Source organism: Yersinia hibernica (genome assembly GCF_004124235.1).
GTDB classification, from domain to species: Bacteria; Pseudomonadota; Gammaproteobacteria; order Enterobacterales; family Enterobacteriaceae; genus Yersinia; species Yersinia hibernica.
On the sequence record NZ_CP032487.1, the window covers coordinates 2,130,227 to 2,245,569 of the forward strand.

The following is a 115,343-nucleotide window of genomic DNA, read 5'->3' on the forward strand; positions in this document are numbered from 1 at the left end:
ATAGGCCAGATCGCGGTAAATATCAATAATGCGCTGCCTGACTTCGGGATTAAATGGCGATAGGCGGCGATATTGATCCGGATCGATGCTGGTTTTACCTGTTTTTGGATCAATACGTTGAATTCGTGGTAATGACGAATCCATTTCAAATGCCAATACCGGCATCCAGGCATAAACATCCACATCAGGGCGTGAAGCTAGCTGCCACGCCACCCGATTAAACAGGTCTTGGCGCATCGGTATCCAGCGATTTGGGAAATAAACCTGCCGAATATTGCCATCCCCTTTGGGATCAGAAAATGCTTGTAAAAACACGGTGGTAACACGTAAATCAGAAATGCGCTGTACTAATTTATCGAGATTTTCCCTTTCTTGCACCGGGTCGGGATCGTAGAGGTAATCCAAATCGACATGCGCGACGCGCATGATGTCTTTTTCCTGTACCGAAGTGACCAACTGGGCAAAATCTTTTAACGACGGATTATTACTGATCAGAATCCGTGGGATATTCATCAAATCATTGACGTTACCAATGCCCGGTTCCAGTGTCATGGCCATCTGGTAGCCGTGTTGACGCAAGATACTGATAACAGTGCCATTTGGTGCACCGTACGGCCAAACCCAAACCCGTGGCGGTTTACCCGTAGCTTGAGTAATTCGCTGAGTTATCAATGAAACATCTTTTTCCATCCGTTGCTTAAAAGCAGCTTCGGTTTCATATTTTTTGGTCTTAGGGTCATACATCAGATTGGCCGCAGCCGGTTCAGTATTCCCTTGTGGGTTAGCTATCACGCCATAATGTGAGGCGTAAGTATGCGCACCAATTTCAATCAACTTTGATTTTGACATTTCACTGATCTGCTTCCAGGTCAGGAAACGGTCTCGGTCAGTGCTTAAACCACCAAAATCCACTTTTTTATTGGCCGGGGTATCAATCCACGTGCCAACCGGGGCTAGCACGGCACTCAAATCATTAGCTTCTAATAATGGGTAAACACGAGAATAAAAACTGCTGTAACCATCATCGAAAGTGAGCAACACCGCCTTGTTGGGTAAAGGCGCCCCACCATTATGCGCCGCCAAGATTTGATCCACAGAAACCACGTTGTAGCGATTGTCTTTCAACCAAGCCAATTGTTCACTCAGTGCACTGCTGCGTACCGACAGATAGCGTTGATCCGCGGAATCATCTTCAACATCATGATAAGCAATGACCACAAAGGTATTCTTCTGCCACGGTCTTTCACTGAGAGGCAATGCGCGCTCGGCCGGTGGAACAAATACCGGTTTTTCTGCATAACAGACGGACGCAAGTAGCGTGACCATTCCAACTACCAGTATCCGCATAAAAAATAGTATCTTTGCCATGGAGCGTCCCTTAGAAACGGTAATTCAAATCAAAAGCGAGCGAGAGATCATGCTCACGGGTGCCATCATAGGGGCGCTTGTCATAGGTCACGGCGACGCCAGTATCAACAACATCATTCCATTGAACCCGTTGCCCATAACTGGCTGTTGTGACCAAGCCATTTCCGTAGTTTTTCTCCCAGTAGCCACCGACACCGAGTTGCACTTGCTGGCTCCAGATTGTTTTATAATGACGATACATAATGTGATTTATCGTCACCGCAGGAAGATAGGTAAAATCACGCTTCGGGTTATAATAAATCACGTCTTCTTTGGTGTTGGTGCTCGCCGCCAAGCCCAGATTGAAATCTGCGGTCAGGTAAGGCCCTGTCCAGATACGCTGACGTCCATTCAGCTCATATTCCCAACGTTTGTTACCATCCGAAAAATCTGACGGTGTCACATTAAATTCGACATCACGGCGGTCATCGGCTTTCCAGAGCACAAAAGCTGAAGCACTGTTGGCGTAGATGTTATTTTTTAAGGCCCGCAGAGGAGTATCTTTCGCCAATCTTTCAACTTGTCCCCCCACCCGCCAGTGATCATTAAAATCATACCAAGTCGATAAACGTGCGCCGGTCTTATTACCAAAACCATAATTCTGGTTATTTACCTCCGCCTCAACCCAGTGGTCGCGAGAAGTCCACTCACCACCTAATCGCATAACACGATTAATGCCGGTGCCCTCTTCAAATTGCGCATTGTTATAACTACCGCCGCCGAATACCCGCCAGTTATCGGCAATAGGCGGACTATAAAGCAGAGTTTCAACACCGTAGTCTTTATTGCCACTGACCGGGCTATTCGAGGAAATCGTTCGGTTACCTGTCACGCGCAATTCATACATATTATGAATTTTACGTTGGCGATCTAACTCTTGTGATGGAACATCTTCGGGCGAGCGAGCAATCACATCATCCGTTAACAGCTCCATTTGACGCCATTCCTGCAAATCCATCGCCGTTTCAGCCTGTGCGCGCTCTAAAATCAGGCTCCGAGGTGCCAATGATTCTACCGCCTTCAATTCTTGTTCAGATTTGCGTGGTAAATCCCTCGCCAGATAAACACCGGCTAAGGCAATACGTAAATTCTGGTTAGCCGGGGCGGTACTGGATAATGTCTCCAGCTTTTTCTGTGCTGCAGGCAGGTCATTGAGCGCCACCAGGGATTGCACCAATAGCGTCTGACCCTCCATCCAATCATCATTCGGCTCTTTCCCCGGCAAACCATACACCCCAACTTGATAAGGCGTTTGTTCGCTATAGTTCTTAGCGAATTGATGCGCCTTATCTAATTGCTCACTTTCATTGAGTGCGTAATAGAGATCATCGGCATCCAGCAAATCATCACTGTTGCGGAAGGTTTTACCATCGGCGTAATACAAACTGGCTAGAATTGGCGCGGCCTTTTCCGGCATCCGGCGGTCAATATACGCGGAAGCCGCCCAGCGACGCGCATAGTCAGGCATTTTGTAGCCTTCAGCTTCCATACTTTCATATTCTTTAATCAGTTCTTCGGTATGACGACGAACCAATAATGCGCCGAGTCTATCAATTCGCGCCCGCTGGTAATCGGCCTGAGCCTCTGGCTCTTTGCTCCAACGTGTTAATAAATCCTGATAATCCGCCAATGCCTGATCGGCAATATAAAAACGTTCAGTTTCACTGCGCGTTGGTAATACCGCCATACGCACTTGTTCCGCGGCAGCATCTCGCTCAAGTTGCCGATACTCTTCTGCTGAAACTAATTTCGGGTTCTCTTTGGCGAGCTGTAATGCAGGGTCAACAATCCGGTTTCGTTGCAAAATCTCAAGATGATTTCTTAAAACCTCATCAGATTCAGGGGCTAACCGTACTGCTTCGCTGGAAGCTTGCAATGCATCATAGTTGCGATTGGTGGCACGGTTGAGATAAGACAGTGTCATATAATTTTGCGCGGAAGGGTTACGCTCAGCCAACTCTTTTGCCTGTTGTAACGCCGCACCGCCACGGCCCGAATCAGCCTGGGTCATGATCATACCGGTAATAAGATCAGGGTTGGTGGGGTCTTTCTTTAAACTGCTTTGCCACAATGCCAGGGCTTGATCCCAACGCTTTTCATTACGATATGCTCGGGCCGCAGAAGCCAGCCCCCGCGAGGAGAGATTCATTGAGGAATGATATCTCTCATACACATCAATAACCTCCTGATCACGCCCAGCCCACCCCGCAATTTGCAACCAGTCATCGACCTGACCACTATTAAGTGGCCCGGCTTTAGCTTCTTTTTGTAAATAATCGAGCACCGGTGCGGTATCCCCAGCTCTGGCTTTGATGATTAATGAATCATATTGTGTTTCTGCCAAAACTGGATTAACTGAGAGGCCGGAAATTAATAGCGCTAATAAAGTCATTCTGTGCCGGTGCAACGGGCGCAGTAGTGTCGTAAATGCGTTATACATTATATAACCCTTAAGCCAGCAACTTGTTTGATTTTCAAGAAAAGCTACTTCACGAACATCCATTTTTCATTATGGAATTATGATGAAATGAAGTCCTTAGAATGTATTACAACATGTTACATAGGATAGTTGAAAGAAAATACTATTGTCGAGTTATTATAGAATATTGTTATTTCAGCGATTAATAGAGGCAGAAGTGTATAATAGGCGTCAATTTAGAGTGCTTTGAGATTAATCTTAGTCAAATATTCCACCAAAAGGCAAGATTTAAAGACTAAATATTTTCACTAAAGCAATGTCGCGATACAGTGTTCTGTTAAAAGATTGCAAAATTTGATTTTTAAGCTGTATATGGAGAAATTAGCTACATAAAATTTTAATTCCCCAAAATATTTTTATATCGGCAAAATCACATCATGGCGAGAGAGCGATTATCACGATCGTTATAATAAAATACAGAATGATTTCATTCTATAATAACGCCAGCAAAATAATATCAACTTAAAATCATCACTCAATTGAACTTTAACTACCTGTTTCATATTAAAATTTCACTCTCCAATAGATAACATCTGCCACGCCATAGTGAAAATTAAAAATAGACCCTACAAAAAATCACGAGAGTCTATTTAGAAAAAATTTAATTCAAATCAAGTGAAAGGTGATATATGGATTAATTATACTGACGTAAATCGCGATCCAATTTACTTAAAAACTCATAGCCATTATTGGTAATGAGAATCATATCCTCCAACATGATGGAGCCAATTCCAATTCCGTAATACGGTGTTTCGAGGCTTAATACCATCCCAGGAAGAAAGGTTTCCGTTGCCAATGTACTAACAAAAGGCGCTTCTTCCAATCCTAAAAATACGCCATCCCCATGACCAAGGTGGCCGCGATTATAATGGGGTAAACCCGACTTTTTAATGAAATCCATGGTTGAATCGAACACATCTTTTAACTTAACACCTGGAGCCACCATGGATAACATATGTTCATGCCCGGCTCTGATAGTGTCATAAATCTTTTGCGTGAGTTCGTCCGGTTCCCCCAAAACAAAGGTTCTGGCAAGATCAGCGCCATAGCCCGCAACATCGACCCCGCAGTCAAATTTAATAACATCGCCAAGCTTGGCCGGTGTCTCATCAGCGAACATTTTAGGTGAAAAGTTATCGCCGACAGAAATAAGATTAAAGCGAGAAAAATTCGTCTGCGGAAAACTCATTACTGCCGCTTTAAATGCAGCGGTTAATTCTACTGCGGTGCACCCCACTCTGATATGTTTAGCCGCACTGGCGATACCGTATTCAGTAATTTCAGCACTTTTGCGCAGATGTTCAATTTCCCACGGGCTTTTGATCATGCGGATTTCATTGAACAGCGGCGTTGAATCAACCAGCGTTAACCCAGGAGCCACTTTATCTAACACATTTTTACCCCCGTTAGACATGGCGTGCAGTTCAATAGCAATAGTTTTATCCAGCACCCCCGCGCGTTCAAGGGCCTTCTTCACTAAACCAAAAACCGCCGCAACCGGAGGGCCGATAGGGCGTTCGTGCTTTTTCTGATAATGGAGTGGGTCACGCGGGTCATCAACATCAACCCATACCGGGAAGGTGTTCAGTTCCATATTGGGCATATCAAAGTGGCTACTGGCGGCTTCAAACTCATTCATGATGACTTGAGATGGTATGCTCTCATCACGAAACATGATTGCAATGGCGGCACCGGTGTGCCGGAAGGTATACATAAAGAAGCTGGCAAAGCCGGTTAGGTAATAAAAGTTATCACATACGGTGACGACCAGAGCATCAATCCCCTCTCGTTCCATGACCTCACGAGCTTTGTGCCCGACAGCATCTAAATGGGCAATTTTTTCTTTATCCACCAATAGTATCCTTCAAGACTTACTTTATCTGTAAGTTGAATCATATACCGGTTATGCTCGAGATTCTAACGGGCAATCAAGGCAACTGCCGACGCCCGGCAGTTTATTACGTTGGCAACAAGTGCGGCGCTCCATTGCATCATTACGTGGAATAACAGTACGATAGAGAGGATTATCTCGCCCATCAGGCAAACTTGAAGTGAGAAATAGATGTTCAATGGTAGTGTCATAGGCTTCAATGGGGCCTAACTTGTTAACAAATTCGTGCAGATACCAAAATATCAAGTAGCCAATATTATTCCATATTAGCCGGACGTTCGCTCTTGGCTGGCGCTCTATTTCCGCCATAACCGGAATAATATGATGATCGAGTAATAAATAGAGCCGCTCCAGTAAAGATGACGGCGATTTATCCAACCAACGATGTTGATAATAAATAGCTTCCGGCCGCCCTGTGGGGTGAAACTTGATTCGAACTCTTTCCGGGCGGGTATCTATCATTGCGGGCAATGCCAGCAACATCAAAATCATTGGTGGAATAACCAAACCGAAATACCACTGCCCCCATAACGAATACAGCGCTTTATGATTCGGCTTAAGTTCAGTGCCACTGTAATAGGAATCTTCGTAGTTTTGCATCAACAGTGGCAAACTCTGCTCAGTAGCCCACTGTGGCAACAATACACTTTCTTTAGGTATCTCAGTAACATCGACATAAAACGATTCCGAGAAGTGCACGAATGTTCTGGCGAACAAACGGGCTATCTCATCAGAGATCGCCGTTGTTGAAGGGTAAATCACTTCAGCCGTATTCGACACAATCCATACTCCACGGAACCTATATGGACTTATTATTACACTCAGTGATAATGATTATCAATGAAGTTAATTAATAATTCTCAACAGCATTCAATACTAAAAAACATTTCACTATATTGACGGTTTTTTCGCCAAAAGAGTCGCAAAGCGCAATTTTATCCGGTTGCCCTCGGCATCCGTCTTATGTAATTGCCCAACATCTTCATTGTATTTAATAATATCCCAATCTTTATAGTACTGGCTTAATTCACCAGACTTTAATGTAAAGGAAAAAGGCACGGTGCAAGGGAAGTCATCAGTTGACATAGCCGAGATAATTAAATTATAGCCACCCGCGAGAGTACACTCTTGCATATTATTGATAATATATGGAATTCTTTCTGGCTGTAGGAACATCAACACCACTGTTGAGAGAATAAAGTCATAGTGATTATCCAGACTAGCTTCATTGATGTTATAACTGCTGGCGCTGATGTTTTGCAGTTCTTCCTGCTCAATAAGCTGTTGTAAGTGACGAATACTGTCGCCATTCTTATCCACGGCGGTCACATCAAAACCTAATAAATTCAGATACAGCGAATTACGCCCAGAACCACAGCCTAAATCCAGCGCTTTACCGGGCCGGACCGTTTTCACCGCCTCAATCACTTCTGAATGGGTTGGGGTTAAATGATATTTCTTATGATAAAAATCTTCCGGCGTACAATAAAAACTGAGTTGGCATTGCAGGTCATCTGAACACGCGGCAATACGGTGCCAGACTTGTGGCTCAATAAACGGCGGTTGATGCTCACAAGAGAATGAATGTCTTTCCAGCGTATGACCTGCTTTATCAAGGATAAAAAACTCCATCTCCCCACTGAGAATAGTCAGTTTGGCCCATGTCCCTGCTTTGGTATTGTGCTGTTCACGAAACATCGCGGGCACGCCAGCACTATTCCAGACCGGTAGCTGCTTATAGCAAAGCAAGGCTGATGTATTTTCCATGCTGATATTCCTCAGATAATTTAAAGGTGCATTTAATATGCAACATATAGTACAGCATAAGTCTGATGAAATGAAGCTGTCCACGCGGGGCGCGCACTGTCGTGTTGAAGCGGTGCTAACCCATTAAATCAGCAGGGTATCATTTGAGAACAGATTATGGGGTTGCAGACTTAACCGCTTTTAAGCTCTCAATATGACTCGCCAATTCTTGAATATCATCATCTGTAAGATGGGCTTTGGCTTTATTACCTCTGCCGATAATCTTGCCATCACGCCGGGCGGTAAGACCATCGACAATCTCATCGCGGGATAACGATATCAATGGCGGGGCTTTATCCAAACCTTTGCGATCAGCTAAACGCCCATGGCAACTTGAACAGGTTTGTTTATAGAGATGTTCACCGTCAGCGGCAGACAAGGCTGAGCTGCTGAACACCACCATACACATAGCCAGCAACAAGACTTTCATTATGCCCCCGTGGCCCATTGTTGGAACAATAGGGTCAGATCCTTTTCATTACGTGCGCCCTGATGTAACTCAGTGACCTTGCCGTTACGATCAATCATAAAAGATGTTGGTGTGCCGATGACCTGATAGCGCTCTTGCGTGATGCCCAGTTGATCACGAATAACCGGATAACTGATATTACGTTGTGCTAATAGCGGGCTGATATCAACCTGTTGTGGATCGGTATTGATAGCCACCACCACGATATCCTGCGGGTACTGCTGGCTGAGTTTATCCAAAGCGGCCATCTCCGCAAGGCAACCGCCACAACTTGCCGACCAGAAATTAAGATAAACCTGTTTTCCTTTCCATTGTTCGAGCGCGACAGGTTTACCTTGTAGATCATAGGCCGCCAGTGGGGGGGCAATTTCCCCTACCGCCACCTCCTCTTGCTTGCAGGCACTGAGTAGCACTAGCAATGCACATAAACTCACTATTTTGACTCGATTACGCCACATGATGACGACTCTCTTCATTAAGATATTTACCATGTTGGAGCCGGATTATCCGGTCAGCAACACAGCCTAAATCAGGGTTGTGGGTGACCATCACAATGGTTCGCCCTTGACGATGGATATGGTTGAGCAGATCCAATACCCGTTGCTCATTCTCTTCATCAAGGTTACCCGTTGGCTCATCAGCAAAAATAATGGGTGGCTGATTGACTAGTGCACGGGCAATACAGACCCGCTGCTGCTCACCGCCAGAAAGCTGGCTCGGCAAATGCCCCATCCGTGGCGTCATCCCCACTTGCTCCAATACCTGCCGGGCCGCAGCCTCATCCACCACACTGTGATAATGCTGCGCCAGCATGATGTTCTCGAGCGCAGTCAGATAAGGAATAAGGTGAAATTGCTGGAAAACCAAGCCTATTTTGTCGGCCCGGAACTTCCTGCGCCCCTCTTCATCAAGCCCCGCGGCATCAATACCATCAAGCAATACCTGCCCCTCAGTGACAGTATCCAGGCAAGTGAGAATATTCATTAATGTGGTTTTACCTGAACCGGATGCCCCCATAATCGCCACAAACTCACCGCGCTTAATGCGGATATTAATGTCTTCCAGCGCCGTCACTTGCCCGAAACGCTTATACAAATGTCGGGTTTCAATAACCGCATCCGTGGCGTTCTCAGGTACCACCCGTGTTAGTGGCGATGTCATTTACTACTCTCCTTTCAGGACTTTAGCGGGTTCAATATGAATAGCCCGGCGAGTGGGAACAATTGCCGCCACCGCGGCCACTAACAGTGACAAAATCAGCGTCAATGGCAATACCGGCGCACGCAAAGCAATTGCCGCGCTAAATACTGTCTGCCCCAATACTTGTGCCAGCAGATAACCGAGCAGAGCGCCACAGACGGCGGCGGCCAGTGAGATAATCAACGTTTCGGTTAGCATCTGACGAATAATATCGCCACCACTGGCTCCCAACGCTTTTTGCAATGCAAACTCTTTCGCGCGCTCGCTCACTATCGCCATCAGCGTGGTGTTGACACACAAAGATGACAGGATAAGGATAACCACAGAGACCAACCCCATTAGGCCTTTAATCTTATCAAGCACCTGCCCCTCAGAGGCTGAAACCTTGCGAATTGGCCTGATTTCAAGATCTGGATATTGCTCACGCAGATGGCTGGCAAAGGTTTCAACCTGCCCCACATCATTGCTAACACTCAATAGCGCATTACTGATATGCCCCGGCTGATTGAGCCATTTCTGCGCCAACTCCAGATTGACGATCAACATATTATCCGTGGCATCCCCTGCTTCCACGATGCCCTTAACTTGCAAACGCTGGCGCTCACTGCCATTCACCAGTGTGAGAGAATCCCCGACTTTGACGTGCAAGCGCTCCGCAAGTTTGACGCCAATCATGGCATTGCGGTCATCAAAACTGACACCAATCCAGTTCCCCGTCACTTGCCAATAAGGCACCAGTTGCTGCAAAGACTCAAACCACACCCCCATCAGCACCACTTTTTCCAGCTCAGTCCTTGCCATGCCATAAATATAGGGGCTTGAGGCGTTGATAAGCCCTTGCGGGGCAGCATCAATAATGGGTTGAAATCGCGCCTGTTTAAATGCATTGCCGTGCCCGGGGCCAATGTAAAAATTGGCACCAAAGGTGCGCAATTCCTGACTCATTTTGGCGTTAATATCAAAATAAACAGCTGACATTGCGGTGACAATCGCCGCGCCGACCGTCAATGCGGCAAACACAACACTGACTCGCTGCATGCGAAGACGCAATGCACGCAAAACTAAGCGCCAGAACATGCCATCCAGCCCTTTATGCTGAGCGCCCCGCTGATTAACGGCCATAGAGCACCTCCACCGGGTAAAGACGCGCAATTCGACGGGCGGGGAACCAGGTTCCAATCACGGCAATCAAAACAGAGATAACCAGCACGCAAGGCACGACCATCCAGGCGAAACTTAGCGGCGTGCCAAATAACATGAGACCAATAGTTTTTGCCAACCCCCACCCGGCCACACACCCCGCTAACCCACCGATTAGGCCGCTGATTGCCGCCTCAAGATAAAACAACATCAAGATTTGCCACTGCCGTGCGCCCAAGGCTTTCATTAAACCAATCTCTTTTGCCCGCTCCATAATCGTGCTGGTCATCAGTGACGCAATCCCCATTGCCGCTGCAATTAACGCGGCCAATGTCACCACCGCCAGCAATAACTGTATTTTTTCAATCACCAGCCCTTCGGATGCCGCAACTTGCCAAATAGGCCGCACCACTGAACCTGATATCGCCTCTTCTAATTGGTGGGCAATGGAGGAAACATAGGCGGTGCAATACCACAGGTCATACTCTTCTGCATTGAGGGCCTCAAGATTTTCGCGGGCTTTACGCGATAATTCGTTTTCCGGCACGGTTAGGGCCGAAACCCTGATAGCCTGAATTTTCCCTGCCAACCCGAGCAGCGACTGAACCGCGGCAAGCGGCAACACCAAACGCCCCTCTTCTTCGCCACCGCTGCTAAGCACGCCGCTTATTTTCACGACTAACGGGCCAGCAACGCCGTTGAGATGCAACTCATCGCCCGTTTTCCAGCCGGTTTGTTGGGCTAATTGTTTACCGAGCAAAGCTTCAACTTCAGTCGCACCGGCGTTGACCGGCTCTTGTGGCCAGCGCCCATTAACTTGCCAATAAGGGCTAATGATTTGCTGCCCGGTGTGATAATCCTCTTCATCAGGCACATCAACCGGCTGATTAAAATAAGTCCCTAATAGCGGGATATTCTGGCCATTGACCTCGGTTTCACCACTCAGTAATGGGGCAAAACCGACAATATTGTTACGCCAAAAAATATCCTTAATATTGGGTAACTCAGCTTGATCCAGAAAATCCTGCCCGGTTAGCGGGTTGCTTTTTTCACCAAACAGTGATGGCAGAGCGACCTGACCGGCGGGTTCAATCAGAATATTTGCCCCATAAGATTTCAACTCACGGGACATTTTGTCGCCAATATCGATTGAGACCGCCAACAGTGAAGAAATGAGCCCTGCGGCCAAAAACACCGTAAAAACTGCCAGCGATTTACGCCGGACATTTCTGAACCAAGACTGCTTGAGCATACGCCACAACATAATTACGGATTCTCCTGTGCGTCACTGTCTTCAGCACTGATAACCGGGGTGACAAATTGCTCTGGATGGTCGCGAAAGCGGTTGTAATTCACCTCGGATGAGAAGAAATAGGTTTTATCCCCATAACGGTATTTATACTCGGCTTTTTGGTTAGTTAGATGGGATTTATCCACGGGATCAATTACATCCAGAGTAACCACGGTCGTGAAATAATTGACCCCCGCCTCAAGTGACGCTTTAGAGATAAGCAATTCTTTATCGTCACTCTGCCAATCTTCCAGCGGAATCGGATTGCATCCCCCTGCTTTACCGATAGAGGGAATAAAAATATGCACCGCGCAGGCCACACAAATCACTTGATTACCCTCCATCACATAGCCCTGATCGCCACATAATAAACAGGCGTCAAAGACCACGCTAAGGCGCAAGCGGTCTGGATAACGATTGATGACAAAGAAGCGGACAGCTTTACCATCATCAGCCAGCCAAACAAATCGGTGCAGATTACCATCCCGCACTTGCTCGACAGGAATATGAACCAGGCCGTCTGCGGCGAGCGTGACGGGTAAAGCTTCCGATAACTGAGGGGGCTGAGAGGCAACTTTATCCCAGTACAGTTGGGCGCCCACGACCACGCCCCATGCCAGGATGGCGAAAACGAAGATTCTGCGGACGTTACGGTAATCCGCAAGTGCTTTGCGGTGGGCAATAGGTTCCACATTTGCGCGCACCACTTTGCCGGCATGACGCAGCGGCATTAAATAACACAGTGTCGTTACCGCCAATAGCAAGGCACTGAAGTAGTTCAACCAGGCATGCCCATTAGTAACTAAAGCCACATAACTCAGCAGCGACTTCGTTAACGGCACCACCTGCAACTTCATCAGTAATAGCATCGCATCACCGCTGAGCGGCAAAATCAATAACAGTGTTAATAGCACCAACAGTGGCCAACGACCAGAGGATAGCTGCCTAACCATCATCAACAACAATACCGCACAAAAGGCGACCCAAAAGAATGCCAGTACAATGGCGGCCAGATTGAGTAGCAAGTCAGTATTAATGACATGGGTATTGGTAAACGCCCCCAGATTGGGGTTATTGCCCCAATTAAACGCCGCCCCCACGACCAACAAGCACTGCCAGCAATAACCTAATGCACGGCTTTGGGATAATTGACTTAACAAAAACACCAGCAACCCGAGGAGTTGCATGCCGACCAGAACTAACTGCAATTGCTGCGATTTGGGGTAATAGGCTCCGGCCCACATCCCCATAACCACCATGAGTATTGTTATCCATACGACCTTATTTAGCGCCGGTGCTGGCCTGACAGCCCAACTTAACCCCAATAACAACGCCACAGGCAAAAAGGCTTGTAATACGGAGACAAAAAAGTAACTCATTAGCACACCTTGGAGGAATCACAACACCTGCCAGCTATCACTGCTCAACTTTATATCCGTCATACTTCAAGCTGCATGTGCACTAGCTGCCCTGTTCACTCTAGGCACTTATTTGTGTAAGCGCCTGCGCATTAATGGGCCTTAAAGAGGCGCATCCTACGGGCTAGCATGAATGCTGTTCAAACCGGCTTTCGACCGATTGCACTTAAGTTGCCACCATCCTGCAACCCCCATTATTAGGCGACAGGAGACTGACAACCACCATTGACTGACCATTTTGCATGAAGCAAAGCCGCGATAGCTGTAGTGGTTATCGCGGCTCTTGTTATCAATTCAGGCCGGTATATTTGAAGTCATAGCTCACATCAAAAGGTTTCCACCAGCGGCCAACACCGGTTTCGCTGTCGGTGTGGCGATGTAAACCGGCTTTAGATGGCTCGCTGATATGATAGGTCACTTTATAGTTACCAACCCCCATCATTTTGATGTTAGCACCATAGTGTGGGCCATCACTGGCAACCATTGGCATGAAAGTGCCTTCTTGTTTAGCGCCCGTATCGGTGTTTACCAAGGTATATGCAATAGTCAGGTATGGCATCCATTCGCCAGCACCAAAACCATTTTTATTGCCCTCAGTTGCATGAATATCCGCTTCTAAATGGATATCCGCTTTCGCGGCCGGCAGCCCCATACCACGCGGTTCCATATCAATTGGCTGTAAGTAAACTGCGGCTATTTCCATATCATTAATTTTGATAGGTTCGCCCGCTGGGTACTCTTTAAAAGCAAAAGCAGCCGGTGCTGCAAAAATACTGGCAATGATGCTGCTGGCAATAATCGTTTTCTTCATAGTCATGTAGCACACCCTTAGGTATCAAATGATAAGTACACTTCGTTATTTACACTGGCATCAGGCCGGGCCACTCAGCTGAGATATTACGAAGCCGAAACACCGCGGCTCTGGAGCTTACGGCCACGCCGCTGCATGACCCATAAAGCAACCAATGCGGCAACCAGTAATATCCCTTGAGGAATCAAGGTTTCCAGATAGGGATAGACTCCCAACCAACTAATTTCAGGTACCCCCGGCAACAAGGTCGGTTCAAACAATTTGCCCTCAATTAACTCAAGAACACTCTTCCCGGCAAACACAAATGCCATCAGATACATAAAGCCACCGGTAAACATGAAGAATGGTTTGAGCGGCAATTTGACGACGGTAAAGCGCATAACCAGATAAGCCACCAGCAAGATGACGCAGCCGACACCAAACCCGGCTAAAATAGACAAGTGGCCACTGGTGGTACTGGCATCGCCCATCAGGGCCAGATAAAACAGGACGGTTTCAGCCCCTTCGCGGTAAACCGCCAGGAAACTGGTCAGCCATAACCCTATCATTGACCCACTGCTGAGGGACTTAGAGAATTTCCCCTCCAGATAAGTTTTCCATTGGCGGGCTTCGGTTTTGGATAGCAACCAATAGCTCATGGAGAACAGCATCACCACCGCGATCATCATGGTGAACCCCTCCAGTAACTCGCGACTTTGCCCTGAATTGGCAAATAACCACTGGAAAACAAAGGCCGTTAACACACTGGCGATTAACGCAACCACGACCGATTGGCGAATCAGTGGCAATTTGTCGTGATGATTGTTTTTAACCAAATAGGCGACAATCGCCGCCACAATTAGCAGGGCCTCCAAACCTTCGCGCACAATGATGAGCAAGCTGTAGATGAACAGGCTCCAATCAGTTTCATCCCCGCCGCCGAGCATCTCAACCGCGCTGGACAGATCTTTTTGCAACGCCGCTGCTTCAGTTTGTAACTGTTCAAGCGGCTGGCCTGCTTTCATCAAACTGACCAACCGCGTGAAATGCCCCTCTAAAGTTGATTTAAACGCCGCATCCCGCGAGCCAACTTTGTTCTCCATACCACTGGCTTCAAATAAATCAAAATAGGTATCTTGAACAGACATCATTGCTGGCGTAGTTTGCCCTTTCTGGTACTGGCTAATAGCAGTGGTAATAGCTTGATTTATCTTGCTAGAAACCGCCGCCCAATCAGCATTTGCTGGCCCATCGGGAGCTGTAGTTGCTACAGCAGCAGACTGGTCGGCGGTAACTTGTTGCTGTTCGCGCGTCGTCGGCAAACCCGGTAGCGTGTCTTCAATGGTTTGAAGCAGCCCGGTAACACGGTAGGCAACTTCGGTGATTTGATCCGGTTTGCGCGTTAAATCAATCAGCGCAGTAAATTGCTGATTAATCGCCGCGGCCTGTTGCGCAGAACGATTCCCACGGACAGACATCTCCATTTCAGAGTTTTTAAACCCCTGATAGTGCGCCTGTTGCACACTTTGGCTGGCGGCGGCAAATTTGCCATCTTGGTATTCACTGATAGCCTGTGCCAATAAGTCATCAATGATTTTGAAACTCTGCTGCCAGTAGACCGCGATGTCACTGTTTTCATAAGCGGCATGTTGCTGCTCGGCGGTGAGTTTATGGCCACCGGTCAATACCGGTAGCACAGCGGCCAGCTCACCCTTAAGCCAGTTAATTTTATTATCAACCTCAGCTTGTGGCTTCCCCTCGCCAATCATGCGCCGGATTTCACCAAAAGCCGCTTCCATTTGATAACTTTTCTGCGCCGAAATATTGATGCGGATCGGCCCTTCCAGATTTTCAAAAACTTCAAAATATGCCATTTGTACCGTGGTACGAGCTTCATCATTATTATGCTGTTGGTACAACTGAGAGGTTTTATCGAGACGGGATTGGATATCATTGACCCACTGCTGATAATCTGGACTTGCCCAGGCCAAAGCACTAGAGAGCCACCAACAGCAGCAAAGCAAAATAAATTTGTGCCAAATTCGCATAATATAATGAGTAACGCACATGAAGTTGATAATGAGATTTATTAACATTAACACTAAACAAGGGAAATGTGTCTTGATCAGTATCAAAAAATATTTAGTCTTTTTAATTTTTGTTTAAAAAGTGCGGCGCATCCCGCAAAATTAGCGCAAATTACGGCAACCAATACGGCGGTTTAACAATGAACAATACCCCAGCGGAATATGAAAATACGCGTGCTAGTGCCAATGGTAATAGTTTAATAACACGGCTATCGATTGGTCATGAATCAACTACAGTCATGACTAAAAATGCTGACAAAATTATTAATGAACAGCAACTTACCGTTGGTTCTAATAATATTGCCTTGCGTTATTTTAAACATACCCCACCGACCGCCGATGAGATGGAAACAGCCATTATGGTGGTTGAAGATGAAGTCATCCGCATCAGCCCCGCGGTGAATAAAACCTCGCAACTGATTACCAGCGATGAATATCTTGCAGAGCTGGCACAACTTGCCGGTTTACCCCGGCAATCAGAAATACGAATGTCACTCGAATCTGTTGAACGAATGTTTGACCGGTTGGCGGCCGTTATGATGGGCAGGCCCGCGGCATCTGAAGGGATACCCGCCGACAATGAGTTTGCGGCACGTTTACTGATTTTACGCGAATTTATGCACCATTTGCAGTTTTCATCAATCACTGTGCAAGTACACACACAATAAGTGACCGGCGCTCTTGGCGCACAAACACCTTCGCGAGTCACCGGGCTTGCCCCCAATATTACGTCACTCGCATGGTGTACTTATTTTGTCTTTAATAAATTTTATTTCATTATCCCTCAGTGACAACCAGGCGAAATCTGCCACAATGAATTGCTTATTTATTGCACAGGGAATAGAGTCCTCAATTATAGATATTCACATGATATCTCATAATATCCATATATATTGATCATGGAATTGGTCATAACAATGCCTAAAACGGATGGAGGCGATAATGAAAGGGCGGCATTTTATTCATAATCATTTAAAATAACCACCCAGAATTTATCTTTCAAATATGCTAAAAGAACTTATTGAATCTTTAATTATTGATAATGATTTTTTCGCAAAATTAAAAAACTCTTCATGTTCACTTGACGAGAATGAGATTTTCTTTCACAGCTTACCGAAAACCGAAGGAACACTCACCTCATCCGCACTCACTAACGCGGTCTCTGTCGAGTGGGATAAATTGGGTATCCCAACCATTACTGGCGAAAGCCGCGAGGATGTTAGCTATAGTTTGGGCTACATCCATGCCCAAGAGCGGTATTTCCAAATGGATTTATTACGTCGTCTGGCGGCTGGCGAATTGTCCGAACTATTAGGTGGCGCAAAGGAACTCATTGAGACCGATATCCAAAATCGCCGCTGGTTATTACGTTCACGGGCAATAAACACCTTAAAAAATTTATCAGTCGATGAAAAAAATATATTAGCACAATATACCAAAGGGGTTAATGAGGGTTTAAGTTCTAAAATAATAGTTTCATTTGAATATGTTATTTTAATGACTGAAGCAACCCCCTGGAAAGATGAAGACTCTTTATTAGTTCTTTATGCGCTGTCTTTGGAGCTTCAACAACAACAAATTGCCCGGGTTTATACGCGCGGTTGGATTGATCAACACAGCACTGCCGCCCAAAAATCATTTCTCTTACCCGAAAGTTCTTCTTGGGATACCCCTCTTTCAGGAACCATTCCGCCGCCGCCCTCCATAGCAGAAACACCCCCTGATTGGTGGGGAAAAGGGCATGAAAATGCATCAACACTCCCCTCTCAGACCCCCTTTTATGGCAGTAATTGTTTCGTGATTGATGGCCAACACAGTAAGAATGGTCAAGCAATACTCGCAAATGATATGCACTTGTCACTTATGCTGCCTAATACCTGGTATCGTGCATCACTAAATTACCTGTCACCGGATAAAAAGCATACATTCTCCTTATCTGGCCTGACATTGCCGGGCGTGCCAGTTGTTATCATTGGATGCAATCAACATATTTCTTGGGGTTTCACACATTCTTACGCAGATACGCTGGATTGGGTAAAAACGCCAGAACCGCTGTCGCACTGGCCGGTAGAGACAGAATATATAAAAGTTAAACACAGTGAGGATATTAAGCTGGATATCCCGCTAAGCCCCTATGGGCCAGTGGTAGCCACCGAGCAAGGCAATATGGCAATGCGCTGGGCCATGCAATTACCCGATGCCATCGACCTGCACTTCTTAGCCATTAATGAAGCCCTTTGTGTTTCCCAGGCGATTGATATTGGAACCGGCTCAGGAATGCCCGCGTTAAATATGTTCGTTGCTGATAAAAATGGTGATATCGGCTGGGCACTGGTAGGAACATTACCTGACCGCATCATCAAAGGGGACATAAATACATTTCCTGTCGATGAAAATAATCAATGGCAAGATAACGTGTTACCTGCCGCGCAACACCCCCACATTCTTAACCCGTCATCTGGCATACTGTGGAATGCCAATAATCGTCAAAGTTTCAGCTCAGACTATGACAATATTGGTGATGGCGGTGCCGATATCGGGGTACGCGCTTGGGAAATTAAGCAGCGCCTTATTAAAGATGCAAAACTAAATGCAGATGATATGCGAGCCATACAATTAGATAATACTGCCAATCTATTTATTACCTGGCGGCTAACCCTCTTGCCATTAATAACAGACAGTTTCCTCATTAATCAGCCCCTGCGCCGGCAAGCACTTGATTTAATATATCAATGGGGTGGGAGTGCGGGTACTGATTCTGTCGGATACCGCATCATATCCCTATGGCGCGATATGATTTATAAAAATCTATTCGGTAGGTTAGATAACCAATTAGCGGCGCAGTGGCCAGCCGCAAATTATTTAACGGCTAATACTCGGTGGGACGAAACCGTCATGGCGCTGATTAATGCGCCGCAACAGGCAGCATGGGTTCCCCACGGATTTACCGGCTGGGATGACTTTATTGTTAGCCAACTGGACATGGTGTTAGCCGCCCTGACTGCCCAAGAGGGGCAATTGTTCCATGCCACCTGGGGGAAAGCAAACACCGCTGCCATCATGCACCCCTTTGCCAAAGATATGCCGGCATTAAGGCCACTTCTATCTGCCCCCGCCGATGAACTTTCTGGCGATCATAATGTGCCGCATGTTTGCCGCCCAGACTTTGGCGCCTCATGCCGCCTTGTCGCCTACCCAGGGGATGCCGCAAAAGGAACATTAACCCAGCCGGGCGGCCAAAGTGGGCATCCCATCAGCCCATGGTTTTTGGCCGGCCATGAGTACTGGGTTCATGGGTTATCTTTGCCCTTGGAGCCAGGGCCGGTGCAAAAAACACTGATGATGCAGCCACAGAAAAGTGAAACTGTTTCATGATTATTTGGCGCTGAATAAATAAAAAACTGACAGTGGTTGTATTAGCAACACACTGTCAGTCTGTTTTTACTGCCGGTTACTTCATCTCATCAGCCACTTATTTACTGGCTTTTTTTACCAGATTATCCGCAGGTAACTCCCCGGGAAGATAATTAGGTAAACGGCCTGCCGGGAAGATAGCCAGCAGTGACAATAAAGCCATAATTAATAAGCCAAATTTCAGTGAGCGTAGACGAGCCTCCTCGTTGACTCGCACAGCTTCAGCAACCTGTTCTGGCGTCGCCGTAGTTTGCGCCAACACCCCTTGCAGGCGGTCATTGCTCACGAAATTAATACTGTCCATATTCACTTGCGCCTGAATTTCTGGCGTCAGGATTGGGGTTTCAGCCACACCGCGCATGACGTTGGCACTGAGTAAACCCACCAGCAAAGCACCCGCGACTGCAGTACCGATGGCGTTTGCCAAGTTGTTAGTTGTGCCACGTAATGAACCGACATCACCAGCTAACTCTTTCGGTGATGCACTGACCAATACGTTGAACAGTAATGTCACCAAAGCCCCTTGAGCAAGGCCAAAGACCACCAGACCAAACAGCACCGCGAACTCACTCCAATTATTACGCACGACAAATGCCAGCCACAGCAAGGCAATAGTACAAGTGATGAAGCCATAACGGCCGATTTTACGCGGTGTCAGCTTCGGGTAGAAACGCACAATCAGCATCGCGGAGAAAAACACTGATAAATTAAAGGGCATCATGGCAATCGCTGTCGCCATCGGCGTACTGCCCTGCACTATCTGGATATACAACGGAACCGAAAAGTTCAGCATGGCTTCCAGTGCGACCACCGCAAACATAGCAAATACCGCCGCTTTCTCAGTCGGAGAGCTAAGGACTTCCAATGCCAGCAGCGGTGTTTTACCTTGTTCTTGACGACGACGAGTCCAAACCACAAATGCTTGTCCGAGCACAATCCCCAAGACAATCATAAAAGGTGCAGGAGAAAAGCCCAGCAGATCGAATGGGGCCCCTTCACGCACCAAACCAAAGCCCCAGCGGTTTAGGTTATTAAAGCCAAACGACAGCAAAATAATCGCCGCGGCGGCCAAAACCACACCAAATATATCAATACCCACTTCCGGGCGGCCTTGGTCGGATTTCAGACGGAAACTCAACACAAAGATGATGGCGGATAACGCAATCAAGATACCGAACGCCGGGCGCCAGCCGATGTAAGTTCCCAGTACGCCACCAATCATGAATGCCGCTACCCCGGCACCCGCACGAGCAGAGCCTAATGCCCCCAGCGCCGTGGCCTGTTGTGTCCCCCGATAGTTTTCAGCAATCAGAGCCACTAATGCTGGCACCAGGGCCGCACCGGCCAGGCCACTTAATGCCTGCGCGCTTATCATTACCGTCACATTCGGGCTGAAAGTCATCATAACCTGCGCGATACCGAACAACAGAACGGTACTGCGAAATACCACCAATGGGCCGAAACGCTGATTGAGTTTGGCACCCAACATAACGAAACCGGCAACAGACAATGAATACATGACAATCGCAGTTGCAATCGTCGTCGGTGGCACATTAAAACTTTTCACCATCCCGCCCAACGCGACCGGTAGCGAAGCGACGTTAAATGACATCAGAATCTGGGCCAAGGCGATGGTTATCATCGGCACCCAAGATTCTTTGACTTCCGCACCTGCGCGGTGAGTTGATTGATTCGCCATAAATATTTCTATCCTTTTGAAAAAAATATTGTTTTAAACTCAATCCGATTTCACAGCATACTGTTGTCTGCCCAATAACCGGTTTTTAAACTTGACCTGACTCTCACGACTCAACTCTTTTCGGTGTAAGGCTCAGAAACAAACATGTCCATCCCAAGGCTACGTGATAAGAACCGTGCAGCCAGTTGCCCTTTAACACTGTTACCCGCGCTATCCAGCAAGGGGGCGAAGGTCCCCAAACCGCCTTTCCCAGGTGACACTGTCACAATCCCGCCGCCAATCCCGCTTTTCCCAGGAAGACCAATGTCATAAAGCCAGTCGCCGGAAGTTTCATATAACCCTGCAGTGACCATGACCGCTAATGCATAATGACAAACATCATTATCGACAACCCGCTCCCGCGTCAGTGGATTCACGCCCCCATCGGCCAGTGTTGCGCCCATCACGGCTAAATCTCGGGCACTGACATTGAGCGAACATTGGCGCGTATATAAATCGGTGGCAATAAGCGGGTCACATCCCAAGCGACCATACCCCTCCAGCACATTGGCAATGCCGCGATTGCGGTAATTCGTTTCGCATGCAGATTGATATACTTCTTCATTCAACGTCAGTTCGCGCCCGGCAAAGCGGCACAAACCGTCATAAATGAATTTCCACTGCTCATCACTGCTCGCCCCGGGGACCAAACTGGTGGTGGCAATAGCGCCCGAGTTCACCATCGGGTTAGTGCGCCCATCTACAGCCCGCTCAATGGCCGTCACAGAGTTAAATGCCATTCCGGTGCTGTTCACACCCAGTTTTTCCCGCGCAACTTTCGCCCCGATGGCCTGACAGACCAAAGCAAAAACAAAAGGTTTGGAAACACTCATGATGGTAAATTCATAATCCACATCGCCGGCGGAATACACTTTGCCGTGAGTGCCGACCATGCACACACCAAAGAGATTGGGAGGAATGCGTTCTAATGCCGGATAAACAGTGGAAACCACACCTTCATTATCACTACTAAACCGTTGGTGGGCTTCTTGCACCAATTTAATGACGGTATCTGAGTCCGGCAGATGGCCGGTTGATACATAGTCGATAATTCCATTTTTGCTATCATCTGTAGGCATATAGTTATCTCCCGTGTGCCTCTGTTTATATTTCTGTCTTTCTTTTGCCTCCGGGGCTTATTTTAAGCACAGAAATATTTATACGTTTTAATTTATATGAAATGGTAATAATGATGGGCCACTGTCTTGAACTTTGGCTTTATCAATTAATAATGAAATTCTTAGAGTAAGATAGCCTAGCTTAAGAAAGCTGTATACCAGTTGTTTAGCAGAGTTTGATAATGTTTTCCCGAAGAAAAAACCTCAGAATTGTTGCAATATCATGGCAGTAAAGATAAGGAGGGATAATTTATATGGGCGGAATCAGATGACCAGCAGCAGATAAACATGTCCGCCCACATTAATTTGATATAATAGACGCTAATTATCGATAAAGCGCCCTTGAAGACACGCCATATCCTGTATTGCATACTAAGTGCGACCAAGATATTAATAGTTATGCTTGAAAGGGCGTTATCCAAGCCAATCCCGCCACCGTGCCAGCTCGTGGGTGATATTCACATCCTACCCAGCCGTTGTAATTAACCTCATCAAGTAAGCCAAATAAGTGGGCATAATTAACCTCACCCTCATCAGGCTCATGGCGATTCGGAACCGATGCTATCTGAATATGCCCATAGCGCCCGGCAAACTCGGTAATTAAATAACTCAGATTGCCATCCACTATTTGCGCATGGAATAAATCCAACTGCATAAATACGTTGGGGCGGTCAATAAGGTTGACCAGTTCTAGTGCTGCATATTGGCTTGAGAAAAGGTAATTAGGCTTTATCTGCGGGCTTAATGCTTCAATCATCACATTAATATTATGTTCAGCAAACCGGCTCGCAGCATAGCGAATATTATCGACAAATACCTGCTGATACTCGGCGACCATGGTCCCCTCGGGCACCACTCCCGCCATCACATGAACAGAAGGGCACGCCAGCGCCAGTGCATATTCCAGTGCTAAATCAATATCATGGCGAGCATCGTTTTCTCGCCCCGGTAAAGCGGCCAGCCCCCACTCACCGCGCGGGATATCACCGGGCGAAGTGTTAAACAGCACCTGCTGCAAACCTTGTTCTTGCAATTTCTCCGCCAGTTGCGCGGCAGGATAATCATAGGGAAATAGAAATTCCACCGCCCTGAATCCCGCGTCTTTCGCCGCTTTAAAACGGTCAAGAAAAGGAACTTCGGTAAACATCATAGATAAATTAGCCGCAAATTTCGGCATAATTAGCTCCTCAATTGCGCAATTTCGTCCTGGGTCAGATAACGAATCGGCCGGTCGCCCAGTGTAAATATCAGGCGCGCGGTTTCCTCGAGTTCTTCCATATTGTCCGCCGCCTCGCGCAAACTTTTCCCGACCACTACAGGGCCATGATTTGCCAACAAAAAAGCGCGATATTGCGGAGCCAACTGCGCCAAAGCCTCACCGAGCCGGTTATCTCCAGGGCGGTAATACGGCACCATCGGAACATCACCGACCCTCATCACCACATAGGGAGTAAAAGGCTTAATAGCATTGTGGCAATCCAAACCTTGCAGGCAAGAAAGTGCGGTTAAATAAAGACAATGTAGATGCACGACCGCTTCACATGCCGGATTATTAAGATAAATAGCCCGATGGAAACTGATCTCTTTTGAGGGTTTATCACCGGAGAGCCATTCGCCCGCCACACTGACTTTTGATAACCGCTCGGCATTTAACTCACCTAAACAGGAGCCTGTCGGGGTAGCTAATAATGTGCCGTCGGCCAGTTTCATTGACAGATTTCCGGCGGAACCGGTGGCGTAGCCTCGTTGGAAAAAGGAGGCCCCCAACTTGACCATCTCTGCGCGCGCCTGCTGCTCATTCATACGACGAACTCCGTTTGTGCTCTGGCAAAAAAGTTTTCATCACCAAAATTGCCCGACTTCAATGCCAATGAAATGGTGTGATCGATAGATTTTACCCAAGGAACCCCGGGTGAAATGACGGGCCCAATATGGAAAGCTTGAACACCCAATGATTGCGCGACGATACCGGATGTTTCGCCGCCTGCGACGATGAAACGTTGAACACCCTGCTGTTGCAAGCGGCGTGCCAACGCCCCGAACAGATGTTCGACGGCCTCACTGCTGGCCGCCGCCCCCCATTGTTGCTGGATTCTTTGCAGCTCCTCAGGCTCAGATGTGGCATACAGCAAAGGAGCCAATGGTCCTGAGATATTCGCCATCACCCAGACACACAGCGCGTTTACATACGGCTCCGGCTCATGCAGGCAGCGGGCAACATCAATTGACTGGCTAGGTGCTTGCTGAATATATCGAGCGACCTGCCGATTGGTCATCGTCGAACAAGAACCCGACAGCACCACACATAATTTGCCTTGTGGCGCTCCGGCTAATGTCGCTGATGATTGATGCTGAACCCCTTTCATCCATTGCCGCGCCACCCCAATCGCCAAACCCGATCCCCCGGTGACCAACACCATATCGCAAACGGCCTCTGCTTGTATCAACAAGTCGGCCTCATTTAAGGCATCCATCACCACATAACGAACCCCATCCTCTTTCAAGGTGCGCAACTGCGATTTCACGGCGTCAACACCTTGACTCATCACGGCAGTGTCAATCAACCCGCTGTGGCCGCGGGCCTGGGCATTCATCAGGCGCAATAAATTACTGTCGGTCATCGGTGTCACCGGATGATGGCGCATCCCGGACTCGGATAATAATTGCCCCATCACAAATAAGTATCCCTGATATACCGTGCGGCCATTGACCGGCAGCGCGGGGCAAATAATGGTTTGTTGCTGACCGAGAGCATCCATTAATGCATCAGTTACCGGGCCAATATTGCCTTGCGCGGTGCTATCAAACGTCGAACAATACTTAAAATAGAATTGTTGACACCCCTGAGTTTGCAACCACGCCAACGCCGCTAGAGCATCCGCCACGGCAATCTCTGCCGGGCAAGAGCGCGATTTTAAGCTGATCACCACCGCATCTGCTGTTACCTGATAATCCGCTGCCGGTATGCCGTTAATTTGCACCGTCGACATACCATTTTCGACCAAAAAGCTGGCAATATCCGTGGCCCCGGTGAAATCATCCGCTATGACCCCTAATCTCATCCGACATCCCCCTGTTTGGCTATTAAGTCAGCCCCAATAACACCTATGGATCGGATTTTCGCAACCGCCACACGGCCTCCAATGTTAATTTTGGTGATAATTTGATTTATTGTGTTAATGGTAGTCAAAAGGAAGCGGCAATATCGTGATAATAATCACAATAATTAACACTAGAAAGCCATAAATCACATAAATTAACATCAATAATGACACAGGCTTTCACATCATAATGAACAACATGACTAAATAAGTGATTGCTTGCGTTAAAAAATGAGAAAATTTTTCTAGCTGCTGGCGTATAATCACATTAATTACCATTGTCTGTGAACCAACAAACTGAAAAGGAGTGCGCGTGATACCGGTTGAACGTCACCAACAGATACTGGCACTGGTTGCCGAACGTGGCGTCGTCAGCATTGCTGAATTGACCGAACGCCTAGGTGTATCACACATGACCATTCGTCGTGATGTGCAAAAACTGGAAGAACAAGGGGCGGTGTTATCTGTTTCCGGCGGAGTGCGCTCAACTGAGCGGCTGGCAGCGGAACCCTCACACCAAGATAAAACCCAAATGTACAGCAGCCAGAAAAATGCCATTGGTATGGCGGCGGCGCTGCATATTCCGCGCAATAGCTGTATTTATCTTGATGCGGGCACGACAACACTGGCGTTGGCACGACAGTTGGAAGCCAGAGAAGACTTATTAGTGGTCACAAATGACTTCGTAATTGCTAATTTTTTGATTGAGTCCTGCCAGTGCAAAATGATCCATTCCGGTGGCACATTGTGTCGTGAAAACCGCTCTTGTGTCGGCGACGCCGCCGCCCGCGCACTGCGCAACTTATCGATTGATATCGCTTTTATCTCAGCATCCTGTTGGGGGCCTCGGGGTATCTCGACCCCGGATGAAGATAAGGTCGTGGTAAAACGCGCGGTGAGTGAGGTTAGCAGTAAGCGAGTGCTGCTGGCTGATGCCTCAAAATACGGCAAAATAGCCACCTATTTAGCCTTGCCCCTCACCGACTTTGATGTGGTTATCACCGACACCAGCTTGTCGGCTACAGCTTATGAAGAACTGGCCACTAAAGAGATTGAGTTAATCATCGCCCCTCCCGCGCACCAGCCTGATTAATCGCCCAACACCCTATTGCCCTCTCAGATTATGAAAAAAGAAATCATAGAGGGGGTAAATTTGATAACTATATAAATCGTTATGTAGCTAAAGTAATGCTAAGTCTTAGCACCCTAATAAATAAACAGCGTAAACTACAGGGTAATTGCGCTGACAGAGTGGTGTTGGCGACCATTGATTAACCCCCATTTCAGCCAGCCAGATGTCTGAGCACCTCACAGGCCGGTGTTTCTGGAGCATGACATGAATAATGCAACAACGGCTGGAAAGCAAAAAGTGCCGTTACGACTCAGTACATCGATAACCCTGATGGTCTCTGCCGTGATTGTCTCTGTGCTATTGGTGGTTCACACCCTGTTCTTCGTGCAACTCAGCCAAATGGCCCAAGAGGGTTTGCAAAACAAAGCCGTTGCCGTCGCTCGGGCCTTATCTTTTTCGCCGACCATAATCAACGGATTAACGGACCCGAAAGCCGGGCGGCAAATTCAGGCTTATACCAGTGCAGTTCAGAAAGCCAATGACCTGCTATTCATAGTTGTGACTGATATGAAAGGCATTCGTTATTCACATCCTAATACTGAGATGATCGGTCAGCATTTTATCGGCAATGACTTACAGCCAGCACTAAAGGGCAAAGAAAACAGCGCGATAAACCGCGGTGTATTGGAAAAGGCATTACGCATCTTTATTCCAATCTATGCACCGCATGGTAAACAAATAGGCGTTGTGGCCATTGGGATTTCTCTTACCAGTATTGACTCGGTAGTGAGTGAAACGCGCTGGACTATCCCCTGGACCATATTATTTGGTGCCCTCATTGGCTCACTCGGCACTTGGTTTTTAGTCAAAGCCCTGAAAAGAATTATGCTGGGTTTTGAACCCTACGAAATCTCTAATCTATTTGAACAGCGAAATGCCATGCTGCAATCGATTAAAGAGGGTGTCATCGCCGTTGATGCGGATTCACGTATCACCGTGGTTAATCATGAAGCAAAGCGCTTATTTAAACAAAGTGGCCCGATGGAGAATTTATTACTCAGCAACGCCAGCAAATATTGGCCGGTGCGCTTGTATCTACAGCAAGTCTTGGAAACCGGAATTGCTCGCCGTGATGAAGAAATAAACTTTAACGGCAGTATATTACTCACCAATACCGTTCCGGTGGTGGTGAAAGGGGATATTATCGGTGCAATCGCAACATTTCGCGATAAAACTGAAGTCAGCCAACTGATGCAACGCCTGACAGGGATGGTGCATTATGCCGATGCATTACGCGCACAGTCACACGAATTTATGAATAAACTCCATGTGATTCTGGGCTTATTACATATGAAATATTATCAGCAACTTGAAGATTATATTGTTAAGACCTCGAATAACTATCAGGCGGAAATTGGCTCGCTACTGCGCAAAGTCAAATCCCCTGTCATTGCCGGTTTTCTACTGGGAAAAATCAATCGCGCGCGCGATTTGGGCATCACATTATCCATCAGTGACGATAGTCTGCTGCCAGATACTAATAATGAGCAAATCACGACCACCCTGATTACCGTGTTGGGTAATCTGATTGAAAATGCGCTGGAAGCTATTGGTAGCCAGTCTCAGCGAGAAATTAATGTCAGCTTTCATTACCAAAATGGCCGGGTACATTGTGTTGTCAGTGATGATGGCCCGGGTATTGCGGCGGAACTCCAAGAACGCATTTTTGATAATGGTTTTTCCACTAAAGGCAATGAACACGGCATCGGCTTAAGTCTGGTGCGCCAGAGTTTAGAAAGTATCGGCGGTAATATTGAGTTCGACTCTGAAGCCGGCGTTTTTACACAATTTTTTATCAGTCTTCCTTACGACATAACCTCTAGCGACAATTTTTCGCACAACATCAGCGCGGTAAATCATGATTAATGTATTAATAGTGGATGATGATGCAATGGTAGCTGAGCTGAACAAGTGTTATCTGAGCCAGGTAGCCGGATTCAACTGCTGCGGCTCAGTGTCCAGTTTGCAGCAGGCCCGAGATCATTTAATGACAGCGCAGCACCCCGTCGACCTAGTCTTATTGGACGTTTTCATGCGCCAAGACAATGGATTAGACTTACTGCCGGTCTTACGTGAATTCAGCGAACACACTGATGTGATTGTGATTTCTTCCGCCACTGATGTGAACACCATCAAAAAAGCGCTGCAATACGGTGTGGTTGATTACTTAATTAAGCCATTCCAATTCTCACGTTTTGAAGAAGCGCTGTCGACTTATCGTGAAAAACAGAGTCTGCTCGGGCAACGCGAATATTGCGCGCAAGAAGATGTCGATTCCTTATTGCGGCGCAGTAATGCAGCACCTGTTGAGCGCAAAAAGTTACCCAAAGGGCTCACCGCACAAACCTTACGTACTGTTTGTGCATGGATTCAAGAAATACAAGATGGCGAGTTCTCAACTGAACAGATGGCCAATGCTATTGGTATTTCACGCGTTTCTTGCCGCAAATATTTGATTTATCTATCTGATACTGACGTTCTGAGCACTAAAGTTCTGTATGGCGCGACGGGGCGGCCGGTTTATCTCTATAAACTGTTACCTAGCCAGCAGGAGGTTTTAAAACAGTATTGCCAATAGTGCTTTATTATCAATAACAAACGGTATCCAATGGGCGATACCGTTTGTTATGTTATGCTGACAACATCACCATTCACACAATCCAACCCAACAATAATGTCGCGCCGATGACAGTGGATGCGCCACCAATTCGGGTGGCTATCTGGGCAAAAGGCATCAGTGACATCCGGTTAGACGCAGACAAAATAGCCACATCGCCCGTCCCACCTAATCCGCTATGACAACTGGTCACGATGGAGGCTTCCACTGGGTACATATTTAGATAGGGGGCAATAATGAAACTGACAGCGGCCATTGATAACACCACGGCGCCACACACCACGACATAGCCGACAGAGAACACCGCCACCACACTTTCTAATGGCACATACAACATGCCCAGGCCAATCATCAGCGGCCACACCAACGTTGTTGAGACAAATTTGTACCAACTATGAGCGCCCTGCTCCATTTTTGATGGAATAACTTGTGCATATTTGCACATCACCGCGATTAAAATCATCAGCACCGGGCCGGGAATATGCACCATCTTTTCAAACAAGCCCCCGACAATAAAGAAAGCGCAGGTCATCAATAACCCTCCGCCCATCAACTGAAAATCCGCTTGTTTTGGCCCCTCTTGTGCAGTGAATATCGCATTGTCAGGTGCTGAGCGAATTAACATCCCCTCACCATTCAGATCCTTGCGCCGCAGACCAATGCGGGCCAGCACTCCGGCACAAATAATAGCAAAAATGTTACCCACCACCGCGGCGGGGGCCAGTTGAGCAACATAAACATCCGGAGCCTGCCCCAGAATTGCCGAGTAAGCCAGTGATAACGGCAAGATGCCCTCACCAATACCACCACCAATAATTGGCACAATAATAAAGAAGAATGTGTGATAAAGGCTGAAACCAAATAACTTCCCCACCAGCAACCCCGTCGCCACTGCCGTTATCGTTCCGACCACCAGCGGGACAAACATCCGCGTCATACCCTGAATGAGAACCACACGATTCATACCAAGAATACTGCCGACAACCAAACTGGCGATGACAAAATAGAGTAAATTCGCCTCTTTCATGAGCAAATGAACGGTCTCTAGGGTATTCGTTTGGAAAACCCCAAAGTAAACCAACACGGATGGCACCATAAGACACAAAATAGCCGGGCCCCCGATATCCTTCAGCACAGGAATATGGCGGCCGATATGAGATAATACAAAACCCATCGTCATAATAACTGCCAAACCACCAATCATATTTTTCGGTAAATAACTGGCATAAGCCGAAATAAACACAATGGCAGAAATGGTTATAAATAAAGCCATCGGCATAGTGTTTATATTCATTTGATTTAATTGAGAAATTAACTTTTTGATAGAAAATTTACCCGTCATATCAATATCTTCAGCGGGGGTAAGCAAGATTTCTTGATTTGTTTTTTTCATTTTAGACCTACTGTTGGGTAGTACCTAAGGGACAAGAAGTAACGTATTGAATGTTATGGCCAGTTAACGTAATTTAATATTTTCGCCGATACTTTTCAGCAAGCCAGCAACACACCCGTCGATTAAAAACCATTAATGAATAGCAAAAGAAAAAAGAGAAAGTGACACTATAAATACACCGCATCAAGGTATCATTGCTTATGCAACAAAAGAATAACTCGCGCGGGTATAATTATTATATTTGCGACCATCTCGACAGGTTTATTTTAATTAACTTAACTTGGCATTTTGTAATTAAATAATCTGAAGAAGCTCAAATTTCTCTGTTATGCTTTCAGTTAATAAAGAGTAAATGCTATTTTGGCAAAATATTCCCCTCCGGCCAGCGGGCCTCACACCAATGATGCAGTAACCCCAGAATAGCCCGTCAACCGGTGCTTTCGCTATTATTTATCACTGACCACCTAACGACGGCGGCTTGCTAGTCGATATAACCTTGGCGGTTATGTATTAGTGACCTAATTTATATCAACATATATATCATTATAAACAATGAGTTTTAGGTATAAAATAACCAATAACCCGGACAAAAAAATATTATCGCCATTTTCATTAAGGCCAACTGCCGTTCAATAAAAAATGATAATCATACAAAATAAAAAAAACCAAACATAGCGCCTATAAATAACAGGCAGAATAATTTTATAACTAAAAAAACATACTTACCACATTTGCCTATGTAACAGTGAGTTACGAATTGGTTTAAAATCAACCAATAGCCACACAGAATACATTAATATAGAAGCATACGATGCAGATATGAATTAATATAAGCCATTTCAATTACTGATTTTGCTAATATCGCAAAAAAAAATAATTTATAAGTAAATATTTTTTTGCCTCATCACGACAGAAACGATAGCATGCCCTGCCATAATTCAATCGCAGTGATAAACACATAACAAGTGAAGGCGCTAAGACGCTATTTATGCATTAACCTTTAGCAATCAGTTGCAGTAATACATTCACAATGATTGCACAACAGACAGGAAAATAGGAAATATCTATCATGTCAGGAAATCAATCTGTAGAAACCCATCAAGCCGCGAAAAAACGCTGGTTAGACTCCCATGATACGGGCTATCACAAAAGTATGGTCCGACGTCATATACAGATGATAGCAATCGGTGGCTCTATTGGTACCGGCTTATTCTTGGGCACCGGTGCGCGTTTACAAATGGCCGGCCCAGCATTAGCTTTGGTTTATTTGGTATGCGGGGTTTTCTCCTTTTTCATTCTCAGAGCCCTTGGTGAACTGATTTTGCACCGCCCATCCAGCGGCAGTTTTGTCTCTTATGCGCGCGAGTTTCTCGGCGAAAAAGCATCCTATGTTGCGGGCTGGATGTATTTTCTTAACTGGGCAATGACTGGGATAGTCGATATCACGGCGGTCGCGCTCTATATGCACTACTGGGGTACATTCTCGGATGTCCCACAATGGCTATTTGCGTTAGGCGCACTTTCAATTGTGGCGACGATGAATATGATTGGTGTGAAATGGTTTGCGGAAATGGAATTTTGGTTCGCCCTGATCAAAGTCGCCGCCATTTCTATATTCCTGATAGTGGGTGTGGTCTTTCTCGGCACCGGCCAAAGTGTGGCGGGACACCCGTCCGGCATGCATCTCATCACTGATAATGGCGGGTTCTTCCCACACGGATTGCTCCCGGCCTTGGTATTAGTCCAAGGGGTAATATTCGCTTTTGCCGGCATCGAATTAATTGGTACCGCGGCCGGTGAATGTAAAGACCCGGAAAAAATGCTGCCCAAAGCGATTAATAGTGTGATCTTACGGATTGGTTTGTTTTATGTCGGCTCCGTGGTTCTGTTGGTGTGCTTGCTACCGTGGAATGCCTATCAAGCAGGTCAAAGCCCTTTCGTAACATTTTTCAGTAGCTTAGGTGTTCCTTACATTGGGACAATCATGAATATCGTGGTGTTATCTGCCGCTCTTTCCAGCCTTAACTCTGGCCTATACTCCACCGGCCGTATCCTGCGATCGCTATCAATGGGAGGCTCCGCGCCGAAATTCATGTCAAAAATGAGCCCTCAATCTGTTCCTTATGCCGGGATACTGGTGACTGTTGGCATCTATGTTTTCGGTGTCGTGCTCAATTACCTTGTTCCATCCCAAGTATTTGAAATTGTTTTGAACATCGCATCATTAGGGATTATTAGCTCGTGGGCATTCATCATTGTGTGTCAGATGAAACTACGCCAGGCAATAAAAAATGGCACCGCGAAACCCGTGTCCTTCAAAATGCCCGGAGCTCCCGTAACATCTTGGTTAACATTACTTTTCCTGGCCGGAGTGTTAGTGATGATGGCATTCGATTACCCGAATGGCACCTGGACTATTGCGACTTTACCGGTCGTCGCCATATTATTGGTCATTGGCTGGTTTAGCTTACGAAAACGCGCCCTTGAGGTTGCTGCTGCGCCCATAGAGGCCTCAGTTAAAAAAAATGACGAGAAAAAAGTACCATCCACTGAATTATATGAACAAAAAACCGTAGGCTAACTATAAGTGTCAGTCCGCAGGCTGATAATTCGGCCTACGGACTGTGTTTAATATCTGCCATGCTAAAGTTTATCTCAAGCATCTATGGCAATGTAAAAAGCAAACCGCCGGTTGATTTCGCGTTATGGAACAAAGCCAAACCACTAAAGTTTTTCCACCAGAAAATCTCGCAACACGACCGCCTGATTATGTTGTGCATCGCGGCTGCCATATAACAACGTAATGGGATGCTGTTTCAACACAATCAGCAAAGGCTCCCAAGCCGTTGAGTTATTGAGTTGGGCCTGATAGCGTTTGACAAATTCGGCCCAATCCAAATGTTGGTGAAACCATTGCCGTAAAGCATTATCCGGTGCAACATCTTTTAACCATATAACCCCCTCCAGCCGGATCTTACTAATACCCCGAGGCCACAAGCGGTCAACCAAAAAAGTATTCGCCTGATAGGGTGGCTGAACATCATAGACCCGTTGCAATGTAATCTTCTTTATATCCACAGCAATCTCCTTTCGCCCTTTCCAGCATGCTAATTACCGCAGTGACAGAAAATAAATCCGTGAAAACACGCCCCATCGATAAACATCGGAATAAGTGCAGTTATCTATTTTCCTATTTTTGATAGAGATCCCAGCGATTGCCATAGATGTCTTCGAACACGACCACCATTCCATAGTCTTCTTGGCGTGGCTCTTCGCAGAAAGTCACTCCTTGCAACTTCATTAATTCATAGTCACGCCAGAAGTTATCCGTCTCCAGAAAAAGGAATACCCGCCCCCCGCACTGATTGCCAATAAATGCCGCTTGATGATCATTGGATGCACGAGCTAATAATAAACGACATTCGCTATCCGCACGCGGCGAAACCGACACCCAACGTTTACCGGGTTGCGGCTCATCTTCCCTCAAAAAAAAGCCCAATTTTTCAGTATAATATTCAATCGCTTTATCATAATCATCAACCACAATAGCAATGTAGCCCATCCCTCTTTTTTGACTTGTCATACCTATTCCTATTCATCATCCGTTAACCTATGTCAGATACCGTAATATAGCGCGCTTTACCGTATCGACTCCGCCCGCTATAAGGTTAACCCCGCAACAACAAATGGTAAATAACACCTTATGCTCTATCTCGACAACAGTAGCATTTTAATCCCTGCCACACCCAATGCGGGTTATGATAATTATTTCTTCATAAATACGAACATGTTATATTCCTTCCAGTTAAATTATTGGTGAATAACATGACCACAGTGATGATTAATACCACCAGACAGATGAAGAAAAAAAACATCATGCTGGTAACTCATACATTAAAATCATTGGGGTCGGCGACCAAAGGCGATATATCCACTCAAACAGGATTGAGTTTGGCAACCTGTGGCACGATACTGAATGAATTGTGTGCTGAGGGCGAGGTTATTGAAGAATCACTCGATGAATCACGCGGCGGTCGGCCGGCAAAACGCTATATATATAACTCCAATTACTTCAGTATATTAAGTGTTTATGCGGAAGGTACTCATGACACCGGTATCATTTCATCGTCCATCACCGCTGCTGACGGTAAAAATATTGCCGAATATAACGAAGTCTATAATAATTTCACTGTAGACACATTAATAAGTCACATACAAAAAATCCTAGCAAAACATCCTAATATCAAAGCCCTAGGTCTTGGTTTACCGGGGGTTGTTGTTGATGGCAAAGTATTAACCTGCGATATTACTAATCTTGAAGGGGTGGATATCACTGAATACCTAAATAAGCAATTTGGTATTTTTGTCCAAGTCGGTAATGATATGAATTACACCGCATTTGGCTTTTATCGGAATAGTTGCCGTGATATAAATGACCCAATCGCTTATATCTTCATCCCCCCAAGACATTGTGCCGGTTGTGGCATCGTTATTTCTGGGGAAATGCTACGAGGCACGAGCCAATTTGCGGGTGAAGTTTCAAAACTTCCTTTCTACGATAATTTAACCACTGAAACAAATTCTCATCATGGCCCTGAGATGGAAAAACTTATCCATATTACTGCATCTTTAATCGCTATTATTAACCCCGTGACTATAGCAATATCAGGAAATAACCTCACTCAGACATCAATGAATGAGTTATCATTGGCATTATTAAAAAAATTTGACCGCAAACACATCCCTCACTTCGTTTATCGTGACACTATAAAATCCGATTATCACAATGGCATATTGGAACATACCCTTGACGCCTATAATAATTTTAGAATCTTTAACAATTAATCTTGGCGCAAATAGCTACGGTGGAAACCCCAGCTTGACATAAAAATCTCACATCAATATTTGCCCTTTCCCCCGCAATTTCAATCCCACGGACAAACAGATTACCCAACAATAATGTGCTTGACATCTTGAGCCACATCATTATATCTTTCGACTTAATATAAGTCTTTTATAAAGTATTTTACATCGATGGCGAACTTAATTTCCCAACGATTAACCCGCGGAAGGTAACCACTGAATGTCAAGCTACACACTCGATGCCCCTCTGGATACTTATGCTAAACGAGCATCGACACGAGCTATTTTCTTCGTCGCTGGATTTGCTATGGGGCTTTGGGCATCGCTAGTGCCCTATGCACAAAATCGTCTACATTTTGCAGCTGGCTCATTAGGGCTACTGCTACTTTGCCTCGGGACAGGGTCACTACTGGCTATGCTTTTTTCCGGGAAACTCATCGGCCGTTTTGGCTGTAGAAATATAATGTTATTCGGCATCGCCCTCACCTGTCTCTTCCTCCCCACTTTGGCAATCATTGAACAATTTCCCCTTATGGCATTATGCCTATTCTTTTTTGGTGCCGGTATTGGCCTGGCGGATGTTGCAGTGAATGTCCAAGGCTCACTGGTTGAACAGTCATCTGATAAACCACTCATGTCAGGTTTTCATTGTCTTTTCAGTATTGGTTCCATCGCCGGTGCCGGCGGTGGGGCAATACTGTTTACACTGGGTTTAATGCCGCTAACGGTGACATTCATTGCTATTGGTATCATCACTATTATTACTGCCAAGGTAGCCACTGAATTAATCCCCTTTGGCGATCATAAAAAACCGACAGAACTGGGAATAAAAAAACCAAAGCCTAATTTCCGTCTCGGGTTAATGGCATTAATGTGCATGATTTGTTTTATGGCGGAAGGCGCAATATTAGATTGGAGCGGCGTTTTTCTGACTAATGATCGTGGCCTTAATATTGCACATGCTGGCTGGGGATTTGCCATTTTTGGTGGAACGATGTCAATAATGCGATTCACTGGTGACAAAGTTGTTAGCCTCTTAGGGCGCAAACATGTCCTGGTTCTTAGCAGTATTATCGCCATGACTGGCTATGCAGTGGCAGTCATTATACCTGACTGGAAATTCACACTGCTTGGTTTCGCATTGGTCGGAATTGGAGCGGCAAATATTGTTCCTGTGTTAATCACCCTGGCAGGTCAGGAAAAAGTCATGCCCGTCAATATGTCAGTTGCCATGGTCGCCACATTGGGTTATTTCGGTGTATTGGGCGGGCCAGCACTGATTGGTTTTATTGCCCACTTAACTGATCTTTATACTGCATTCTCCATGGTCGCACTCACATTCCTCGTTATTGCTGTTGGTGCATTCAAGCTGAAATATGTCAACGACTCGCCTGCGCCGCGAAAATAGATGCAGTATAAAGTTATTCTTAAAAGCTTCTCTAAAGAAAAAAATTGTGACTGAGTATGGTAATTTTACCTGCTAGCAAATCTTTGCTAGCTTTTTTTTAGAAAAAAAACACTAAGATATTCTCTATCAAACGACTATCTTCAATATGTTAAAGAGGGAAAATATGAGTATTAAAATTGTTGCTGTTGATATGGATGGAACCTTTCTTAACGACCAGATGAGTTATGATAGGAAAAGATTTAGTGCGCAATATGCACAATTGAAAAATAATGGCATAAAATTTGTTGTCGCCAGTGGCAACCAATATTATCAGCTTATCTCATTCTTTCCAGACATCGCTCATGAAATTGCATTTGTCGCTGAGAATGGTGCCTATGTTAGTAATGAAAATACGGAAATATTTTGCGGGGCATTATCGGATAAAAACCGAGACAAGGTGCTAAAAATATTACTCCCCATCCCCTACCTTGATATTATTGTTTGCGGCAAAAATGGCGCTCATATGCTCAGTTCATCAGATAATGTATTCTTCACCACCATGAGCAAATATTATCATCGCCTTGATATCGTGGATGACTTCAATCAGATAGATGAGCCCGCATTCAAATTTGCAATCAGTTTGCCCAATGAAAAATTGGCCGATTTTATGCGGTTCATTGAGGCGGAATTAGCCGGGATTGTCACCCCCGTTTCCAGTGGCCATGGCTCAGTTGACCTCATCATACCCGGTGTACACAAAGCCAATGGTATTAAATTGCTCCAAAATATATGGGGCGTGCAAGATGAAGAAGTCGTGACTTTTGGTGATGGCGGCAATGATGTTGAGATGTTACAGCATGCTGGTTTTGGATTCGCCATGGCAAATGCACCTGATCGTATTAAAGAAATAGCGCAATATCAGGCTGACTCAAATAATGACTCCGGCGTGCTAAATGTCATTGATAAAATTTTAAACAAACACCCTCCCTTTGCCTAAAATTAGTGATTCACCGCCGGTCATTCTCATCGCACCTGATCGATAAAATCGCGAGCGGGTGCTTATCATTTACACCATTACCGTCTCTATTAGATAAACTGTCAGATTCGCCTGCTGGCCGAAAATTCGTTATTATCCGCTCCCTCCCCTTTTTATCCGGCCAACCTGATGTCTACAATTTCCGACAGTTTTATTGCCCCGCGGTGCCATGACAAAATAGAAACGCTCTATCAGGATGACCACCTGGTACTCATCAATAAACCCTCCGGGCTCCTTAGCCTCTCGGGGAAAAACCCACAAAATATTGATTCGGTACATCATCGGCTGGTAGAGATTTTCCCCGGCTGCACCCTGGTGCATCGCCTTGATTTCGGCACTTCCGGGCTGATGGTGATTGCTCGTAATAAGACTATCAATGCCGCCCTGTGCCAACAATTCAGTCAGCGCACAGTGACCAAGATTTACAGCGCTTTGCTTTGCGGGCATCTTGACGGCAATCAAGGGGTAATAGACGCGGCGATTGCCAAAGACCCGGCGCTGTTCCCGCTGATGTCAATCTGCTCAATCCACGGCAAGCCTGCTCGCTCCCACTATCGGGTTATCGAGCGCTTTTATCACCCGTTGGAAGACAAAACGCTACTGCCGTTGACGCGGGTAGAACTCACCCCGGAGACCGGGCGTACCCATCAACTGCGCATTCATTGCCAGCAGTTGGGCCACCCCATTTGGGGCTGCGACTTGTATGGTGGCCGCCTGCTGCCAGGCACTGAACTGACGCCACGGCTGATGCTGCATGCCAGTGAGTTGCATTTTATTCACCCCATCAGCAAACAGGAAATCAAAGCTCGTCATGTCAGCCCGTTTTGACAGCAAAGAATATTGGGAATAAAGACGCCCGGTGTAGTGCGAAAATACACCCGGAAAGACGTAATCAGATGACAATAAACCTAAAGCCAGACTACTGACGACGGGCCGCAATAACTGGGTGTTTATCATAAACTGGCAAGCCATTAAATCTGCATGAAAAGCCCCGAAGGACTTTTCATACAAAAGCATCTTGCAATATTCATTACCACATCAAATCATCGGGCACTTTAAAATCAGCATACGGATCTTCTTCATCTTGCTCTTCCTGACTCAGCGCACTATTTAATACAATACTGTTTGCATCCCGCTGCACAATTTTATCGGCTACGATCGCTGGGATAATCGCGTATTCACTCTCACCACTGTTATCAACAACCAAACGAGCAATGGCAAGGCGGCCATTAATCAGCTGAGTTTGGGTTGTTTTATCAACAACTATTTTTTTAATTAAATTGTTATCTGTGAAGTTAAAACTAATATCGCCTTTTGCAATATTGATGCGGTTCATTTCAATGAGCTGCTTCACCTGAGCTTTATACTCTTTAGATAAAGCCGCTTGTTTTTGCTGTTCGCTTAGCTGTTTATCACGCTCAAGTTGTGCTTTTTTATTCTCTTCCACCGCCTCTCTTGCCTCACGAGCCTGAACTCGTGATTTTTTCGCCGTTCGTTGAACTTTGGCCATTTTTTTGCTGGTCACTAACCCAGCTTTTAGCATCTGCTCTTGTAAGGTGAGTTTTGTCATCTTCTCTTCTAAACCCGTTGAATAATTTATGAGATTATACCTGTAATTTTTGTGACTGCACCTGGTAGCAGGCCTGAGCACGGTATAACTTGATTTTACTGATGTTTATCAGAGACTGACTGAGCTGCTCACCGTATTAGCGCTAATAATGTCCACTCGGCTACTGAGCCGACTATCAGATTAAAATCGAAGGCGATTTAAGCAGGTAAGGTCTTTTTAATCATCTTCAGTAACCCATATAGGCGCTATCAGCGCCCTGCTCGGCTTAATTGTTGGCATGCCCTATCCGACTTACTTCCCATAAAAAGGCCGCATAAGCGGCCAAGACGATTGCTATAATTCAACTATTCTTCAAGATACTGACGACTCATTTCATCCAAAGCATCAGATATCATCATAATAGTGCTGCACTGTTTTTCTTTAGTCAGCTGATCATTAAATTTAGACTGGCAAAATACATTCATTTTCCCAGCCCAATAGGCTTTAACCAGTGAAGAGTCCACCAGTTTTATGCATGTAATATACTCGTCACCAGAATAATTACGATTACATACTGCCTCTGATACTCGCGCTATCGCAGGTACGGCCATAGGTTCATCGATTGGCATCGATAACGAAAATGCGGGGACTGACATAGCTAGTGTTGCTGCAATTAACTTCATATTAATAACCCAAGTCAACTATATGGATAATAAAACTCACACTGAGTTACTCAACCGATATTAAATGAAGGCACATTATTGGTGCGCTACCTCACAAAAGATAATGTAATAGGTTGAAATCTATAGGCAGGCCAAATTAACTTTATGAATCATCAATTAAAGATCGATATTTCATCCACTTACCTGCCGTAACTCGCAGCACAAAGAGTTATCGTGGTCAACAAAAATTGTTGTTGAAAATAATTAGCGAATTCAATATATTTATTAACCACTTTTGTTATCAATGATCAATGTGAATTATTTATCTTTTCTCATTAAATGAAAAATAACTTTTGTTATCAAACATGACAGAATAAAAGAAAGAATAGCCATTTTGTAATAGAGCACGATCAGAATATTTTTATTGAGAATGATTAAAATGGCTGGTCGCATCACCAAACCTATCATTTAATAATACCAAGACTAGCACCTCTGGAATAAGAGGAATCAAGATAACAATAAACACCCCAAACTTAGCCAATTGCATTATAATATTTAAAATTAATAATAATGTACAGTACACTATTATTAAAAACCAATAGAGTGCTAGTTAATAAATACTTCTGTTTATTTAAACAAAACCATGAGTTCTGCCAAGGGAACAATCGAGAGGGTATTAATCAACGGAGAGCAGGTCACTAAACTAGGTTTTCTTGCGCAAACTTAAATGACAGATCGACAGAAAGCATTTACCAGTCCCCTTCTGTCGCCCATTCCACAAATAAAAAAGCCCTGACTTATGCCGGGGTTTGTCATTATGCAGCCGGTGGCGGTCCCGGCGTCAATAACTACCAATGTGCTGACCGCATAGCTTTAAAATACAACAGCCCCAGCGATAAACTGAAGCTTTGAATTCAGTGCTGTGATAGCTGGCCCTGTACCGTATCAATGACCATGCAATCCTTGCACCAAGGCAACTATCACAGCACTGTATAATTTACAGTGTAATTATAAACAAACATTAAACATGACTAACTTTATAGTGGGCATGACTCACAAAACGACAAAATCCCCGCCGAAGCGAGGTTTGCTCAATATGATGGCGCTTTTATTCAGCAAATTTCAGCAATGCTTCACCATCGAGACGATAACGTACCCATTCAGATTGCGGCAACGCGCCAATGCTCTGGTAAAAATCAATTGCGGGCTGATTCCAGTCCAGCACACTCCATTCAAGTCGACCACACTGCCGTTTAACTGCGCATTGCGCGATATTTTTCAGCAGCGCCTTTCCTGCACCTTTACCACGATACTCAGGGGAAATGTACAAATCCTCCATATAAATACCGTTACGTCCAAGCCATGTGGAATAACTGGTGAAGAAAACGGCATAACCTATGGTTTTACCTGCATTTTCGCAGATCAATGCTTCGGTTTTACTGCCTGCACCAAACAGTGTTTCTCGAATCTCGTCCGACGTGGTGACCACTTCTTGCGGAGCTTTTTCATATACCGCCAGCTCATAGATCATATCGTAAATTGCCGTTGCGTCTTCCGGGCGGGCCTGGCGAATCGTAATGCTCATTAATTTTCCTGTCATTTTTGTATGGTATCGGCATTGATGGTGCCCAGCATAAGCGTTATTGTCAGAAGAATTAAGTGCAACTTTATTTGCCGCATAGCCCAGCGCTGACGGAACTGCTGGCGGGCGAAGTAGACCTCGCGCTGGGATTCAGCACACCGGATGAGACTCGACATCCGGAACTGGAAGAAATAAACTGGTTCGAAGATGAGTATGTCGTCATCAGCAACAAAAACCGCACACAGTTGACGCTGGAAGATTATCTCATCGCCCGGCACTTGGTGGTAACGCCTTGGAATGAGAAACGAGGCGTTCTGGACTTACAGCTTGAGCAGATGGGTTATACACGGCAAATAGCAATTAAAACGCCGTCAATGCTCAGCGCGCCATTTATTGTTGCGCAAAGCGACCTGCTGATGGCGATTCCCCGTTCTGCCGCTGAGAAGCTGATTCCGGCAATGAATATCAAGATATTTGCCTTACCATTCGAGATACGCTCGTTCGAAGTGAAGATTTATTCGCATAAAAGAAGCGGTAAGCGAGATGCGACTAACTGGCTGAAGGCGGCACTGCAAATGCTGGCGAAAGAGGCTGACTCAGGGCGTTGAATGCGGAAAAGCTGGCCTTGTGCCGATAATAGTGAAGAGCCGGATAGCGGCGCAGCCAATAGTCCGGTGCTAGTGCATATCGCCAACTAGTTATTTCTGCTTAAGTTATTTATTTTTTCTCATTAAATGAAAAATCAATTTTGTCATTAGATATGACAGAATAAGAGCAAGAATAGCCATTTCGTAGTAGAGCGCTATCAGAATGTTCGTATTAAGAAAGTTAAAATAGCTGATCGCATCGCCAAACTGATCACTTGACAACACCAAGACTAGCACTTCTGGAATAAGGAAGGTCAAGATAACAAATAAAACAAGAAAAGTCCCAAATTTAGCCAATCGCATCATACAGCTCCTTTGTAGTATTTAAAATCCATAATTATAACGTATAGTACACGATTATTAACAATCAATGGAGTGCTAGTTAATGAATGCTTCTATTTATTTAAAAGAAAAACTAAATACGGATAGGATGTTATCACTCTCACTAGATCGTGGGATAAAAGAAACCATGATTTCTGCCAAGGGAACAATTGAGAGTGTATACAGTGGTGTAGAGAGAGCCAGTTGGTATACATCTTGTTTCTTTGAAAAATATGCGAGTGAATGTCGGGAGATAAAAGCTGAAGATGCAAGAATAATAAAGGCAATATCAGAGATATATAAAAGATCTGATGTTATCTTTGACATGATAAAGCTTTATGTCGAGTATGTTCTTGATAAATATACACCGCGTGAGAATGCGCGGAGTTCTGCTTATCACTCATCCCATGTGGGTGCCAATCTCGCAGTTTCAATGGCTACAAAAAAATCAATGGCTTACTCTATAGCTAAAACGGTTTCTGGCTCATTCTCTGTATCGAATATTGTTCGAGCGGAAATAAACAAAAAAGGTTTATTTTTAATTAATGCTGCTGATTTATATGGAAAAGTTCAGAAATCTGCCATGGCAGCCAGGAAGCTGCAAGTCATTGAGCCTGGGTATTATAATTTACTACGGATCAATAATATAGAAATGCTTTATGTCTATATCGATCCAGTTATTTCTAAAGCAATGGAAAAAATACATTCGAACTCCAATTTAAGTTTTGACGAAATTGTGAATATACTTAATGGCATGGGAAGGTAATGAAAAGAATATTATATAACATATTGTTCTCGACGATCCCATTTATTGTTATCGTTTTGCTCGCAGCTTTCTATTTGGAATTCATTCCTAATCACTTTGGTAAGCTGACATTAGTAACAATTGTAATTGTATTCTTTGTATCATGTAAAATAATGCCTAATAAATATATCTAAAATAAAATCAAAGGATGACTTTGAGACTGTAATTAAAATTGTGTAATTGCCTGTTTTTGATATGTTCACTCCAACAACGGAGACAGGCAAATTATGGACGAGAAGAAACTTAAAGCTCTCGCTGCAGAACTGGCTAAAGGCCTCAAAACCGAGGCCGATCTCAATGCGTTTTCCCGTATGCTGACGAAGCTTACCGTCGAAACAGCGCTCAATGCAGAGCTGACTGAACACCTCGGACACGAGAAAAATGCCCCAAAAACCGGTTCAAATACCCGCAACGGCTATTCATCCAAAACGCTGCTGTGCGACGATGGCGAGATTGAACTGAGCACGCCTCGTGACCGTGAAAATACCTTCGAGCCACAGCTTATCAAGAAAAATCAGACGCGTATCACGCAGATGGACAGCCAGATTTTGTCCCTGTACGCCAAAGGCATGACAACCCGTGAAATCGTCGCCACATTCAAGGAAATGTACGATGCGGACGTGTCACCCACGCTGATATCTAAAGTCACCGATGCGGTTAAAGAACAGGTTGCTGAATGGCAAAGTCGGCCTCTGGATGCGCTGTATCCCATTGTTTATCTTGACTGTATCGTGGTGAAAGTTCGTCAAAGTGGTAGCGTGATAAACAAAGCGGTGTTCCTCGCTCTCGGCATTAATACTGAAGGTCAGAAAGAACTTCTGGGCATGTGGCTGGCTGAAAACGAAGGGGCGAAGTTCTGGCTCAGTGTGCTGACGGAGCTTAAAAACCGGGGCCTTCAGGATATTCTGATTGCCTGTGTGGACGGCCTGAAAGGCTTCCCGGATGCGATAAACAGCGTGTATCCACAGACGCATATCCAGCTTTGCATCATTCACATGGTGCGCAACAGCCTGAAATACGTGTCGTGGAAGGACTACAAAGCCGTCACCAGCGGACTGAAAACGGTGTATCAGGCTCCGACAGAAGCGGCGGCACTGATGGCGCTGGATAACTTCGCGGCAACCTGGGACGATAAATACCCGCAAATCAGCAAAAGCTGGCGTGCGCACTGGGGAAATCTCAATACGTTCTTTGGCTACCCGCCCGACATCCGCAAAGCCATCTACACCACTAATGCTATCGAATCGCTGAACAGCGTGATCCGTGCAGCTATCAAAAAGCGCAAAGTGTTCCCGACAGACGACTCAGTGAGAAAGGTTATTTATCTGGCGATCAAGGATGCTTCAAAAAAATGGAGTATGCCGATCCAGAACTGGCGGCTGGCGATGAGTCGTTTTATTATCGAGTTCGGTGACCGCCTGAGCGATCACCTTTAATATGGTGGCAGTTACACAGAATTATTTACAGGGTCATGACTTTTTATAGCCATTCTTTGAATACTTAATGTAATAAGCAGCTATTCTTTTCTTATCCCCTACCCTGCATCTCCTGTTTTCTCTCTTGTGCCACCCCACACAATCCTCATAGCATGCCGTGCGCCCCCGTTGACGGCAGACTGACCGAGTGAATATTCTTATTGCTGGCCTCAAACGCCTATTGGCTAACATTATCCGCATTGGCATCGTCTCAGACGTCGATCATGCTAACGGAATGTGCCGAGTCAAAATCGGCAACCTTGAAACCGATTGGCTCAATTGGTTAACCCTGCGCGCCAGTCGGGTGTGTTTTTGGTCTGCGCCCTCCGTGGGTGAGCAAGTAATGGTGCTCAGTATCGGCGGTGAACTCACCACCGGCTTTGTGCTGCCCGCCAACGCAGAGGACCACAATATACGCGCGATGGCTTCAATAGCCGATGGCACAAAGCTAGAGAAACAGCATAAGAGGCTCACCCTGAATTGGATTTTAATTTCACATTCCATGATCTGAAAGCAAAAGGCGTTTCTGACCTTGAGGGTTCACTCAGTGAGAAGCAGGCGATATCAGGACATAAAAACATGGGGCAAACAGCGCGGTCTGACAGGAAAATAAAAATTGTGCCGGTGGTAGGTAATCAGAAGAAGTGATTTTTTATGCGTTAGTTGAATTTTATGTTCCTAAATCATCTTCCTAACATTTTCCTAAATGTGATTTCAGGCACAAAAAAACCGCCTCTCGGCGGTTAACGACATACTCATACTACTTTGTTTTACTTAGAATATTTTCCATGGTGCCCGGGGCGGGACTTGAACCCGCACAGCCATAAGCCGAGGGATTTTAAAAACTCTCACGACATCATGAAAATCAATAACTTACATAAAATCAGTAAGTTACCAAACACGATGACGGGTTAGTTTGGGTTGTTGTGGGGGTGGTAGTCACATTAATCAAACTAAATTCAATAATCAGAAAGAATCAGGTGCACTTACATACTCATACTTAATCTGACGTCCTTGCTATTCTGGATGTGATCAGATCTGGTAGTTAGCTCGGTGCCAGGAACAATCAGCCAGCAGCTATGAGGTCAGGAGGATATCCCTTTCCTCTAGAAAGAGTGGAGTTATAATCGCATGACCTTTGTGGTGGACTCAACCGATACGGCAGCTATCGCACGGAGCATAAGTGGGATATTTGGACCATATAAAGCTTCTTCGGGCGCAATGCCAGCTTTAAGCGCGGGCACCCAAAGGCGAGCTTCGTAAGTTAGACGCCCGAGCAGCCATATTGCTCGAACTCTAAAACGATCTATCGGCAGCATTGATGAATAGAAATTTTTCGGCAGACATGTGCCATCTCCCAAATATTCTTCAAGTGGTGTCTGCTTTTCCTCAATTAACTCCGTCATCTTTCTCTCAATTAGTTCATTGTCCCACTTGTGCGATAGGTCATTTCGAACTTTTCGAATGTGATCGAACTCAACGAGTAAATCCTTGCTCAACCAGCCAAAGGCAAAAGCGAGCTGTATCCGTTGTGAGAATCTTGCTAAGGGGCCGAAACCGGACATGAGTGCGCTGCACCCTCCCGGAACATCGTCGGGAATTTCGCGCTTAAACATATCCTTTAGCCTGTCGTCCGCAAACGAGGCGACAATTACCGGAATAATCCTTACCTCTTCGGACACCACTATTGCAGCTATCTGCTCAAAGAGCTTTACATCAGCTTCGAATGGAGACGCTTGATCGACGAAATTTTTAACTCGATGCTCTCCGAAAGCTCGCGAATAGTTTCGGTAGACCTGGAGTCCCCATTTTTCACCGTCGCTAAGTTTCATAGAAATAATATCCGAATCAAGGAGTTTGTTCATAAGGTAAGCTCGTAAGTGGTATAAAAATAGAGAAATACTTCAATAGATTGTGTCGTATCATGTTCTAAATCGCCACACCTTTGGTAAACCCTCAGAAGTCAATTGCCGTGACTATTAGTTGAAAGCGCAAAAGTCTACTTTTCGCTCATAACTGCCTAAGGTCCTTCCTGCAGACGGCTCAGAGTCAGAAGCGGACGTTACTCAAATCACATTTACCGTGGTCAGTTTTAGTTAGTCACTACAATTCGCTGAAATTTTAAACAAAGCGGCGTTGCCCAGTAAAAGCTAGAGGTGTATGTTTATCAGGCTGTTCAACTAAACAGCATGGACCAATGAGGATATGAGATGGCTGATAGTTCAGAGTCTTTCGCAAGCGTCGATCAGATTACATCCCGCCCAAACTATTTAGCAACATTAGAGATTACCGTAGATAGCTTTAGCTCGCTTATTGGTCGTTATCACCTCAGTGAAAGCGTTCAATGTCAAGTTAAAACTGAACACGGCATCTGTGGGCAAAAGCATCAACGCGGATATGTTGGTGCTACAAAAGAAGGTAAGGAAGGTCTAATTGGTGGAATTTGTGGCGATAAATATTTTAAAGAACACACACTATTTGTTCAGGAAAAAAATCGTATAGATGCTGAGATTGATAGAAGAGAAAACATTGAAAAATTGATTGTTTATAAAGAAAACTTTCTTTCTTTGTCAGGTGTTTATGGTGCGCTTTCTCAAGACGTTCAAACAATGAAAAAGAAAACCAACCACCTTTACAATGGTTTTCCAGACATTGTTTTGACATATTTATATCAAGCCCAAAAAACAAAAAATTGGGATTTGAATGTTGATGTCTTACGCCATACTCGAGGTGAAAAAGGAATGACAAGCAACTGGTATATTGAAAAGCTTTGTACATTCCCGCCTTTACCATCTACACAAGAAATTCAAAGTTTGTTAGGTAGGATAGAAAACCTAAAAACTATTTTTAGCGAAGCTTGTTCTTCCAATATAGAAGATCTATCAACACCAAAGTTAAAGGGTTATGTACGAAGCCTTTCTGATTTTTATGAGTTAGAAAATAATTATAAAAAATTTGATAAAGATGTAGAGGAATTTACTCAAGATCATACCTTGTACAATTTATATTATGCCTGTGCTAACAATAAGGACAAGTTAGCTACTATAAAAACAATTTTAACTTCCAAGAACCCCAATCTCTCAGAACAATTAGTAAAATATAAATGTGATGAAATTGAGAGAATGACTAAAGAAAAATTCGATAACTGTCAAGTTAGATATAATAAGACAGTGATGAAATTTAAGAAAAACAGTATTGGTTAAGAAAAGCCCCGTTTGGGGCTTTTTGAGTTACCACCAACCAAACCTAGAATTGTAGGCACACCCGTTTTTTGCTCTTAGCCAACTGTCAGATTTTATTGTACTCAGTTACAGAAAACAGTCAGCACGTCTTTGAAATGCGATCATATGGGTTCAAACTCACTGCCGCTTCTAAATGATCCGGAGCAAAGTGGCTATAGCGCATGGTCATTTGGATAGTGGAGTGCCCGAGGATTTGCTGCAGTACTAAAATGTTGCCGCCGTTCATCATAAAATGACTGGCAAAAGTATGGCGTAGAACGTGGGTTAACTGGCCGGTAGGTAATACCAGCTTAGCCCGGTCAATGGCTTGGCCGAATGCGTCATAGGCATTGGCGAATAAGCGCCCTTTCATCTTTGGAATTAGTTTATGCAGTTCCGCAGAAATAGGGACTGTACGGTTCTTTTTGCTCTTGGTGTTGATATAAGTAATTTTATTTGGCATCACCTGAGCTTGTCTTAGCTGCTCTGCTTCACTCCAACGCGCACCGGTGGCCAGACAGATTCGAACGATGATACCGAGATCTTTATTACTGGAATTGTCACACTCATGCAGCAGACGCTTAATATCGTCTTCATAGAGAAAAGTTAATTCATTTTCACTTTCACGAAATAGCCTAACGCCATCCAATGGATTCGCATGATTCCAATGCCCTAGCCTTTTTAACTCATTAAATACAGCCCGTAGATAGGCATGTTCACGGTTAACCGTTGCCTCTTTTGGCGGTTTAACGATTCCGTGTTTTGGCTTACGGCTAAACTCACCGGCTAAACGCTGCTTGCGGTATTTGGCGAACACTTCCCGGTCAAAATCGGCAACAGCAGGATCGCCCAAATTATCACACAGGATATTGAGTTTATCTAATCTTGCTTTGCCGTCACTCAAAGAGCGCCCGTGGAGTTCATACCACTGACCGACCAATGTTTTTAACCTCTGCGCGGCAGTCTCTGCCGGTGTGTAGTCAATATCCAGATCACCACGTTGCGCTAACTGCTCACGTTCAAAGCGCAACGCCTCGCCGCGAGTAACAAAGGTTTTCCTAACCCGTTTACTGTCACGACCATCGGAGTAAAAATCACAGACCCACTTCCCGTTGGGTAATTTCCGTACTGCCATTTTAAATGCCTTACAAAATAATTTATACTATATATAAAGCCCTAAATTCAGCTTTCACACATTGCAGGTCCATTACATACGACTCAAATGTATCAATTAGTTCGCTTACCAGATTATCGATAATATTCATTTTATCCCTGAGGATAGAACAGTTGTGTGCTTCTCCTACTTCTACAGCTGAAAGCCTACCATGTGCAACTGCATTTCTTTTATTAACCACTTCATCAACCGTCGCTCTTTCTATTGGTGTTCTTGTGAAATTTGTAATACCGAATGCAGCTAAAACTTCAACAATAGTTTTATACCATATGTTTTGTAAAAACTCAGAAAATACAGTTTCTGCTACTGTACATACTGACTCCCCCTCAATTCCACTAAAGACATCGCACGCTTTGCTTAAGTAAAGCGTATTTTTGGATTGTTTAAAGGACTGCATTTTTGAGTGGAGTGATATCGAGTTAAATTGAGTAATGAAATGCTTATTACATATATTTTTTTCTTTTATAGATGCAATTGTTCTGATAAGTAAATCATTCACTGTCTTCTCAACATAAGAATAAATATGCACATAAAAAAGTCCTCTAAACATTTTTACTTGTGGAGGGGTCTCTTGTATTACATTATTATCCGCGCCATTGACAGTTGGCTCCAGAGATTCAACATAGTTGATATAAATCATAACATCATTAAATCTAACTCGAGCAGAATCTCTCAGCGGCGTAAAAATCATTTTATTAGCTCACTTTTAACTATTTCATTTCTAGCTGTAAGTGCCTTACGAGAGTTAGTTGCTCCCGTTGTATATTTTTTCAATTCAGAACTATTAAGTAATTCAATCAATGTTTCTTTACTCAAATCGTTTTTATTCTTAATTTTTAATGCCATTGCTGTCCCGACAGAAATAGCCTCATAAAGAACTATTGGCGTGATGTTTACTCTATTACCTCGAACGATGCCATTAGGGAGACTATCATTCAAAAACTCAAAGGTTTCAGTAAAGATACTTTCAAGGTTTTTTTTATTTTTAAACGATGTAGTTTTATTCTCCATATAGTCATTTAAAAAACCTTTAACACTATGAGTGAATTCAATCGAATTTTCATAATATGCAAAAAACTTAAGAACAAGCTCTTCAAGATTCCCTGTCTTTTTAGCATTTTCAGTCAACTTAACTACTGCCTTAAAGTTAACATTTTCTGCACATTTTTTTATGAAATCATTAAATTCCCCTGTATACACACAGTTTCTAATTTCTTGCGGGTGTAGTATAACCCCTCCAGTATTTAACCTTTCAAAGAGATCATATCTGACAGAAAAATCACTACGATCATTTAATACTGTCAATTTTATTGACCTAGTTAGAAACATAATCTGCAGTTGCTTTGGCATTCTATCAAAAGTAAGTCCATTCATTGAATCTAACTTTTCCAATCCTTCTAATGTCAATTGATTATAATGCCCCTCTAAAGCAGGTTCAGTTTCGCTTCCAATGAAGTTGATAATAGTCGATAGGCGTTGAACCCCATCAACAACGTCCCAAGATGAATCTCTGTTTGTTGCCATGTATAAACTTGGAACAGGTATGCCGAGAAAAATTGACTCAATAAGTTGTGATTGTCTCGTTTCATCCCAAATAAAATGCCTTTGATATTCTGGTGATATATCGATAATACCTTCGGCTAACATATCATAAACTTGTTTGATAGTTATATCATAGCTATCAAATGAGACTGTCTTTCTATTCCTATCTATTTGGTCTTGAATTTTTATTATATCCACAGTTAATTACCTATTTTAGTTTGTCTCATAAAATAACAATATTATTCTTCAACTTCATTCTCACTAATACCAGAACATTAATACCCTTTAATCTCACCGACAACTTTCGCCAGTATATTAACCTCACTAACCGGCCAATTTACATCATTGATTCGCCATACATCACCCGGTAAACGAGCAATATTGCTAATTGAGGTTACACCTGCTTTTTCAATCAACCAAAGACCGTCAGCAACATTTTTAAATTGGCGTTCGACCAGAAAATAGCGTTTCTCATTAGGGAACGAAATTAATTCAGGTTCAATAATCTGAACGGGAAGTAACTCTGAATCTAGTAATATAGGGGATACATCTATCAGCAAACCATCTTCAAGGCTTTTATGAGCAATAGATTTTGCGGTTTCATGTGCGACCGGTTTAACCGGTTCTTGAGGTTCACCCTCGCCAGTTGCAAGCCACTGTAATGATACGCCTGTTTCTAAAGCACAGAGCACAATCTCTTTGCCCGGAAAATAATCACGTTTGATCCAAGTGCTGATTGTTCCCGTTCCTGCACCTAGATAAGCTGCTAATTCTCTTTGTACTTTAAAACCATAGGCTTGCATCATTCTTTCTACTGCTGCAATCCCGCCGCTTAGTTTTTTATCATCCACGCTCGCAAAAACCCCTTTACATACTCACATATGCATAGTTTAATTCGTGAATTGATGGCAAATACCCACCAACACCTATATTAACCACCATCAAACAGGATGCCCTATGAATCAGAACCTTGCAATAACAGTTACGTCGCCCTATTTGTCACTCACTGAGTTCTCAAAATTGAGCGGAATCCCTTATGAAACCTGCCGTGGCATGGTGAAAGATGGTCGCCTTCCTATCCGCCAGAAAGTTCGCAAAATGGAAAAGGTTCTCGTAAATATGATCGCTCTCACTAAAGAAGCGGCAAACCAGTAATGTTCGACATTCAAATTTGCCAACTAATTGTCGGCATATGTGAGGAAGTAAGCCATGTTTGATTTTTCAGTGTCCAAACATCCGCACTTTGATAACGTCTGTCGCCAGTTTGCGTTAAAACACAACCTAGTCGAGCTGGCAGCAAACGCAGGGATTGCGGCGCAGGTTCTGCGCAATAAATTGAATCCTGACCAGCCGCATCGTTTAACCGTTGACGAACTGCTACGCATCACCGACCTAACCGAAGATCCAACATTATTGGACGGTCTGCTGTCGCAAATCAATTGCATGCCATCTGTGCCAGTCAATGAAGCCTGCACCAGCAATATCCCAACTTATGCGCTACATGCTACTGCCGCCGTGGGTTCTATTGCTGCCGCTGCGGTGCAAGGTAATCACAAAACAGCATTCAGCAAATCTGCTCTGCTGGATAGCGTCAATACTGCAATTCGCCATCTGTCACTGATTGGCCTGACAGTGCAGGCGCGCATTCAGTCAACCCCCGCGCTGGCTTCAACCGTTGATGTTATTAGCGGCTTGAGTGCTGTCGCCGGTTTGAGTTGAGGTGTTTTTATGATTATTTCTATTGCTCCACTGTTAAAGCAGCAAAGCCCGGTAAACCTGCGCCATTTCGGTAACGGTCTGCTGGAGTTGAAAAACGGCCAGCGCTGGAAGCCGGGAAGTAATCAAAAAGCGCTTTTACAAGAACTGTCTTCTGCAAAGAAGACGCCAATATTACGCCGTCTATTCGGGCGTTGATTGGAGGTTATATGCTGCAATTAACAGAAGCTGAAAAATTAAGAATGACGGGCATTGCTCGCATTGCTGAAATTAAAGAAAAATATTTACGTAATAGAAAGAATATTGCTCAAGAGGCTTTTGATAAGTCACCTGCACATTTACGTAAAACAATCTGTTTTCATGCCGGGTTAAAAAATCGCCATGTAAATATGCAGTTTTCGGAATTAAGTCCGACAGAAAGAGAGTCGGTTGTTGAAACATTGAATTACTTAATTGAGTTTACTCGTTCATTACCGTCATTTGTCAGTAATGATGACTGCACTTTAAATATTATTAATTAACTAAAATCGAGATATATGGCGTTTCACTCGCCGGGTTTCGTATTGCCTAAAAACAGGAATTACCGATGAAGAATACAAAGCAACAAGCGGAATTAATCAGATATGATCGCTCACCTGTGGCTATGAACTCACTGGAGTTATTACTAAATGAGGCTCGGATTGATGAACGAAAAAATCAGGCGGCACTTGTCTCATCTCGTTTGGAAGAAATCGCAAATCAAATTTTGAATCGTGAACTGAACGGCATAGAAGCTGCTGAACTACTTAACCAAATCGCTGAGCACATAATCACTCAGTCTTATGACCAGTATTAATAATATGCGTGGTCGTATTACCCCAACCCCGCCGTTGCCTTATCCGGGCAGCGGCGCTGCCGTTTCTAACTATACCTACCCCGGCAGCAAACCGCGCGAAACCTTGCCCGGCATCCAAAGACCGCTTACCCGTGAACAACTGATTCAGGGGCAAGCTGTTTTAGCCAATATAAATAAACTCCCTCATTTTCTGCGTAACCAGTTTATTTCTCGTTATGAATACCTGTTAACCAATAAAGGGCTAAACGACGTTAACAAATGGCTGGTGTTTGTCTTTGACCAGCGTATCTGGCCGCGTATTCAGGTTGTTAATAAAAAAAATGCCATGAATGCTCATGCTTGGCGTTGGTTCTCAATTGAAGCCGAGACTTACGCGGGCCTACCGGGTATGCATGACAAACAGTTGCGCCGTTTAGCTCGTCAAATAGCTGATGAGCTAATGGTGATCCATAACCAGTATTGTGATGACAGTATTGCGGCCAATCAGGGGGATAGGGCTGTTTTGCTTCAAGATGCAACGCAGGCTCGCATTTACGGTGAGCTTGCAAGAATGGCGCGCGCTTTCAATATCACGCCGATGCACTGGCGAAAATACCTGAAAGGCCGGTTAGATATCGCCTCTGCTATCGCCAGCTTGTCACGACTGGTTAATCCTGAATGGTGGGAGCGCAAACTCAAAGCGCAGCGTACCCGCTGGCGGGAAGCGTTATTGATTGCTGTCGGTAATGTTAGCCGGGATGTTTCAGCATCTTCTTATGCTAGCAAGCAGGCTATCCGTGAAGTTTTCGCCCGCCGCCAGTCTAATCTGGAATATCTCAAAAGCTGCCAGTTAGAAAATATTGAAACCGGTGAGCGCATCGACCTGATTGATAAAGTCATGGCGAGTATTTCTAATCCAGAAATTCGCCGTATGGAGCTAATGAGCACCATCGCCGGTATCGAAAAATATGCAGCTTCACAGAAGCACGTCGGCATGTTCCTGACCGTCACCACCCCGTCAAAATATCACCCGACCCGCGTTATCGGTAAAGGGGATAACGAGAAAGTCCAGCTTAACCATAAGTGGGACGATGAAGCCTACTCACCTAAAGACGGCCAGCGCTATCTCTGCAACATTTGGAGCAAAATGCGCACCGCCTTTAAAGACAATAAGTTGAGCGTCTACGGAATGCGGGTGGTTGAGCCGCACCATGACGGCACCCCGCACTGGCACATGATGCTGTTTTGTGAGCGCAGGCAGCGCCAACAGATTATCGACATCATGCGCCGCTATGCATTGAAAGAAGACAGTGACGAGCGCGGGGCCGCTAAATACCGCTTTGAGTGCAAGCACCTGAACAAAGGCGGGGCCGCTGGCTACATTGCTAAATACATTGCCAAGAATATCGATGGCTATGCGCTTGAGGGTGAGCGTGATCATGAAACCGGCGAGCTGTTGACTGACTCCGCTGCGGCAGTGACGGCGTGGGCGGCAACGTGGCGCATCCCTCAGTTTCGCCCGATTGGCATTCCTTCTATGGGCGCTTATCGCGAATGTCGTCGCATCCGTTTTATCAGTCTGGCTGAGACTTTCGACGAAACCGTGGAAGCCGTGCGCCATGCGGCTGACGAGGGTGATTTTGCTGCCTACATCGCCGCGCAAGGTGGCACTAATTGCGGCAACCAGACTGTTCGTTTAGCCAAGCGCGTCGCCGATGAACTCAACGCCTACGATGAAGAAGTACAAAAAGTCGTCGGTATCTACGCGCCGCATTTGGGCGCTGACCATATTCATGAAACCCGCACAACCCAATGGCGCATCGTTGCTGGTGCCGTTGACGTTGAGCTTTTGACTTTGAAAAGCGCCTCTGGCGCGCCTCGGAGTCCTGTCAATAACTGTGGGTTAGGTGGAAACACACAAGCGCCAAATGACCCCAACGGGCAGGCTAAAACGCCTGTGGTAGCGATGGAATACCCACCGGACGCCGTTATTGACTGGTCGGACACTGCCGCCGTGAGGGCGATTGTGGCCCGTGTTAAAGAGAAACAGCCAACGATTAGTAAGGCGCAACGTAGTTTTAACCCAACCAAAGGCCGACTTATTGCCCCGTCAGCCCGTTTGACCCGTGAAGAACGCCAGCGCATCCCCCAAATCCGCAATGATTTACTGCTGAAAGATATCAGCGCTCAACGCTGGGAACTGGAATCGTTAGCCCGTGGGGCCCAAATGTCGTTTGGCGGTGATGTTATTCAGTATCCGGCCCTGTCCGACTGGCCGGAATTCGATGATTAATCTACCTGAGAGAAAGCTCATGACTAAAACCGCTGCAACTACCCGTAAGCAGGCACAGCGCCAGCGTGATAAATCCGCCGGTATCAATGAAATTCGCGCCCGGCTTGAACCGGAAGAGTTCGCCATGTTGGCAGAGGGCATGGCCGCCCGGCGTTTGTTCCGACCTGCCTATGATTTACCGGAATATATCGCGCTACTTATTCGCCAAGACAACCAGCGACTAAAAGAGCAACTGGATGAACTGGGTAAACAGCGTTGTGGTAGATGTGGCGACACATTGCCGGGTGATCCAAATGGGTGTTGTTTGCGGGGTGAAGCGGCTTGCTGGCAAACCCAAGGCGTGAATAGCCTATTAATTAGTGCAATTAAACCATTGTGACGCGTCACATCGGATTATTTTTACAGCATATAGCGCGTCACAAACCTCTGATTTAGCTAAACAGCCGTTTACAGTATTGACCTGTATAACCTTTTACTTAATACTGTATATAAATACAGTATAATAAGGAGCCTGCATGGAACCCGTTGATAAAAGAGAACTAACGCTTTCAAGAATTAAGTTTATTGCTGAAGTTTCGCAAGTTGCACAATGCAGTAATAGTGAATTTCTTGTCGCTATGTCGTTGATATCAGACCTGACCAGCCAGATAGTCACGAGCCAAAATTATGATGAGATTTTCTATAACGCCGACGGTAAAAAATCGCACTGATAAATTTCTTATAAGACAATGCGTGTATGGCCTCCCATCGTGATTTGGGCCATGCATGCATATAGTGCATGATTCCGCATGATGATCCCCTCCCCTATTTCCCCTGTTAGCGCCAGCCCCGACGCGGATCTCGATGGATCATGCAAGTGCATGAAAAGCGACCTACAAAGCGCGCAGGCGTGGCGGGGATAGCATTGCGCGCAAAGGGTTTTGATACCCTTATTTATAGATCTTGGGCGGGCCGTGGTGCTGCGTTCGGTTGGGTTGGGAATCAATGCGTGTTCATAGGGTGCGAGGGCGTGGCGGGCGTCTGATAGTGTATGGCGCGAGGTGTTGGAATTGCTACTTTTCGGGCATGAAAAAGCCGCCCGGTTCGGCGGCTGTGGTGTGGTGCTTCAATCATCCGACGGTGCTGCAACTATATCGACACTGCAACTATGAGGCTGATATCCACCTAGATCCATTCGCTGACAATAACAACCTGAGCACACACATTTCCTTGGTGGTTGAGGCGGTGGCGCGGGCCTCTTCACTGTATCACCGGGTTTGTATGGCGGTGGTGTTGGCGCTTTACGTCCCATATTAATCCTCGCTTATCAGTTCATAAGGCTTGAACCGGATCACCTCTTCCCCTATCCAGTTATTCACCTCTTTCAGTCGTTCTTGCAATGGCGTTAACTCGTTACGAACAAACACTTGTGAGGCTTTCGCCACGTCACCGAAACCGCCGGTATTGTTGGGAATAATCCCCATCATCTGCGGTGGCACCCGGTGCACACTAAGCAGGTCGTCGCGGGTGGCATTCTTGATATTAAAAAAGTCATCTTTGGTGGCGACTTCGCTCAACGGTAAAATCTGGATACCGTCTTTTTTGCCATTAGGGGCATACATAAACAGGTTGCGGAAGTTGCCTAGCCCTTTGGTGTCACGCATCGCTTTACGCATTGCCTCAATATCGCTGCTACTTTGCGCCGCATCAGTCATATACAGGATGTATCCCGCGTGTGCGCCGTTCTGATAATACTTGCGGCGAAACAGCGTGGCGGCTTCATTGAGCCATGCCGAATTTAAACCGCTGAGGTATTCCGGTAAACCGTAAAGCTCCTGATTGATATCCGGTTCTATCAGGTGGAAAATGCTCCCGGCGGCGAACAGGTGTTCATCTTTCCAGTTCTGGACAAACCAATAGCAATCTTTTTCTAATCCACGGCGGGTGTACTTGGCCGGGCTGGGGTCGAGGCGCAGTGGTGCGCCCAGTTGGTTACGGCGCACCTCTAAAAACGCATTGCCGAACACCAGATAATCCAGCGCATAGCGGCTAAATGCCTGCTGACTGAGCATTGCGTGAGGGGTAAATGTGCTTGCCAGTATGTTGCGTTTCACATACAGCGGTGAACTATGATGCACCGCCGCCCGAAAGCTGCGCGCCAGTCCGTCAAAGCTGATAGGCGGGTCATACCATTTACCGTTACTGGTGCATTCGATGTAATCCAGTATTTCCCGCTTGTCGAGCACGGCGGAGGGTTCGCCAAAGGTGAACGCCTCCACCGGCTGCTGTTGGCTGGCGGTGTGATTGGTTACAGGTCGGCTTAATGCCTTGCGGCCCTTGCGCTTACTCATTTCACTTCCCCTGCATTGTTTGCCGCTTGTGACCAGTCGCACAAATATAAGAGTTTAAAATCATCCACCGTCATGTGTTTTTCCAGCCAATCTTTCTTCCAGTCTTTTTCCCATAACGTGCAGCCTTGTTGAATGGCATCATCAGCCGTGACCGATTGACGAAATACACCATCAGCACAAAAAACGCCGTTATCTGTGTGTATCACCGGTACTGCTTTTCGTGGGCGGTGTAGTGAACCATTCCAAATCTTGAACGCAGTATGTGAGCGGGAGGGTGTGGTATAGAGCGTTAAACGATGATTTTTGTGCATCGCTATCCCCTTAGCCATTTGCAGTATTGAACGCGGGTTTTTGGCCCATGCATATTCACCCAGGTATACGTTCCCGGCATGAGCGGCTGCGTGGCTGTTTTCACCGTGAAAGGCGATAAGTGCGCCATTACCTAACAACATATTATTCAGCGATAATGGGTTCACGTTTACCCCGACTACCCGGCAAAACTCCGCAATAAAGGCGCGGGTCGTCAGAGCGCTATTTCTGGAGCAGGTTAAAAAATGCTGATTGCGGCCAGTGGCTAGGGCATCCAGTAACGCTTCAAAAGCGAAAAGCCAGTCGGCCCCAATTTGGCGAGATTTGGTGATATTTCGGGCTACGCTGGTCAGCCCCACCCGATACCACGTCTTTTGATAGTCAAAGGCTGAGTTTTCGAAGTGTTCGCGCAGGCCGTCAACTTGACCAGCAGTAAAAGTCATTGATTTCATCCGTAAAACTCCAAGAAATTAGGGCTATGACCGCCATATGTCGCGGTAAGGGGTTCATTTAACAGGGCGTGCATAATCGCCCACGCCACATCGGCGTGACTGGCTTCTTCGCTGCGGCTGGCAACATAAGTCGAACTCTTGCCGCTAGCAGTCATGGTTTTGCGAATGGCCATAAATGACTGGGTGATATCGGTGTGGCCAGTGTCATATTCCAGACGGCCGTTATTAATGGTGTGCTTGGCTTTTAGCACCATGGCGGTTTTGATTTCAGGGGTGTATTTGATTTCCCTTGCTGCCGGGAAGAACTGACGCACTAATTGGAAAACGCCTTGGCCGACGGTAGTGGCATCGATACCGATATATTCCACGCAATACTTATGCGTCAGCTCTTCGATATGTTTGGCCTGCGCTTCAAAATCCATCCCTTTCCACTGGTGGCGCTCCAATACTCGGAACTTGCCGCCCGGCACCAATGGCGGTGCAATCACCGCGCACCCGGCACTGTCACCGCCGTTGGCCTCGGATGGGTCGTAACCAATCCACACCGGACGATAACCAAACGGCCGCAACGAATACGGGTTGTAGTCTTCCCACTCTTCCAGACTGTCAACCATGCAAGCCTGCAACTCGGCGAACGGGAACACTGACGCTTGATCGTCGACAAATTCGCACATCAACAGGTTTTGATATTCGGCCGGACTGTATTCCAGTGAGAGCTGGTTGAGGTCAAACAGGTTACAACCGCCCGCCAGTGCATCTTCCACCGTCACAATCTGCCGCCACTGACCATCAGCGCACAACGAACCACGGGCCAAATGGCTGTGGCTTAAATCCAGTTGAATATGGTCGGATTTATTGCGCCGGCCTTTATTGAATAATTCGCCAGACCAGAACGGATAGGCGCTGTGGGCCAGACTCGACGGCGTGGAGAAATAGGTGGTACGCCATTTTTTGTGTAGTGACATGCCGCTGGCGACTTTGCGTAATTCCTGAAACTTGGGTATCCAGAAATATTCGTCAAGATACAGATTGCCGGTGTAGCTCTGCGCGGTGCGCACGTTAGTGCCGAGGAAGAACAGGCGCGCGCCGTTGGGTAACACCATCGGGTCGCCTTTCAGGTCAACGTCAACCATGCGGGCAAAGTCAATAATGTAGCTTTTGAACACATGCGCCTGTGCCTTACTGGCTGACAGGAATATTTGGTTACGTCCGGTGGTGATGGCATCCAACAGCGCTTCACGGGCAAAGAAGAATGTCGCCCCAATCTGGCGTGATTTTAGAATGTTGCGGATACGGTGAGTGAGTCCGGCCTCAAACCAGTTGCGCTGATAATCAAAGATATTTTCGTGAAAAATGGATTCCAGCTTTTCAACGGCGGATTCACCGAACAGGTTTTTATCCGGGGTCTTGCGTTCCCCTTTGTTGCGGTTCGCCACATTTGGGTTTAAGTCGGCTTCGCTGCCGGTCTGGCTGTAGCGGTTCACCCGCGCCAACCGTTCAATCTGGCGGCCTAACAGGTCAATCTCTTTAAAGTCCCGCCCCTCTTTGGCGTCTTTCATGATGAGCTGAATTAACCGCGCTTCCATGCTGGTTTCCACACGGGAAATGGGTGCAATGGCGTCCCACCCGTCGCGCTTCTTCCAGCTCTGCACAGTCGGCGATTTCAGGGCCAGCGTGTCCGCAATCTGGCGCACAGAAAAGCCCTGCCAGTAAAGCAAGGCCGCCTGTCGCCGTGGGTCGCTGATAATGGTGCTCGATGTCGTATTCATGCCATTAGGCTACGCGACCAGCCCGACCCTCTGCGCGTCCTCGCTGTTGTGCCAGCCCCGTCACAACGGGCTTTCGTTGTTGCCGCCCCTCTCAGTCTGGAAACTAAGCCCCGTACCAAACAACCCACATTAAATGGAGCCGCTCATGGCTAAGAAAGTATCAAAATGGTTTCGTATCGGCGTTGAGGGTGATACCTGCGACGGGCGAGTGATTGACGTTGATGATATTAACCAGATGGCCGAAACCTTTGACCCGCGTGTCTACGGTTGCCGCATCAATCTGGAACACATAAGAAGTGTGTCACCTGACAGTTCATTCCGCCGTTATGGCGATGTCGTTGGTCTGAAAGCGGAAACCATTGACGATGATTCAGCGCTTAACGGTAAGCGCGCACTGTTCGCCCAAATCAACCCAACAGATGAACTGGTGCTACTGAATAAAAGCCGCCAAAAAGTTTATACCTCGATGGAAATTAGCCCGAACTTTGCCAACAGCGGTAAAGCCTATCTGGTCGGTCTGGCCGTGACCGATGACCCTAATAGCCTTGGCACGGAAATTTTAGAATTCAGCGTCAAAGCCACGCACAACCCACTGGCCTCCCGTAAGTCTCACCCGGATAACCTGTTTTCTGCGGCGGTTGAAGTGCAACTGGAATTTGAAGACGTGGCCGAGCCGGGTGTTACGTTGCTCAACATGGTGAAGTCAGTATTCAGTCGCAAACAGGCAACAGACGACGCCCGCTTTAATGATGTGCATGAGGCAGTTAACGCAGTAGCGGAGCATGTGCAGGGGCATAGCGAAACCATTGAAGCCCGCTTTACGGCCATTGAGAAAAAGCTCTCTGACCACGTGGTGGAGTTGAAACAAGACATCGACCAAAGCAAGCAAGGGGTTGTCGCGCTGAAAACGCAACTGTCTACCACTGAAAACTTTAGCCAGACCAAACGGCCGGAGTCCACTGGCGTCAATGGTAAAGCCGAGGTGCTGACCGACTGCTAACCGGGATTATTGGCCGCCCGTTGTGCGGCCCAATTGCTATTTCATTAACACGTTATTTAACTGAATCAGGATTATTATGCGCCCAGCAACTCGTTTTAAATTTAATGCCTATCTGACCCGTCAAGCCGAGCTGAACGGGGTAGAAACCGGCGACCTGAATAAAAAATTCAGCGTTGAACCTTCCGTCACGCAAACCATCATGACCCGCGTCCAAGAGTCCTCAGAATTTCTGAGCCGCATCAATATTGTGCCGGTAGCCGAGTTGACCGCCGAAAAAGTGGGCCTGAGTGTGACCGGGTCAATTGCCAGCAATACTGATACTGACGGCGGGGACGAGCGCGAAACCGCCGAATTTGCCGGGCTGGACAGTGAGAAGTATTTCTGTGAGCAGGTGAACTACGATTTCCACATTCGCTATAACACCCTTGACCTGTGGGCGCGTTATCAGGATTTCCAGACTCGCTTGCGCGACGCCATTATCAAGCGGCAGGCACTTGACCGCATCATGGCGGGCTTCAATGGCACCCATCGCGCCAAGACGTCTAATCGTGCACTTAACCCGATGTTGCAGGATATCGCGCCGGGCTGGTTGCAAAAATACCGCACCAATGCGCCAACCCGCGTAATGAGTAACATCATCGGTGAAGATGGTGCGGTAGTGTCGGAAAAAATCCGCGTCGGGCATGGCGGTGATTACGTCAATCTGGATGCATTGGTGATGGATGCCACCAATAACATGATTGCTGAATGGCATCAGGAAGACCCTGAACTGGTGGTTATCACGGGTCGCCAGTTGATGCAGGATAAATATTTCCCCATCGTCAATAAAGAGCAGGAAAACAGCGAAACCCTCGCCGCTGACCTGATTATCAGCCAGAAACGTATCGGTAATTTACCGGCTATCCGTGTACCGTTCTTCCCGGCAAACGCGTTTCTTATTACCCGCCTCGATAACCTGTCTATTTATTGGCTGGAAGACTCGCACCGCCGCCATATCGATGAGAACGCCAAGCGTGACCGCATCGAAAACTACGAATCCATTAAACAGGATTACGTGGTGGAAGATTATGCCTGTGGCTGTCTGGTGGAAAACATCGAGATTTTACCGGCAAAAAGTGGCGGTGAAATCGTCATGGGTGCAAGCGCGCTGATGGTATCCGATGCCCCGAACTATGACGGCCTAGCGGCTGCGATTATGGCTGCGGTGAACGTTGCAGCTCACCCGAATGAAACCCAACCAGAAGCCACCACCGACGCGCAGGCCGCGACGGAAAGCACTACGGAAGCACCGGCAACCAAAGGGAGCAAATAAGCCATGTCCAGTCCTGCGCGCCGCCATTTTATCCAACAGTCGGCTATTGCCGCCTCACAGCAGCGAGATAACCCGCTGCGCCATGCTACCGGCTACGAGCTGATGTTGCTCAAGCTCAATGAAGATAAACGCAAGCTGAAACAGGTGCGTTCACAAGAGCGTAAAGCCGAGCTGAAACGGCAGTTATTGCCGGATTACCTGCCGTGGGTATCTGGCGTGTTAAGTGAGGGGAAAGGCGCGCAGGACGCCATTTTAATGACGGTCATGATTTGGCGTCTGGATGCCGGGGATATCCCCGGCGCACTGGATATCGCCCGTTATGCCCTGCGTTATCAGTTAGTGCCGACCGACCGCTTTACCCGCTCGACGGCTTACCTGATTGCTGAGGAAGTCGCGGACGCTGCGGCGCGCGCCTATGCCACCGGTAAACCGGTTGATGTTGACCCTCTGCTGCAAACCATTGAGCTGATGGAAGATGAAGACATGCCCGACCAAGTGCGCGCCAAACTGCACAAAATGACCGGCTATGTGCTGCGTGACAGTGACCGGGGCGAACTGGCCCTAAGCCACCTCCACCGCGCACTCCAACTGCACACCGGTTGTGGCGTCAAGAAAGACATTGAGCGGTTGGCCGTGAAGTTAAAGAACGCCGCCAGCCGCTAACCCGAACGCTCCCCGAGCCGGGCGGCACGATGGCCGCAACAGGTTTGACCTTGTTAACGCCATCGTCCACCGCCCACCCATTCTGATATTGAGGTTGCCATGACCACTGTTGTTATCCCCGCGCCACGGCCAGACAAAACGGCCGAACCGGTGATTGAAAATACCTTTTTCTGGCCTGCGGTTGACCCGATAAAACTGCGTGAGCTGCTGCGCCTTGAGGGCACCGTCACCGCCGAGCGCCTGCGTTTCACCATTAAGGGCGCAATCGCAGAGGTTAATGCCGAGCTGTACGAGTACCGCCGTGACCAGATGGCCGCTGGTTTTAAAACATTGGCCGAGGTGCAGGCCGAGCAACTGGACGGCGAAAGCATCTTGTTAGCCGAGTACCAGCGGGCGGTCTGCGCCATTACTGCCGCCTTACTGGCCGAACGTTATCGCGGCTATGACGCCAGCGCGCGCGGTGATAAACGTGCGGAGGCCATTGAAAGCACCGTTGATGAGTTGTGGCGTGATGCGCGGATTAGCATTCGCAACATTGCCGGTAAGCCTCACAACATTATTGGCCTTATCTGATGCAGGTCAACGCGTTGCAAGGCGACACGCTCGACGCATTGTGCTGGCGCTATTACGGCCGCACCCAAGATGTGCTGGAGCAAGTCTATGACGCGAATCCGGGGCTGTCGGAACTGGGGGCCATTCTGCCCCATGGTTATCCGGTGGAGTTGCCCGACATGGCCCCGGCGGCCCAACGTGAAACCGTTCAATTATGGGATTGAAAATGGAGAAAATCAGCTCTGCGGTAGCCTATGTCTTTGCGCTGCTGTTGGCGTTTATTGGCGCACTGAGTCCGCAAGATATCGCGTTTTATGTGGCGGCGGTGGCCGCTGCGGCGACCTGTCTTATTAATTGGTACTACCGGCGCAAGAGCTATTTCTTGCTGAAAGAAGTGGTTATCAGGCGGGAGGTGTTCGATGAACTCAATCGTTAAGCGCTGTCTGGTCGGGGTCATTCTGGCGCTGGCCGCCACCTTGCCGAACTATCAGACCCTAAAAACATCGGCCGCTGGACTAAAACTGATTGCCGATTATGAGGGGTGTCAGCTTAACGCCTACCAGTGCAGCGCCAACGTTTGGACAAACGGCATCGGTCACACGGCTGGCGTTAAGCCGGGCAGCGTTATCAGTGAGCGGCAGGTGGCGGTCAATCTGGTCGCTGATGTGCTGCGGGTTGAACGGGCTATGGCGGTGTGTATGCCGGTTGCCATGCCGCAACCAGTCTATGACGCGGTGGTATCGTTTGCCTTTAACGTCGGCACCGGTGCGGCTTGTCGCTCGACGCTAGCCTTTTATGTCAACAAGGGCGACTGGCGCAGCGCTTGCAATCAGTTGCCGCGCTGGGTGTACGTCAATGGCGTGAAAAGCAAAGGGCTGGAGCGCCGCCGTATCACCGAACAAACACACTGCCTGAGCGGGGTCTGATATGCGCGCATTACTTCTGATATGGGTTTTGATGATGGGTTTACTAGCATGGCACGCCCATAGCCTGAAAAAAGAGTTAGACAGCGCCAAGCTGGTGATTGGCACTTTATCCGCTGGGATTGAGAGCCGGGACAACGCAATAACCCGCCTGCAAGATGAGGCCCGGCAACAGAGCGAGAATGAGCTGGCATTACGACAATCACTGAGCCATGCCAGCACCTTGTCATTGTCCCGTGAGCAGAGAATTCAAAGGTTACTCAATGAAAATAAAGCCTTGCGTGATTGGTTTGCTACTGCTTTGCCTGCTGACGTTATCCGGCTGCACCAGCGCCCCGCGTTCGCCAGCCCCAATGATTATTTACGTTGGCTGTCCAACGGTGAGCAGTTGCCCGTTACCGGGCAGCAGTCCGGCGGTTAACGGTGATTTAAGTGCCGATATTCGCCAGTTAGAAACTGCACTGGTGGCCTGTGGGCTGCAAGTGGAAGCCGTTAAACAGTGTCAGGAACAGCATCATGTTAAAACCCAAACTGCTACGCCAAGCCTTAACCGACAGTCTGCCGTTGTTGCAGGCTAACCCGGAACGGCTAAAAATGTTTGTTGATGGCGGGCGCATTGTCTCAACATTGGCCCCGTCGCTCTCTTTTGAAAATCAATATACGCTGACGCTGTTTATTGAGGATTTTCCCAGTGACGTTGATTATCTGTTTGTGCCGATACTGGCATGGCTGCGGGAGCATCAACCGGACATCATGGCGACAGAAGAAAAGCGCCGCACCGGCTTTATTCACAAGGTTGATGTGATTAGCGATGTGCTGAGTGATATCCGTATCGACCTGCAATTGACCGAACGGGCCATTGTGAAAGAGGTCGATGGTGCATTGCATGTTAACCATGCGTTAGAGCCGACTTGGCCGGGGATGTCACCACGTCCAACAGCCATCTACTTCAACGGTGAAACAGTCAAATGAATGAGCTGAAACCCTTTGATGATGCACTGGCCGGGCTGATTGCCAACTTAACCCCCAAGGCGCGCAAAGCGCTGGCGGTCACGGTTGCCAAGCGGTTGCGGGCCAGCCAACAGCAGCGGATTAAACGCCAGCAAGCGCCCGACGGCACCCCGTATGCTGCCCGTAAATCTCAACCATTGCGTAAACCAAAAGGTCGGATTAAAAAGGAAATGTTCGCCAAGCTGCGCACCGCGCGCTATATGAAAGCCAACAGTAACCCCAATGAGGCGGTGGTCGAGTTTGCCGGACGCGTTGAACGTATCGCGCGGGTGCATCACTTTGGCTTGCGTGACCGTCCGAATGTACACAGTAAAGATGTGCGGTATGACGAGCGGCCGTTGCTGGGGTTTACATTACAAGACAGAGAACTTGTTGAAAATGCTGTGTTTGCTTACCTAGCTAAATAGTACAACCGCTTTTTTAATGGCTGGCTTGAGTGAATGGGTATGGTTATGATGTTTATATTCGCTTTTCTCAAGGTAAGCTAATCCATGGAATTAACCACATTAAACGTAACGCTCATGGGCGCTTTTGGTTCACTGGTTGGGGTTTGTGTATCAGCATTCATTAACTGGTTAATAGCAAAAAATAACCGTTCTAAATCATTAAATGAATGGAGAAGAGAAAAACTATTGACACTAATCTATGATTTTTTGGAACAATTTAAAAAAGAAACCACCTACAATAATCAAAATGCAAAGGATTTTGATACTTCAATTATTTCCGAAATGGCCTTCAAAAACTATTTCTTATCAGATAAAAAAGCACATCAACTATGTTTGTTTTTGAGCAAAAGTGAATCTGTAAAATTTCTAGAGAAATATAACGCTCTTAAAATAATGAAGGTTAAAGAGACAGAAAAAAATTTCTATATTTTCGTTAGTGGTAATCATTACGAATACTTCGAATCCCGCGAAAGCACTAAAGAATATACAGATGTAATTGAACTATTCGCTACTGTAATTAAAAATATGAAATAACTGTAAGCGACTGCTACTCACTATAAACCGACAATCAGATCTAACAACCAAATAGTCTTCTCGTTGTGCCATCCCCGAACAAACCTGCATAAATTGCCGCCTGACCCGTTGGGCGGCATTCTTTCTGTATGAACACACAAACCCAACTCACTGAAATTCTGCGCCTGCTGCGCAACCTTATCCGCATTGGTACGGTGGCCGAGGTCGATCTCGACCAAGCCCTGTGCCGTGTAGCGACGGGCGACAATACCACCGGCTGGTTAAACTGGCTGACGCTGCGCGCCGGTCAATCGCGATCATGGTGGGCACCGTCCGAGGGTGAGCAAGTATTGATATTGTCCCTTGGCGGTGAACTCGATACCGCCTTTGTGCTGCCGGGTATTTTCTCTGATGACTTCCCGCCGCCGTCGGCCTCGGCAGATGGCCTGTATCTCTCATTTCCTGATGGTGCCACGCTGCACTATGAACCTGACAGCGGTGAGTTGCTGGCTGACGGCATCAAAACAGCGGTTATCAATGCCAGTGAATCGGTGAATGCTACCGCCCCCACTATCACCTGTGCCGCCTCGGTAAAAATCCTGCTGGATACCCCCGAAGTGGAATGCACCAACAACCTGACTACCGCCACGCTGAACGTAACCAAAGGCGGCCAGATGAGCGGCGATATTGAACATTCCGGCGGCCAGTTCTCATCCAATGGCGTAGTTATTGATAAACATGACCACGGCCAAGTACAGCGTGGCGGTGATTATACGGTGGGGATTAAATGACCACAGCCAAATACCTCGGCATGAACCGCAGCGCCGGGCAGACCATTACCGATGCTGACCATATCAGCCAGTCCATCGCCGATATTCTGATTACCCCAGTAGGTTCACGGGTGATGCGCCGGGCTTACGGTTCACTGTTATCTGAGCTGATTGACCAGCCACAAAATCCGGCCTTGCGACTGCAAATCATGGCCGCCAGTTACAGCGCCATTTTGCGCTGGGAGCCGAGGGTCAAGCTGACGGGCATCACTTTTGATACCACCTTTGACGGAAAGATGGTGGTCGATATCACCGGCACCCGCACCGACAGCGCGGCCCCCCTTTCTTTAACCATCCCTGTGAGCTGAACCTATGGCAACCATTGACCTGAGCCTGTTACCCGCGCCCTTTGTGGTGGAAGAACTGGACTATGAAACCCTGCTGGCCGAGCGCAAAGCCACGTTGATTTCCCTTTACCCGCAGGAGCAGCGCGCCGCCGTGGCCCGTACTCTGTCGCTGGAGTCGGAGCCGCTGGTCAAGCTGTTGCAGGAAAACGCCTACCGGGAGGTGATATTGCGCCAGCGGGTTAATGATGCTGCCCGCGCGGTGATGGTGGCGTATGCCGTCGGCAGCGATTTAGACCAGCTCGGCGCAAATAATAACGTTGAGCGGTTGGTCATTATCCCGGCTGATCCCACCGCTATTCCACCGATTGAGGCGGTAATGGAGTCAGACAGTGATTTCCGGGTGCGTATCCCGCAAGCCTTTGAGGGCTTGAGCGTCGCCGGGCCAACGGGCGCGTATGAATATCACGCCAAAAGTGCTGACGGCCGGGTGGCCGATGCCTCGGCAATCAGTCCAGCCCCGGCCTGTGTCACGGTCACGGTGTTATCGCGAGAGGGTAACGGTGAAGCCTCAAGCGAGCTGTTGGCCGTGGTGGAAGCTGCGCTGAATGATGAGAACACGCGGCCGGTGGCTGACCGGGTCACGGTGCAATCCGCCCGCATTGCAGACTATGACATTGACGCGGTGCTGTATTTGCATCCGGGGCCGGAAGCCGAACCCATCCGCGCAGCGGCTGAGAAGAAACTGACCGCTTTTGTCACTGCACAGCGCCGCCTCGGCCGCGATATTCGCCTGTCGGCACTCTATGCCGCGCTGCATGTTGAGGGCGTCCAGCGGGTGGTGATTAATGCTCCGCTGGCTGATGTGGTGTTGGATAAAACCCAAGCGGCTTGGTGCACCGGCAGCACTATCACTGTCGGGGGTACCGATGACTGACCGCTTACTGCCTGTCGGTTCCTCAGTGCTGGAAGTGGCCGCCGCGCGCGCCTGCGCTGAATTGGAGAATATCCCCGTTCCGATTCGCCAGCTCTGGAACGCCGACACTTGTCCGCTGCCATTGTTGCCCTATCTGGCGTGGGCGTGGTCAGTTGACCGCTGGGATGAGAACTGGCCGGAAGTTACCAAGCGCGCCGTGGTGAAGTCCTCGCAATATGTCCACAAACACAAAGGCACCATAGGCGCAATTCGCCGGGTGGTGGAGCCGCTGGGCTATCTCATCAAAGTAATTGAGTGGTGGAAGACCAACGAAACCCCCGGCACTTTTCGCCTTGATGTTGGCGTGTTGGAAACCGGCATTACCGAAGAAATGTATCAAGAACTGGAGCGGCTGATAGATGACGCCAAACCATGCAGCCGCCATTTAGTCGGCCTGTCTATCAATCTTGACAGCAGTGGCCCGCTGACTATCGCCGCCGCCAGTTACGGCGGTGATGAGCTGACCGTGTACCCGTATTTACCTGAAACCATAACCGTGACCGGCGAGGATTATGCCAGCGCTGCCGTCCATATTATTGATGACCTGAGAGTGAACCCATGACAGCGAAATTCTTTGCTTTACTGACCAACATCGGCGCGGCCAAGCTGGCGAATGCCACCGCACTCGGCACCCGCTTAGAGATTACCCACATGGCAGTCGGAGATGGTGGCGGAACCCTGCCAACGCCGAACCCGGCACAAATTAAACTGGTGAATGAGCAGCGCCGCTCCGCCCTTAACATGCTGACCATTGACCCCATTAATACCAGTCAGATTATTGCGGAGCAGGTTATCCCTGAAACCGAGGGTGGGTGGTGGATTCGGGAAATTGGATTGCTGGATAAAGACGGTGATTTGGTTGCCATTGCTAACTGTGCCGAAACCTATAAACCACAACTGCAAGAGGGCAGCGGCCGCACCCAAACCATTCGGGTGATTTTAATTGTTAGCAGCACCGCTGCTGTCACGTTGAAAATCGACCCGTCAGTGGTGCTGGCAACGCGTAAGTATGTGGATGACAAGGTGATTGAGGTTAAGCAATACGCCGATAACTTACTGGCTGAACACATTAAAGCAATCAATCCCCACAGCCAGTATTTACAGGTCGCTCGTCTCTTTTCTGAAATTAAAGCTATGGGGCCGGAATCAGTTGCCCTTGCACTGGAACACCTTGATTTAGGTGAAGATAAGTTTCATGGTCGATTGCTTAGAGTGTCAAAATTTTCTGAGTCAGCAGTCTATAAAAAACCATTAGCTAAACGTATTAAGGTGACCGTCGTTGGTGGCGGAGGCGGCGCGGGTGGCACACCATCAACCGGAGCAAACCAAGTTTCCATGGGGTCTGGTGGGGGAAGTGGCGGCACCTCGATTTCATTCTTTGATGTCGATGACCTCACATATCCCATTGAGTTGACAGTGGGTAAAGGTGGAATGGGGGGCGTGGGTAGTGTGGAGCCAACCAGTGGAACAAGTAGCAGTTTTGGTAATTATATGTCCAGCGAAAATGGATCACGCGCGGCATCAGGTATTGCCTTTGAAGTTGGCAGCCCTTTATTAATGTCTAATGGTGGCGGCGGTATAGGTATCGGAGGGAATCATTTAAACATTCGAGGAGGGGCAGGAACACCGGCTATATCTATCGGCGCAGGTTATGAAAGCGGTGCTGGCGGGCATTCTTCACTTTCTGCGGGCGGAAACCCTATATCTGCCGGGGGGAGTGCCATCCCCGGTGAACACGGCTTATTGGGTTCTGGTGGTAGTGGCGCTTATGCGCCCAGATCCAGCGGAATACTTTTAGGGGGAAATGGCGGTGATGGCATAATTATTATTGAGGAATACGCATGAAAAAATATATCCGCGTAAACAGTTTAGGTGTCTGTTCCGAGCGACTCGAAACCGACAAAGATATTTCACTGTTATTCCATCCCGCTATGCGGTGGATAGATATAACTAAATTGAAAAATCCGCCAGATATAGACTGGTTCTATGATGGCGAATCATTTACTCCACCAGAAGATAAAGATAAATACGTAACGCAATAGAATTCAATCTTTGAGCATTAGGTGAATATAAGTTGAGAGGCGGTCTATTGGGCCGCCATTCTTCTGTGTCATTCAATATATCTAATCAGTGACGTTTTCTGTTGTACCAGCCACCACACATCCCCTATCAGATGCCCCTCGCACAGTAAGCCGTCACCATACTCTCACCCTCAACCAACAGAGAGTTAATCCATGAGTGATTATCACCACGGCGCGCGTGTCCTCGAAATCAACGACGGCACCCGTGTTATTTCCACTGTATCCACCGCCATTGTCGGCATGGTCTGCACCAGCGAGGATGCCGACGCGGCAGCGTTCCCCCTCAACACCCCGGTACTGATTACCAACGTACTGGCAGCCGCCGGTAAAGCCGGTAAAAAAGGCACACTGGCCGCGTCATTGCTGGCGATTGCGGAACAGGCCCGCCCGGTCACCATTGTGGTGCGTGTAGCGACCGGTAAAGATGAAGCTGAAACCACGTCTAATATTATCGGCGGCGCAGACGAGAATGGCCGCTATACCGGCATGAAAGCGTTGTTAGATGCGCAATCTGTCACCGGTGTGCGCCCGCGCATTCTCGGTGTGCCGGGGCTGGATAATCTGGCGGTATCAACGGCACTGGCGGATATTTGCCAAAAATTGCGCGCCTTTGGCTATATCAGTGCCTATGACTGCAAGACCATTTCCGAAGCGATGTTATACCGCGACAATTTCAGCCAGCGTGAGCTGATGTTGATTTGGCCGGACTTCCTGAGCTGGAACACTACTGCCAACAGCACCGACATTGCCTATGCCACCGCCCGTGCCCTCGGCCTGCGCGCCAAGATTGACCAAGAGACTGGCTGGCACAAAACTCTGTCTAACGTCGGGGTGAATGGCGTCACCGGTATCAGTGCCAGCGTCTATTGGGATTTGCAGACCGTCGGCACCGATGCTGACCTGCTTAACCAAGCCTGCGTAACCACGCTAATCCGCAAAGATGGCTTCAAGTTTTGGGGTTCGCGCACCTGCTCTGATGACCCGCTATTTGCTTTCGAAAACTACACCCGCACCGCGCAAATTCTGGCTGACACCATGGCCGAGGCGCAGTTGTGGGCCATTGACCGCCCAATGCACCCCACACTGGTACGCGACATAATTGGCAGCATCAACGCCAAATTCCGCGAAATGAAATCCGCCGGGCTGATTATTGACGGGACGTGCTGGTATGACGACAGCGCCAACGATAAAGACACCCTGAAAGCGGGCAAGCTGTTTATCGATTACGACTACACCCCAGTGCCACCACTGGAAGACCTCACCCTGCGCCAGCGTATCACCGACAGCTATCTGGTGAACTTTGCCGCCGCCGTCAACAGCTAAGGAAACCTGACTTATGGCACTGCCACGTAAGCTGAAATTAATGAACGTTTTTAACGATGGCCGGGATTACATGGGGATCGTGTCCGCCATTACCCTGCCAAAACTGACCCGCAAGCTGGAGAACTACCGGGGCGCAGGGATGAACGGTGTTGCGCCAATTGATTTAGGTCTGGATGACGATGCGCTCACCATGGAATGGTCAATGGGCGGCCTTGACGAGTTTGTGTTGCAGCAATGGGGTGCGCCAAAAGTTGATGCGGTGCCGCTGCGTTTTTCCGGCGCTTATCAACGCGACGATACCGGCGAAGTCATAGCGGTCGATGTCGAAGTGCGTGGCCGTCATAAAGAAATTGACGGCGGCGAGTCCAAGCAAGGGGAAGACACCGAAACCAAAGTGTCCACCCAATGCACCTACTACAAACTGACCATTGACGGCAAAGAAGTGATCGAGATTGACGTGGTTAACCTGATTGAACGGGTTAACGGTGTTGACCTGCTGGAAGCCCAACGCAAGGCCATTGGCCGCTAACCCTGACGGCCAGCGTGAACCCGCTGGCCCTCCCTGACTGAATTGGAAAAAACCATGAAAAAAGTGACTGTTAAAACTGAACCCGCTACCGAGATTAATGAGAATCTGGTGGTACTGGATACACCGGTTAAGCGTGGCGATACGCTGATTACTGAAATCGAAGTCAACCGCCCCAATGCCGGAACCCTGCGCGGGGTGCGTCTGGCCGATGTGGCTAACTCTGATGTCGATGCGTTGATTATCGTGCTGCCCCGCATCACTTACCCCTCACTGACAACAGCAGAATGCAGCCGTCTGGAATTGCCAGATTTAGTGGCGCTGGCCGGTAAGGTGGTTGGTTTTTTGTCGCCGAAACAGGCGGGGTAAAACTCGACCCGAAACTGGAAGTTGACGACCTGATGGCGGACATTGCCGCCATTTTTCACTGGCCGCCCTCGGAGTGTTGGGGGATGAGCCTCACCGAGCTGGTGCGCTGGCGTCATAAAGCCATGCTACGCAGTGGAGCCGTAAACAATGAGTAAGAGCTTACAGTTACAGGTGCTGCTCAAAGCCGTAGACCAGGCCACCCGCCCATTTAAAGCCATTCAAACCGCCAGTAAATCCCTCACGGGGGATATTCGCAACACGCAAAGCACTATCAAGAATCTTGATGCGCAGGCGGCGAAAATTGACGGTTTCCGCAAGGCCAGCGCCCAACTGGCCGTCACCGGGCAGGCACTGAAAAAAGCCAAGGAAGACGCGGCGGCGCTGGCGATTGCCTTTAAGAACACCGAGAAACCCACCGCCCAACAAGCCCGGCTGATGGAGGGAGCCAAACGCGCCGCCACTGAGCTGCAAACCAAATACAACGGACTGCGCCAGTCAGTACAGCGTCAGCGTGATGCACTCAATGCTGACGGCATTGCCACCAAAAATCTGAGCGCGGAACAGCGCCGGTTACGCAGCAGTGCCACCGAAGCCACTACCGCCCTGAGCCGCCAGCGCCAAGAGCTGCAACGTCTGAGCCAGAAACAGGAACAGCTCAACCGTATCAGTAACCGCTATCAGAAAGGCAAAGCTGCCACTGCCACAGTGCGCAATGTGGGCGCGGCCAGTCTGGGTGTGGCAACCGCCGGGTTGTATGGTGCAGCGAAACTGATTGCGCCGGGTATCGAGTTTGACAGCCAGATGTCTGGCACCCAGGCAATCTTGGGGCTGGATAAAAACGACACCAAGCTGGCCGCTATTCGCCAGCAGGCGCGGGATATCGGTGGCTCCACCGCCTTTTCCCCGACGGATGTGGCGCGTACCCAAGACACGCTGGCCCGTTCTGGCTATGACGCCGACGCCATTCTGGCCGCCACTGAGCCGACGGTTAACCTGTCGCTGGCGTCCGGTGTGGATATTGCCGAGGCGGCGGATATTGTCACCAACATGCAATCGGCATTTAACCTGCCGTTAGACCAGATTAAACGCGTGTCAGACGTGATGGCGAAAGGCTTTACCAGCTCTAACACCAACCTGTTAGAGCTGGGCGAGGCGATGAAATATGTCGCCCCGATTGCCGAGGCCGCCGGGGCCAGTATTGAAGATACCACCGCGTTACTCGGTGTGCTGGCGGATAACGGCATTAAAGGCAGTATGGCGGGCACCAGTACCAGTGCGGTGTTTAGCCGGTTACAGGCTCCAATAGGTAAAGCCCCGGAAGCCTTGCGGGAGCTGGGAATAACCACCCGCGACAGCAAGGGCAATATGTTGCCGGTGGAGAAAATCCTCAAAGATATTGACCGCTCGTTTAAAAAGAACAAGTTAGGCACCGCACAGCAAGCCGAATACCTGAAAGTGATATTCGGGGATGAGGCGATGAAAGGCGCGGTGAAACTGGTGGCCGCAGCCGGTAATGGCAAGCTGGCCGAGAAACAAAGTAAGCTGAAAAATGCCGATGGCACCGCGCAATCTATCGCCACGGTCAGAATGGATAACCTTGACGGCGACCTGAAAAACCTGAGTTCGGCGTGGGAAGACCTCGAAATTGAAGTCTTTGAAAAGCAAGACTCGGCGCTGCGTAAGTTGACCGTGACCGCCACGGACTGGCTGGTTAAGGTGGCCGCATGGGCCAAGAAAAACCCGGAACTGGTCGGCACCATTGGCAAAGTGACCGGCGCGGCGCTGGCACTGGTTGCCGGGCTGGGTGCGCTGGGGTTAATTGCGTGGCCGGTGATGGCCGGGTTTAACCTGTTATTAGCCGGGGCCAGTCTGTTAAGTGCCGGTTTTTCGCTGATGGCCGGAACCATTACCGCCGCACTGACAGCACTGACATGGCCGATAGTGGCGGTGGTGGCGGCCATTGTGGCCGGTGGTCTGCTTATCCGTAAATATTGGGAGCCTATCAGCGCTTTTATTGCTGGCGTAGCCGAGGGCTTTACCGCCGCCATGGGGCCAGTCAGTGCTGCGTTTGAACCACTTAAACCGGTGTTTAACTGGTTTAGCGACAAGGTAAAACAGCTTGCTAACTGGTTCGCTGACCTGATTAAACCGGTTAAAGCCACGCAGGAAACCTTGGCCGTAGCGACCAACGCGGGCAAGTTATTTGGTGAGGGGCTGGCGGCTGCGCTGAGTCTACCGATGAATGCACTGAATACCCTGCGCAGTGGCATTGATTGGGTGCTGGAAAAACTCGGCATTATTGATAGCAAGTCAGACGGGCTGGCCGATAAAGTCCCGAAAGATAACCCTTACGCGGGGGGTTATTCACCGAGTGGCGGCGTGCTGTACGGCGGTTATCAACCGGTCACCGCCAATACTGGCACCACCATCGTTGATAGCAGTGTGACCACCAATGATATCAAGGTCACTATCCCGCCGGGCATGAGCCGACAGGATGCCGAACGCATGATGACAGATGCCCTCGCCAAAAATGAACGCACTAAACGCGCCCGCCAGCGCGGCCAGATGGAGAGTGACTAATCATGATGTTATCGCTGGGCTTATTTGTGTTTATGCGCCAGACCACACCTTATCAGAGCATGGCGCGCAACATTGATTACCGTTGGCCGACCAACAGCCGGGTGGGCTTGCGCCCGTCCGCGCAATATCTTGGCGTCGATAATGAAAAAATCACCCTGTCCGGGGTGCTACTGCCGGAGCTGACCGGCGGCCGTCTGTCTTTGCTGACCCTTGAGGCGATGGCTGACCAAGGCAAGGCATGGCCGCTGGTCGAGGGCAGTGGCATGATTTACGGCATGTTTGTCATTGAGAGCCTTAGCCAGACCGGTGCGCTGTTTTTTGAAGATGGCAGCGCCCGACGTATTGAGTTCACCCTCAATTTGTTGCGGGTTGATGAGTCATTAACCGCGATGTTTGGCGACCTGCAACAACAGGCTGACGAGTTGCTGGGTAAGGCAACGGAAATGACCGGCAAAGCGCAGGCGGCTATCGGGGGATTCTTCTCATGATGATCGGCCTGTCTTTACCGGCCGGGGCGGATATGGCCCCGGACTTTATGCTGACCATTAATCAGCAAGATATTACGCAGAATATTCGTGACCGGCTGCTGTCCCTGAGCCTCACCGATAACCGGGGCTTTGAGGCAGACCAGCTTGATATTGAACTGGATGACGCCGACGGCCAGCTTGCCATGCCGGAACGGGGCGCAGTGCTATCAGTGTTCTTGGGCTGGAAAGGGTCGGCGCTGATTGGCAAAGGTGATTTTACCGTGGATGAGGTCGAGCACCATGGCGCGCCGGATACACTGACCATTCGCGCCCGCAGTGCCGACTTTCGTGGTTCTCTCAATGCCCGGCGTGAAGTCTCTTATCATGAGACCACGTTGGGGAAAGTCGTGGCACAGGTGGCCGAGCGCAACAACCTGAAAGCCATGCTGGCTGACGGTCTGGCGGATATCGCCATTTCACACATCGACCAGACGCAAGAAACGGACGCCAAATTTATCACCCGGTTAGCCTCGCTCAATGGTGCGGTGGCCGCCGTAAAGGCCGGGCGTTTGCTGTTTATCAAGCCGGGTAGCGCTGTTACTGCCAGCGGTAAACCTATTCCGCAAATGACCCTCACCCGGCAAGATGGCGACCAGCACAGCTTTAGTGTTGCTGACCGGGGTGCGTATACCGGTGTCAGTGCCAGTTGGTTGCACACCAAAGACCCGAAACCGGCCAAGCCGAAAAAGGTTAAGTTGCTGCGTAAGCCCAAGTTTAAACAGCTCCGCGCACTGGAACACCCTAAAGCCAAGCCGACCCGCACCAAAGCGGCGACGGTGAAAAAACCGGTTGAGGAAAAGCAAGGGGATTATCTGGTGGGGTCAGAAGATAACGTTTTTGTTATCACGACAGTTTACGCTACACAAAAAGCGGCTATGCGCGCTGCACAGTCTAAATGGGAAAAACTACAGCGGGGTGTGGCTGAATTCAGTATCACTCTCGCCATGGGGCGCGCTGATTTGTTTCCTGAAACACCGATAGCCGTCAGCGGCTTTAAATCAGTGATAGACCAACAAAGCTGGATAATCAGTAAGGTATCGCACAGCCTGAGTAATAGCGGCTACACCACCCAATTGTCTCTCGAAGTGTTGTTATCGGATGTTACTTATGAGGCAGAAGCCTTGTAATATTCAACTAGTTGATATTTATTTCACAAATGCGAACGCTGGTGATAAGATCAGCATAATTCCTGAATATGCAGTTTCGGAGGTAAGTATGATGCATTGCCCACGCTGTAAATTTGCAGCACACGCGAGATCCAGCCGTTACCTTAGTGACGAAACTAAAGAACGCTATCACCAGTGCACAAATATTAATTGCGGTAAAACCTTTAAGACCCATGAAACTATCGTTGATACGATAATGGAGCCGGGAATAATTAATGCTGTACCGCCCCACCCTAAAGGGAATCAAGGCGTGTTGTGGATGTAATTAAAGAAGCCTGCAAATTGCAGGTTTTTTTATTATTAAAATTCGGTGAAATTAATGTATTACGGGGAATAACCTGCTGTTTATCGTGCTTGCTGCTGGATGCTGCTTTGAGGGTGTGAAAAGTGCCGTAGACACAATGTAGTCATTTTGTAGTCACTTTGCTGCCACTTTCAAATCTCAGAAACAAAAAAACCGCCTCACGGCGGTTAACGACATACTCATACTGCTTTGTTTTACTTAGATTTGTTTCCATGGTGCCCGGGGCGGGACTTGAACCCGCACAGCCATAAGCCGAGGGATTTTAAATCCCTTGTGTCTACCGATTTCACCACCCGGGCTCTGGAAAACTGGAGGCGCGTCCCGGAGTCGAACCGAGGTAGACGGATTTGCAATCCGTAGCATGGCCACTCTGCCAACGCGCCTTATTCTTCTTTGCCTTACTACTGAGGTTCGCTTACAGCCAACCTACCAATTTGGAGCGGGAAACGAGACTCGAACTCGCGACCCCGACCTTGGCAAGGTCGTGCTCTACCAACTGAGCTATTCCCGCAATATCAGAACTTACTGATTCTTTTGCTATCTTTCGACATTTCGTTGCTGCCGTCTGATGCGATGCATTCTACTTACCTGACGCAACGAGTCAATAAAATTATCTGACTAATTCGTTCGTTTGCTGCTTTTTCCGGCGCTTCGATCAAGGTTCGAGCAAATCTTTCCATGCAGCGTTTAAATATTGAAACATTGACCAAAATGTCAGTACAGCTGCAATGTAGAGTAGAACAAAACTCGCCAGCTCTACATTATGGTCAGGCCGCCAAAGTAACCCTACGAGTGACCCCATTTGGGCTGTCGTTTTGACTTTACCAATCCATGAGACCGCAACGCTACTGCGTTTACCAATTTCAGCCATCCATTCCCGCAGGGAGGAAATGATTATCTCACGGGCAATCATCGTGGCGGCCGGTAAAGTAATCCACCAGACATGGTAATGTTCAGCGACCAACACTAACGCAATGGCCACCATAACTTTATCCGCAACGGGGTCGAGAAAAGCCCCAAAACGGGTTGTCTGCTTCCAGCGGCGGGCTAAAAAGCCATCAAACCAATCAGTTGCTGCTGCAAACACGAATATGATGGCACAAACCATCGGAGCCCAGACGAACGGCAGATAAAATGCCAGAACGAAGAATGGGATGAGTACAACACGAAACAGGGTAAGCCAAGTCGGTATATTCAATTGCATAATGCTACGATACTATCTGGCTGGTGTGGATATTATGAGTATGGTGCAACATTAGCTTCAGTGTTTCAATGCATTGTAGATTTTTTCTGCCAATGCTTGTGAAATACTCGGCACTTTTGCAATTTCCTCGACGCTAGCATTAAGTAAAGGTTGCAGTCCTCCCATATACTTCAGCAGTATTTGCCGTCGTTTAGGGCCAACTCCCTCTATCATTTCTAATGCGCTAGTATTTTTTACTTTTGAGCGGCGCTGTCTATGACCCGTTATCGCGTGACGATGAGAATCATCACGAATATGTTGAATCAGATGCAACGCGGGTGAGTCTGGTGGTAATGAAAAACCCTCCCCCTCAGCAGCCAGAAACAATGTTTCCAGCCCCGCTTTCCGGTCACTGCCTTTAGCAACCCCCACTAATAAAGGCTTTTGTTTATCCCAAGGAACATTTAGTGCAGCAAACACGTCAAAAGCTTGGGATAACTGCCCTTTCCCGCCATCAATAAAGATAACGTCAGGGATCTTTTTATCATCTAATGCTTTGCCATAACGGCGCTTAAGCACTTGAGACATCGCTGCATAATCATCACCCGGAGTGATACCACTAATATTGTAGCGCCTATATTCCGAACGTACAGGGCCATTTGCATCAAATACTACACAAGATGCGACAGTTTGCTCTCCCATCGTGTGGCTGATATCAAAACACTCCATCCGATTTATCTCATCAAGATGAAGAACTTTGGCCAACTCTTTCATGCGCTGATGAATAGTTGATTGCTGCGATAAGCGGGTAATCAGGGCCGTGGAGGCATTAGTGCGAGCCAGCTTGAGATAACGAGCGCGATCACCCCGAGGGCGACTTTGAATCTGAATTTTTCTGCCCGCTAATTCAGAAAGAGAAGAGGCCAACAGATCCTTTTCTACAAGAGTAAAATCCAACAAAATCTCGCCGGGGAGTGTGCGGCCCTGGCTGCCTTGTAAATAAAACTGCCCCACAAAAGTCTGAACCACTTCACTTAATTCAGTCCCAGCAGGAACTTTGGGGAAATAACTCCGGCTTCCCAGAACCTTTCCTTGGCGAATAAATAACACATGTACACAGGCTAATCCGGCATCAAACGCAACACCGATGACATCAAGATCCTCACTGTCACCAGAAACAAACTGCTGTTCGGTCACTCGCCTTACCGCCTGTATCTGATCACGAATACGCGCCGCATCTTCAAAATGAAGCGATTGGCTAGCTTCTTCCATACGGGAAATCAGTTGCGTCAAAACTTGCTGATCTTTGCCTGACAGGAACAAACGCACATAATCCACCTGGCGCTGATACTCTTCCTCGCTCACCAACCCCGCCACACATGGCCCTGAACAACGGCCAATTTGGTATTGTAGGCAAGGGCGCGAGCGGTTGCGATAAACACTATTCTCACATTGCCTGACAGGAAAAAGTTTTTGCAATAATGCTAAAGTTTCACGCACTGCATAGGAGTTCGGGAATGGCCCGAAATACTCCCCTTTCTCATGCTTTGCTCCGCGATGGATGGCAAGGCGCGGATGTTGGTCTGCACTAAGGAAAATAAGGGGATACGATTTATCGTCCCGCAACAACACATTGTAACGGGGCTGATAAAGTTTAATGTAATTATGCTCAAGCAGGAGTGCTTCCGTCTCGGTATGTGTGACGGTAACGTCAATCTGAGCAATATTTTTAACCAACGTTTCCGTTTTGCGGCTTGCAACCTGAGCCCGGAAATAACTCGTTAGACGCTTTTTAAGGTCTTTTGCTTTACCGACATAAATGACTGTCCCCGTTTTATCATACATACGGTAAACACCAGGCTGGCTGGTGACAGTCTTCAAAAACTCTTTAGAATCAAAACAATCAGTCACTATTAGATAACGTCTCCGCGTTAAACAAACCATGGCGGATAGCCAAATGGGTCAATTCAACGTCACCACTAATATTAAGTTTGCTAAACATACGGTAGCGGTAGCTGTTCACTGTTTTCGGGCTCAGATGAAGTTGTTCCGAGATCTCATTAACTTTTTGGCCCTTGGTTATCATTAGCATAATCTGTAACTCACGCTCTGATAAACAGCTAAAAGGCGTTTCCGTCGGCGGTTCCAACTGCCCTAAAGCCATTTGTTGCGCAATATCCGAAGCAATGTAACGTTGCCCTGAATGAACAGCCCGAATAGCCGTCACGACATCCTGAGGTGCAGCACCTTTACTTAAATACCCACTAGCACCAGCTTGCATAACTTTAGCGGGTAATGGATTCTCGGTATGAATAGTTAACATAATAACTTTAGTATCTGGGGAAAAACGTAAAATTTTACGTGTTGCCTCCAACCCACCAATGCCGGGCATATTCATATCCATCAAAACGATATCAACAATATGGTTACGGCACCATTTTACCGCATCTTCACCACACTGCATCTCATCCGCTACTTTGATACCCTTGATGTCTTCAAGAATGCGTCGTATCCCTGCGCGCACCAGTTCGTGGTCATCAACAAGAAGAACGCTAATCAAAGAAAATTCTCCAAAAATAAGGGAGTAACCTAATCACGCTTTACTGACGACAATGATATTACTTGTTTTCGAGCAAAGAATGAATACAGAATAATTGCAAATTCATATCTATGTTGTTTGACAGATATTATTTTTATCATCTTTGTTACTATGTACATAAAATCACAGGTATATCAATTAATAACATGATAAAAAAAGGAAAATTTTTTAAGAATTTTCTTGTCGTTTCACATTCATTTATACAAAAAATCATTATCGCACCCAGAAAAATTCATTTTTATGTTAGCGCACACAACATACTGATAAAACTGACAATCATATAATCCCCCGCTATTTTCATTGGACAGGAATTATTCTTATTTTTTATTTATCGCTCACCTCTCATTCCCCTTAAGAATGAGTCATTTTTGATACAAATAGCTCATTACAAAAAAGATATGCCGTTTATAAACAAATTGAACTTAATTAAGTTAATGCATTCAGCATAAATAAAAGCATGTCTTCACCCGGGCTTAGCGGCATAACATCCACCATCGCGACATGCTGTACTACATGAGAGATTGCGCACTTGCGATCAAAGCTAATCATCAGTTTATGATATAATGCAGTAACTATTTAATAATGCCGCCGATGTTCACTGCGGTGCGGGACTCCGTATCCTGTGTCCACCAGCAAGCTACCACTTCAGGAAAAAAGATGAGTAATCCAGACTTTACCACCTCTGCTGACCCAGAAACTTTAGCAAATGAAGTTGCCTGTTTGAAAGCCACCGTGACCCTTCTGTTAAAAGCTATCGGCCAAGCCGATGCGGGCAAAGTCATCTTAAATATCGAGCGCTCTATTGCCGATATCGAAGACACTGCTCAAGCTGAGGTTTTCACCAATACACTGGCTCAAATTAAAAGCGGTTATCGCCAATAACAGCCAGTGCCCGCATGTAATATTCCTATGCCATCAGGCTGCCAATATAGAAAACTCTTTTCTTTCATTAAAAGATACTCTATCGGCAGCTTATTTTATGATCGTTTGAGGCAATGATGAGTCTGCTACTTAAAGCATTAATCGGTGCAGCTGTTGTGGTATTGATAGGAATATTATCAAAAACACGGAGTTACTACATCGCTGGCTTAATCCCGTTATTCCCAACGTTTGCACTTATTGCCCATTATGTCGTTGGGAGTGAACGGAGTATTCAAGCATTGCGCGTCACCATCATCTTTGGTCTATGGGCAATCATCCCTTACTTTATCTACCTGATATCACTTTATTTTTTCATTGAACACTTGCGGCTACCGATGGCATTAATTGCAGCTGTAATATGTTGGGTTATAGCCGCCTGGATACTCATATCTGCATGGAGCCAATGGCACAGTTAACCACAGGTCATGAAACATAATTCAGTCAACGTAACAGCAATAAAAGAAGGGTATGAATTGCAAGCATCACCACTGAGAAAATAAGGTTCAGATTACTGATAGATTTTGATCTCACCTCATCCGAAAGCTCATCACTAACCTGAATCTTCCTGACTCGGTAAATCCAATATCCGCCAAGCACGACAAAAAACAGTGCCAATGGCACAGCTAGCAGAGGGTCACCCCACAGCAAGTATTCACTTAGCCCTGCAATAACAAACCAAAGAATGATAAAGACCATGATTGATCACCTAACATTTTGAGAATGCTATTTTAGCACACACCACTAAATCGCTTAAGTTCAGGCCATATAGGTTGGCAAGCCTGAAATAAGTGAACTAGGAAAATAATGAGTAAGAGCCAAACCTAAGGGGCAATAAAGGCTTAACTCTTACTTCTGTAAAGAAACTAGTTTATTGCTCTGGCACTAGCCCACATCATATTATTGTAAAAACTCTTTCAGTACCCACAGACTCACACTTCTCTCATTAACTGGGAATACTGCCTCACCGGAACCATCGGTGGTAATAATAGCCGAGTGATTAGCTAAAAAATCAGCAAACTCTTTATTCGCTAAATTTTCCCCTAACGCGATTTTTTTGTCATTCTCAGCGCCATTTGACAGCACCACGACACAACCTGGCTCATCCTCTGTACCGGCACGGACAAAAGCGATACAGTTTTTATCATCAAAATAGTCACTTTGTGCGCCATGAGCGAAGCGCTTTCGCGCTAGAATTAATTTTTCTAATTCAGCAATCACCGGCATTTCTATCTGATAAGTCCCGCCATCATCTCCGGTGTCTTCATAATTAGCACCAAATAAATCAGGATAAAATATACAGGGAATTCCCTGCTCACGAATTAAAATCAATGCATAGGCCAGCGGTTTAAACCAAGGCTCAACAGGAGCCTCCAGCGCTTGAAGTGGCTGAGTGTCGTGATTGGCAACTATGGTGATGGTATGCATGGGATCAACTTCAATTAATGTCCCACTGAACACTTGTGTGAGATCAAAATCCTCACCTTGATTTGACGCATTATGGAATTTGTGGTGCAAGGCCACATCAAACAACATGGCCGCCCCTTCAACTCGTTCCAGATATTGCTGTAATTTCTCAATATCAGGCGACCAATATTCGGCAATAATCAGCAAATCATGATTCGCTTTATTTTGTACGTGCTGAATCCATTGTTTGAAAAACCATGCGGGAATATGTTTCACTGCATCCAAACGAAAACCATCAATCGGCAGTGTCTCTAGCAACCACTCTCCCCAATAGTTTAACTCTTGCATAACTGCAGGGTTACGAAAATCAATATCGGCCCCCATGAGATAATCAAAATTACCTAACTCATCATCAACCTCGGTATTCCAACCCTCCGCGCTATAATCATTTATAATCTTAAAAATACCCTCATCTGTCGGCTCTTCGATATGATCAACGCCGCTGAAACATTGCTTATCCCAAATAAAGGACGAGTACGTTTCATGACGACCTGGAAAGGTGAAACGAGTATAAGCCTGTGCTTCGATAACCTCATCATCAATCTCGGTACGGTTTTCAGGATTAACTTTACGGACACTCACCTGCTCTTTTTCATCGGCACCCATTTTATGATTGAGTACAACATCAAGAAGGACCTTGATATCCATCTCCTTCAAGCGATTAATAGCATTGAATAGCCCTTCTTTGTCCCCGTATTTCGTCGCCTGAGTTCCCTTCTGTTCAAATTCACCTAAATCAAACAAGTCATAGGTATCATATCCGACCGAATACCCGCCAGAAGCGCCTTTATAAGCAGGAGGCAACCAAACATAATTCACGCCTAGCTGGCTAATATATTCAGCTTGATCAGCGACCTCCTGCCATAATTTACCCCCGTCAGGATAATACCAATGGAAAAACTGAAAAATAGTGCAATTTTTCATAGGCTTGATAACTCCGTTTCATCCTGTTTCTCATAGTATGGCCTATTTTCCAAAATTTTGACTGGTAATAAGGTAATAGACTGTGTATTCCTTTTACTCGTGAGCTAATCTGAGTCTCGCCTAGCTGTATTCTTGGGGAGTTAAAATGAACATAGTGGATATCCCATTCGGGATCACTGATTGGTCGACTGTGGATAAAACCGAGCATATTGGAGACCAAGGAATTGCATATTGGCGAACTCAGAATTTCGGTAATATCCGAGTTCGCATGGTTGAATACAGTGCGGGATACATTGCTGACCACTGGTGTTCCAAAGGGCATATTTTGCTGTGCATTGACGGTGAGTTAAGCACTGAACTTGCTGATGGGCGTATTTTTATATTAAAAGCGGGCATGAGTTATCAAGTGGCCGATCACGCAGAAGCTCATCGCTCTTCAACCATCTCTGGCGCCAAGCTTTTTATTGTTGATTGAATTAAAACATTCAGAATATTATTGCGTTCTTATAACAGCTAACAGTCAGCCCTCGACTGTTAGCTGAGAGAACATTTTCTTATTGCCCTTCAGGTAACGAATCAACTGGGTTATCCGGATATAATACTCGGATACGTCGCCGCACGATTTCAACCTGAAATGCAGCCATGACTGCAATCATAATCAGGATTTCACCAAATCCGCCTTGCTCAGTGGGTTGATTGTAAAGGTACTGTAGTGTGCCAATAATCCATTTTGATCCCACGAGCAGCAGAAATAAAGTTATGGTCAGTGGTGTTCCTTTGCAAAAAATACGGCCATCCGGTTCACGCCAAACTTCAATAAGACGGCCTTGTAAAACACCGATGACGATACTAAATAAAACACCACTGCCTAATACAACCCAGGAAGTCATAGTAGCGGGCATATATGTGCCACCCACGACCAACCCGACCATCCCATAAATCCAAACCCATTTAAAACGAGCAGGGCCTAACGACACCTCGTGACTGACCGACTGACGGTACAATGCAAAAAGTGTTAGCACCAGAATAATCAGTATTTGTACGGGAGTCATCGCCATCTCCTTTAAGAGAAGCTTCCAGTCAGCAATAAAACACCTTATTTGACCATAATACCCAGTGAAATGGGCAGTGTAGGGATGCTTTATCAGTCTTTGGACAACAGCAAACAAAAACTTTCTATCAAGACCGGTTAGCCATAAACTGCCAACCCGACCTGTACAAAGTTTAGCCTATTTTTTGATAATTAACAGGAAATCAGTCGAGTCGATTTTATTTGGCATTTACATTAAACTGCTTTAACTATTTGTTATTAAAATCTCAACATTACTTTCATGCTGAGTGACGATAAAACATCTCTAGTGAAAATAACATTCAGATATCTCCCGGTCTTATTTAATATCATCATATTAATGATAAACTTGCACGGCTATTTATCGAGCAATAGCAATGACATTTAAAGAGGAATATAAATGGCTCAAAATATTTATGATAACCAAGTTTTTTTTTCAGGCTATGCCAAACTGAGCCGTTCAGTCGATGGGTTGGATGGGGCTCCCGAGTGGCCAGCTATCTGCAAAATCCTACCACCACTGTCTGGACGAAAAGTTGTCGATTTAGGTTGTGGTTACGGCTGGTTTTGCCGATATGCGCATCAACAAGGCGCAACCGAAATCTTAGGACTCGATGTCTCCGAAAGAATGTTAAATCGCGCTAAAGAAATGGCGACTGACGAAAGTATTATTTATCGCCGCGAAGATTTGGAAAATGCCAAACTACCACAACAGATGTACCATTTGGCATACAGCTCTCTGACGCTGCATTACATCAAAGCGCTTCCGGAGTTGTTAACTACAATTTATAACACCTTGCTTCCGGGCGGAGATTTTATTTTTTCCGCAGAACATCCTATCTATACAGCACCTCAGCAACCCGGTTGGTTGGTTGCCGATGATGGGCAAAAATCATGGCCAGTAAATAGTTACCAAGCTGAAGGTGAACGGATAACAAACTGGCTAGCAGAAGGTGTTATTAAGCAACATAGAACATTAGGAACTTATATTAATCTATTGATTGAGCACGGTTTCGTTATTACACATTTAGATGAGTGGGGCCCGACGGCACAGCAAATTACAGATTGTCCTGCGTTAGAGGAAGAAAAAGAACGCCCAATGATATTCTTGATCTCAGCGCAAAAACCTGTCTGACGGCGAATTTAAGCAATTAACAAATCACTATAATCTCATTATCCGCTATCGGGGAGGTTAACTCCCCCGCCCCTCTTTCGACAGATATTCCTAGAATAGTATTTCATACGCCCTAAAATGGGGCCTACTCCCCAATTCAGTGCATTTATATGCTTAAATCTATTATTAACCCTCAATTAATCAATGAGTTATATATGGCGTAGATCTTGCTTATTAACTGTAATGATACCAGAGGAGGTTAATATGAAAACAATGTCAGCATACTACTTACAATACACCGCTTTTCTGCTCCTAATTGCTGGAGTTATTAATTTTGTTTTTCAGTAACCACTAAAAGAGCCCCACAATTGTGCGGCTCTTTTTCATCATTACGTGGCTACAGCATTATGGACGATGACATAGACCATTTCCCCACAGCTTAGGGGAAATGCGAAGCACGGCCATTATTGGTTTTGGTCCGTTGATCAGCTGCAGTTAGCGGAGGCAATCATCAACAATCTAAGTTTAGATTATTTCTATTCTCTTCTTTTATATCGCAGACGATTTTATTTAACTGCCGAAAGTTAGTGTAACCTAACACTATAATAGCCCCCATAAAGAAAAACCCAATAATCAGTCCGAAATATACTTTTATAGCTATCATTTCGCTGGCAATTGCGTCTTGTAACTCCTCCTTTATATCTTTGTCACTTGAAAGCAAGTACTCACATGCTAAATAGTTAATATTATCTTCATCTGGGATGAGCTTTTGACAGTCTTTTTTATTATAACTATTATTTTTCTCATAATTGTAAACTCTATACTTTGATATTAATACACTTTCACCTTTATATGTATAAGTGACATAATTCACTTTCATTTTCGGGGCAGCATATAACATATTCAGACCAGCACCAAAACACAGAACGCCCAAAATAGACATCATTATCACTTCAAATCTTATTTGTCTTCTGACTCCTAACATGCCAAAAAAACCGGAAAAACGGAAGAGTGAACGTTCAATTTTATTCTGATCCAATGCGTCGCAAATTATCTTCACATCACTTTCACTTTTAACATTTACACCATTAAATAGGCGAAATAACTGGACGTTAAAATAGGCGTCATCATGCTTTTTAAGGTCATTATCCGTATAGTTAACACGAATCGCCCTAAGAAATAGTTTTATAAAAAATGAAATACCACCAACACGAACAAAGCATAGGATAAAAATCAATATTATTAATAAATTTTTATAAACATCAAGGTAGCCAGAAAATACGTCATTCATCATTCACCATCCCTTTTATGAATTCCCAACGCGTTAATGTTACACAATGACTTGCTAAGAGTCTGTTATGTCAATCAGTATTAACACTACGGTCCATTGTAAATAATCTAACCATTAATGCATTATTTTATTTATGTGTACCGAAGAAAACCTCTGTGAAATTCCGTGTTGACGGCACAATATGACTAGTGCAGACGAGAGCACTGATGGAAACTCAGCTATTGATACTTGGAGTACTTCGTCAAGTCGCCCGTCAAAACTCAGTTTATTTGGCATAATAAGGTTCTATATTTATCATTTTATTGATGACATTGCCCTTAGCGTTCAAAACTGAGCGCAAAAAATATTTATTAAAAACTTAGCTAAACAATATAAAATTTCACTTATTTAACTTACCTATCAGTTTCTATTTAATATTTATATTATTAATTGTTTAAACAACCTTTTCACTTGCTTTTATATTTAAATGCCGATTGTTTAAATCTAAAATAACGATTACCATTAATCGCGAAGTTCATTTTTCACTCTGCTAACTAAAAGGATGTTTAGCATGATAAAGTTTTCAAATTTTAATAGTCATAAAATAAAAGAAGATCTTGCAGTGGGTATATCAATTATAGAAATGTTTAAAAAAGAAGGTTTACAGGCCTATGGGACAACGATTGATCAAGGAAAGTATGTTGGTTGCCATAGCCATGCCGAGGGTGAAGAGTGGTATATTATCCTTTCAGGTCAGGGGTCTATTTGGACCGCAGATGATATAGACGGTATTTTAACTCATTACCGCGAAGATAAATTTAATAAAGGTTCTGTATTCTGTATTTATCCCAATACAGCACATCAACTCATCGCGCAGACAACAGTAGAATTCATATTTTTATGCCCAGAATCGCATATTACTTATGATAGACACATGTTTGAAGATATTTTTAGCTAATCTGAGCCGTTGTTCCACACATAACAATACTGCTAGGGTCAGTACGGCATCGACTTTGAACACCTATGATTATTCCGCTTCTCACTGTTATACAGACCTTAGCCAACTTAGATAAATAATTTTGTTAAAAAATATCCAAACAGTAACACTCATCTATTAACCATCGCGTTAAATGGATGAGTGACTTTCATCATGACATGTAAATTATTGACATTAATGGCGGCCCCGCATTCTCTCTATCGTATCGATAGCAATTATCAGCATGGTGTGTAACTAATAACGCCAATGCTGAAACCTTTTACCTCAATACACCAGTGTTAATTACCCATATGATTACCGCTGCTGATGGGGGAAATTAATCACTCATTTTTTACACGGATCGTGGTAGAGCCTGACAGCAAATAGACAGCCGAAATAAGAGAAATGTAAATTGACGGAAATAAAACCTGCAAGACTGGAATAAATAATTTCAGAATTCATGATTTAAGATATACATGGGTAAGCTGATTAGTTCAATCCGGAGTTCCTATTTCTACATTACAAGAAATGGGTGGATGGGAAAGTATTGAAATGGTGAGAAGGTATGCACACCTTTCACCAATTCATTTAACTCAACACGCGAGGCAAATAGATGGAATATTAAATATTAATGGCACGAATATGGCACGTGAATATAATCAAGATATATTTAATATAATCTAAGTGTTTGATTTTGTTGGTGGGTCGTGCAGGGTTCGAACCTGCGACCAATTGATTAAGAGTCAACTGCTCTACCAACTGAGCTAACGACCCAACGGCAATAATTATTCTCCTGTTAGCCTTTGCTGTCAAACACTTCATCGGATTTTTCTCTTTATACCCGTTGATATTTTTCTTTGTGGATTAATTATGCATCTAGCACTTGCGATTATTGTTAGTTATGTAACTTCATGTTGTAATTCCATGCGCTGTGATGAACTTAACAAAATTCAGTGTGTGAAATATAAACACTGGAAAACGGGCTGTATTGTGCAATTATTGTTGCGAAGATATTAAATAATTCGAAAATTGTATTTAAAACATACAAAAAAGCCAACAGACAGACAGGGTAAGACCAAAGAGCCAACATAGAGCTCAACAACTTCACAAATACAGGAAGAGGGAATGGGAAAGATGGTAGACCAATCCAAGATAGTGGCAGATCCATTGCCGGAACCTGAAGAGCATCTTCAACGAAGTCTCTCCAACCGCCATATTCAGCTTATTGCTATTGGTGGTGCCATAGGTACCGGCTTGTTTATGGGATCGGGTAAAACCATCAGCCTTGCCGGGCCGTCGATTATCTTCGTTTATATGATAATCGGCTTTATGCTGTTCTTCGTGATGCGAGCAATGGGTGAATTGCTGCTTTCGAATCTGAAATATAAATCGTTCAGTGATTTTGCCGCTGATCTACTCGGCCCATGGGCGGGCTTTTTCACCGGTTGGACTTACTGGTTTTGTTGGGTAATCACCGGAATCGCCGATGTGGTTGCCATCACAGCTTATGCACAGTTCTGGTTCCCCGACTTCTCACAGTGGGTGGCCTCATTATTGGTGGTGTTGCTGTTGCTGTCACTCAACCTGGCGACAGTAAAAATGTTCGGTGAGATGGAGTTCTGGTTTGCCATGATTAAAATTGTGGCAATTGTGGCGTTGATCTTTGCCGGCTTGACCATGGTATTAATGAGCTATCAATCCCCATCAGGTACAACCGCATCATTTACCCATTTGTGGAATGATGGCGGCATGTTCCCCAAAGGAATCAGTGGCTTCTTTGCCGGTTTCCAGATTGCCGTTTTTGCTTTTGTTGGCATTGAATTAGTTGGCACCACTGCCGCTGAAACCAAAGATCCCGAGGTGGTATTACCGCGCGCGATTAACTCCATTCCTATCCGTATAATCATGTTCTATGTTTTCTCATTGATTATGATTATGTCTGTGACACCATGGAGCTCTGTAGTCGCGGATAAAAGCCCCTTTGTTGAGTTATTCGTCTTAGTCGGCCTGCCTGCCGCGGCCAGTGTGATAAACTTTGTGGTGTTGACCTCTGCGGCCTCTTCCGCCAACAGCGGCGTGTTCTCCACCAGCCGTATGCTGTTCGGTCTAGCCAAAGAGGGAGATGCGCCAAAACAGTTTGGTAAATTATCGCGCCGCTCTGTTCCCGCCTCGGGCCTGACATTCTCTTGTATTTGCCTGTTAGGTGGCGTGGTGCTGATTTACCTTATTCCAAACGTCATGACGGTCTTTACTCTGGTTACCACGGTATCGGCGATTCTGTTTATGTTCGTCTGGACTATCATCCTTTGCTCTTATCTGGTTTATCGCAAAAGACGCCCGGCACTGCATAAAAAATCCATCTACAAAATGCCCGCCGGGATCTTCATGTCTTGGGTATGCATGGCATTCTTCGCCTTTGTATTGGTGCTGTTGACGTTAGAAAGTGATACCCGCCAGGCCCTGATTGTGACGCCACTGTGGTTTGTTGTTCTGACCATCGGCTATATCATCTTGAAAAAGCGCAGAACCCGCTTGTACGAAAGCAATAATCGTTAAATAACAAATTGTTAGCAGGTGCCCCCCCCTCTGGCACCTGTTTTCATTTGATTTAAGTGCTTAAGGGGCGGTTATCGCCTCGCGCAATCGGCTTGGTGTTAAGCCAAAATGTTGCTGAAAACGCGAAGTAAAACGGGATGCGGAGCTATAGCCATGTTGCGCGGCAATTTCACCAATTGGCAATGAGGTAGTTTGTAACGCATGCAACGCGCATCCCATGCGCACTTCTTCCAAAATGACCCGAAACTGGCGCTCCTCTTGCAGTAATTTGCGCCGCAAGGTGGACTCGCCCATATGCAGGGATTGCGCCACATCACACACACTCCAGTGACGGGCGAGATCAAGCAGAATAATTTGTTGCACCTGTTCAGCCAGTTTATCCCGCCGGTCGATTAATAATGTTCCCAAATGCCCGGCTAAGTGAAGGGCTAATAAAACGCCCATGGCTGAATGCTGCAGCAGTGCATCCGGCGCGTGATTTTGCAGGTTGAGTAATAAGCTATCCCAAGCTCTGCGGGTATTAGCATCCAGAGGGACACATAAAGATGCAGTGACCGGTGTCACGGCCAGCGCCCCATACCATTGGCGGAACTGGCGCAACAAGCTTGGCGGCAGATAGACCATATCAGAGCAGTAATGTCCGCGCTCCGGCGTATTGGCGATACTGACCTCCGTGCCGGCGGGGAACAAAATCATGGTAGATTGCCCGGCACTGGCGGCCTGTGAACCCCATTGCACCAATTTACTGCCTTGTCGCACATGACAGAGCGCGGGAGTGAACACCGTCACCCGATGCAGGGTATGCGCGCGACGGGCAACAATTTCGGCGCTCGAGACTGCCATCTGGCTGTGGTTTATCTGCTGCATACATTCTGCCCTTGGTTTAAGAATTAACGGCCATAGCTGGCAACCCATTCGGCTTTAGCAATGACATTGCTGTTGAGCATAAAACCAACCAATGCCCCGCTGGCATCGCCATTCAGCGGCAATTTATCTGTTTTTAATGCCCATACAGTAAATTGGTAACGATGCGGTTTATCCCCCGCCGGTGGGCAGGCACCACCAAATCCGGCATAACCAAAATCATTGCGCCCCTGAATAGCACCTTTTGGCAAAGTGCTCTTGGTCGGGCTGGCAATATCGGTGCGTTGCCCGGCATTGGTGGCCAATTTATGAGTATCGGCGGGAATATTCACCACCGTCCAATGCCACCAACCGCTCCCTGTTGGCGCATCAGGGTCATAAGCCGTGACGGCAAAACTTTTTGTTTCCGCAGGCGCCCCCTGCCATGAAAGCTGCGGCGACTGGTTGCCACCATCACACCCAAATCCGTTAAAAACCTGTTGTATGCTCAAAGGCTTACCTTCTGGCACATCACTACTTTTGACACTAAAAGTCTGTGCCTGGGCAGATAATGACGCGCCGATAATGGCCAACGACAGTGCTATTTTTTTCATGTTCGCTCTCCGGTGAAGTAAGTTTGTAGCTTACGTAACCTGGGAGAGTCGCATTGTGCCAAAACGCTCTTATATTATGCTTAAAAGCTCAATACAGAGCGTTATTATGTTAACTCATGACACACATCGGCTGTCTACTCGATAGATAATTTTCCCTCTTGCCAGGATAGCTGGGTCACCGTGGATGTCGCAGCGCCGTCACTGGTTTCTCCGCCGAGCAAAATCACTTTATCCTTATCCTGAATGGATACGCCGTAACCCAGCGATTTTGGCAATTTGCCCGCGAGTTGCCATTGATTATTCACTAGTGCATAAATGGGCTGTTGCCACTGTTTTTTCAGCCCCTGATGGGCGTACAACTGGCCGGCATTAAATTGCTTCCAGGCCCCGGGGAAATTAGCCCCGCCAGCCACCAGCACCACATCATGGCTAACACCGGCAAATGCCCCCGCCAACCCCTCTTGTTTCGCGTTTTTTTCAGCCCCGATTAACTCCGGCCGCGGTTGCCATTGCAGCGCCCCCCCTTGTTCCCTGCCCTGCCAGACTGCGGCAGTCCTTAAACCGGGCTTAATTTCACCATTTATTAATATTAAATTGTCATTTACAGTGCTGATAGCTGAACCCGCAGTCCCTAAAAATGGCAGCTGCCCACCATTTTTCCACTGATTTTTGACCGGATCATAAATCAGTACATCGCGGTTATAGAAATAGTCCGCCGCCGCTTTACCAAAATATGCATCAATAACCGCCTTTTTCTGCGTTTCATTACTGCCCGCTGCGGCCAAGTCCGTGAAGTAACCATCAAAAATAGCCTGATTAACCCCCCCCAATAGCAGCGCCTGAGAGCCATCCAATGTCGCCGCGGCTGTTCCGACCAAGCCGCGCGGTGCACGTGTCGCCAACCGCTGCCATTTATTGTCTTGCGGATCATATTGATAAACATCACTCAGCGCGCTGACTTGAGGGGCATTAGCAGCATTTTTACCCACCCCACCAAAGACATACAGTTTTCCCTTTAAAGCCACCGTGACAGCTTGTTCCCGGGGTTGGCCCGGAAAATCCGCTATTTTCTGCCAGCCTATCTGGGTTTTATCGGTATCCAGGCGATACCATGATTGACCTGCACTGCCTAAACCAACATATAAATTGTTATCAACCCGCGCACCGGTACCATACTTGAAGGGAACAGGCACATCGGGGTAGCGCTCGGCATCGGCATAAGGCAAAGAAAAGGTGACCAACAGAGTGAGGGCATTTAATAGAATGGCTTTTGTGCTCAATTTTTTCTGATATTGATGGTATATGTGAGTCATCAGCGGTGTTCCTCATGAATTAATCGCTTTGGGTTATATCATGTTAGGTGGGCAAGAAATTTAACTCCGTATAAATAATAATATTGGAGCTTACCGCCATTGAAGATATTAACCCCACGGAATGCTGTCAATATAGGCCGCCGATAACTGTGATAAACCCCCAATGATGGGGAGTGATTTGGATTACGTGAACTGACCTGTTCCCCATCCAATAAGTGGCATTAAGGCCGCGAGTCTGGTGTCGGGAAGATGTCATGCCATTGTCGGGTTGCTGTCGTGGCAAGGCTGCACACTTGCGCTTAGGTTTGTTGATATCTATTCAACCCCCGGAGAATTAACAATGAATCTTTATCGTATTCGTGAGTTACGCCAGGCTCGGGCCTGGTCGCAAGAACAATTAGCCGAGCTATGCAGCCTCAGCGTACGGACTATTCAGCGGATAGAGAATGGCGAGCAAGCCAGCCTTGAGACGTTAAGTGCCATTGCGGCGGTGATGGAATTAAAAGTGAGCGAGCTCTATTCCCCTGACTACAGTCAGTCACCAGATGGGCCGGATGAGGCGGTTGACCAGCGAGTATTGGATGCGCGTGAGGCGGTGGAAAATGAAATGTCATTTTTGCGCCAATTATTGCGTGCGGTTATCCTGTGCGCCATATTATTTGCCATTAACTGGTTTACCACCCCCGGCTATATGTGGGCTTGGTGGGTAGTTTTAGGGTTAAGCATCCCATTAGGTTTGAGAGCCATCAACCTGTTTTTATTGGGTAATTGGATTGAACGTTGGCAGCAAAAGCGCTTACAAAAGAAGTTACGCAATTTGTAGTGGCGTCTGACATTCAGATACGGCAAAGAGCATCCGCGAGATAGCCCTTTATTTTTCGTTATAGCATGGGTAAAAATAGCAAATTAGCGGCAAACGGCCAAGACAAATACTTTGCTATTTCATTGTTATTTATTTACTTTTTTAATAAATTTCCTGATAGGAGCGCTTGGCTCTCTTTTCAGCATATGCAAGAACTCCTGAGCTTTGTTGTTTGTGGCATATTGCGCTGGCACACCGAAATCTTGCACCATGGCCCAGCGCTCAAACAATTGCTCATCACTCTCTTTCATAAACCACAGCAGCTTTATCGCGGTAATAGCAACGGCGGGAATTTGGGTCACAGTTCCATTGATCCATTTATTCAAGGTTGAACGCTGAACACCGAGAAGTATACAAAGTGCAGGTTGGTCTATATCCAGCCTGTTCACATAGTCGATAAATTCTTTTGCCTTATCTGTCATTCGGTTAACTCCATTCCTTTGTTACCCGCCATCCTACAGTAAACCAGTAGACATTTCATCCCGTAGCGATTAGCTACACCGAATATCTTACCAAACCCAATAGCCACTATAATTACGGATATTAGCTACATGAAAATTATTGAAAAGAAACCAATTAGCGTAGCGAATAGAATTTATCTTATTTGATGTTAATCAAACTTAAGTCTGATCTTAAAGAATGTTGCCACTCAAAGGCGTAGTCTCGCCAAGCTCCAGCATAAACACGTCAAATTAATCGTTTCAGCTTGTCGCTATTAGATTCTTATTTAATTTATGGAATTATCATAAATGACATTGGCTGATATAGAGGATAACAAACAATGAGCAAGAAATTTTCTATCCTACTGCTTGCAGTAGCACTGGCGGGTTGTTCGTCTCAAGCCTCACGCATGGCGGAGTGTGAGGCCCAAGGCGTGTCAAAGGATGCTTGTTACATCGCCGAAAAAAATCATCAGGCCAGCATTCAGAATGCGGCTGAAACTCAGGCACTGCGCAATGCTGCAGCACAATATGGGCAAGCGGCGCAGAAGTCCAAGATGCTGATGGCACACATTGACGGGGTAGATATCAAAATTTACCCAGTAGACAAGCAAGGATATATTGAATCAACCGCCGCCGCGTTGATCGAAGAAAACGAGTTTGCGCAGGTATATCAAAAAGGTATTTTCACCGCGACTTGGTACAAGAAAACTAACAAAATCACTCTGTTGCGCAATGGTCAGCTCGTCGGGCGCACTAAAGTGTAAATATGTAGCGGTGACCGCAGGTGGCCACCAGATAATGGGGTGTAAAGGCTAAAAAAGTCAATGTAACCAAAATGTTATTTCTTATAGTTTACACTTTCTGTGCGCTCCACATTGCAGCTTGAGCATATTGGCGTATGGTTAATAAGTGTCATAAGCAGCGACTATGATGACATCATCAGCATTATTCAATAAATATGATTGGAGCGAAGCGAGATGGCGAAAATTTTAGTGCTTTACTATTCCATGTATGGACATATCGAGACACTTGCCGGCGCAATCGCCGAAGGTGCTCAAAAAGTCACGGGCGTCGAAGTGACCATTAAACGCGTGCCGGAAACCATGCCTGCTGACGCTTTCGCCAAGGCCGGAGGAAAAACCGCCCAAAATGCACCAGTAGCGACTCCGCAAGAGTTAGCGGATTACGATGGCATCATTTTCGGTACGCCAACCCGCTTTGGTAATATGGCGGGGCAAATGCGCACTTTCCTTGATCAAACCGGCGGGTTATGGGCCTCCGGCGCACTGTACGGCAAGGTTGCCAGCGTTTTTTCCTCCACAGGAACCGGCGGTGGGCAAGAGCACACCATCAGCTCGACCTGGACCACATTAGCGCATCACGGCTTTATTATTGTTCCTATCGGTTATGGAGCGAAAGAGCTTTTCGATGTTTCGCAAACACGCGGAGGCACCCCTTATGGCGCAACAACCATTGCTGGCGGTGATGGTTCCCGTCAGCCAAGTGCTGAAGAACTCGCCATCGCGCGTTTCCAAGGGGAGCATGTTGCCAAGATTACTGCGAAGTTAGTCAGTTAATCGCCGTAAAAAAGCACCGTGCTAGCGCGGTGCTTAATATTTTTACAATCAAGACGTTAACAAACCTTGCGCCAAATAATGCTGCGCATCTGCGACCCCCGGTAAGGTAAAGAAATATCCCCCGCCAATGGGTTTTACATACTCTTCCAGCGCTTCGCCATTCAGCCGTTGTTGTACCGTCAGAAAAGCTTTTTCCAGATCAGACTGATAGCAGACAAATAAAAGCCCCATATCCAATTGCCCCGAATTAGATACACCCAGTGAATAGCTATAGCCACGGCGCAGCATCAAGTTATCCTGGGTTTTTGCCGTGCGCGGATTGGCCAGCCGGATGTGTGCATCCAGCGGAATCACTTTGCCATCAGGGTCTTGGTGGTAATCCGGTTCGTCATGTTCATGCACCATGCCTAGCGGCGCGCCGCTGTGTTTATCTCGGCCAAAAATAGTTTGCTGCTCTTGCAGTGGAGTGCGATCCCAGAACTCCACTTTGAAGCGGATAATCCGTGCCGCCTGATAACTTCCGCCAACCGCCCACGCGGGTTCCCCCGCATTCTCCTGAACCCATACCACTTGATTAATCAACGGCTTATCACTGGTTTTCGGGTTGGCGGTTCCATCTTTAAATCCCAACAGATTAATGGGGGTTTCCCGCCCTTGGCTGCGAGCAGCATGAGCCGAAATAAACCCCTCGCGCTTCCAGCGGACACTGAGAAGATCCGGCGTGTGCTTAATAATATCGCGCAGCGCATGAATCACCGTTTCATTGGTATTGGCACAAATTTGCAGCAATAAATCACCATGGCACAACCCCGCATCCAGTGAATCATTTGGAAAACGGGTCATTTTCTGCAGGCGCAGCGGTTTTTGCCCCTGCAAGCCAAAACGCTCATCAAACAGTGAGTTACCGACTGAAACCGTGATTGTCAGATTATCGGGGTAAATTTCCGGCCCCATAATGCCCGAATCCAAGGGGGGCAGTTTCGCATTAACCGCAGGGGCATGCCCACCCGTGGTCAGAAAAGCAATTCGCTCGGTTAATAATTTGAATAGCCGGGTGAGTGCGGCCTTATCAGTGGCCAATATATCAAACGCCACCAGCATCATCGCCGCTTGCTGTGGGGTTAACACCCCTGATTGATGTTGACCGTAAAAAGGTTGCTTCTGCCAGCGCTCATCTGGTGTCTGGGCTGACTCTGCCGCCGGGCAATCGGCGGCCCGGGCGATTTTTGCCCCACCGAGCGCCAACGCGCCACTCATCATGCCCATTCCCAGCAGTAAACGCCGACGGGATGGCAAAGCGGCCCGGTTATCTTGCTGATACGGCCCGTGTTGCGGGCCGGTTTTCTTACTCATTTTAATGCCTCAGTCCAGACCTAAAACACCGCGCAGTTGCGCAAGGTCTTCCGCCAGTGCCGTAATGGGCCCTTTCATCGCATTGCGATCAGCATCGGTCAACTTCTCATAGGATTCATAGCCATCTTTGGTGCGATATTTTGCCAATATGCTATCAACTGTTGTGAAGTTGGCATCAATTTTAGCCAACAACGGCTTATCCGCTTTTTCTAATAACGGCCGCAGCAGGTTAACAATTTTCTGTGCGCCATCGACATTGGCCTGGAAATCCCATAAATCTGTGCGGCTATAACGGTCTTCTTCACCACTGATTTTACTGGCCGCGACCTCTTCAATTAAGCCCGCCGCCCCGCCGACCACTTTATTGGGGGCGAATGTCAGACCGGTGATGCGCTGTTGCAATTCCTGCGTGTCGTGATAGAGCTGGTCTGCAAATTTATCCGCCCCTTTGGTGGTATTGTCGCCGAACAGGATTTTCTCTAAACGGTGGAAACCGGTGAATTTGGGGTCAGCCGCTTTTTGTTCAAAATCGTCTTCACGGGCATCAATGCTGCCGTCCAAATCAGAGAACAACTCAGCAATAGGTTCGATGCGCTCATAATGCTGGCGCGTAGGTGCATAGAGTTTGCGGGCTAATGCTAAATCACCTTTTTTCACCGCATCAGTGAAGGCTTTAGTCTGGGTGACTAACTGAGCAACTTCTTGTGTTACATACACTTTATATTCCGCGATTGGCCCTACCAGTGCCATGGCATCTGGCTTAGTGGCCGCATCAGAACCTAGCGCTGCGGTGACCGTGAGCTTTCCTTTCGGGTTACTCAGCAAGCCACAAGTCATATCATATTCACCCGGCTCCAGATTGGCCGTCATCTTCTGGGTAAAACCTGGCGCAATATTCTCACGTTCCTCAACCACCATGACCCCTTTGAGGATCTCCCACTCCAACCCTTTTTGGCTAGCATTATGGACAATAAACTGAGTTTTACCTGCGGGGATGGACAGTGCCATTGGCTCACATTGTTTATCATTGACAGTGATTTTAACCTGTGGAATATCAGCCGCCTGCGCGCTGAGGGCAAACATAGGCAGAGCCAGTAAAGCTGCGTGCATCGCTGTGCGACGGAAGAACCGGTTAGACATGTAATAAATCCCTGAATTATTAGTTAGTTTTCCGCGCAGCCGGAGCGGTTGAAGCCGCGGTGGTACGGGGTGGAAGGAAAAAGAAAATCAATGCCGGAATCAGATAGATAAAGTAGACCGCGACTTCACTGACGGTCGGCGCTTCTTGGTAGCCAAACATGCCCTCGAGGAAGGTGCCTAATAGTGAGTGAGTGGAGAGCACATTGGTCAAATCAAAAGCAATGTCTTGGAAATGATTCCACAAACCGGCTTCATGGAAGGCTCTGATGGCCCCAGCAGCCAAGCCTGCGGCAACAAACAGAATAAACAGGCTAGTCCATTTGAAGAATTTAGCCAGATGTAACTTAATGCCGCCCCAATAGATAGCCACACCAACCAAAATAGCGCAGCTCAAGCCTAATATGGCGCCGATAGGTGCCCCGATACCGACATCCTGCTGGAAAGCCGCTAATAAGAAAAAGACCGATTCAAGCCCTTCGCGCGCCACCGCAAAAAACACCATGGCCACTAATGCCCATCCCTGACCACGGCCCTTTTTATTATCAGAACGGAGGGCATTATCAATCGCCCCTTCTAAATGAACTTTGACTGACTTGGACACTTTGCGCATCCAAAAAACCATATAGGTTAATATGCAAACCGCCACCACGGCGATAATGCCTTCAAACAGTTCTTGCTGTTTTTGCGGAAACTCGCCGGTGGTTTCATTAATAAAGATGCCGATAGCCAGGCAAAGTGCTGCGGCGGTGATGACCCCCGCCCATACAGCCCCCATCCATTGACCACGCTGAGTGCGCTTAAGATAACTGGCGATCAGGCTGACAATCAGCGCCGCCTCCAGCCCTTCACGAAACATAATAAGAAATGGGACAAACATGCTAAACACCCCTGCGGTGGGCAGTAAGGAAAATGTGCAATTAAAAGCATCGTCAATAAACGTAAAGAAAAGTAAAACGATAGTGATTATCATTCTGCCAAAAAGAAATTCAAGAGGCTGAATAAGAATATTGTTAAGCAAACTGTGGCAAGTTGTTTCTGATGGGTTAAATAATGAGTGAATTCATTAGGATACAAATTAATACGGCGATTCTTTCTGTTTAAGATTTATTGCAAAAAAAAAAGCTCCCTATTTTGTCGGGAGCTTGTAGCAGTCAGTTATGATTAGATGGTTTTAAATTCAGCTTCCGCGCTACGGAAACGTTCAGTAATGCTATGGTTCGGGCTACTTCCCAGCAAACTCACCACCACAATAGCGATACTGGCGAACAAGAAACCAGGAATGATTTCATATAAATCTAACCAAGCATATTGCTTCCAGACAATAACGGTAATAGCGCCAATCAGCATCCCCGCCAATGCACCATTGCGGGTCATCCGTGGCCACATGACAGAAATCAGAACCACCGGCCCGAATGCAGCGCCGAAGCCAGCCCAGGCATAACTCACCAGACCAAGAACCCGGTTATCTGGGTTCGCCGCTAAGGCGATGGCAATTAACGCCACCAGCAGCACCATGGCACGACCGACCCACACCAACTCTTTCTGACTGGCTTTTTTACGTAAGAAGGCTTTGTACAAATCTTCCGTTAACGCACTGGAACACACCAGGAGCTGGCAACTTAAGGTGCTCATGACTGCGGCTAAAATAGCAGAGAGCAAAATACCGGCAATCCATGGGTTGAATAGGATTTTCGCTAATTCAATAAACACTCGCTCGCCATTTTGACTCACACTCCCCGCTTGCGCTGGGTTGTTCTCAAAATAAGCAATCCCGAAGAAGCCCACGGCAATCGTCCCCGCCAGGCACAGAATCATCCAGGTCATACTGATACGGCGAGCACTACGAATAGTGCGGTGAGAATCTGCCGCCATAAAGCGCGCCAGAATATGTGGTTGACCGAAATAGCCCAAACCCCAGCCGAGCAACGACAGGATAGCGACCAGATTCAACCCTTTAAACATATCGATATTTGCCGGGTTTTTCGCGGCAATCACCATGATCGAGGTATCAATCCCACCAACAGCTAAAATGACAATAATCGGTGTCAGGATCAGGGCAAAAATCATTAACGACGCCTGCACAGTATCAGTCCAACTAACCGCCAAGAACCCGCCAATGAAAGTATACGCGATGGTAGCCGCAGCCCCGGCCCACAATGCGGTGCCGTAGCTCATATCAAAGGTACTTTCGAATAACCGCGCACCAGCCACAATCCCTGAAGCACAATAAATCGTAAAGAAAACCAAGATAACCACCGCGGAGATGACTCGCAGCAGTTTACTTTTGTCCTCAAAGCGACTGGTGAAATAGTCTGGTAGTGTCAGTGCATTATTATTGGCCTCGGTGTGAACGCGTAAACGGCCAGCCACTAATTTCCAGTTAAGATAGGCACCAATGGTCAACCCGATGGCTATCCAGCTCTCGGAGATGCCCGACAGGAAAATCGCCCCCGGCAGCCCCATCAATAGCCAGCCACTCATATCAGAAGCCCCAGCAGACAATGCGGTAACCACACTCCCTAAACTTCGGCCGCCCAGAATATAATCATCAAAACTATTGGTTGCCCGGTAGGCCACTAGGCCAATGAGTATCATCCCAAAAATGTAAACTAAAAAAGTCACCAACATCGGTGTGTTCATGGTCATGCAACGTCTCCATAGTGCGTATTATGGTTTTAATATATCTCGCTATTTTTGTGCTTACCGCGTAACGCGACATCATGCGCTATCTCTGGTTTGTCGGAACGTGACACTGAGTTGCACCAAAGATAAAAACTAAAAGCTGAAATAAACTACCAGCACAACTATTCGCTAGCAAATGGCTCTCTCGCGGTTGCTATCCTAGTGGAGTCCTTTCTTGACTCACAAGAATTTAAACAATTTTTTTACAAAAAACTCACCCTACATCACATTAACCTCTGCAGGTGGTTATACCCGACATAATAAAATGAGTGACACCTGAGGTAAAAGCCCTACAACGCCTACTATTATTAGTGTTAGCGGCTTATCTATTTCATATTGGAATAATACTCACTGCGCGAAAATTGTTAAAAACAAGACTGAATTCACACTTCAACCATGCACATGATTTAACACGGTTGCACAAAGTTGCAACATGCTTAATATTGTTTGAATTAAAATTATATTCCCTCAATAACTCGAGTTGCGGGAAGGCGGCCACTGAGCCAATCTCCGGCAACTCACTGCAATAAGTGACCGGGATGGGCGAAGGTAGCTAATGCACCGGCAGCTTGAAGAATGACGGGGGGAACTCCCCTTATTTAGGAGCCAGACAGTATGGGTAGCACCACAATGGGCGTGAAACTTGATGAAGCAACACGTGAGCGCATTAAAGCCGCCGCACAGCGTATTGACCGCACTCCGCACTGGCTAATCAAACAGGCCATTTTTAACTATCTGGAGCGGCTGGAAAATAACCATGAGTTGCCGGAACTGCCCACCGTACCGTCGCCCTCCTCATCGGAGGCGGACGACATTATGCCGCAACTCATTGAAAATTCACATCAACCTTTTTTAGATTTCGCCGAGCAAGTGTTGCCACAATCCGTGACTCGTGCCGCCATTACCGCGGCCTATCGCCGCCCGGAAACCGAAGCCATTCCGATGTTATTGGAACAAGCTCGGTTACCGGCAGATTTGGCGCAAGCCACTCATAAGCTCGCTTATGCCATAGCCGAAAAACTGCGCAATCAAAAAAGTGCCAATGGCCGTACGGGTATCGTGCAAGGCTTACTACAAGAGTTCTCGCTCTCCTCCCAAGAGGGTGTGGCATTGATGTGTCTGGCAGAAGCATTGCTGCGTATTCCTGACAAACCCACCCGTGACGCCCTGATCCGCGATAAAATCAGCAATGGCAACTGGCACTCTCATCTGGGGCGCAGCCCATCCATGTTTGTCAATGCTGCTACCTGGGGCTTATTGTTTACCGGCCATCTGGTCTCGACTCACAATGAAGCCAAACTGTCCGGCTCACTGAACCGCATTATCGGCAAAGGGGGCGAACCGCTGATCCGCAAGGGTGTGGACATGGCCATGCGCTTGATGGGCGAGCAATTTGTTACCGGTGAAACCATTGCAGAAGCTTTAGCTAATGCGCGCAAATTGGAAGAAAAAGGGTTCCGTTATTCTTACGATATGCTGGGTGAAGCCGCGCTAACCGAGGCAGACGCTCAGGCCTATCTGCTCTCTTACCAGCAGGCGATTCATGCTATCGGCAAAGCTTCCAATGGCCGCGGTATTTATGAGGGGCCGGGGATCTCCATCAAGCTTTCGGCCCTGCACCCGCGCTATAGCCGCGCTCAATATGAACGCGTAATGGATGAACTTTATCCGCGTTTACTGTCTCTGACTTTACAAGCACGCCAGTATGACATCGGGATTAATATTGATGCAGAAGAAGCCGATCGTCTGGAAATTTCCCTCGATCTACTGGAAAAACTCTGCTTTGAACCCAAATTAGCTGGCTGGAATGGCATCGGCTTTGTTATTCAGGCTTACCAGAAACGCTGCCCATTCACCATTGACGCGGTGATTGATTTAGCACAGCGCAGCCGCCGCCGCCTGATGATTCGCTTGGTCAAAGGTGCCTACTGGGACAGCGAAATCAAACGCGCGCAAGTAGACGGCCTAGAAGGTTATCCGGTATATACCCGCAAGGTTTATACTGATGTTTCTTATCTGGCCTGCGCACGCAAATTACTGGCGGCACCTAACCTGATTTACCCTCAATTTGCGACACATAACGCGCATACCTTGTCGGCAATTTATCATCTCGCGGGCCAAAACTACTATCCTGGCCAGTACGAATTCCAATGCCTACATGGCATGGGTGAGCCACTGTATGAGCAAGTGGTGGGGAAAGTCGCCGATGGCAAACTGAACCGACCATGCCGTATTTATGCCCCGGTCGGCACCCATGAAACTTTACTGGCTTATTTGGTACGCCGCCTATTGGAAAACGGGGCAAACACCTCATTTGTCAATCGCATTGCAGATGCCACTCTACCACTCGATGAGTTAGTCGCTGACCCAGTCAGTGCGGTAGAGGCGATTGCGGCAAGTGAAGGCCAACTGGGGCGACCACACCCGCGCATCCCATTACCGCGGGAGCTATATGGCCAAGAGCGGGCGAATTCCAGTGGTTTTGACTTGGCAAACGAACACCGCCTGGCTTCTCTTTCGAGCGCATTACTGACCAGTGCCAGTCAAGTCTGGCGCGCAGAACCGCTGATTGATGCCCCGTTGGATAATGGTGTAGAACAGCCGATTATCAACCCGGCGGAACCGACAGATATCGTCGGCTACGTCCGCGAAACAACGGATGCAGAAGTGAGCCGGGCATTGGATGCAGCTGCCAGTGCCGGGGCGATTTGGTTTGCAACCCCACCGGGCGAACGCGCGGCTATTTTGGTGCGCGCTGCCGAGTTGATGGAAAATCAGATGCAAACCTTGATGGGGATACTGGTGCGCGAAGCCGGTAAAACCTTCAGTAATGCCATTGCGGAAGTGCGTGAAGCTGTTGATTTCCTGCATTATTATGCAGGTATGGTGCGCGATAACTTTTCCAACGATAGCCACCGCCCACTCGGCCCTGTTGTTTGCATCAGCCCGTGGAACTTCCCGCTGGCCATATTCACCGGGCAGGTTGCTGCTGCATTGGCCGCCGGTAATAGTGTCTTGGCCAAACCGGCGGAACAAACTCCCCTGATTGCTGCTCAAGCCGTGCGCATCTTACTGGAAGCCGGCATCCCACTTGGCGTGGTGCAACTGCTGCCCGGCCAAGGCGATAGTGTCGGGGCCACCTTAGTGAATGATGCTCGGGTGCGCGGTGTGATGTTTACCGGCTCAACGGAAGTTGCCACTCTGTTACAACGCAGTATCGCGGGCAGACTTGATCCACAAGGCCGCCCAACCCCGCTAATTGCGGAAACCGGTGGTTTGAATGCCATGATAGTTGACTCCTCTGCGCTCACCGAGCAAGTGGTGACTGATGTCGTGGCGTCGGCCTTTGATAGTGCCGGTCAGCGTTGCTCGGCGTTGCGTATTCTCTGCATTCAGGATGATGTGGCTGAACACACCTTACAAATGCTGCGCGGTGCCATGGCTGAATGCCGTATGGGTAACCCTGACCGCCTGTCTACGGATATCGGGCCGGTGATTGATGCAGATGCCAAAGCCGCTATTGAGCGACACATTCAAGCCATGCGCGCCAAAGGGCGAAAAGTGTATCAAGCCGCGCGCGCCAATAGTTTGGATGAGAGTGAGTGGCAGCATGGCACCTTTATCAAACCGACATTAATAGAACTGGACAGCTTTGATGAGCTGCAAAAAGAGGTCTTTGGCCCCGTTCTGCACGTTGTGCGTTTCCAACGCCAAAATCTCAGTGCGTTAGTTGACCAAATCAATGCTTCTGGCTATGGCTTAACTTTAGGTATTCATACTCGTATTGACGAAACCATTGCTCAGGTCACCGAAAAAGCCAAGGTGGGCAATCTCTACGTGAACCGCAATATGGTCGGTGCGGTCGTGGGTGTCCAGCCTTTTGGCGGCGAAGGGCTTTCTGGCACCGGCCCTAAAGCCGGCGGCCCGCTGTATCTGTATCGTCTATTATGTCACCGTCCTGAAGATGCGGTGACCAATGCACTGACCCAGCAGGATAATGGACAGGTGCAGAATATCTCAGACCGTGAAGCACGGCAAACGGCCCATCAAGCTCTGACCAACTGGGCTAAGGAGCAGCAAAATGCTGTCTTGGCATCATTGGCACAGCGTTATGGCGAATTGGCTCAAGGTGGGACCGTCCGATGGTTACCTGGGCCAACCGGTGAGCGCAATACCTACGCTCTACTCCCCCGCGAGCGAGTTCTGTGCCTAGCAGATACCGAGGCGGATGCACTAACACAGCTAGCTGCCGTACTGGCTATCGGGAGTGATGTTCTATGGCCGGAAAATACCGTACAAAGTGACTTGTTGCGCATATTACCGGCGGCCGTAAAATCTCGTATTACCCTCACGCAAAATTGGCAAACGGCTACCGTCCCCTTCGATGCTGTTATTTTCCACGGTGATGCCGACCAGTTACGTATCTTGTGTGAGCAAATAGCGCAAATTGATGGGCCGATTGTCTCGGTGCAAGGTTTTGCGCGCGGCGAAACCAATATCCTGCTGGAGCGTTTGCTGATTGAGCACTCATTGAGTGTAAATACTGCGGCTGCGGGTGGGAACGCCAGCCTAATGACTATCGGCTAGGCTTTCTCGGCAACATCCCTTCAGCAATGAAGTGAGTTTTAATCCAGTAAGGCCCTGCGGGGCCTTACTTTTGCCTTGGCAATTAAGCTTAACAAACTGAATATTTTTCGAGATATCCCGCATGGTGGGATGCAAGATTGCAAGACTCCTCTTTTCTTCCAGCAACATCCCGCATCATCGACTGAACGCCCTTGTGTGCATAGTGAAGCCTAACCCATTATTAATTAAAACAAACGGTAGGGCCGCTTATACGCCTAGCTTTCTTCTTAGTGAATATGTTGTGTACAATAACTTTCAGAGGTGATAATTATACTCATGGCTGACAAAAAAATTATCGATGAGATCCATAAAATTGCTAGCCGGCGAGGAAATGGTCAATTGCGCCGTGAAATATGGGTTGACTGTTGCGGGGCTATCACACGTTATAATTTGGCGTATATCAATCACTGTCTATCACAGGGTGATAATGGCCGAGTTATAGGTTATGACAATGCCCATGGTTTCCATCACCGCCACTATTTAGGTGCAATTGAATCGGTTGATTTTGTCAGCTTTGAGCAAATAGAAGATTGCTTTCAAGGGGATTGGACTTCACTAAGGAGAAGTTAATGGACAAGCTAGTTATCAAAACAGCCACAGAAGATAATTTTTTCCAACGAGGCAAGAAGCTCGCTATTCTCGCCGATACTGGGCAAACATTGCCACAAGAGCATACGATTACGTTCGAAGATCCATTAGAGATGGTGCGGGTATTAAGTGCTGCGCGTATTGTCCTGCTACGGACTGTAAAAATGTATCCGGGCTCTATTACCTCCCTTTCAACTCGCCTAAAAAGGGATCGTAGTGCCGTCACCCGTGATGTGGCTATTTTGAAAAAAGCCGGACTGGTCACTGTTGAACAAAAAGTGTTACCCGGCCATGGGCGGATGAAAGAAGTTAAAACCACCGCCCATCGTCTTAAACTTGAGGCATTCCTCTAACACTATCCATCAAAATGGGGGCCATAACATGGCCCCATAAAAGCTTCGTATGGATTACAGTAATCAGTCTGATCAGTGATTATTCAAAAATTTATCAAGGAACTGCCGCGTACGTTCATGCTGAGGATGAGCAAACAACTCTTTCGCTGGGCCTTGTTCAACAATCCGACCATGATCCATGAAAATAGCACGGTCAGCCACATCACGAGCAAAACTCATTTCGTGAGTGACGATGACCATTGTCCGCTTTTCCTCAGCTAGCGCGCGAATAGTATTCAATACTTCTCCCACCAGCTCAGGGTCTAATGCAGATGTCGGCTCATCAAATAAAATAACCTGAGGTTGCATAGCCAGTGCTCGGGCAATAGCAACTCGCTGTTGCTGCCCACCGGATAAGCGGCGAGGATAAGCATCTTCCTTACCACTTAGCCCAACTTTAGCCAGCAACTCACGAGCGCGTTTTTCCGCATCCGCCCGTTTTTCACCTTTAACAATCACCGGCCCTTCAATAATATTTTCCAGCACCGAACGGTGAGGAAACAAATTGAAACTCTGGAAGACAAAACCAACTTTCTGGCGCAATGCACGCACTTGCCGTTGCTGCTTACTGATGGGGATACTGCCGTCAATCTCGATGTCACCGACGCGAATAATGCCAGAATCAGGGACTTCAAGCAGATTGATACTGCGCAACAAAGTCGTTTTTCCTGAACCACTCGGCCCGATTATCGCGATCACTTCGCCACTGTTCACTTCAAGTGAGATACCGTGCAGTACCTGTTGACCTTTAAACTGTTTGGTCAGGTCTTTAACGTCGATGGTACTCATGGCTACTCCTGATCTTGACGATTAACATGCGCTTCCAGGCGATTTTGTAATGCTGACAACACTGTCGCCATGATCCAATAAATCAATGAGGCCGCCAGATACATCGTGAAAACTTCCAAGGTGCGCGAAGTCACCAATTGCGCTTGCCGGAAAAGTTCGGGAACCTGAATGGTGGCAGCCAACGAAGTATCTTTTACCAGACCGATAAAACTGTTGCCCAGTGGAGGTAATGCCGTGCGCCCTGCTTGCGGCAATATCACCCGATAAAGTGTTTGCCAGCGCGTCATCCCGATACTGGCGGCGGCTTCCCACTGCCCTTTCTCAATTGATGAAATAGCAGCACGTAATGTCTCTGATGTATAAGCAGCCGTATTCAGTGATAAGCCAATCAAGGCCGCTGGCATAGGATCCAGCTCAATACCAAATTGCGGCAAACCATAATAAATCATAAACAGTTGGGCAATGAGCGGAGTACCACGGAAAATGGAGACATAAAAACGTGAGATAAGTGAAAAAGGCAGAAAGCGGGATAAGCGCATCATGGCTAACATAAAACCTAATGCCAGACCAAAAAACATTCCCCCCAGACTAAGTTGGAGGGTAAACCAGGCGCCTTTCAATAAAAATGGTGCTGAATCCAGCACCAATTGAATACTTTCTTGCATTATTTAGTTACATCCGCGCCAAAATATTTTTCAGAGATTTTGGCCAATGAGCCATCTTTTTGCATTTCAGCAATGGCGTTATTGATAGCCGCTAGCAACTCAGGGTTATTCTTGCGTAATGCAATACCTGACTCCTGACGGGCAAATGCCGGGCCCGCAACGGCCAGAGTGTTGTTAGTTTTCTTCACTAAATCCAGTGCAGCGAGGCGATCAACTAAAATGGCATCCGTGCGACCTACACGAAGGTCTTGATACTTAGTTGGGTCATCATCATAAGTGCGAATATCAACACCTTTCAGGTTGTCGCGTAACCATTGCTCATAGTTACTGCCCAAACCAACACCCACTTTTTTACCAACCAAATCTTCCGGCTTGCTAAAGTTGCCCTCATTGCCTTTCTTGGTCAAAACCTGAATGCCCGAAACTGTATAAGGCGTTGAGAAATCGTATTTTTTCTTGCGCTCATCTGAAATGGTGACCTGGTTAATCGCCACATCAATGCGCTTTGACTCCAGTGAGGCCAGCATGCCATCCCACTTAGTCGGGGTGATTTTTGCTTTAACGCCCATGTGCTCCGCCAATGAATTAGCGAAATCCACTTCAAAACCGGTAAGTTTGCCATCCTCACCTTGGAAACTGAACGGTGGATAGGTTCCTTCCAACCCGACAATTAGAACTCCCCGCTCTTTAACTTGATCTAACAGATCACCCGCAGCATAAGACTTCACATTCAGGCCAGTTGCCAATGCCACAGCCACCATGCCCAGAACTATCCGACGACGTACAATTGAAAAGCTCATACATACTCCAACTGTCATGTTTATTTTTGATATTCAACACTTTATCAGTGTTGTTAATGGAATAAAGGAATATAAACTAATAACGATAGTTATAAATAGAATAAGCCATAACCAAAGACTACACCTCAGGATGATAAGCAAATAATGCCGGAGCGCCGCCGGTATGAATAAACAAGATAGGGCCATCATCGCGAAACCTTTTCTGCTCAAGGCCATCAAGTAAACCGGCCATGGCCTTACCGGTATAAACGGGATCCAACAGCATCCCCTCCAACCGCGCCAATAGCCCAATGGCGGCCAACCCTTCTTCATTTGGCGTGCCATATTGCGGCGCGAAATAATCATCCCAAAGAGTGATGTCCGTTAACGCCGTTGAAATGCCAAGGGATGTCGCCAGTTCTTGTTGAATCTGTATGACTTTAGGCCGTTGCTCTTGCGCTTTACGCGATACGGTGACGCCAATCAGTTCTGCTTCAGGTAACAATTGCTGCAAACCGACAGCCAATCCCGCGTGAGTACCGGCACTGCCCGATGCCACAACGACCGAGCTAAAGGTCACATTCCCTGCTGACTGAGCCGCAATTTCCAAGGCGCATTGCACATAGCCCAAGGCCCCCAAAGCATTAGACCCGCCGACCGGCACCACATAAGGACGAAAACCTTGTGCCTCGATACGGGTAGCCAACTCGGCCAATTGCTGATTTGGATCATGTAACCCATCACACATCACCACGTCAACATTGAATAAATCCAGCAGCAATCGATTGCCATTGGTCAGATAATTTTCCTGCGCCGTCCCAATAGGATTCTCGAGCAATGCCACACAATGCAGCCCCAATTTTGCCGCAACTGCCGCCGTTTGGCGCACATGATTAGATTGAATTGCCCCCGCGGTAACCAAAGTATCAGCCCCCTGCCTCAAGGCATCAGCGGCTAAAAACTCCAACTTTCGCAGCTTATTACCGCCAAGTGCCAACGGCGTGACATCATCACGTTTGATATAGATTTCACGTCCCAGATAGTCAGAAAGACGAGATAGTTTCTCTAATGGCGTCGCGTTACCGACTAAATCCAGGCGCGGAAATTGCGCCAGTTTGTGTTGAAGCGTCACAGGCCCCCCGGTAAAAATGAACGTCGCTAGCCCCCCAACTAAAGTGCGGAGGGAAAATATAGATTTATCAGAAGTGTCACTAATAATCACTGCTTTTATTATAGATGTCGACGAACAATAGCGTGGGGAATATAAAGAATAATAAAACGCCCGGCCAGGGAGGGCCTAGCCGAGCGGGGAATTACTGAGGAAAATGACTAAATCGGTTTGCGTTATATTAGAAGTGCTTCCAGTGAAAACACAGAGTTTTCTCAACTGATAAAGCCCCAGTCAGCAATCTTAGTAACTTTTTTGCCATGCCAAATATTGATCGTATTTTCGCAAAGCAATACGGTAATTGTTATGGGCGGCATTTGGCAATTCATCAATAATACGCTGATGCATAGTTTCGCTGGCAAATTTTTCTGCGGGATAATTAGTGGCAACTAGCATTTCATCTAATCGACGTAAACGCACAACATATTCGCGAACAGTACTGTGGCTCATCTCAGTTTGTTCAAATAAATACTGTTTGAACGCCATAATATCGAAATAGCCCGGCGCACTGTTGCAATATATCTCACTACAAAAACGGCACAACGCGGTTAATTCATGCTGAAGCTTTAACCAGACTTGATCATCGATTGGCTGATCCATACCAGCAATAGCTTCTTTATTGATAATTTGGCCACGAAAAACCAGCGCCATACGATCAAGCTGTTTATGGCAATGAGAGCAATGAGTTTGACCGTGCTTATAATCTTTCAAATAACGGCTCAGCGGCCGCTTTTTTAACTGAAGTCCTGGCATAATAAGACCTGCATTAATAAAGTTAAACACTGTGATGTCACTGAGCGAAAATGAATTAAGAGTCGTTATTCAGGCGGGCGCGTAAGCGTTTAATCGCCTGGCTATGAAGCTGGCTGACGCGGGATTCCCCCACTTCTAGCACTGCCCCGATTTCTTTCAGGTTCAGCTCTTCCTGGTAATACAGCGTCAACACCATTTTTTCACGTTCCGGCAGGGCCTCGATCGCTTCAATGACGCGTTGGCGCAGGTTTCCTTCCAATAAATGTTGCAGCGGATTAGCATCTTCATGCCCTTCCAGCATGGGCTCGACACTTTCCCCATGCTCTTCCCGCCATTCGTCATAGGAAAAAAGCTGACTGTTGTTGGTGTCTAACAAGATTTGACGATATTCCGCCAAATCGATATCCAGGATTTGCGCCACTTCCTGCTCAGTCGCCGGGCGTCCGAGCCGTTGTTCAACCTTTTGCATCGCACTGGCAACTTCACGTGCATTGCGTCGCACACTACGCGGTGCCCAATCCCGGCTACGCAGTTCATCCAACATCGCGCCACGTATACGCTGTACCGCATAAGTGGTAAATGCGGTTCCTTGTAAAGCGTCGTAACGCTCAACAGCATTCAGCAGACCAATTCCCCCAGCCTGCAACAAATCGTCCAATTCCACACTGGCTGGCAGGCGTACCTGCAAACGCAGCGCCTCATGGCGAACCAGAGGAACATAGCGTTGCCAGAGGGAATTCTTGTCCATCACGCCTTCGGCGGTATACAGATCGCTCACTAGACAGGCACCTAAGGGTAAGAGAGTCGTACCATTATCCTGTCCGGTCAGTCAGACAATCGTCTGAATAGGCCTATAAAAAGGCGGCTATTTGACTTATGCCCATTACTTTTACTGCTAATACAGTGCTGTCATTGAAAAAACAGAGCGATAAACAGCGGCAGAAATCACTTAAAACCAACAACTAGCGCCCAGTTTGAACCTATTCTCTGAGGAAATAGTTTTGTCGATTATTTCGTCAGAGTGAGAGGCAAACTTTGATAGAAAAACCCCGCCGAAAAGGCGGGGTTGAATCATGTTGTGTTTTAAACAAATTAACGCAACAGAGACAATACAGTTTGTGGAACCTGATTTGCCTGGGCCAGTACAGAAGTACCTGCTTGTTGCAGAATGTTTGCACGGCTCATGTTAGATACTTCAGTTGAGTAATCAGCATCTTGAATGCGGCTACGGGCTGAAGTCAGGTTGTTAATGGTGTTACCCAGGTTGGTGATAGCGGAGTCAAAACGGTTTTGTACCGCACCCAGACCACTACGCAGCGCATCAACTTGTGCCAACGCTTTATCAACAGTTGCCAGTTGGTCTTCAGTTGATTTCTGTGATGCAGCGGCATCTTCGTTGATCAGCGTCACGTTGCCGTTAGCCGTGCGGGACGTGTACATCACTTTGCCAGCAGCGTTAGTGATTTCATCACCTTTGGCGTTTGCAGTATAAGTGGTGCCGTTAACAGTCAAAGTGCTACCAGTTTTAGTTGCACCTTGTAAATCCAGGTCAGCCAAGGTTGCAGCACGGTTATTTTCAGTCGCTTTGGTGGTTAAGCCGCCACCAACAACAGAGGTGAACAATGCACTCGAAGTTGCGATTTTTGCATCGGTAGCCGCTGCACCAGTACTAGCAGTAGTGGTGAAATCTACACTCTTGCCATCGACCGTTGCACTGAATACACCGTTACCATTTGCGTCAGCCGCAGTCTTAACGGTAAATTCCATACCTTGGGCAGTGAATTTATCGCCAACCGCTTTACCAACGGAAGCCGCAGCAATAGAGGTAGCTTCAGTACCAGCTGCGGCTGTCGTAGTGTAAGCAGTTGATGCCGTGTTAGGCGTAGTTGCTGTGCCAGAGAATGCGCCAGTACCTGCATTAATATATTGTGCTACACCAGTACCATCAGTCACAGCACCTGAGTTAATATCTACTTTGTAGGCTACTGCTGGAGAACCAACATTATAGTTAGTGCTACCGGTTGCTTTGAACTGAGAAGTCAGGTCATCAACAGAAGCTTGTTTCGCGCCATCAACGTTGAAGCCTTGCAGGCCTAAGCTTTTTGAGTCAATTTTTTCCAGATTGATGCTGATGGTTTCGCCATCGTTAGCGCCAACCTGAACTTTCATGCTGCTGTTGCCAGCCAAAACTTTCACGCCGTTGAACTGAGTTTGGTCAGATACGCGGTCGATTTCGTCCAGACGTTGTTGAATTTCGTCCTGGATTGACTTCAGGTCAGAAGATGAGTTAGAACCAGTTGCCGCCTGAACACTCAGCTCACGAACACGTTGTAAGTTGTTGTTGATTTCGCCCAACGCACCTTCAGTGGTTTGCGCCAGCGAGATACCGTCGTTTGCGTTACGAGAAGCCTGAGTCAACCCTTTGATATTAGAGGTGAAACGGTTAGCGATTGCCTGACCAGCAGCATCGTCTTTTGCACTGTTGATACGCAGACCAGAAGACAAACGCTCAATGGCGGTGCCTAAAGAGGACTGTGATTTATTCATGTTGTTCTGAGTCGTCAGAGACAGGGTGTTAGTGTTAATTACCGCCATAGTGATATTCCTTAAATGCTATTGGGTTATGGTTTGGGCTTACTGCCCACGGCTTCATCACCGTCCCAACTTGTATCGGCGCTCTTTAAGGAACCTTTAGACATTCCGGTAAATAATTTTAAAATTACCTGAAATTTATTATTGACCTCTTCTTTAATTAACACTCTATTCAATGGGGCAAATAGCACCCTGTTATCCCCCGTTATTCCGCCCATCATAAATTCTATTTTATGTGTAAACTTTTCGACTCTCTGGCCGATA

115 protein-coding genes, 4 tRNA genes and 2 pseudogenes (1 of these 121 cut by a window edge) are annotated in these 115,343 nt (G+C 47.0%); 63 read left to right on the forward strand and 58 right to left on the reverse strand.

Translation table 11 applies throughout. From position 1 onward, the window contains the following. The 13 genes from pgaB to D5F51_RS10065 all read right to left on the reverse strand — a co-directional run. Nucleotides 1-1,368: the 5' portion of a poly-beta-1,6-N-acetyl-D-glucosamine N-deacetylase PgaB gene (gene pgaB, locus D5F51_RS10005; RefSeq protein WP_129196462.1), read on the reverse strand. Its footprint begins 657 nt before the window's first position; 1,368 of the gene's 2,025 nt are visible here — the first part of the coding sequence; the start codon lies at nt 1,366-1,368; its stop codon lies off the left edge, out of view. A gap of 10 nt (nt 1,369-1,378) precedes the next feature. Beyond that, nucleotides 1,379-3,847, reverse strand: coding sequence for a poly-beta-1,6 N-acetyl-D-glucosamine export porin PgaA (gene pgaA / locus D5F51_RS10010; RefSeq protein WP_129196464.1), 2,469 nt, complete (start codon nt 3,845-3,847; stop codon nt 1,379-1,381). A 673-nt stretch (nt 3,848-4,520) separates the two neighbouring features. Then, entirely contained in the window at nt 4,521-5,738 is a 1,218-nt protein-coding gene (locus tag D5F51_RS10015; protein WP_129196466.1) for a M24 family metallopeptidase, read from the reverse strand. Between the two features lie 51 nt (nt 5,739-5,789). Beyond that, nucleotides 5,790-6,557: a siderophore-iron reductase FhuF gene (gene fhuF, locus D5F51_RS10020; RefSeq protein ID WP_129196468.1), complete on the reverse strand. Its 768-nt coding sequence runs from the start codon at nt 6,555-6,557 to the stop codon at nt 5,790-5,792. A 111-nt stretch (nt 6,558-6,668) separates the two neighbouring features. Further along, the gene (gene tehB / locus D5F51_RS10025) at nt 6,669-7,544 is read right to left on the reverse strand and encodes an SAM-dependent methyltransferase TehB (RefSeq protein ID WP_129196470.1); all 876 of its coding nucleotides are present in this window, start codon (nt 7,542-7,544) and stop codon (nt 6,669-6,671) included. A gap of 154 nt (nt 7,545-7,698) precedes the next feature. Beyond that, complete coding sequence (locus D5F51_RS10030) at nt 7,699-8,013, reverse strand: c-type cytochrome (protein ID WP_129196472.1); 315 nt, start codon at nt 8,011-8,013, stop codon at nt 7,699-7,701. Further along, nucleotides 8,013-8,510 (reverse strand): TlpA family protein disulfide reductase, encoded by a 498-nt coding sequence (locus tag D5F51_RS10035; RefSeq protein WP_129199302.1) that lies wholly within the window; start codon nt 8,508-8,510, stop codon nt 8,013-8,015. The genes D5F51_RS10030 and D5F51_RS10035 overlap by 1 nt, the downstream gene beginning before the upstream one ends. Beyond that, nucleotides 8,500-9,213, reverse strand: coding sequence for an ABC transporter ATP-binding protein (locus D5F51_RS10040; RefSeq protein WP_129196474.1), 714 nt, complete (start codon nt 9,211-9,213; stop codon nt 8,500-8,502). The genes D5F51_RS10035 and D5F51_RS10040 overlap by 11 nt, the downstream gene beginning before the upstream one ends. A 3-nt stretch (nt 9,214-9,216) precedes the next feature. Next, nucleotides 9,217-10,329 (reverse strand): ABC transporter permease, encoded by a 1,113-nt coding sequence (locus tag D5F51_RS10045; protein WP_186368150.1) that lies wholly within the window; start codon nt 10,327-10,329, stop codon nt 9,217-9,219. Between the two features lie 34 nt (nt 10,330-10,363). Next, the gene (locus tag D5F51_RS10050) at nt 10,364-11,656 is read right to left on the reverse strand and encodes an ABC transporter permease (RefSeq protein ID WP_129196478.1); all 1,293 of its coding nucleotides are present in this window, start codon (nt 11,654-11,656) and stop codon (nt 10,364-10,366) included. Nucleotides 11,657-11,658: 2 nt separating this feature from the next. Next, nucleotides 11,659-13,062 carry a Fe-S-containing protein gene (locus tag D5F51_RS10055; RefSeq protein ID WP_129196480.1) on the reverse strand — a complete coding sequence of 468 codons (1,404 nt, stop codon included), beginning with the start codon at nt 13,060-13,062 and terminating at the stop codon, nt 11,659-11,661. A 328-nt stretch (nt 13,063-13,390) separates the two neighbouring features. After that, nucleotides 13,391-13,918, reverse strand: a complete 528-nt coding sequence (locus D5F51_RS10060) for an iron transporter (protein WP_004390794.1) — start codon at nt 13,916-13,918, stop codon at nt 13,391-13,393. Between the two features lie 80 nt (nt 13,919-13,998). After that, on the reverse strand, nt 13,999-15,939 hold the full coding sequence (locus tag D5F51_RS10065) for an FTR1 family iron permease (RefSeq protein WP_129196482.1): 1,941 nt from the start codon (nt 15,937-15,939) through the stop codon (nt 13,999-14,001). A gap of 179 nt (nt 15,940-16,118) precedes the next feature. On the opposite strand from D5F51_RS10065, the gene D5F51_RS10070 reads away from it, so the two are divergent. After that, nucleotides 16,119-16,646: a hypothetical protein gene (locus tag D5F51_RS10070; protein ID WP_129196485.1), complete on the forward strand. Its 528-nt coding sequence runs from the start codon at nt 16,119-16,121 to the stop codon at nt 16,644-16,646. Nucleotides 16,647-16,983: 337 nt separating this feature from the next. Further along, nucleotides 16,984-19,353, forward strand: a complete 2,370-nt coding sequence (locus tag D5F51_RS10075; RefSeq protein WP_129196487.1) for a penicillin acylase family protein — start codon at nt 16,984-16,986, stop codon at nt 19,351-19,353. A gap of 97 nt (nt 19,354-19,450) precedes the next feature. Here the strand turns inward: D5F51_RS10075 and D5F51_RS10080 are convergent, their stop codons facing one another. The 5 genes from D5F51_RS10080 to otnK form a co-directional block, all read right to left on the reverse strand. Further along, on the reverse strand, nt 19,451-21,091 hold the full coding sequence (locus D5F51_RS10080; RefSeq protein ID WP_129196489.1) for an MFS transporter: 1,641 nt from the start codon (nt 21,089-21,091) through the stop codon (nt 19,451-19,453). A gap of 110 nt (nt 21,092-21,201) precedes the next feature. Then, nucleotides 21,202-22,209 (reverse strand): glutaminase A, encoded by a 1,008-nt coding sequence (glsA, locus tag D5F51_RS10085; RefSeq protein WP_129196491.1) that lies wholly within the window; start codon nt 22,207-22,209, stop codon nt 21,202-21,204. A gap of 436 nt (nt 22,210-22,645) precedes the next feature. After that, entirely contained in the window at nt 22,646-23,425 is a 780-nt protein-coding gene (gene otnI / locus D5F51_RS10090) for a 2-oxo-tetronate isomerase (RefSeq protein ID WP_129196493.1), read from the reverse strand. 2 nt (nt 23,426-23,427) lie between these two features. Beyond that, complete coding sequence (otnC, locus tag D5F51_RS10095; protein ID WP_129196494.1) at nt 23,428-24,051, reverse strand: 3-oxo-tetronate 4-phosphate decarboxylase; 624 nt, start codon at nt 24,049-24,051, stop codon at nt 23,428-23,430. Further along, on the reverse strand, nt 24,048-25,310 hold the full coding sequence (gene otnK, locus D5F51_RS10100) for a 3-oxo-tetronate kinase (RefSeq protein ID WP_129196496.1): 1,263 nt from the start codon (nt 25,308-25,310) through the stop codon (nt 24,048-24,050). The genes otnC and otnK overlap by 4 nt, the downstream gene beginning before the upstream one ends. A gap of 352 nt (nt 25,311-25,662) precedes the next feature. Between otnK and ygbI the strand changes: the two genes are divergently transcribed. The 3 genes from ygbI (at nt 25,663) to dcuR (ending at nt 29,059) form a co-directional block, all read left to right on the forward strand. Then, complete coding sequence (gene ygbI / locus D5F51_RS10105; RefSeq protein WP_129196498.1) at nt 25,663-26,442, forward strand: DNA-binding transcriptional repressor YgbI; 780 nt, start codon at nt 25,663-25,665, stop codon at nt 26,440-26,442. A gap of 243 nt (nt 26,443-26,685) precedes the next feature. Continuing rightward, on the forward strand, nt 26,686-28,347 hold the full coding sequence (locus D5F51_RS10110; RefSeq protein WP_129196500.1) for a sensor histidine kinase: 1,662 nt from the start codon (nt 26,686-26,688) through the stop codon (nt 28,345-28,347). Further along, on the forward strand, nt 28,340-29,059 hold the full coding sequence (gene dcuR, locus D5F51_RS10115) for a two-component system response regulator DcuR (protein ID WP_129196502.1): 720 nt from the start codon (nt 28,340-28,342) through the stop codon (nt 29,057-29,059). Before D5F51_RS10110 ends, dcuR begins: the two co-directional genes overlap by 8 nt. Before the next feature lie 73 nt (nt 29,060-29,132). Here dcuR and D5F51_RS10120 read toward each other — a convergent pair whose 3' ends face one another. Then, nucleotides 29,133-30,491, reverse strand: a complete 1,359-nt coding sequence (locus tag D5F51_RS10120; protein WP_129196504.1) for a 2-hydroxycarboxylate transporter family protein — start codon at nt 30,489-30,491, stop codon at nt 29,133-29,135. A gap of 1,066 nt (nt 30,492-31,557) precedes the next feature. On the opposite strand from D5F51_RS10120, the gene ansP reads away from it, so the two are divergent. Beyond that, nucleotides 31,558-33,072 carry an L-asparagine permease gene (ansP, locus tag D5F51_RS10125; protein ID WP_186368164.1) on the forward strand — a complete coding sequence of 505 codons (1,515 nt, stop codon included), beginning with the start codon at nt 31,558-31,560 and terminating at the stop codon, nt 33,070-33,072. A gap of 143 nt (nt 33,073-33,215) precedes the next feature. Here ansP and D5F51_RS10130 read toward each other — a convergent pair whose 3' ends face one another. Both D5F51_RS10130 and D5F51_RS10135 read right to left on the reverse strand, forming a co-directional pair. Next, complete coding sequence (locus D5F51_RS10130; protein ID WP_129196508.1) at nt 33,216-33,569, reverse strand: DUF488 domain-containing protein; 354 nt, start codon at nt 33,567-33,569, stop codon at nt 33,216-33,218. Between the two features lie 112 nt (nt 33,570-33,681). Beyond that, nucleotides 33,682-34,074, reverse strand: a complete 393-nt coding sequence (locus D5F51_RS10135) for a VOC family protein (RefSeq protein ID WP_167480524.1) — start codon at nt 34,072-34,074, stop codon at nt 33,682-33,684. Nucleotides 34,075-34,316: 242 nt separating this feature from the next. Between D5F51_RS10135 and D5F51_RS10140 the strand changes: the two genes are divergently transcribed. The 4 genes from D5F51_RS10140 to D5F51_RS10155 all read left to right on the forward strand — a co-directional run bounded on the left by D5F51_RS10140 (nt 34,317) and on the right by D5F51_RS10155 (nt 38,605). Further along, nucleotides 34,317-35,336, forward strand: a complete 1,020-nt coding sequence (locus D5F51_RS10140) for an ROK family protein (RefSeq protein WP_162301719.1) — start codon at nt 34,317-34,319, stop codon at nt 35,334-35,336. A 238-nt stretch (nt 35,337-35,574) separates the two neighbouring features. Next, complete coding sequence (locus D5F51_RS10145; protein WP_129196510.1) at nt 35,575-36,762, forward strand: MFS transporter; 1,188 nt, start codon at nt 35,575-35,577, stop codon at nt 36,760-36,762. 163 nt (nt 36,763-36,925) lie between these two features. Further along, entirely contained in the window at nt 36,926-37,738 is an 813-nt protein-coding gene (locus tag D5F51_RS10150; RefSeq protein ID WP_129196512.1) for a Cof-type HAD-IIB family hydrolase, read from the forward strand. A gap of 168 nt (nt 37,739-37,906) precedes the next feature. Beyond that, the gene (locus D5F51_RS10155) at nt 37,907-38,605 is read left to right on the forward strand and encodes an RluA family pseudouridine synthase (RefSeq protein WP_129196514.1); all 699 of its coding nucleotides are present in this window, start codon (nt 37,907-37,909) and stop codon (nt 38,603-38,605) included. A gap of 202 nt (nt 38,606-38,807) precedes the next feature. Here the strand turns inward: D5F51_RS10155 and D5F51_RS10160 are convergent, their stop codons facing one another. The 3 genes from D5F51_RS10160 to D5F51_RS10175 all read right to left on the reverse strand — a co-directional run bounded on the left by D5F51_RS10160 (nt 38,808) and on the right by D5F51_RS10175 (nt 41,573). After that, nucleotides 38,808-39,347, reverse strand: a complete 540-nt coding sequence (locus D5F51_RS10160; protein ID WP_129196516.1) for a DUF2058 domain-containing protein — start codon at nt 39,345-39,347, stop codon at nt 38,808-38,810. A gap of 344 nt (nt 39,348-39,691) precedes the next feature. Continuing rightward, nucleotides 39,692-40,009 (reverse strand): hypothetical protein, encoded by a 318-nt coding sequence (locus tag D5F51_RS10165; RefSeq protein WP_025378000.1) that lies wholly within the window; start codon nt 40,007-40,009, stop codon nt 39,692-39,694. Between the two features lie 1,087 nt (nt 40,010-41,096). After that, entirely contained in the window at nt 41,097-41,573 is a 477-nt protein-coding gene (locus D5F51_RS10175) for a GNAT family N-acetyltransferase (RefSeq protein WP_129196518.1), read from the reverse strand. Nucleotides 41,574-41,656: 83 nt separating this feature from the next. Between D5F51_RS10175 and D5F51_RS10180 the strand changes: the two are divergent. The 4 genes and pseudogenes from D5F51_RS10180 to D5F51_RS22750 form a co-directional block, all read left to right on the forward strand. Next, nucleotides 41,657-42,178: pseudogene (locus D5F51_RS10180) on the forward strand (LysR substrate-binding domain-containing protein); the annotation flags it as partial. Nucleotides 42,179-42,602: 424 nt separating this feature from the next. Next, complete coding sequence (locus D5F51_RS10190; protein ID WP_100273902.1) at nt 42,603-43,304, forward strand: hypothetical protein; 702 nt, start codon at nt 42,603-42,605, stop codon at nt 43,302-43,304. A gap of 266 nt (nt 43,305-43,570) precedes the next feature. Then, entirely contained in the window at nt 43,571-44,779 is a 1,209-nt protein-coding gene (locus D5F51_RS10195; RefSeq protein WP_129195537.1) for an IS256 family transposase, read from the forward strand. Between the two features lie 187 nt (nt 44,780-44,966). After that, nucleotides 44,967-45,329: a phage baseplate assembly protein V gene (locus D5F51_RS22750; RefSeq protein WP_245994922.1), complete on the forward strand. Its 363-nt coding sequence runs from the start codon at nt 44,967-44,969 to the stop codon at nt 45,327-45,329. A gap of 610 nt (nt 45,330-45,939) precedes the next feature. On the opposite strand, the gene D5F51_RS10210 is transcribed toward D5F51_RS22750, so the two are convergent. Continuing rightward, nucleotides 45,940-46,683 carry a hypothetical protein gene (locus tag D5F51_RS10210; RefSeq protein WP_129196520.1) on the reverse strand — a complete coding sequence of 248 codons (744 nt, stop codon included), beginning with the start codon at nt 46,681-46,683 and terminating at the stop codon, nt 45,940-45,942. A 345-nt stretch (nt 46,684-47,028) separates the two neighbouring features. On the opposite strand from D5F51_RS10210, the gene D5F51_RS10215 reads away from it, so the two are divergent. Then, the gene (locus D5F51_RS10215; protein WP_129196524.1) at nt 47,029-48,021 is read left to right on the forward strand and encodes a hypothetical protein; all 993 of its coding nucleotides are present in this window, start codon (nt 47,029-47,031) and stop codon (nt 48,019-48,021) included. A gap of 118 nt (nt 48,022-48,139) precedes the next feature. On the opposite strand, the gene D5F51_RS10220 is transcribed toward D5F51_RS10215, so the two are convergent. The 4 genes from D5F51_RS10220 to D5F51_RS10235 form a co-directional block, all read right to left on the reverse strand. After that, nucleotides 48,140-49,174, reverse strand: a complete 1,035-nt coding sequence (locus D5F51_RS10220) for a phage integrase (protein ID WP_129196548.1) — start codon at nt 49,172-49,174, stop codon at nt 48,140-48,142. Nucleotides 49,175-49,196: 22 nt separating this feature from the next. Then, a complete protein-coding gene (locus D5F51_RS10225) occupies nt 49,197-49,904 on the reverse strand; it encodes an MAE_28990/MAE_18760 family HEPN-like nuclease (protein WP_129196550.1) in 708 nt (235 codons plus the stop codon). Continuing rightward, the gene (locus D5F51_RS10230) at nt 49,901-50,953 is read right to left on the reverse strand and encodes a DUF262 domain-containing protein (protein WP_129196552.1); all 1,053 of its coding nucleotides are present in this window, start codon (nt 50,951-50,953) and stop codon (nt 49,901-49,903) included. Before D5F51_RS10230 ends, D5F51_RS10225 begins: the two co-directional genes overlap by 4 nt. A 77-nt stretch (nt 50,954-51,030) precedes the next feature. Further along, nucleotides 51,031-51,606, reverse strand: a complete 576-nt coding sequence (locus D5F51_RS10235; RefSeq protein ID WP_129196554.1) for a phage repressor protein CI — start codon at nt 51,604-51,606, stop codon at nt 51,031-51,033. Between the two features lie 106 nt (nt 51,607-51,712). Here D5F51_RS10235 and D5F51_RS10240 point away from each other — a divergent pair, with 106 nt between their 5' ends. The 9 genes from D5F51_RS10240 (at nt 51,713) to D5F51_RS22440 (ending at nt 56,874) form a co-directional block, all read left to right on the forward strand. Further along, complete coding sequence (locus tag D5F51_RS10240; protein ID WP_014609005.1) at nt 51,713-51,910, forward strand: hypothetical protein; 198 nt, start codon at nt 51,713-51,715, stop codon at nt 51,908-51,910. Nucleotides 51,911-51,964: 54 nt separating this feature from the next. Next, the gene (locus tag D5F51_RS10245) at nt 51,965-52,474 is read left to right on the forward strand and encodes a phage regulatory CII family protein (RefSeq protein WP_129196556.1); all 510 of its coding nucleotides are present in this window, start codon (nt 51,965-51,967) and stop codon (nt 52,472-52,474) included. 9 nt (nt 52,475-52,483) lie between these two features. Continuing rightward, entirely contained in the window at nt 52,484-52,669 is a 186-nt protein-coding gene (locus D5F51_RS10250; protein WP_129196558.1) for a phage filamentation protein Fil family protein, read from the forward strand. Nucleotides 52,670-52,680: 11 nt separating this feature from the next. Further along, nucleotides 52,681-52,992: a hypothetical protein gene (locus tag D5F51_RS10255; protein ID WP_129196560.1), complete on the forward strand. Its 312-nt coding sequence runs from the start codon at nt 52,681-52,683 to the stop codon at nt 52,990-52,992. Nucleotides 52,993-53,114: 122 nt separating this feature from the next. Continuing rightward, on the forward strand, nt 53,115-53,306 hold the full coding sequence (locus D5F51_RS10260) for a DUF2732 family protein (protein WP_391592405.1): 192 nt from the start codon (nt 53,115-53,117) through the stop codon (nt 53,304-53,306). Next, on the forward strand, nt 53,293-55,578 hold the full coding sequence (locus tag D5F51_RS10265) for a replication endonuclease (RefSeq protein WP_129196564.1): 2,286 nt from the start codon (nt 53,293-53,295) through the stop codon (nt 55,576-55,578). Before D5F51_RS10260 ends, D5F51_RS10265 begins: the two co-directional genes overlap by 14 nt. A gap of 19 nt (nt 55,579-55,597) precedes the next feature. Continuing rightward, nucleotides 55,598-55,957: a hypothetical protein gene (locus tag D5F51_RS10270; RefSeq protein ID WP_129196566.1), complete on the forward strand. Its 360-nt coding sequence runs from the start codon at nt 55,598-55,600 to the stop codon at nt 55,955-55,957. Between the two features lie 136 nt (nt 55,958-56,093). Next, nucleotides 56,094-56,288 (forward strand): hypothetical protein, encoded by a 195-nt coding sequence (locus D5F51_RS10275; protein ID WP_129196568.1) that lies wholly within the window; start codon nt 56,094-56,096, stop codon nt 56,286-56,288. A 355-nt stretch (nt 56,289-56,643) separates the two neighbouring features. Next, nucleotides 56,644-56,874: a hypothetical protein gene (locus D5F51_RS22440; protein ID WP_145507698.1), complete on the forward strand. Its 231-nt coding sequence runs from the start codon at nt 56,644-56,646 to the stop codon at nt 56,872-56,874. Here D5F51_RS22440 and D5F51_RS10280 read toward each other — a convergent pair. Genes D5F51_RS10280 through D5F51_RS10290 form a run of 3 tightly spaced genes read right to left on the reverse strand, consistent with a single transcriptional unit; the run spans nt 56,871 to nt 60,438 of the window. Further along, nucleotides 56,871-57,908: a phage portal protein gene (locus tag D5F51_RS10280; protein WP_129196570.1), complete on the reverse strand. Its 1,038-nt coding sequence runs from the start codon at nt 57,906-57,908 to the stop codon at nt 56,871-56,873. The two genes, D5F51_RS22440 and D5F51_RS10280, sit on opposite strands and share 4 nt — an antisense overlap. Continuing rightward, on the reverse strand, nt 57,905-58,669 hold the full coding sequence (locus D5F51_RS10285; RefSeq protein ID WP_129196572.1) for a terminase large subunit domain-containing protein: 765 nt from the start codon (nt 58,667-58,669) through the stop codon (nt 57,905-57,907). The genes D5F51_RS10280 and D5F51_RS10285 overlap by 4 nt, the downstream gene beginning before the upstream one ends. Next, a complete protein-coding gene (locus D5F51_RS10290; protein WP_129196574.1) occupies nt 58,666-60,438 on the reverse strand; it encodes a terminase ATPase subunit family protein in 1,773 nt (590 codons plus the stop codon). Before D5F51_RS10290 ends, D5F51_RS10285 begins: the two co-directional genes overlap by 4 nt. 145 nt (nt 60,439-60,583) lie before the next feature. Between D5F51_RS10290 and D5F51_RS10295 the strand changes: the two genes are divergently transcribed. The 26 genes from D5F51_RS10295 to D5F51_RS10420 all read left to right on the forward strand — a co-directional run bounded on the left by D5F51_RS10295 (nt 60,584) and on the right by D5F51_RS10420 (nt 77,785). After that, nucleotides 60,584-61,438 carry a GPO family capsid scaffolding protein gene (locus tag D5F51_RS10295; RefSeq protein ID WP_129196576.1) on the forward strand — a complete coding sequence of 285 codons (855 nt, stop codon included), beginning with the start codon at nt 60,584-60,586 and terminating at the stop codon, nt 61,436-61,438. A 76-nt stretch (nt 61,439-61,514) separates the two neighbouring features. Continuing rightward, a complete protein-coding gene (locus D5F51_RS10300) occupies nt 61,515-62,750 on the forward strand; it encodes a phage major capsid protein, P2 family (RefSeq protein WP_129196578.1) in 1,236 nt (411 codons plus the stop codon). A gap of 3 nt (nt 62,751-62,753) precedes the next feature. Next, complete coding sequence (locus D5F51_RS10305; RefSeq protein ID WP_129196580.1) at nt 62,754-63,413, forward strand: phage terminase small subunit; 660 nt, start codon at nt 62,754-62,756, stop codon at nt 63,411-63,413. A 99-nt stretch (nt 63,414-63,512) separates the two neighbouring features. After that, the gene (locus D5F51_RS10310; protein WP_014609018.1) at nt 63,513-63,986 is read left to right on the forward strand and encodes a head completion/stabilization protein; all 474 of its coding nucleotides are present in this window, start codon (nt 63,513-63,515) and stop codon (nt 63,984-63,986) included. Further along, a complete protein-coding gene (locus D5F51_RS10315; RefSeq protein WP_011192217.1) occupies nt 63,986-64,189 on the forward strand; it encodes a tail protein X in 204 nt (67 codons plus the stop codon). The genes D5F51_RS10310 and D5F51_RS10315 overlap by 1 nt, the downstream gene beginning before the upstream one ends. 2 nt (nt 64,190-64,191) lie before the next feature. Continuing rightward, nucleotides 64,192-64,401: an HP1 family phage holin gene (locus tag D5F51_RS10320; protein ID WP_057614871.1), complete on the forward strand. Its 210-nt coding sequence runs from the start codon at nt 64,192-64,194 to the stop codon at nt 64,399-64,401. After that, nucleotides 64,385-64,891, forward strand: coding sequence for a lysozyme (locus D5F51_RS10325; protein ID WP_129196582.1), 507 nt, complete (start codon nt 64,385-64,387; stop codon nt 64,889-64,891). Before D5F51_RS10320 ends, D5F51_RS10325 begins: the two co-directional genes overlap by 17 nt. Nucleotides 64,892-64,922: 31 nt before the next feature. Beyond that, the gene (lysB, locus tag D5F51_RS22755; protein ID WP_391592404.1) at nt 64,923-65,309 is read left to right on the forward strand and encodes an Rz-like lysis system protein LysB; all 387 of its coding nucleotides are present in this window, start codon (nt 64,923-64,925) and stop codon (nt 65,307-65,309) included. Beyond that, nucleotides 65,197-65,466, forward strand: coding sequence for an Rz1-like lysis system protein LysC (gene lysC, locus D5F51_RS22660; RefSeq protein WP_245994937.1), 270 nt, complete (start codon nt 65,197-65,199; stop codon nt 65,464-65,466). Before lysB ends, lysC begins: the two co-directional genes overlap by 113 nt. Continuing rightward, a complete protein-coding gene (locus D5F51_RS10340) occupies nt 65,405-65,860 on the forward strand; it encodes a phage tail protein (protein ID WP_129196588.1) in 456 nt (151 codons plus the stop codon). Before lysC ends, D5F51_RS10340 begins: the two co-directional genes overlap by 62 nt. Next, nucleotides 65,857-66,306 carry a phage virion morphogenesis protein gene (locus D5F51_RS10345; RefSeq protein ID WP_129196591.1) on the forward strand — a complete coding sequence of 150 codons (450 nt, stop codon included), beginning with the start codon at nt 65,857-65,859 and terminating at the stop codon, nt 66,304-66,306. Before D5F51_RS10340 ends, D5F51_RS10345 begins: the two co-directional genes overlap by 4 nt. 84 nt (nt 66,307-66,390) lie before the next feature. After that, nucleotides 66,391-66,879: a hypothetical protein gene (locus tag D5F51_RS10350; RefSeq protein WP_129196593.1), complete on the forward strand. Its 489-nt coding sequence runs from the start codon at nt 66,391-66,393 to the stop codon at nt 66,877-66,879. 128 nt (nt 66,880-67,007) lie between these two features. After that, a complete protein-coding gene (locus D5F51_RS10355) occupies nt 67,008-67,649 on the forward strand; it encodes a phage baseplate assembly protein V (RefSeq protein WP_129196595.1) in 642 nt (213 codons plus the stop codon). Next, nucleotides 67,646-67,996, forward strand: coding sequence for a GPW/gp25 family protein (locus D5F51_RS10360; RefSeq protein WP_129196597.1), 351 nt, complete (start codon nt 67,646-67,648; stop codon nt 67,994-67,996). Before D5F51_RS10355 ends, D5F51_RS10360 begins: the two co-directional genes overlap by 4 nt. A gap of 4 nt (nt 67,997-68,000) precedes the next feature. Next, nucleotides 68,001-68,909: a baseplate assembly protein gene (locus D5F51_RS10365; RefSeq protein ID WP_129196599.1), complete on the forward strand. Its 909-nt coding sequence runs from the start codon at nt 68,001-68,003 to the stop codon at nt 68,907-68,909. After that, nucleotides 68,902-69,510 (forward strand): phage tail protein I, encoded by a 609-nt coding sequence (locus D5F51_RS10370; protein ID WP_129196601.1) that lies wholly within the window; start codon nt 68,902-68,904, stop codon nt 69,508-69,510. Before D5F51_RS10365 ends, D5F51_RS10370 begins: the two co-directional genes overlap by 8 nt. Beyond that, nucleotides 69,507-70,793, forward strand: coding sequence for a phage tail protein (locus D5F51_RS10375; protein ID WP_129196603.1), 1,287 nt, complete (start codon nt 69,507-69,509; stop codon nt 70,791-70,793). Before D5F51_RS10370 ends, D5F51_RS10375 begins: the two co-directional genes overlap by 4 nt. Further along, entirely contained in the window at nt 70,790-70,990 is a 201-nt protein-coding gene (locus tag D5F51_RS10380; RefSeq protein ID WP_129196605.1) for a hypothetical protein, read from the forward strand. Before D5F51_RS10375 ends, D5F51_RS10380 begins: the two co-directional genes overlap by 4 nt. Before the next feature lie 192 nt (nt 70,991-71,182). Beyond that, nucleotides 71,183-72,352, forward strand: a complete 1,170-nt coding sequence (locus tag D5F51_RS10385; protein ID WP_129196608.1) for a phage tail sheath protein — start codon at nt 71,183-71,185, stop codon at nt 72,350-72,352. A 13-nt stretch (nt 72,353-72,365) separates the two neighbouring features. Then, on the forward strand, nt 72,366-72,881 hold the full coding sequence (locus D5F51_RS10390) for a phage major tail tube protein (RefSeq protein ID WP_129196610.1): 516 nt from the start codon (nt 72,366-72,368) through the stop codon (nt 72,879-72,881). 54 nt (nt 72,882-72,935) lie between these two features. Beyond that, a complete protein-coding gene (locus D5F51_RS10395) occupies nt 72,936-73,247 on the forward strand; it encodes a phage tail assembly protein (protein WP_057614901.1) in 312 nt (103 codons plus the stop codon). A 32-nt stretch (nt 73,248-73,279) separates the two neighbouring features. Continuing rightward, nucleotides 73,280-73,402 carry a GpE family phage tail protein gene (locus D5F51_RS10400; RefSeq protein WP_129196612.1) on the forward strand — a complete coding sequence of 41 codons (123 nt, stop codon included), beginning with the start codon at nt 73,280-73,282 and terminating at the stop codon, nt 73,400-73,402. Further along, on the forward strand, nt 73,395-75,827 hold the full coding sequence (locus tag D5F51_RS10405) for a phage tail tape measure protein (protein ID WP_129196614.1): 2,433 nt from the start codon (nt 73,395-73,397) through the stop codon (nt 75,825-75,827). Before D5F51_RS10400 ends, D5F51_RS10405 begins: the two co-directional genes overlap by 8 nt. A gap of 2 nt (nt 75,828-75,829) precedes the next feature. After that, on the forward strand, nt 75,830-76,315 hold the full coding sequence (locus D5F51_RS10410; RefSeq protein WP_057614907.1) for a phage tail protein: 486 nt from the start codon (nt 75,830-75,832) through the stop codon (nt 76,313-76,315). Then, entirely contained in the window at nt 76,312-77,481 is a 1,170-nt protein-coding gene (locus tag D5F51_RS10415) for a phage late control D family protein (RefSeq protein ID WP_129196616.1), read from the forward strand. Before D5F51_RS10410 ends, D5F51_RS10415 begins: the two co-directional genes overlap by 4 nt. An 88-nt stretch (nt 77,482-77,569) precedes the next feature. Beyond that, nucleotides 77,570-77,785: a DNA-binding transcriptional regulator gene (locus D5F51_RS10420; RefSeq protein ID WP_011192198.1), complete on the forward strand. Its 216-nt coding sequence runs from the start codon at nt 77,570-77,572 to the stop codon at nt 77,783-77,785. Between the two features lie 252 nt (nt 77,786-78,037). Here D5F51_RS10420 and D5F51_RS10425 read toward each other — a convergent pair. The 6 genes from D5F51_RS10425 to uvrY all read right to left on the reverse strand — a co-directional run bounded on the left by D5F51_RS10425 (nt 78,038) and on the right by uvrY (nt 81,567). Then, a tRNA-Leu gene (locus D5F51_RS10425) sits at nt 78,038-78,123 on the reverse strand. Between the two features lie 10 nt (nt 78,124-78,133). Further along, nucleotides 78,134-78,207, reverse strand: a tRNA-Cys gene (locus D5F51_RS10430). Between the two features lie 52 nt (nt 78,208-78,259). After that, nucleotides 78,260-78,335 (reverse strand) — tRNA-Gly (locus D5F51_RS10435). Between the two features lie 144 nt (nt 78,336-78,479). After that, nucleotides 78,480-79,028 carry a CDP-diacylglycerol--glycerol-3-phosphate 3-phosphatidyltransferase gene (pgsA, locus tag D5F51_RS10440; RefSeq protein ID WP_019080796.1) on the reverse strand — a complete coding sequence of 183 codons (549 nt, stop codon included), beginning with the start codon at nt 79,026-79,028 and terminating at the stop codon, nt 78,480-78,482. Nucleotides 79,029-79,085: 57 nt separating this feature from the next. Then, on the reverse strand, nt 79,086-80,918 hold the full coding sequence (gene uvrC / locus D5F51_RS10445; protein ID WP_129196618.1) for an excinuclease ABC subunit UvrC: 1,833 nt from the start codon (nt 80,916-80,918) through the stop codon (nt 79,086-79,088). Next, a complete protein-coding gene (gene uvrY / locus D5F51_RS10450) occupies nt 80,911-81,567 on the reverse strand; it encodes a UvrY/SirA/GacA family response regulator transcription factor (protein ID WP_005160181.1) in 657 nt (218 codons plus the stop codon). The genes uvrC and uvrY overlap by 8 nt, the downstream gene beginning before the upstream one ends. A gap of 696 nt (nt 81,568-82,263) precedes the next feature. Here uvrY and D5F51_RS10455 point away from each other — a divergent pair. Together D5F51_RS10455 and D5F51_RS10460 are read left to right on the forward strand one after the other, a co-directional pair. Continuing rightward, complete coding sequence (locus D5F51_RS10455) at nt 82,264-82,488, forward strand: DUF2594 family protein (protein ID WP_025377964.1); 225 nt, start codon at nt 82,264-82,266, stop codon at nt 82,486-82,488. Nucleotides 82,489-82,604: 116 nt separating this feature from the next. Beyond that, the gene (locus D5F51_RS10460; RefSeq protein ID WP_129199308.1) at nt 82,605-82,943 is read left to right on the forward strand and encodes a GlpM family protein; all 339 of its coding nucleotides are present in this window, start codon (nt 82,605-82,607) and stop codon (nt 82,941-82,943) included. 25 nt (nt 82,944-82,968) lie between these two features. On the opposite strand, the gene D5F51_RS10465 is transcribed toward D5F51_RS10460, so the two are convergent. Next, the gene (locus D5F51_RS10465; protein ID WP_129196620.1) at nt 82,969-83,223 is read right to left on the reverse strand and encodes a hypothetical protein; all 255 of its coding nucleotides are present in this window, start codon (nt 83,221-83,223) and stop codon (nt 82,969-82,971) included. A gap of 201 nt (nt 83,224-83,424) precedes the next feature. Then, nucleotides 83,425-84,915 (reverse strand): alpha-amylase, encoded by a 1,491-nt coding sequence (gene amyA / locus D5F51_RS10470; RefSeq protein WP_129196622.1) that lies wholly within the window; start codon nt 84,913-84,915, stop codon nt 83,425-83,427. Nucleotides 84,916-85,060: 145 nt separating this feature from the next. Here amyA and D5F51_RS10475 point away from each other — a divergent pair, with 145 nt between their 5' ends. Then, nucleotides 85,061-85,390: a DHCW motif cupin fold protein gene (locus D5F51_RS10475; protein ID WP_025377960.1), complete on the forward strand. Its 330-nt coding sequence runs from the start codon at nt 85,061-85,063 to the stop codon at nt 85,388-85,390. A gap of 79 nt (nt 85,391-85,469) precedes the next feature. Here the strand turns inward: D5F51_RS10475 and D5F51_RS10480 are convergent, their stop codons facing one another. Continuing rightward, nucleotides 85,470-85,967, reverse strand: a complete 498-nt coding sequence (locus D5F51_RS10480; protein ID WP_025377959.1) for a hypothetical protein — start codon at nt 85,965-85,967, stop codon at nt 85,470-85,472. Nucleotides 85,968-86,384: 417 nt separating this feature from the next. Here D5F51_RS10480 and D5F51_RS10485 point away from each other — a divergent pair, with 417 nt between their 5' ends. Next, nucleotides 86,385-87,119: a class I SAM-dependent methyltransferase gene (locus D5F51_RS10485; protein WP_129196624.1), complete on the forward strand. Its 735-nt coding sequence runs from the start codon at nt 86,385-86,387 to the stop codon at nt 87,117-87,119. Nucleotides 87,120-87,609: 490 nt separating this feature from the next. Here D5F51_RS10485 and D5F51_RS10490 read toward each other — a convergent pair whose 3' ends face one another. After that, nucleotides 87,610-88,392, reverse strand: coding sequence for a hypothetical protein (locus D5F51_RS10490; RefSeq protein ID WP_129196626.1), 783 nt, complete (start codon nt 88,390-88,392; stop codon nt 87,610-87,612). A 547-nt stretch (nt 88,393-88,939) separates the two neighbouring features. Between D5F51_RS10490 and D5F51_RS10495 the strand changes: the two genes are divergently transcribed. Together D5F51_RS10495 and D5F51_RS10500 are read left to right on the forward strand one after the other, a co-directional pair. Beyond that, nucleotides 88,940-89,326 (forward strand): cupin domain-containing protein, encoded by a 387-nt coding sequence (locus D5F51_RS10495; protein ID WP_129196628.1) that lies wholly within the window; start codon nt 88,940-88,942, stop codon nt 89,324-89,326. 450 nt (nt 89,327-89,776) lie between these two features. Further along, a pseudogene (locus tag D5F51_RS10500) lies at nt 89,777-90,028 on the forward strand (tyrosine-type recombinase/integrase); the annotation flags it as partial. A 14-nt stretch (nt 90,029-90,042) separates the two neighbouring features. Here D5F51_RS10500 and D5F51_RS10505 read toward each other — a convergent pair. Continuing rightward, nucleotides 90,043-90,118 (reverse strand) — tRNA-Lys (locus D5F51_RS10505). A gap of 360 nt (nt 90,119-90,478) precedes the next feature. Here D5F51_RS10505 and cycA point away from each other — a divergent pair. Beyond that, nucleotides 90,479-91,900 (forward strand): D-serine/D-alanine/glycine transporter, encoded by a 1,422-nt coding sequence (cycA, locus tag D5F51_RS10510; protein WP_186368180.1) that lies wholly within the window; start codon nt 90,479-90,481, stop codon nt 91,898-91,900. Between the two features lie 60 nt (nt 91,901-91,960). Here cycA and D5F51_RS10515 read toward each other — a convergent pair whose 3' ends face one another. From D5F51_RS10515 to D5F51_RS10525, 3 genes are all read right to left on the reverse strand, one after another. Beyond that, nucleotides 91,961-92,767 (reverse strand): helix-turn-helix transcriptional regulator, encoded by an 807-nt coding sequence (locus tag D5F51_RS10515; protein ID WP_129196630.1) that lies wholly within the window; start codon nt 92,765-92,767, stop codon nt 91,961-91,963. 23 nt (nt 92,768-92,790) lie between these two features. Beyond that, the gene (locus D5F51_RS10520; protein ID WP_129196632.1) at nt 92,791-93,357 is read right to left on the reverse strand and encodes a kinase inhibitor; all 567 of its coding nucleotides are present in this window, start codon (nt 93,355-93,357) and stop codon (nt 92,791-92,793) included. A 134-nt stretch (nt 93,358-93,491) separates the two neighbouring features. After that, a complete protein-coding gene (locus tag D5F51_RS10525) occupies nt 93,492-94,670 on the reverse strand; it encodes an N-acetylneuraminate epimerase (RefSeq protein ID WP_129196634.1) in 1,179 nt (392 codons plus the stop codon). A gap of 340 nt (nt 94,671-95,010) precedes the next feature. Between D5F51_RS10525 and D5F51_RS10530 the strand changes: the two genes are divergently transcribed. Beyond that, on the forward strand, nt 95,011-95,493 hold the full coding sequence (locus tag D5F51_RS10530) for a helix-turn-helix domain-containing protein (RefSeq protein ID WP_129196636.1): 483 nt from the start codon (nt 95,011-95,013) through the stop codon (nt 95,491-95,493). Between the two features lie 125 nt (nt 95,494-95,618). On the opposite strand, the gene D5F51_RS10535 is transcribed toward D5F51_RS10530, so the two are convergent. Further along, entirely contained in the window at nt 95,619-95,954 is a 336-nt protein-coding gene (locus D5F51_RS10535; protein WP_129196638.1) for a hypothetical protein, read from the reverse strand. Between the two features lie 359 nt (nt 95,955-96,313). On the opposite strand from D5F51_RS10535, the gene D5F51_RS10540 reads away from it, so the two are divergent. Both D5F51_RS10540 and wrbA read left to right on the forward strand, forming a co-directional pair. Beyond that, nucleotides 96,314-96,739 carry a hypothetical protein gene (locus tag D5F51_RS10540; RefSeq protein WP_025377950.1) on the forward strand — a complete coding sequence of 142 codons (426 nt, stop codon included), beginning with the start codon at nt 96,314-96,316 and terminating at the stop codon, nt 96,737-96,739. Nucleotides 96,740-96,952: 213 nt separating this feature from the next. Next, nucleotides 96,953-97,552, forward strand: a complete 600-nt coding sequence (gene wrbA / locus D5F51_RS10545) for an NAD(P)H:quinone oxidoreductase (protein ID WP_025377949.1) — start codon at nt 96,953-96,955, stop codon at nt 97,550-97,552. A gap of 48 nt (nt 97,553-97,600) precedes the next feature. Here the strand turns inward: wrbA and efeB are convergent, their stop codons facing one another. From efeB to putP, 4 genes are all read right to left on the reverse strand, one after another. Beyond that, a complete protein-coding gene (gene efeB / locus D5F51_RS10550; RefSeq protein WP_129196640.1) occupies nt 97,601-98,905 on the reverse strand; it encodes an iron uptake transporter deferrochelatase/peroxidase subunit in 1,305 nt (434 codons plus the stop codon). Nucleotides 98,906-98,914: 9 nt separating this feature from the next. Next, a complete protein-coding gene (gene efeO, locus D5F51_RS10555) occupies nt 98,915-100,045 on the reverse strand; it encodes an iron uptake system protein EfeO (protein ID WP_129196642.1) in 1,131 nt (376 codons plus the stop codon). 19 nt (nt 100,046-100,064) lie between these two features. Next, on the reverse strand, nt 100,065-100,922 hold the full coding sequence (gene efeU, locus D5F51_RS10560) for an iron uptake transporter permease EfeU (RefSeq protein WP_129196644.1): 858 nt from the start codon (nt 100,920-100,922) through the stop codon (nt 100,065-100,067). A 284-nt stretch (nt 100,923-101,206) separates the two neighbouring features. Further along, the gene (gene putP, locus D5F51_RS10565) at nt 101,207-102,691 is read right to left on the reverse strand and encodes a sodium/proline symporter PutP (RefSeq protein ID WP_129196646.1); all 1,485 of its coding nucleotides are present in this window, start codon (nt 102,689-102,691) and stop codon (nt 101,207-101,209) included. Between the two features lie 651 nt (nt 102,692-103,342). Between putP and putA the strand changes: the two genes are divergently transcribed. The 3 genes from putA to D5F51_RS10580 all read left to right on the forward strand — a co-directional run bounded on the left by putA (nt 103,343) and on the right by D5F51_RS10580 (nt 108,294). Further along, nucleotides 103,343-107,314 (forward strand): trifunctional transcriptional regulator/proline dehydrogenase/L-glutamate gamma-semialdehyde dehydrogenase, encoded by a 3,972-nt coding sequence (putA, locus tag D5F51_RS10570; RefSeq protein ID WP_129196648.1) that lies wholly within the window; start codon nt 103,343-103,345, stop codon nt 107,312-107,314. Nucleotides 107,315-107,629: 315 nt separating this feature from the next. After that, entirely contained in the window at nt 107,630-107,923 is a 294-nt protein-coding gene (locus tag D5F51_RS10575; RefSeq protein ID WP_129196650.1) for a toxin-antitoxin system TumE family protein, read from the forward strand. Continuing rightward, nucleotides 107,923-108,294, forward strand: a complete 372-nt coding sequence (locus D5F51_RS10580; protein ID WP_025377944.1) for an HVO_A0114 family putative DNA-binding protein — start codon at nt 107,923-107,925, stop codon at nt 108,292-108,294. Before D5F51_RS10575 ends, D5F51_RS10580 begins: the two co-directional genes overlap by 1 nt. Before the next feature lie 72 nt (nt 108,295-108,366). On the opposite strand, the gene tcyN is transcribed toward D5F51_RS10580, so the two are convergent. The 7 genes from tcyN to D5F51_RS10615 all read right to left on the reverse strand — a co-directional run bounded on the left by tcyN (nt 108,367) and on the right by D5F51_RS10615 (nt 115,082). Continuing rightward, nucleotides 108,367-109,122 (reverse strand): L-cystine ABC transporter ATP-binding protein TcyN, encoded by a 756-nt coding sequence (tcyN, locus tag D5F51_RS10585; protein ID WP_129196652.1) that lies wholly within the window; start codon nt 109,120-109,122, stop codon nt 108,367-108,369. A gap of 2 nt (nt 109,123-109,124) precedes the next feature. Beyond that, nucleotides 109,125-109,787 carry a cystine ABC transporter permease gene (gene tcyL, locus D5F51_RS10590; protein ID WP_025377942.1) on the reverse strand — a complete coding sequence of 221 codons (663 nt, stop codon included), beginning with the start codon at nt 109,785-109,787 and terminating at the stop codon, nt 109,125-109,127. Next, nucleotides 109,787-110,587: a cystine ABC transporter substrate-binding protein gene (tcyJ, locus tag D5F51_RS10595; protein WP_129196654.1), complete on the reverse strand. Its 801-nt coding sequence runs from the start codon at nt 110,585-110,587 to the stop codon at nt 109,787-109,789. Before tcyJ ends, tcyL begins: the two co-directional genes overlap by 1 nt. 118 nt (nt 110,588-110,705) lie before the next feature. Further along, entirely contained in the window at nt 110,706-111,698 is a 993-nt protein-coding gene (locus tag D5F51_RS10600; RefSeq protein ID WP_025377940.1) for a D-cysteine desulfhydrase, read from the reverse strand. Nucleotides 111,699-111,977: 279 nt separating this feature from the next. Continuing rightward, on the reverse strand, nt 111,978-112,487 hold the full coding sequence (gene fliZ, locus D5F51_RS10605; RefSeq protein WP_025377938.1) for a flagella biosynthesis regulatory protein FliZ: 510 nt from the start codon (nt 112,485-112,487) through the stop codon (nt 111,978-111,980). Between the two features lie 55 nt (nt 112,488-112,542). Further along, nucleotides 112,543-113,265, reverse strand: coding sequence for an RNA polymerase sigma factor FliA (locus tag D5F51_RS10610; RefSeq protein WP_129196656.1), 723 nt, complete (start codon nt 113,263-113,265; stop codon nt 112,543-112,545). A gap of 314 nt (nt 113,266-113,579) precedes the next feature. Further along, on the reverse strand, nt 113,580-115,082 hold the full coding sequence (locus D5F51_RS10615; RefSeq protein WP_025377936.1) for a flagellin N-terminal helical domain-containing protein: 1,503 nt from the start codon (nt 115,080-115,082) through the stop codon (nt 113,580-113,582). Between the last annotated feature and the right edge of the window lie 261 nt (nt 115,083-115,343).

Bases quoted from the DNA above. Each gene is read 5' to 3' on its own strand.
- pgaA (WP_129196464.1), bottom strand. From the start codon at position 3,847: ATGTATAACGCATTTACGACACTACTGCGCCCGTTGCACCGGCACAGA.
- tehB (WP_129196470.1), bottom strand. From the start codon at position 7,544: ATGGAAAATACATCAGCCTTGCTTTGCTATAAGCAGCTACCGGTCTGG.
- D5F51_RS10030 (WP_129196472.1), bottom strand. From the start codon at position 8,013: ATGAAAGTCTTGTTGCTGGCTATGTGTATGGTGGTGTTCAGCAGCTCA.
- D5F51_RS10035 (WP_129199302.1), bottom strand. From the start codon at position 8,510: ATGTGGCGTAATCGAGTCAAAATAGTGAGTTTATGTGCATTGCTAGTG.
- D5F51_RS10040 (WP_129196474.1), bottom strand. From the start codon at position 9,213: ATGACATCGCCACTAACACGGGTGGTACCTGAGAACGCCACGGATGCG.
- D5F51_RS10045 (WP_186368150.1), bottom strand. From the start codon at position 10,329: ATGTTCTGGCGCTTAGTTTTGCGTGCATTGCGTCTTCGCATGCAGCGA.
- D5F51_RS10050 (WP_129196478.1), bottom strand. From the start codon at position 11,656: ATGTTGTGGCGTATGCTCAAGCAGTCTTGGTTCAGAAATGTCCGGCGT.
- D5F51_RS10055 (WP_129196480.1), bottom strand. From the start codon at position 13,062: ATGAGTTACTTTTTTGTCTCCGTATTACAAGCCTTTTTGCCTGTGGCG.
- D5F51_RS10060 (WP_004390794.1), bottom strand. From the start codon at position 13,918: ATGACTATGAAGAAAACGATTATTGCCAGCAGCATCATTGCCAGTATT.
- D5F51_RS10065 (WP_129196482.1), bottom strand. From the start codon at position 15,939: ATGCGAATTTGGCACAAATTTATTTTGCTTTGCTGCTGTTGGTGGCTC.
- D5F51_RS10070 (WP_129196485.1), top strand. From the start codon at position 16,119: ATGAACAATACCCCAGCGGAATATGAAAATACGCGTGCTAGTGCCAAT.
- D5F51_RS10075 (WP_129196487.1), top strand. From the start codon at position 16,984: ATGCTAAAAGAACTTATTGAATCTTTAATTATTGATAATGATTTTTTC.
- D5F51_RS10080 (WP_129196489.1), bottom strand. From the start codon at position 21,091: ATGGCGAATCAATCAACTCACCGCGCAGGTGCGGAAGTCAAAGAATCT.
- glsA (WP_129196491.1), bottom strand. From the start codon at position 22,209: ATGCCTACAGATGATAGCAAAAATGGAATTATCGACTATGTATCAACC.
- otnI (WP_129196493.1), bottom strand. From the start codon at position 23,425: ATGCCGAAATTTGCGGCTAATTTATCTATGATGTTTACCGAAGTTCCT.
- otnC (WP_129196494.1), bottom strand. From the start codon at position 24,051: ATGAATGAGCAGCAGGCGCGCGCAGAGATGGTCAAGTTGGGGGCCTCC.
- otnK (WP_129196496.1), bottom strand. From the start codon at position 25,310: ATGAGATTAGGGGTCATAGCGGATGATTTCACCGGGGCCACGGATATT.
- D5F51_RS10110 (WP_129196500.1), top strand. From the start codon at position 26,686: ATGAATAATGCAACAACGGCTGGAAAGCAAAAAGTGCCGTTACGACTC.
- dcuR (WP_129196502.1), top strand. From the start codon at position 28,340: ATGATTAATGTATTAATAGTGGATGATGATGCAATGGTAGCTGAGCTG.
- D5F51_RS10120 (WP_129196504.1), bottom strand. From the start codon at position 30,491: ATGAAAAAAACAAATCAAGAAATCTTGCTTACCCCCGCTGAAGATATT.
- D5F51_RS10135 (WP_167480524.1), bottom strand. From the start codon at position 34,074: ATGACAAGTCAAAAAAGAGGGATGGGCTACATTGCTATTGTGGTTGAT.
- D5F51_RS10140 (WP_162301719.1), top strand. From the start codon at position 34,317: ATGACCACAGTGATGATTAATACCACCAGACAGATGAAGAAAAAAAAC.
- D5F51_RS10145 (WP_129196510.1), top strand. From the start codon at position 35,575: ATGTCAAGCTACACACTCGATGCCCCTCTGGATACTTATGCTAAACGA.
- D5F51_RS10150 (WP_129196512.1), top strand. From the start codon at position 36,926: ATGAGTATTAAAATTGTTGCTGTTGATATGGATGGAACCTTTCTTAAC.
- D5F51_RS10155 (WP_129196514.1), top strand. From the start codon at position 37,907: ATGTCTACAATTTCCGACAGTTTTATTGCCCCGCGGTGCCATGACAAA.
- D5F51_RS10160 (WP_129196516.1), bottom strand. From the start codon at position 39,347: ATGACAAAACTCACCTTACAAGAGCAGATGCTAAAAGCTGGGTTAGTG.
- D5F51_RS10165 (WP_025378000.1), bottom strand. From the start codon at position 40,009: ATGAAGTTAATTGCAGCAACACTAGCTATGTCAGTCCCCGCATTTTCG.
- D5F51_RS10175 (WP_129196518.1), bottom strand. From the start codon at position 41,573: ATGAGCATTACGATTCGCCAGGCCCGCCCGGAAGACGCAACGGCAATT.
- D5F51_RS10190 (WP_100273902.1), top strand. From the start codon at position 42,603: ATGAATGCTTCTATTTATTTAAAAGAAAAACTAAATACGGATAGGATG.
- D5F51_RS10195 (WP_129195537.1), top strand. From the start codon at position 43,571: ATGGACGAGAAGAAACTTAAAGCTCTCGCTGCAGAACTGGCTAAAGGC.
- D5F51_RS10210 (WP_129196520.1), bottom strand. From the start codon at position 46,683: ATGAACAAACTCCTTGATTCGGATATTATTTCTATGAAACTTAGCGAC.
- D5F51_RS10215 (WP_129196524.1), top strand. From the start codon at position 47,029: ATGGCTGATAGTTCAGAGTCTTTCGCAAGCGTCGATCAGATTACATCC.
- D5F51_RS10220 (WP_129196548.1), bottom strand. From the start codon at position 49,174: ATGGCAGTACGGAAATTACCCAACGGGAAGTGGGTCTGTGATTTTTAC.
- D5F51_RS10225 (WP_129196550.1), bottom strand. From the start codon at position 49,904: ATGATTTTTACGCCGCTGAGAGATTCTGCTCGAGTTAGATTTAATGAT.
- D5F51_RS10240 (WP_014609005.1), top strand. From the start codon at position 51,713: ATGAATCAGAACCTTGCAATAACAGTTACGTCGCCCTATTTGTCACTC.
- D5F51_RS10245 (WP_129196556.1), top strand. From the start codon at position 51,965: ATGTTTGATTTTTCAGTGTCCAAACATCCGCACTTTGATAACGTCTGT.
- D5F51_RS10250 (WP_129196558.1), top strand. From the start codon at position 52,484: ATGATTATTTCTATTGCTCCACTGTTAAAGCAGCAAAGCCCGGTAAAC.
- D5F51_RS10255 (WP_129196560.1), top strand. From the start codon at position 52,681: ATGCTGCAATTAACAGAAGCTGAAAAATTAAGAATGACGGGCATTGCT.
- D5F51_RS10260 (WP_391592405.1), top strand. From the start codon at position 53,115: ATGAACTCACTGGAGTTATTACTAAATGAGGCTCGGATTGATGAACGA.
- D5F51_RS10265 (WP_129196564.1), top strand. From the start codon at position 53,293: ATGACCAGTATTAATAATATGCGTGGTCGTATTACCCCAACCCCGCCG.
- D5F51_RS10270 (WP_129196566.1), top strand. From the start codon at position 55,598: ATGACTAAAACCGCTGCAACTACCCGTAAGCAGGCACAGCGCCAGCGT.
- D5F51_RS10275 (WP_129196568.1), top strand. From the start codon at position 56,094: ATGGAACCCGTTGATAAAAGAGAACTAACGCTTTCAAGAATTAAGTTT.
- D5F51_RS22440 (WP_145507698.1), top strand. From the start codon at position 56,644: ATGAAAAAGCCGCCCGGTTCGGCGGCTGTGGTGTGGTGCTTCAATCAT.
- D5F51_RS10280 (WP_129196570.1), bottom strand. From the start codon at position 57,908: ATGAGTAAGCGCAAGGGCCGCAAGGCATTAAGCCGACCTGTAACCAAT.
- D5F51_RS10285 (WP_129196572.1), bottom strand. From the start codon at position 58,669: ATGAAATCAATGACTTTTACTGCTGGTCAAGTTGACGGCCTGCGCGAA.
- D5F51_RS10290 (WP_129196574.1), bottom strand. From the start codon at position 60,438: ATGAATACGACATCGAGCACCATTATCAGCGACCCACGGCGACAGGCG.
- D5F51_RS10295 (WP_129196576.1), top strand. From the start codon at position 60,584: ATGGCTAAGAAAGTATCAAAATGGTTTCGTATCGGCGTTGAGGGTGAT.
- D5F51_RS10300 (WP_129196578.1), top strand. From the start codon at position 61,515: ATGCGCCCAGCAACTCGTTTTAAATTTAATGCCTATCTGACCCGTCAA.
- D5F51_RS10305 (WP_129196580.1), top strand. From the start codon at position 62,754: ATGTCCAGTCCTGCGCGCCGCCATTTTATCCAACAGTCGGCTATTGCC.
- D5F51_RS10310 (WP_014609018.1), top strand. From the start codon at position 63,513: ATGACCACTGTTGTTATCCCCGCGCCACGGCCAGACAAAACGGCCGAA.
- D5F51_RS10315 (WP_011192217.1), top strand. From the start codon at position 63,986: ATGCAGGTCAACGCGTTGCAAGGCGACACGCTCGACGCATTGTGCTGG.
- D5F51_RS10320 (WP_057614871.1), top strand. From the start codon at position 64,192: ATGGAGAAAATCAGCTCTGCGGTAGCCTATGTCTTTGCGCTGCTGTTG.
- D5F51_RS10325 (WP_129196582.1), top strand. From the start codon at position 64,385: ATGAACTCAATCGTTAAGCGCTGTCTGGTCGGGGTCATTCTGGCGCTG.
- lysB (WP_391592404.1), top strand. From the start codon at position 64,923: ATGATGGGTTTACTAGCATGGCACGCCCATAGCCTGAAAAAAGAGTTA.
- D5F51_RS10340 (WP_129196588.1), top strand. From the start codon at position 65,405: ATGTTAAAACCCAAACTGCTACGCCAAGCCTTAACCGACAGTCTGCCG.
- D5F51_RS10345 (WP_129196591.1), top strand. From the start codon at position 65,857: ATGAATGAGCTGAAACCCTTTGATGATGCACTGGCCGGGCTGATTGCC.
- D5F51_RS10350 (WP_129196593.1), top strand. From the start codon at position 66,391: ATGGAATTAACCACATTAAACGTAACGCTCATGGGCGCTTTTGGTTCA.
- D5F51_RS10355 (WP_129196595.1), top strand. From the start codon at position 67,008: ATGAACACACAAACCCAACTCACTGAAATTCTGCGCCTGCTGCGCAAC.
- D5F51_RS10360 (WP_129196597.1), top strand. From the start codon at position 67,646: ATGACCACAGCCAAATACCTCGGCATGAACCGCAGCGCCGGGCAGACC.
- D5F51_RS10365 (WP_129196599.1), top strand. From the start codon at position 68,001: ATGGCAACCATTGACCTGAGCCTGTTACCCGCGCCCTTTGTGGTGGAA.
- D5F51_RS10370 (WP_129196601.1), top strand. From the start codon at position 68,902: ATGACTGACCGCTTACTGCCTGTCGGTTCCTCAGTGCTGGAAGTGGCC.
- D5F51_RS10375 (WP_129196603.1), top strand. From the start codon at position 69,507: ATGACAGCGAAATTCTTTGCTTTACTGACCAACATCGGCGCGGCCAAG.
- D5F51_RS10380 (WP_129196605.1), top strand. From the start codon at position 70,790: ATGAAAAAATATATCCGCGTAAACAGTTTAGGTGTCTGTTCCGAGCGA.
- D5F51_RS10385 (WP_129196608.1), top strand. From the start codon at position 71,183: ATGAGTGATTATCACCACGGCGCGCGTGTCCTCGAAATCAACGACGGC.
- D5F51_RS10390 (WP_129196610.1), top strand. From the start codon at position 72,366: ATGGCACTGCCACGTAAGCTGAAATTAATGAACGTTTTTAACGATGGC.
- D5F51_RS10395 (WP_057614901.1), top strand. From the start codon at position 72,936: ATGAAAAAAGTGACTGTTAAAACTGAACCCGCTACCGAGATTAATGAG.
- D5F51_RS10400 (WP_129196612.1), top strand. From the start codon at position 73,280: ATGGCGGACATTGCCGCCATTTTTCACTGGCCGCCCTCGGAGTGTTGG.
- D5F51_RS10405 (WP_129196614.1), top strand. From the start codon at position 73,395: ATGAGTAAGAGCTTACAGTTACAGGTGCTGCTCAAAGCCGTAGACCAG.
- D5F51_RS10410 (WP_057614907.1), top strand. From the start codon at position 75,830: ATGATGTTATCGCTGGGCTTATTTGTGTTTATGCGCCAGACCACACCT.
- D5F51_RS10415 (WP_129196616.1), top strand. From the start codon at position 76,312: ATGATGATCGGCCTGTCTTTACCGGCCGGGGCGGATATGGCCCCGGAC.
- D5F51_RS10420 (WP_011192198.1), top strand. From the start codon at position 77,570: ATGATGCATTGCCCACGCTGTAAATTTGCAGCACACGCGAGATCCAGC.
- pgsA (WP_019080796.1), bottom strand. From the start codon at position 79,028: ATGCAATTGAATATACCGACTTGGCTTACCCTGTTTCGTGTTGTACTC.
- D5F51_RS10455 (WP_025377964.1), top strand. From the start codon at position 82,264: ATGAGTAATCCAGACTTTACCACCTCTGCTGACCCAGAAACTTTAGCA.
- D5F51_RS10460 (WP_129199308.1), top strand. From the start codon at position 82,605: ATGAGTCTGCTACTTAAAGCATTAATCGGTGCAGCTGTTGTGGTATTG.
- D5F51_RS10465 (WP_129196620.1), bottom strand. From the start codon at position 83,223: ATGGTCTTTATCATTCTTTGGTTTGTTATTGCAGGGCTAAGTGAATAC.
- amyA (WP_129196622.1), bottom strand. From the start codon at position 84,915: ATGAAAAATTGCACTATTTTTCAGTTTTTCCATTGGTATTATCCTGAC.
- D5F51_RS10475 (WP_025377960.1), top strand. From the start codon at position 85,061: ATGAACATAGTGGATATCCCATTCGGGATCACTGATTGGTCGACTGTG.
- D5F51_RS10480 (WP_025377959.1), bottom strand. From the start codon at position 85,967: ATGACTCCCGTACAAATACTGATTATTCTGGTGCTAACACTTTTTGCA.
- D5F51_RS10485 (WP_129196624.1), top strand. From the start codon at position 86,385: ATGGCTCAAAATATTTATGATAACCAAGTTTTTTTTTCAGGCTATGCC.
- D5F51_RS10490 (WP_129196626.1), bottom strand. From the start codon at position 88,392: ATGATGAATGACGTATTTTCTGGCTACCTTGATGTTTATAAAAATTTA.
- D5F51_RS10495 (WP_129196628.1), top strand. From the start codon at position 88,940: ATGATAAAGTTTTCAAATTTTAATAGTCATAAAATAAAAGAAGATCTT.
- cycA (WP_186368180.1), top strand. From the start codon at position 90,479: ATGGTAGACCAATCCAAGATAGTGGCAGATCCATTGCCGGAACCTGAA.
- D5F51_RS10515 (WP_129196630.1), bottom strand. From the start codon at position 92,767: ATGCAGCAGATAAACCACAGCCAGATGGCAGTCTCGAGCGCCGAAATT.
- D5F51_RS10520 (WP_129196632.1), bottom strand. From the start codon at position 93,357: ATGAAAAAAATAGCACTGTCGTTGGCCATTATCGGCGCGTCATTATCT.
- D5F51_RS10525 (WP_129196634.1), bottom strand. From the start codon at position 94,670: ATGACTCACATATACCATCAATATCAGAAAAAATTGAGCACAAAAGCC.
- D5F51_RS10530 (WP_129196636.1), top strand. From the start codon at position 95,011: ATGAATCTTTATCGTATTCGTGAGTTACGCCAGGCTCGGGCCTGGTCG.
- D5F51_RS10535 (WP_129196638.1), bottom strand. From the start codon at position 95,954: ATGACAGATAAGGCAAAAGAATTTATCGACTATGTGAACAGGCTGGAT.
- D5F51_RS10540 (WP_025377950.1), top strand. From the start codon at position 96,314: ATGAGCAAGAAATTTTCTATCCTACTGCTTGCAGTAGCACTGGCGGGT.
- wrbA (WP_025377949.1), top strand. From the start codon at position 96,953: ATGGCGAAAATTTTAGTGCTTTACTATTCCATGTATGGACATATCGAG.
- efeB (WP_129196640.1), bottom strand. From the start codon at position 98,905: ATGAGTAAGAAAACCGGCCCGCAACACGGGCCGTATCAGCAAGATAAC.
- efeO (WP_129196642.1), bottom strand. From the start codon at position 100,045: ATGTCTAACCGGTTCTTCCGTCGCACAGCGATGCACGCAGCTTTACTG.
- efeU (WP_129196644.1), bottom strand. From the start codon at position 100,922: ATGTTTGTCCCATTTCTTATTATGTTTCGTGAAGGGCTGGAGGCGGCG.
- putP (WP_129196646.1), bottom strand. From the start codon at position 102,691: ATGACCATGAACACACCGATGTTGGTGACTTTTTTAGTTTACATTTTT.
- putA (WP_129196648.1), top strand. From the start codon at position 103,343: ATGGGTAGCACCACAATGGGCGTGAAACTTGATGAAGCAACACGTGAG.
- D5F51_RS10575 (WP_129196650.1), top strand. From the start codon at position 107,630: ATGGCTGACAAAAAAATTATCGATGAGATCCATAAAATTGCTAGCCGG.
- D5F51_RS10580 (WP_025377944.1), top strand. From the start codon at position 107,923: ATGGACAAGCTAGTTATCAAAACAGCCACAGAAGATAATTTTTTCCAA.
- tcyN (WP_129196652.1), bottom strand. From the start codon at position 109,122: ATGAGTACCATCGACGTTAAAGACCTGACCAAACAGTTTAAAGGTCAA.
- tcyL (WP_025377942.1), bottom strand. From the start codon at position 109,787: ATGCAAGAAAGTATTCAATTGGTGCTGGATTCAGCACCATTTTTATTG.
- tcyJ (WP_129196654.1), bottom strand. From the start codon at position 110,587: ATGAGCTTTTCAATTGTACGTCGTCGGATAGTTCTGGGCATGGTGGCT.
- fliZ (WP_025377938.1), bottom strand. From the start codon at position 112,487: ATGCCAGGACTTCAGTTAAAAAAGCGGCCGCTGAGCCGTTATTTGAAA.
- D5F51_RS10615 (WP_025377936.1), bottom strand. From the start codon at position 115,082: ATGGCGGTAATTAACACTAACACCCTGTCTCTGACGACTCAGAACAAC.